This is a genomic window from Bacillus sp. FSL K6-0073 (assembly GCF_038006085.1).
GTDB lineage: Bacteria > Bacillota > Bacilli > Bacillales > Bacillaceae_G > Bacillus_A > Bacillus_A cereus.
This window is the reverse complement of record NZ_JBBOUN010000001.1, coordinates 1,261,543-1,376,885: the sequence shown is the minus strand read 5'-3', so window position 1 is coordinate 1,376,885 and position 115,343 is coordinate 1,261,543. Positions and strand designations below refer to the sequence as shown.

The window sequence follows — 115,343 nt, the reverse complement described above, 5'->3', positions numbered from 1 at the left end:
TGGTATGCTCGTTTCGAGTTTTATTTCTACCATCCTTGGAACGAAACTCCCAGGCAAAAATACGATTTATTTATCCCAAAATGTTTCATTCCGTGCCCCTGTCAAAATCGGTGATACACTTCGCGTTGTGGCAGAGGTTATTAAGAAGCGTGACGATAAAAAAATCATTACGTTGCAAACAAATATATATAATCAATCGGATGATATTGTCGTGGAAGGTACAGCGACAATACTAAAAAAAGAGTAGCAAATTTGCTACTCTTTTTTCTATCCAATAACTTCTAATCACACCGATTACTTCCGCGTATGAGCACGCCGGTTCCACATAAAATAACAGTACCAATTCAGATAAGTACTTATCTGGACTGGATTACTCATAAGGATGTGTATCATCATGGCAAAAACAAACAAATTACTAGTTCCAGGTGCTGAACAAGCACTTGATCAATTTAAATATGAAATTGCACAAGAATTCGGCGTAAGCTTAGGGTCTAATACAGCATCTCGTTCTAACGGATCAGTTGGCGGTGAAGTAACAAAACGTCTTGTTTCTTTAGCTCAACAACAATTACGCGGATAATAATATAACATATGGCTTAGAGGCAGATATTCTCTGCCTCTTTCTATTTTTCACATACATAATCGGACTTTTTCACATACTAGTAAGAGCAAACAGAAAGGAACGATATATAACATGAAACGGATTAACATTCGTATGAGTCCTCCCCGCGTTCTTACTTTGTCTTTTATCATGTTATCAATTATAGGTACATGCTTATTAAAGCTTCCAATCGCTACAACAACGTCTATTTCATGGCTCGATGCTTTATTTACAACAGTTTCTGCCTGTACGGTTACAGGGCTTGGTGTTGTGGACACTGGAAAAGTATTTACTTTGTTTGGACAATGTGTCATTTTAACGCTTATACAAGTTGGCGGACTTGGTATTATGAGCTTTGCTGTCTTAATTGCGATTATGCTCGGCAGAAAAATCGGTCTTCAAAACCGTATTTTATTACAACAAGCATTAAATCAAACGAATATAGGCGGCGTCATCCGTCTTGCCAAAGCGTTATTTTTATTCTCTTTTACAGTCGAATGTATCGCTACTTTAATTCTTTCTTTTGAGTGGGTACCAAAATACGGGGTTACCAAAGGGATCTATTATAGTTTTTTCCATTCAATCTCAGCCTTTAACAATGCTGGTTTTTCTGTGTGGAGCGATAATTTAATGTCCCATTCTCATAGCATTATTGTCAATTTCGTCATTTCCTCTCTCATCATTTTAGGTGGAATTGGTTTTACAGTGATCGTAGACATAAAAAGAAAGAAAAACTTTAAAAACCTTACACTACATTCAAAACTTATGCTCTCTTCTACTCTAATCATCAACATTATTGCTACCCTTTTTATTTTTATATTCGAGTTCCATAACTCTCTTTCTATGAGAGGTTTTACCCCATTTGAAGAAGGAATGGCCTCTTATTTCCAAGCAATTTCAACGCGAACTGCCGGGTTTAATACAGTTGATATTTCTACATTGTCAAAACCTTCCCTGCTATTAATGATGCTACTTATGTTTATTGGTGCTGGTAGTGCTTCAACGGGTGGGGGGATTAAGTTAACAACATTTTTAATCATATTTTTTGGCGTATTTAAATTTTTACAAGAACAAGAAGATATTGTCGTATTTAAAAAATCCATTAAAGATACTCTCATTGTCAAATCATTAACCATTACTATTATTTCTATTTCATTTATCTTTTTTGCTATTTTAATTTTGAGTATTACTGAACGAGTTCCTCTATTGATGAGTGCTTTCGAAGTATTTTCAGCATTTGGGACTGTTGGCCTCAGTATGAACTTAACACCCCACTTAACTATAATTGGAAAAGCGATTATTATTTTTATGATGTTTTTTGGGAAAATGGGTCCTTTAACATTGGCATTTTCATTTGCTCGTAAAAAGAACCGAAAAATAAAATATCCGAATGAAGATATTTTAACAGGTTGACAACCGTATAAATTATCCATATAATGAGAATACAATAACATATCTCCAAAGGGGAGTAGCGTCCAAGAATATATCTTGGAAACAAAGTCGTCATTACGTAGAACTTAGTTCTTCCGGCTTTGTTGGCATTTTTATTACATATGTCTAGCAAGACCTTTGCCTATTAACGGCAGAGGTCTTTTTTGCATTCATTTCCAGATTCTTCCAAAGTTAATAGGCAGGAGTATGGGGAAACTAAATAGTGGGGAAATTCTTCACTTATTTAGAAGTTATAGAGATGAGAGGAGAATGTACATGGATGTATCATTATTATTGGAGTATGGTTGGGTATTACTCATCCTAATTGCACTTGAAGGGATTTTAGCGGCTGATAACGCTCTTGTTCTTGCAATTATGGTAAAACATTTACCAGAAGAAAAACGAAAGAAAGCACTATTTTACGGATTAGCGGGGGCATTCGTTTTCCGATTTGGATCGTTATTTATGATTTCGTTCTTAGTCGATGTATGGCAAGTGCAAGCAATCGGTGCCATCTACCTTATGTTTATCGCTGGTAATCACTTATTTAAAACATATGTTAAAAAGAATACAGATGAAGAAACAGAAGAAAAAGAAGCAAAGAAAAAACAAGAGAACTTTTGGTGGACTGTATTTAAAGTTGAGGTTGCTGATATCGCCTTCGCAGTTGATTCAATTTTAGCTGCTGTTGCACTAGCAATGACTTTACCAAAAACAGGACTAGGTACAATTGGTAGTCTTGATACTGGGCAATTCGTTGTTATCTTTGTAGGTGGACTTATCGGATTAATCATTATGCGATTTGCAGCAACTGCTTTCGTACAAATCTTAAAACGTAAACCAGGGCTTGAAACTGCAGCATTCTTAATTGTAGGTTGGGTTGGTGTGAAGCTAGCAGTTTATACGTTAGCACACCCTGCATTAAATGTAATTCCACATTCATTCCCAGAATCCACTCCGTGGAAGCTTACATTCTGGATTGTATTAGTCGGAATCGCAGTTGGTGGTTGGTTCTTCTCAAAAGAAGTAGAAGTAAAAGTGGAAAAGAATTTAGACGAAAAAGCGCTGTAATTACAGCGCTTTTTCTTTTTCCTTTCTTCCTCGCAATGTCCAGAAAAAATTCCATTATACTACCTTTTGTAAACGTTTTCTTAATGTATGTATGTCCTTTTTGTGAAACATTGCACAAACTCATTGAAAGTAGGAACAATTCCATGTACTTTATTCATATAAGGAGTATTTATAGAAGATTTACTAAAGGAGCGTATTACTCATGCTAGAACAAGGACTAGATTATGTTGTCAAACTGGCTAAAAGCAAAAAGAAAATACTAGATACAAACCCAATGCAATATTTCATTCGTGCTGCACTTGCGGGGATTTATATCGGTTTTATTATTGTACTATGTTTTAAATTAGGTAACTTTTTTCACATTGCAGATTCACCAGCAACTTATTTATCTGCCTCTATGTTTTTCGGGATTGCTCTCGTACTTATTATATATGGCGGTGCTGAATTGTTTACTGGAAACACAATGTACTTTACTGTAGCAACTTTAAGAAAAGAAACAACGATTTCTGATACACTTCGTAACTGGGTTGCTTGTTATGCAGGTAACTTAGCCGGCGCATTATTCTTTGCCTTACTATTTTACGCAACTGGAATTTTTGAAGCAATTGATCACGGTCACTTAATGAGTAAAGTCGTTGAAGGAAAGATGAATACACCTACAATGCAGTTATTCTTTAAAGCCATTTTATGTAACTGGCTCGTATGTCTTGCTTGCTTCTTACCTTCTCAGGTTAAAGGTGACACAGCAAAAATAATGGTCATGATGCTACTTGTTTTCACATTCTTCTTATCTGGTTACGAACATAGTATTGCAAACTTATCACTCTTTGCTTTATCTTTAGTTTCACCGCATCCTGAGACAATTTCTTTTTCAGGTGCTATTCATAACTTAATTCCTGTTACAATTGGTAACATTATTGGCGGATCAGTATTTGTCGGTATGGTATACCACTACTTAACAAAGAAAACGCCTGAAGTTCAACAGGAAGAAACTGAAATCGCAACAGCTCAACAAGAAGAGATTATTCCTTTACAAGCCCATATGAAGCATTAAAAACTCCAAAGTTTTACTTTGGAGTTTTTAGCTTCCCACGTATTTAACAACAAGGTGAGGAGTAATTTCTCCTTCTTCCTTTCCCTTATCCATTCTCTGTTTCATCTTGTGCATACCGATAACATCATTCGTATGAAAGTGAATTTCATTTACATATAACCCCTCTGTACAAAAAGCTTCTACAAAATCTAGTCCATTTTTCGCTCCCCATCCCATATTAAAATCAAGAGAAAGAATATTCACATCATAATCCCGAACCATTTGCAAAGCACATTCTACTGTAGTTGCGGGCACATACCCGAACGGGCAACTTCTTTGATCATCCATATATACGTTCATTTTCGATTCCCTCTCTAATTTGAATATGCGGCCAATACATAACATATTGCCCCGAGACTAATAAAAGGACCAAATGGAATTGGCTTTCGTACTTCTATACGTTTTAATCCGATACCAATCCCGAAAAAACAAAGACTAAAACAAGATGCTAAAAATAAAACGATAAAAACTCCTTTCACTCCTACTATAAATCCAAGTAACGAAAGTAGTTTTATATCTCCTCCGCCAAGCCCTTCTGGATATATCTTTTGCATGCAATATAACAAAATAAATATAACACCACTACCAGCTATACTATCTGTCCAAGTAACTAATTGTACAAAAACACTTTCGAGAATGAGTAAAAAGGCAAACGAAATTAAAATACAATCAGGAATTAACATATATAAGTAATCTGTAACTGAAATAATAAGAAGTAGCGAAAAAAGGGATAAAATAATAATAAGCTCTCGTTCTATTCCAATCATATACACTGTAAGAAGAAATATACCTCCTGTTATACATTCAAATGCTACATACATAATTGGAATTTTCCTCTTACAATTCGTACAACAGCCTCTTTGTATATAAAATGAAATGATAGGGATTAGTTCTTTTGTCCTTAGCACATATTTGCAATAACCACAATGTGAACGCGGGGTAATAATAGAAGCACCTAATGGAACCCTCATCGCAACTAGCATAAAAAAAGAACCAAACACCATCCCTGCTAACAGTGCATATAAATAAGTGAACATCCCTTCCTCTCCTTTCCCAAAAAACATAGCAAAAAAAGGAGAGAACTTCTACTTCATATTATCCTTTATTCTACTAAAAAGCAGGCCATTTCCTGGCCTGCTTTCCCCTCTTTTATACGATGAAATAAACTGCTTTTAATGGTCCATGTACTCCGACAACAAGATTCATCTCGATGTCAGCCGAGTTACTTGGCCCTGTAATAAAGTTAATACAAGATGCCGCTGTCTCCCCATTTTCTACGCGTGAGTTCATATCCTGAACTGCTTGTGTAATACGAGGCACAAGTGTTTCACGTGGAATAATAGCAAAATATACAGTCGGTAAAAAGTGTAAAGAACGCCCTTGACCTTTATGACTTTGTACAACAATTGTACCAGATTCAGCTAATGTATAATCACTAAATGCAATACCAATATTCGCTTTTTCAGCTAAACGCATATTTTCGTCTTTTCTCTCTGGATCCCATACATTTACTTCAACATCTCGCTTTGGAAGTTCTTCTTTAAATAAAGATGTTAAACCATATGCATCAAAACGCGCATCTGCTGATAATAAAATAGGTCCCCCGCCGTTTTCCATGATTACTTTTTGAAGGTCTTCACCTAAACGGTCGTTTGTCGTTTCTACTACAGTTGTATGAATGTTTGTACATTGCTCTTTAAACACTTCTAGTAATTCTTCTTGTGAATAATCTTTTAACGTTTCTATATTCACATTACTTTTCCATACTGGACGCTCTACGCCTTCTGTTTTACGCGCGCGCCCAAGTTCTTTTGCAATGTTATCTAGAAAGGCATCACGGTTTTGAATTAATCCTGTCATTATTTATCCCCTCCTTTCTTATGATCTTTATACCAATCACGGAATCGTTCTTTACTTGGAGCTGGGAATTCACGAATATCCGTCCAGTTTTTAAGTGGTCCAACACCTTTTGATACACGATTACCAGATGTAAATGGACTCATTGCCGCTGGTGCCATTTTTGAACCCATTTTATATAAAGCAGCTGAAGAAGCACCCATACTAAACATTTTCATAGCCAGTTTTTCTGCAAGTGGTGCACGACCTTCTTGCTCAACGATGACTTGACGATGTTTTAATAATAAATCATGCAATGGAATTTTTACTGGACAAGCTTCTGTACATGCTCCGCATAAACTAGATGCATAAGGAAGCTCTTTGTAATCATCATATCCACCTAGAAGCGGTGTTAATACCGCACCGATTGGTCCTGAGTAAATCGATCCATATGAATGTCCACCAACGTGACGATATACAGGACATACATTAACACAAGCAGCGCAACGAATACATTGTAATACTGAACGGAATTCAGATCCAAGAATTTGAGAGCGACCATTATCAACAACAACTAAATGAAATTCTTCAGGTCCATCAACTTCCTCTTCTTGAATTGGCCCCGCTACTGTTACATAACTTGTTAATTTTTGACCTACTGCACTACGACATAGTAAACCAACTAAAACATCTAATTCTTCCATTGTCGGAACCATACGTTCCATACCCATTACCGCTATTTGTGTTTTAGGAATTGACATAACAAGATCTGCATTACCTTCATTCGTTACTAAACAAAGAGAGCCAGTATTTGCAACAGCAAAGTTACAACCAGTTACACCAATTTCTGCATCCATAAATTTCTCACGAAGTTGTTTACGAACAAACTTTGTCATTTCATACGGGTCATCAGAATTTTCATAGCCTAGCTTTTCTTTAAATACATCGCGAATTTGCGTTCTATTTTTATGAAGTGCAGGTGCAATAATATGTGAAGGTGGATCGTTATCTACTTGCAAGATATACTCTCCTAAGTCACTCTCTAACACTTCACAGCCAATCTCTTCAAGCGCATGGTTCATACTAATTTCTTCTGTTACCATCGACTTTGATTTTACTACCTTTTTTGCCTGCTTCTTTTTTGCAACGTCTTGAATATACTTTGCTGCTTCCTCTTTCGTTTTCGCAAAGTACACGTGTCCGCCTCTTTTTGATACATTTTCACTTAACTGCATTAAGTAATAATCAAGATTTTCTAACGTATGTTGACGAATTTGTTCACCTAGTTCACGCCACTCTTCCCAGTTTCCTAGTTCATCTGCGGCTTTTAAGCGATTCGTATATAAACGCGTTTGTGCAGAAGATACTGCTCCGCGCATAAACGAATCTTGAATTCCATCACCAACGCGATCATTAAATTTTTTCTCACTGATTTTCATAGACATAGCTTATGTTCCCCCTTCATGAGCGACTATTCAGTACCTCAGCAATATGCATTACTTTTACTTCTTTTCCTAAACGCTCAATACGTCCGCCAATGTTTAACAAACACCCACAATCTGCACCGATTAAATAATCTGCACCTGTTTCCATTACACTATCTACTTTTTCGTCTACCATTTGCTCAGAAATTGGAGTCATCTTAACTGAAAACGTTCCCCCAAACCCGCAACAATTTTGCACGTTTGGCAAATCTCTCACAGTTAATCCTTTTACATTTGATAATAAAATTCCTGGTGCTTCTTTTATTCCAAGCATACGTGTCATATGACATGATTTATGAATAGTAGCGACCCCTGGTAAACTTGCACCAACATCAGTAACCTTTAAAACATCCACAATAAACTGTGTAAATTCATAAGTTTTATCAGCAACTTTTTGTGCACGTTTAGCCCACTTTGGATCATCTTTGAAAACATGTGGATACTCATGAAACATTGTCGCACAAGAACCAGATGGCGTAACAATATATTCTGCATCTTCGAAAGTTTCAATCATATGTTTCATTGCTTCTTTTGCTGCTTCTACATGGCCGCTATTATAAGCAGGCTGACCACAACAAACTTGCGCTTCTGGAAATTCAATTTCACAACCTAAACGCTCCAACACTTCAACCGTTGCTTTGCCGACATTTGTTTCAAACATATCGACTAAACAAGTAACAAATAAAGTAACTTTCATAACTATTACTCCCCCTTTTTACAACTTCACCAACAAACATATGGTCATCAGATGACTTAGCAGAGAAGAAATAGGCTCAACCATGGCCTATCCTCTCCCTCTTCTAAAGAAAACGCTTACTTAATCTTTCTCTATTTTATCAGAAAATTAAATTTTTAAAAGATTAAATTACGAATTTATATCGTTTTTACCTGTGACAATATGTTCTACATTTGTTAAGTGATCTAGCATTGCTTGCTGCGCTAATTCTACATCTTGTTTTAACACCGCATCATATATAACTTGATGCTCTTCTATAAGTCGTTCTGATGTCGTTTGTTCACCATATAAAATAATGCGTCTTGATTCACCAATCGTTTCAGCAATCATCTCTGAAACATGATTCATGAGTTCAAGCAAAATGCTATTATGCGAAGACTCTGCAATTCCCATATGAAATTGAAAATCGGCTTTTTCGCCAGCCTTTTCATCTCCAATGCTCTTTGCCATTTCATCTAACCAATGTTTCATATTTTGTAAATTATCTTCCGTACGTTTTGCCGCCGCTACTCGAACTGCCCCCACTTCAAGCACCTTTCGTACTTCTAATAAATTCAAAATATCTTCTTTCTTCATTAATAATCTATTGTTTAATGATTTCGTTAATGAAGAAGAATCGAAGTTCTTCACATATGTACCTTCTCCTTGTTTCATCTCAATTAAGCCCATCGCTCTTAGCGCACTTAGCGCTTCACGAACAGCAGATCTGCCAACTTGAAACTGCTCAGCTAATTGATGCACAGGGAGTAGTTTGTCACCAGGTTTTAACGTACCATTTTTAATCATTGTTAAAATAGCTTCAGATACTTCTTCGTAAATTTTTTTCGGTTTAATAGATTTGTACTCCAGTTAAATCACCTCAGTATCTTCCAAACAACAATTGAAACGATTTATAAGAACTTTGCATCATAACTATTTTAGACCGAATTGATAAGAAGTACAAATGTTTTGTTCATAAAATAGTCAAATTTTCGATATTTATTACATATTAATTTATATTTTTACGTATAAAGTGAAACTTTAATCAGTGAGGGTTTTGTTCATCCCCCACTGATTATTAGCCCTCACCAATCGGGCTTTTACGGGCAGCAGTGCCTCCACCTAACTTCTTTGCTTCCGCTGAATTTTGAGGTGAGGGTCTTACTGACCAGCGAATAGCGGGATAAATATTTTCTTCAATATAAAGAACATGCCCTGAAAATTAGAACATGCCCCCCTCATCCTGTACATTCAGTTTAATAATAACCGTTGTTCCCTTATCTTTTTCACTTTCAATTTTCCACTGTCCACCATGTATATGAACAATTTGTTTCACAATAGCAATGCCTAAACCTGTTCCACCATGTTGACGACTTCTCGCTTTATCAACTCTGTAAAAGCGTTCTCCAAGATTCTCCAAATGCTCTATATCAATGCCAATTCCTGTATCTTTTATTTTTAATTCACAGTAATCATCGATTTGCTCTAAAGTTATAACGATATTTCCTTTTTGATTTGTATATCGTATCGCATTATCTAACACATTATGAAGCACTTGTTGCATACGATCCTCATCAATCATGACAATGACCTCTGGATTTAAATTGGTTGAAATATGAATTTCTTTTTCTATAAACTTAATCTCATACGTATCTAATACGTCTTCAATCAGCTGTGAAAAAACGATAGGTTGCTTCTTTAACGGAAAGTGCTCACCTTCTAATTGTGCTAAGTCTAACAAGTCATGAACGAGACGCTGCATACGACCTGCTTCTTTATGAATTAGCTGAGTTACTTTTTCCTGCTGAGCTCCCTTTGCAACACCATCTAAAATAGCCTCGCTATACCCTTTTATATAACTAAGTGGTGTTCTAAGTTCATGCGAAACATTTGCTAAAAATTCCTTACGCTTTACATCTTCTGTTTCTAATGAATTTGCCATTTTATTAAATGCTTTTCCTAATCGTCCAATTTCATCCTCTGAAGAAACTGTAATCCGCTCCGAAAAATCTCCCGTAGCCAAATGATTTGCAACCCGCTCCATTTGCGAAAGTGGCTTCGTAATTGCAATTATAATTTTTCTTCCAACCCATATCGTAATTAAAATCATAGCAATTGCTAACGGTGCTAAAATAAGACCCATATCATAGATTAAATCTTTTATACTTTTTAAAGGAATATACGAATAGACAATTCCGACTAATTTTTTATTTTCCAATACAGGAATGACAACCCCCATAATATTACGGTCAAAATGTTCTTCATATCCTATTTTTGTCACAGTTTCCCCATCTAATAGCGTTTGCCTATCTCCTTCACTTATAAGAGAATGATGATGCACATCAAAAGGCAAACATGCGCTTAAATCACGCGGATTAGATACGAAAATAACGTCCGAACTAGATATTTGATCAAACGATCTTACTTTCTCTTCAAAAGTTGATATTCCTTCACGCTTATCATATTGAGCAGCAAGACTTTTTCCTTCCATTACTAACGAAGCTTTTAAATTATCAACGTATAACTTTTCATACGAGTATAAAGATACGAAATAAAGAAAGGACACTGTTACACATACTGCACATACTACTGTAAGCCAAAGTTTTTGTACCATCGTAAACATATGTTACACCTCAAATTTATAGCCTACACCCCAAACAGTTTGAATGTAGTTTCCACTTTCTCCAAGCTTCAAGCGCATCGTTTTCACGTGCGTATCTACTGTTCTTGTACTTCCGGCATAATCATATCCCCATACCTTTTCAAGTAATTGCTCCCGGCTAAATACTTGTCCTGTATGCTGACAAAGAAAATATAGTAAATCAAACTCTTTTACAGTAAGAGAAATCAACTCACCATTCGCCTCAATTCGTCTGCTTTTTTCATTGATAAGAATTGGTCCAAATTGAATCTCTTCTTGCTGTTCTTGCTTTGTATATCTTCTTAGTACGGCTTCCATACGGGCAACCAATTCACCAGGACTAAACGGTTTTACAATATAATCATCTGCTCCCATACGTAAGCCATTCACCCTATTCCACTCTTCACCTTTTGCGGTTAAAAATATAATCGGCACATCTGACGTTTTTCTAATTTCTTTACAAACTGAAAGTCCATCCATTTCTGGCATCATTATATCTAATACAACGAAATCATAATGATCCGTTTCTAGTTTTTTAAGAGCCTCTTTTCCGTTTTCAGCTTCTCCCCACTCATATCCAAAGTTATCCAAATACATTCCAACAAGCTGTCTCATATCACTTTCATCATCTACAACTAGCACTCTATATTTATTCATTGTCCTTCCCTTCCCTCTCTATGAGTTGAAACGGTCCTTTTCCGACTTTAATTGTTTGTTTTATTTTCATACTCTTCATATCCATGACGCACACTTCATCACTATCATAACTTGCTACATATCCTTCTGCTCCGCTTTTCAAAAATGCAAATGGATTTGAGCCTATTTCAACGGAAGCTACCTCTTTATACGTACTAATATCAAATTTTCTAAGCATATTCGAACCGTGGCTTAATGCATATATGTACTTATTATCTTTCGTTATGTTCACAGGCATAAATGGAGCGTGTAAAGAACGTACCATTTCACCGCTCTGTAAAGAATACACTAATACTTTCTCATTCACTTGATTTCCATCACCATGCCCGCCAATCCATATTTCTTTCCCATCAGGACTAATCGTCGCTCCTGTTGATGCTGGCGGAATCATAAAGGATTGAACAACTTCTTTTTTCTTCGTATCAATTGTCGTTAGTTTCGTATCATAAAAGTTTAGTACAGATAACCGATTCTGATACTCTACCATCGTTATAGGCCCTTTTCCTGTTGAAACATTTCCTGTCTCTTTCCCATTTATCGTAAAGAACCTTACCTTTTGAACATTTTGATCAGCAGCAAATAATTGTTTTTTATCTGCTGATACGACCACATTTACAATGCCCTTTCCAGTTTTATATTTTTCCACTTGCCTTCCTTCCGCTAGTGAATATACATACATATATTCTAATTGCTTACCGTATACAAGTATTTCATCGCCATTTGGAAGCAGTGTGATTCCGGCCATTGGCTCATTTAGTTCCCATGTCGTAATTAACTTTTTATCTTTTTTATCAATAAAACTAATACTGCCTTCTTTTATATTCGTAGTTATAATAACATTTTTATCTTTAGCAATTGGTGTATATGAACTTCCTTGACACCCTACTAATAGAAATAAAAAACAGAGAAGAAAAACATACTTTCTCAAAAGATTCCCTCCATCTTCAGATGATTTCGTTATAATTGTAAAATAACAAATAAATGTGTGGAAAGTGTGAAATTTCCCTTTCTTACTCAATTTACATATATAATGTACAACAAATAGAATTTGAGGTGTGTCAATTATGCTATTTCCTGATTTAGCGAATAAAATTGTACGAGAAGTACGCAGACTAATTACAGAAAATATAATTATCATTAATATAGAAGGCGTTATTATCGCAAGTACAGATACAGAAAGAATTGGCCAATTTCATGAAGGTGCACTCCGCTGCGCTAAACAAAAGAAAACCGTCATCATTACAAAAGAAGATGAAAGGCGATTGCAAGGTGTAAAGGCTGGGATGAATCTTCCTCTATTATTTCATGATGAAGTAATTGGTGTCATTGGGATTACCGGAGAACCTGAAAATATTTCACGCTACGGAGAAATATTGCGTAAGATGACCGAATTATTAATTCATGAAAACTACTTTTTAGAGCAATTAGAACTTGAGCACCGTTCTTATGAAGCTTTTGTCTTTGATTGGCTTCAAAATACAGAGTGGTCCCCGAGTTTTCTTGATCGTGCCAAAACACTTGGCATTGATTTATATAAGAAAAAACAACTTGTTTTGTTTTCTATTGGCAAAAATGACACAATGCTCCAGCGTAAAATATGGCAACATGTACGAAATATTTTAACAAAAGAGCATCTATTTGTTCGCTGGGGAAATGATCGTTTTATTTTATTTACAGCGATGAGCTCCAAAGAACAAACTTATCAGTTTTTAAAACGGTTAAAACAAGACTGCGAAGCTTTATTTTCTATTCCTTTATATATCGGGATTGGGCAAACAGTTACCCCAAACAATATGAACATATGTTACGAACAAGCATTACGTGCTCTTTCTGTATCATTGGAAACGAAAAAAATTGTATTTAATGAAGATTTACGTTTAGAAATGTGTTTACAAGATATTTCTGCCGAAACGCGTGAACAATTTCTAGAGCGTACCATCGAAAGCTTACTATCATCTCCTGAGCTTATGCACACTTTACGCTTATTTATCGATTATAACCAATCTTATAAACAGACAGCTAAACAATTACATATACACATTAACACCTTACATTATAGGCTAAAAAAGATTGAAGAACATACAGGACTTGATCCAAAACAATTCAAAGACTTAAACGTTTTATACTTCGCACTCCTCCTATTAGATAATCATACAAAAAAGAACGATAAAACAGATTAATCTTTAGATGATTATACATAGAAAGAATCCCTCGACTTTTTTATCATTATAATGAAAGCACTGTTACCACGTTGTTTATTATAACTAAACACGTTAACAGTTTGAGGGGGATTTCCAATGTTAGAAAAACAAATTATTCATTCATTCGTATCTATTGTTGGCGAAGATAATGTAGATACATCCAATATGGGGCGTTTAACTTATAGTTATGATGCCACTCCAAACTTCCAAGCAATGCCTGATGCAGTCATTGCTCCTCGTAATACAAATGAAGTAGCTGAAGTGTTAAAAGTATGTAACACTCACAAAATTCCTGTGTATGTGCGCGGGTCTGGAACAAATCTTTGCGCAGGAACATGTCCACTTGAAGGCGGTATCGTCCTTATTTTCCGCCATATGAACAATATTTTAGAAATTGATGAAGAAAACTTAACAATTACTGTACAAGCTGGTGTCATTACACTTGATATTATTAAAGCGGTAGAAGAAAAAGGTTTATTTTATCCACCAGATCCAAGCTCGATGAAAATTTCTACAATCGGCGGTAATATTAATGAAAACTCAGGTGGATTACGCGGTTTGAAATATGGCGTAACACGTGATTATGTAATGGGGCTTGAACTTGTCTTACCAAATGGTGATATTATTCGCACTGGTGGTAAATTAGCAAAAGATGTAGCTGGTTACGATTTAACTCGTTTATTTATCGGTTCTGAAGGAACACTTGGCGTGGTAACAGAAGCCATATTAAAACTTGTTCCTATGCCTGAAACAAAGAAAACAATGCTTGCATTATATGAAGATATTAATGAAGCTGCACGTGCTGTTTCTTCTATTATTGCAAATAAAATCATTCCAGCAACACTGGAGTTTTTAGACCAACCGACAATTGAAGTAGTAGAAGAGTTTGCACAAATCGGTTTACCTACAGATGTAAAAGCAATTTTATTAATCGAACAAGACGGTCCACCCGAAGTAGTCAATCGTGATATTGAAAAAATGGCTAACATTTGTCACTCTATGAATGCAGTTGATGTTCGCGTTGCAAAAGATGAGACGGAAGCAGATGCGCTTCGTACCGCTCGCCGTAGTGCCCTATCAGCGCTCGCACGATTAAAACCTACTACAATATTAGAAGATGCAACTGTACCACGTTCACAAATAGCTCCAATGGTTGAAGCTATTAATACCATTGCAAAAAAATATAATATTCCTATTTGTACGTTTGGACACGCTGGTGATGGTAACTTACATCCAACTTGTATGACAGACGCTCGTAATGCAGAAGAAATGCACCGAGCTGAACAAGCTTTTGCTGAAATATTTGCGAAAGCAATTGAACTTGGTGGCACAATTACTGGTGAACATGGTGTTGGTGCGATGAAAGCTCCATATTTAGAAATGAAATTAGGTAAAGAAGGTATTGCAGCTATGCAAGGAATAAAGCAAGCTTTCGATCCAAATAACATTATGAATCCTGGAAAAATGTTCGCGAAAGACACCCGAAAAAGAGTGGTGGTTGAGCGATGACGACATTGAATAAAGAAAATATTCAAAAAGAATTTAAAGAACGATTAAGTGAAGATGAATTACTAAACTGTATGCGATGCGGTTTTTGTTTACCTACTTGTCCTACCTACATTCAATCCGGATATAAAGAATCACATTCACCGCGCGGACGTATCGCATTAATGAAAGCTGTCGTTGATGGTTTAATCGAACCAGATGAAGATGTTGAGAATACATTAAACGTTTGTCTTGGTTGCCGTGCTTGTGAGCCTGTTTGTCCATCTGGTGTAAATTATGGGCATTTATTAGAAGAAGCTCGTGATATTATTAATCAAAATAAAAAATTCTCGGTGCCAGTGAAAGCTGTTCGAAAAGTCGTTTTTGAAGGATTATTCCCCCATCAAAATCGAATGAGAACATTAACTGGACTAATCGGATTTTATCAACGTTCTGGTTTACAAACGCTAACACATAAAACAGGGATTATGAAGTTATTCCCCGAAACACTTGCAACGATGGATCTCGTTTTACCAAAAGTCCCTAAAATGAAAGCGATGAAAGATCGTCCTTCATTTTTACCTGCAGAAAGTACAAAGAAAAAACAAGTTGCATTCTTCACAGGCTGCTTAATGGATACGATGTTTTTAGAAACAAATAACGCAACGATGAAACTTCTTCAATTAGCTGGTTGTGATATCGTTATTCCGAAAACACAAAGTTGCTGCGGTGCATTGCATGGACATGCTGGTGAAAAGAGTGGAGCAAAAGAATTAGCAAAGCGCAATATAAAAGCATTCGAAGACTTAAACATCGACTATATTATTACGAATGCAGGTGGTTGCGGGGCTTACCTCGTAGACTATGATTATCTTTTAAAGGATGATCCGGATTGGGCTGAACGTGCTAAGCAGTTTGTTTCTAAGATTAAAGATATTACTGCTATACTAGTAGAACTAGACTTCCATAAGCGAACTGACTTACGACTCACGCCGCAAGTTATTACGTATCAAGACTCTTGTCATTTACGCAATGTTATGCGCACATCTTCTGAACCTCGTATGTTACTAGAGGCTATCCAAGGTGCAACATATCGAGAAATGAAAGATGCCGATCGTTGCTGTGGCTCTGCTGGTATTTACAATATTGTTCATTCAGAGTTATCAATGGAATTTCTAGATTACAAAATGGACCGTGTGCATGAAACAGAAGCAGCAACCATTGTTACTGCAAATCCGGGTTGTTTATTACAAATGAAATTGGGTATTGAGCGAGAAGAGCTTTCTCATAAGATGAGAGGAATTCACATTGTGGATTTATTATTAGAAGCAATTGAAACTAACTCGTAATAACTCGTAACATACGTAATAATAGGAAAACGGCTATCTCCTTCGTCTATGTAAAGAGATAGCCGCTTTTTTGTCTGCTACAACATTAAAAATATGTTACTTTATTATAAAAAAGAACAACAGAAACATTACAGTTTTGTAAAAATCAATCCATTATATTCCTCAAAAAATCGCTCAAACCATTGATACAATAGGATTCTTCATTTTCTATTTAGGTAACTTTATCCAAAAATCCCCTCTTAAAACCAAGTATAAAAACACTATAAATTCCTTTTATACTCTATATTTCTCTTATTTTTGCTCCCTTCTTCTCTTAGGATAAATTAGGTAATTTTAAAGTCTATGAATTTTTTTCCATCTTTTTTCTCGCAAATTGTATGCTACGATGAATTTGTCAGTCAGACAGGCTGTCAAAAACAAATCGTGTGAAAACAAATTAAAACTTTATATAGGGGGACACACATCATGAAAAAGCGTGTTTTATTATCTGTAGCTGCTGCAACAGCTCTTACTTTAGGAGTATCTTCTCTAGATGCACAAGCTGCAACAGTACAACCATCTAACGTAAAGGTTCAAAATATTCAGCATTCAAAAGTGATGATGAAACAAATGAGCCAACAAGAATTACAAGCATTCTTACAATCTATGGGAGTTGAATCATTAGCACAATGGCAACAAGGAAACTTCCAACCAAACTGCTTCATTCCTGGTCAACAAGCTACTGAAAATGTTGTAACTGAGCAACCAACAGCTAAGCCAGAAACTCAAAAGCCAGTTGAACAAAAACCAGCCGAGCAAAAGCCTGCTGAAGAAGTTCAAAAACCAGAAGCTCAAAAACCTGCTGAAAACAACAATACTCAAAAACCTGCTGAACAAAAACCTGCTGAGCAAAAGCCTGCTGAAGAAGCAAAATCTTTAAGCGAGTTCGAACAACGTGTTGTTGAATTAACAAACGCTGAGCGTGCAAAACAAGGCTTACCAGCACTAAAAATCGATACTGAATTAAGTAAAGTAGCACGTATTAAGTCTGAAGATATGCAAAAAAACAACTACTTTGATCATAACAGTCCTACATACGGATCTCCGTTTGATATGATGAAGAAATTTGGTATTTCTTATACATCTGCAGGTGAAAACATCGCTCAAGGCCAACGTACACCTGAAGAAGTAGTACAAGCTTGGATGAACAGCGCTGGACACCGTGCAAACATCTTAAATAACGGCTTCACTCACATCGGTGTTGGCTATGTAGAAAGCGGCAACTACTGGACACAACAATTTATTACGAAATAAATAGATTAAAAGAGTCTTCTCATGAGAAGACTCTTTTTTAAGTTTCATAGCTTTCTATTATGTATGAATAGAAAATATATAACATAAACAACATAGATCCACAGCTTATTACACTAAGCAATACATAAAATCCCCACTCTAAGTTCAAAAACAATGAAAACAATATGCCACATGCCATCACTTGAAAAATTCGTCTACTTACTAAACGAATTTTTTGTAATTTAATTGGATCTTTTTCTTTGCCTTTTATTTTCTTAAATTCTTTACTCAGCATAAAAAGAAACATACTAATCCCAATCGTTAATCCTGTTTGAAAGGATATCAACTCCCCAAAATTAATAAAGAGGATAAGCATATGAATAAACAACATAAATAACGTAATTTTCTTTATAAATCCGCCTATAATACCATGCTCTCTTTCATTAAACTTAAATATATTATGTGAAATAATATACAAAAATCCATATGAAAAAATAATAAAACAAGGAATAAATGCTACAACAACTTGTTTACTCATAAACTCGTTTGGCTCACCATTTACATTCCAATGTACTGCCATACGATTTGGTAAATAGGGATAGAGAAATAGAGTAAGTAAAAGACAAGCGAAAAATATTCCAAGTACATACTTATATTTGATCAAGTGATTCTCACCTCTCTTTTCTCTTAACGGCTTCGCTTCTTTTAGAGAAATCCCTGCAAAAATCTACTTTTTTCAAGTTAAAACTTATACTTTACGCATTTTCTTTTTGAAATTCTTTTATTTTATTATTTAACTTTGTAGGAAACGGCACATCAACTTCAATTGCTTCTTTCGTAATTGGATGCAAGAAATTTATCTTCATCGCATGCAATGCTTGACTGGACATATATTTTGTTTGTCCACCATATAATACATCCCCAACTAGTGGATTACCATTATGACTCATATGAACACGAATTTGATGTGTTCTACCCGTTTCTAATTGTAACGTTACGAAAGTCGTGTTTTGCTTCTTAAAATACTTTTCTACTTTATAATATGTGATAGCTTGGTCACCTTTTGGAGAAATACGACGCCTTGTAGCATGATGGCGATCCCTTCCGATAGCAGCATCAATCTTTCCTTGTTTCTTCTTTACTTTCCCTTCAACGAGCGCTGCGTACGTTCTTTTAATTTTTCTTTCCATTAATAGACGATCCATAATTGCACCAGCAATTCTATGCTTAGCAAACACGACACCACCTGTCGTATCTTTATCTAAACGATGAATATGACGCACCTTCGTCTCTAAACCTTGCATTTGAAAATGAAAAGCAACAAGATTTGCAAGCGTCCCGGTTCCACCTTTTTCAGCAGGGTGTGTGTCCATTTGCTCTGGTTTATTTACGATAAGTACGTGATCATCTTCGTATACTACATGTAATTCACCATATTCTGGATCTACACCGTACTCTTCCTCCGCAAACATATGGACTTGTAACTTATCGTTCTCTTTTAAAAGCTCATTCCATCTTCTTTGTTCCCCGTTAACTGTAACACCTTTTTCCATACGAAGCTGATGTAATAGCTTTTTCGGTATTTCCCATTCTACTTTTAATACCGATTCAATACTTATACCATTCCATTTAGCTGGAACGATAATTTCACACCATTCGCCCTTTTTCTTTGTTTCCATACTGTTTATCACCTTATTTCTATTGATTCTCTCATTGTAACGGAAAACACACTTTGATGCACTGCCAAAAATAGAGGACAGTCTTATAATAGACTGCCCCTCAAGCTCTAAGTCTTTTCATTTCTAACAATACTTCTTCAGCTTTTTGTTCATACGATAAATCTTTAAAGAAATCCGCCAACCTTTTATAATCATTGTAAGCATCTAATAAATCGTCCATCTTTTCTATTTTCATCACTTGTTGTTTTTGTTTCATTTTTACTGGATAGCGATAACCTGATACTTCTTGTATTTTGTAATACTCATCCTCTACTTGAACGACCTTTACAAGTTCTTCCTCTTCTGCATCCATCGTATACCCGTCAAATTCTCTAAGTAGTTCATAAATGATATGAGTCCATTCATCTTTTGGATAAAATCCTTTTTCTAACCGATAACCGACAATGCGATACATATGCCCATCGTTCTCGGCAAACTGTACTGTATCATTTAACTTAAACTTAAAATAACGAAACATTGCCTTCACCTACTTATTATGTAATGTTCTTATCACATACTATTTGCAAAATGTAGGCTTTGCTATTCATAAAAAATGCTCATCAATATGATGAGCATTTTTTATGATGATTTTTCTCGTTTTTTTCGAAATGGTAACCACCAGTTCCAGTCTCCAAATAACTTCATTAAGCTTGGTACGAGCATAAGACGAATAATTGTTGCATCAAGAAATATTGCTAATGCAACGCCAAGCCCCATCTGCTTTACTGGTAAAATATCAGTAAATGCGAATGCACCAGTTACAACAATCATTATTAAAGCAGCTGATGTAATGATTCTACTTGTTGAAACGAGCCCTTCTAACGTTGCTTGATCGTTATCTCCTGTTTCTTCATAGAGCTCATGAATACGTGAAATAAGAAATACTTCATAATCCATACTAAGCCCAAATACGAGGCCAAAAATGAAGATTGGTAAGACAAACAGAACCGGACTCGCTTCTAAACCGAAATGACCACCTTCAAATAACCAAACAACAATTCCAATGGTTGCACTTAAACTAAGTATATTCATAACAATTGCCTTAATTGGAATGAGTATAGATCGGAATGCAAATAATAATATAACAAAGGTCGATCCAAATATAACAGACATACCAATTACAACTTTATCTTTAATTTCATCTTCTAATTCTTGTTGAAACGTCGTCATTCCGCCTAGATAATACGTAACATCCGTTTCTTTATAGTTCTTTTTAAAGTCACGTACCCACTGTTTTGCAGTCTCTGTACGTGGTTTTGTTTTCAAAAAGATTTCTATCGTCGTCTTATTCCCTTGCGTGTATGCTTCAAATACAGGAGTTAGTTTCGCTGATTCTGGCGACTGCAATATTCCAACAACTTGATCTGCTTTCATTCCAGTTAACCCGTCGTATAAACTTCTTACTTCATGTACTTTCTTATCATCTTTTAACTTTTGAACGACTTCTTCTATCTTTTGTAGACTTTCTTTTTCTTTCATATCTTTTTTCGTCTCTACAACTAACGTAACATCAGCGTGTGTTTTGAAAGTTTCATTAAATGCTTCTTCATACTTTTCATATGCAATCCTTGTATCACTCTTTTCAGGTAAAGCTTCAACACCAGGGAACTGCAAATTCGCTGTACGTAATGGTAATAAGCAAATAACAATAAATGTTGTAACAACAATAATCATTGCAATTGGATGTTTCATCACAAATTGTGCAAATTTACGCCATGCTTTTGCCGGCGTATGTGCTACTTGATTCTTTTTTAATATTCTTTTACCTATTAACGATAATAGTGCTGGAAGAAGTGTGAGTGAGAATAAAATGCTCATAATGACAACAATCATTCCGCTAATCGCGACAGATTGAATATAATCTATCTTAAAGAAAAACAAACCGGATAACCCAACAAATACGCATAATCCTGAAAATACAATCGCACGTCCTGCCGTTTGATATGTAATTGCTATCGCTTCTTTTACCGTTCGTTTAGCAACTTCCTCTCGAAAACGGTTCACAAATAATAGCGCAAAATCAATAGATAATGCAAGTCCAATCATCGGTGCAACGTTTAACACGAAAATAGATAGTTCTTTATCAACACCGATGAAATACAATATCCCCATCGTACTAATAACACTAAGCGCCCCATTCAAAATCGGTAAAATTGATGCCAAAAGACTACCAAACGAAAATAGTAATACAAGAAACGCAATTGGTAATCCAATCATTTCTGCTACTTTTAAATCATTTTGCGTTCTTTCATTAATCTCTTGATTAATTTTCGGAAATCCTGTAGGTGTTACTTTTAATGCTACATTACTTTCTTTCTCAATCTCATCAGCAAATTGTAATGTCTTTTCCATTCTTTCTTTATTTGTTTTCCCGGAAAATAAAATTGTCGCATAACCGATGTCATCTTGTAGCATTTCTTTATTTTGGATTGGGTGATGGAAAGATTCATAGCTCTCTTTCTCTTGAACATTCTTTACAATTTCATCTATTCGCTTTTTAAATTCCTCATGCGAAGCATCTTTATTTTTCTCAAAAACGAGCAGAAGCGTATCTTGAGACTTCTTAAAATCTTGATCTAAAATTTCTTTTGTTTTTTGATAGTCGCCTGCCGTTTGGAAACCGTCACCACCTAATACTCCCGGTAGCTTTGGAGCAAAAATCCCAAGTGCGATTGCGAGCAACAGTAACGCTAGAATTACTGTATAACGAAACTGATACAAAAAGGCTCCTAACTTCCCCCACTTATCAACTTTATGTACGTTTGTCTTCACACATTTTCACCTACTTTAAATAATTCAATTGTCACTTATACTGTATCACATCTTGATATAAACAAAAAACGTCTGGAAAAACTATAATAATAGTTTTTCCAGACGTTTTTCTATCTCTCTTTATTAAGCCCTAATCTCTCAGTAAGTAAACGATGGTAGTAAATCGCGATAATTAACAAAATACCACCTACGCAGTAACCAGCTAAAATATCAGTTGGGTAATGTACATTTAAAATGACTCTACTTAATCCAATCGATAGAATTACTATACCCATCAAAATCGTTGTGACACATTTCCCAGCTACGCTTTTCAAATTAGCAGCAATGATATAAGTAAGAAATCCAAATGTCATAATCGATAGCATTGCATGTCCACTAGGAAAACTATATCCAAGTGCATCTAGCGCTTCATTTAATGACGGACGTTCTCTCTTTACAATCTCTTTTATCCCTTTATTCACAAGATGTGTTATTAAAATTCCCATTGGATATACAATCATCGCAGCATAATAACGCTTCTTCCAAAAAACAAGCAAGCTTATAACGAGCGTAGCGACTATCCCAATTGCTGATCCCAATTTTGTAAAGTACGAGAAAAATATAAGAGAACTTTCCGTTTGTAGCCCTCTTACTAATCCACGGACATATGTATCCATCACTGTAACGCCACCTGCATGTACGCGCCAAGCAACAATACCAAATACAGCAAATAACAAACCGATACACATTACCTCATACTGATGTAACTTCTTATTCAAACGATTTCCTCCTACTATGAAAAAATGCGATTTCTACTTTAGAAACCGCATTTCCTTACTTATTTACCTTTTGTTTTTAGCTCTGTCCAGTAACGATCATAGTCTTTTAACTTATCGTCTACATCAACAAGCCATTCTGTACGATCTAACTCTTCTTTCGTTAAGAAAATCATGTGATTATCACGGTATTCTTTACTATGAAGAGGATGAGCTTTTTCATTTGGATTACTGTAACCAATTGACTCGTAGTTTTTCACACTTACTTTTTCATCTAGTAAGTAGTTCATAAATTTCTCAGCAAGCTCTTTATGTTTTGCACCTTTTGGAATTGCTAACGTATCAGCCCAAATTGTGCCGCCTTCTTTCGGTACAACATATTCTACATCTTTATTATCTTTTGCGATAAATGCTGCATCTCCAGACCAAACTGTTCCGATCCAAGCATCTTCTGTAATGAATTTTTGTTTAATGTTATCTGTATCAAATGCTAATAAGTTTGGAAGCAGCTTCTTTAAATCATCTGCTGCTGTCTTTAATTGTGCATCGTCTTTCGTACTGTTTGAGAACCCGTGCTTCTTAAGACCCACTCCTAATACTTCACGAGAATCGTTCAGTAACGTTACATGTCCTTTATATTTCTCATTCCATAAGTCCGCCCAGCTTGTAGGTGCTTCTTTCACATACTTTTTATTGTATGCAATCCCTGTTACACCCCAAGTGTACACTAAAGAATATTTATTCTCTGGATCAAACGCAGGTGTTTTGAAATTAGAAACCATATTTTCGATATTCGGGATATTCTTTTTATCTAACGGCGCTAATAAGTCCATTTTCGCCATTGTTTTAACCATGTAATCCGACGGCTGGATTAAGTCATACTTTGCGCCACCAGCTTGTAATTTCGCAAGCATTTCTTCATTACTTGCGTACTTGTCATAGTTAATTTTCACATTATATTTCTTTTCAAAATCTTTTAGCACTTGCTCATCAAAATTGTCAGCCCAACTATAAATATTTAATTCTTCTTTCTTTTCACCACAACCAGCAAGCACACCAGCAACAAGGCTAAAACTAATTGCTGCGCCAGCTATTCTTTTCATTAATTTCATCGGTTTATTACCCCCTTGTACTTTCTATATCGTTCGTATTATAAAGGAAGGTGTCCTCCAGAGTTTTCTTCACCATCTGCACCTTTGTTCCGGAAGATTTCAGATAGAACCATTAATCCTACGATAGCAACAATTAAAATTGTAGAAAGAGCATTAATTTCTGGTGATACTCCGCGCTTAACCATACTGTAAATGTATAGTGGCAATGTTGTTGATCCTGGTCCTGATACGAAGAAACTAATTACAAAATCATCAATTGATAATGTGAATGTTAATAATGCTGCCGAAATAACTCCCGGTGCAATTGCTGGGAACGTTACATAACGAAACGTTTGCCAAGGCGTTGCTCCTAGATCATTTGCAGCTTCTTCTAAGTCACGTCCCATACTTGAAAGACGCGCAGCTAAAATAACAACAACAAACGAAATACTAAATGTAATATGTGCAATAATAATCGTTGTTTGTCCAAGTTCCATTCCTAACTGGCTGAAAAGAATTAGTAAAGATAATCCCATTAAAATATCAGGAATTAAAATTGGTAAATATACAAGGCCATTAATAGCCCCTTCGAAACGATATTTATAACGATGTAAAGCAATTGCAAAGAATACACCAAGTACCGTTGTCACAATCGTTGTTATAACTGCAATCGTAATACTATTTACAAATGCATCAATAACATCTTGTTTTTGAAATAAATCTGTATACCAATGGAATGTAAAACCTTCCCACTCCGCATTAATGCGAGAGTCGTTGAAAGAATAGACCATTAAAACCATCATTGGAAAATACAAGAATAACAAAATTAACCAAGAATAAGAAACTAAAAACTTCTTCATCTTTGCCTATTCCCCTCCGTTCTCATTATATTTATATACTTTCGTTGCACGATAATATAAGTAAATTAACAGAACAGAGAATAGAACAACGATAATCGATAACGCAGATCCAAACGGCCAGTCACGTGCACCTAAGAATTGATTTTGAATAACGTTTCCGATTAATGCTACTTTCGATCCGCCCATCACGTCTGATACAACAAACATTCCGATAGAAGAAACGAATACTAAAATAGAACCAGTCGCAATTCCTGACATCGTCATCGGCACTGTTATATTCCAAAATGCCTTTATTGGTGTTGCTCCTAAATCATAAGCCGCTTCTAGCTTACGCTTATCCAGCTGCTCAATTGCTGCATACACTGGTAAAATCATAAATGGTAATAAAGAATAGACCATTCCGAGTATTACAGAAGGAGTATTATATAATAAATTTAACGGTTCACTAATAATGCCAAGCTTTAATAACAACGTATTCACAAGACCTTGTGAACGTAAAATAACAATCCATGCGTATGAACGAACAAGAAAGTTAATCCAAAACGGGATCGTTGCCAATAATAAAAGAATAGAGCGGTATTTGCGGTCAACAATTGTAATTGTATACGCAAACGGATAGCCAATTAATAAACATATTACTGTTGTAATAACTGCGATTTTAACAGTTTCCCATAACGTTCCTAAGTACAATGGATCAAACACACGGGATATATTCTCCAGCGTAAATTGCATTTCTACTGTCCCGTAAGCTCCGCGCTGCATGAAGGCGAATCCTAATACGAATACGAGCGGGGTTAGGAAGAAAATTAACAGCCACGCGACTGTAGGTAGTGCGAGTAATTTCCCTTTTTTCAATTTAAGGTCACCTCGTCCTCTTGCTCCCAGCCTACATATACATTATCTCCAATGCTCCACTGCGCTGCCTCTTCAGCAGTTTGATATGCCATTAGTAATTCTGATGTTTTCTCATCACGTACATAAAGCTTCTCCATATTTCCGACAAACTCGATATCTTCAATATGTCCAAGATGGTATTCTTTTAAAATTGACTCTTCAACCGAACGTACTTTTACATTTTCAGGGCGAATTGCTACATAGCCTTCCCCGTTTTTCACAATATTATTTTCACCGATGAATGTCGCAACGAACAATGTTTTCGGCTTATTATAAATTTCTTTCGGTGTTCCGATTTGTTCGATATGTCCTTTATTCATAACTACAATACGATCGCTCATGCTCATTGCTTCTTCTTGATCGTGCGTTACGTATATGAACGTAATTCCTAAATTACGTTGTAAGTTTTTCAATTCACGTTGCAAGTCTTTTCGTAACTTAAAGTCAAGCGCTCCAAGTGGCTCATCTAATAGTAATACACGCGGATTATTTACAATCGCTCTTGCAATTGCAACACGCTGCTGTTGTCCACCAGAAAGCTTCGCAGGTTTACGATTACGGAACTCAAGTAACTGCGTTAAACGCATTGCCTCTTCAGCACGCTCTTTCTGCTCTGCTGCTGATACTTTCTGCATTTTCATACCAAAACAAATATTCTTCTCTACTGTCATATGTGGGAATAGTGCGTAATGTTGGAACACTAGGTTCATATGACGCTTATATGGCGGCAAATCGTTAATTCTTTCATCATCTAATAAAAGATTCCCTTTAGTTGGAGTTTCAAATCCTGCGATCATACGAAGTAAAGTCGTTTTCCCGCAGCCACTCGGCCCTAAAATTGTTAAAAACTCTCCCTCTTTAATATCTAAAGAAAGAGGTGGGATAATCACTTGATTTCCAAAATGTTTTTCAACTGCTTCAACTTTAATAATCTTTTTCATTTTCCCGTCCTATCTACCTTAAATTTTTAATTTTTATATTCATGAATAAATATTTATGTTCTATAGACTATTTTTTGTTTCGATCCAAACAAAAATGGTTATTTAACAAGCGTTCGTTTCTATTCTTTATGTAGTATGTTGGATTCATTTTCACATGATACATAACGTCGAACAGAAAAACCCCTTCCATTGCGAAGGGGCTATTATCATACGGCTACGCCTACTGATAAACACCATCATCATTTTAACAACTTTCGTATGAATTTTAAAGCACTTTTTGTAGAAGAGTAACGAATTTTCATGTCGAATGCTGTAGATTGGCCTAAAATGCTTTTATAATGTGAAAAAGTCCGAAAACTTTCTTTCCCATGATAACCCCCTAATCCACTACTTCCAACACCACCAAAAGGTAAATATGGCGTGGCAAGATGATAGACAACATCATTTATACAGCCTCCACCATATGAAATATTACACGTCACTTTCTTTTGTACTTCTTTATCTTCAGAAAATACATATAACGCTAACGGCTTCGGATGTTGCTGGATTGTGCCAATTACATCTTCTATGTTGTCGTACTCTATGATTGGTAAAATCGGACCAAAAATTTCATCTTCCATAACAGTATCTTTCCATGTAATATCCGCTAGTACTGTCGGTTCAATATGTAATGTATCTTTCTTATAGTTTCCACCAATTACGACTTGACCATCTTGTAAAAATCTACATAATCGTTCAAAATGACGCTCACTTACAATACGCACATAATTTTCATTTTGCAAAGGTTCTTTACTATACTGCTCTGTAATTTCATGTCGCAGTGCCTCAATTAGCTTTTCTTTCACGGAAGAATGCACATACATATAATCAGGCGCTACACACGTCTGCCCTGCATTTAAAAACTTACCCCAAACAATTCTTCTTGCTGTCATCTCTATCTTTGCATCTTTATGTACAATACAAGGACTTTTCCCGCCAAGTTCTAAAGTGAGCGGCGTCAACTGTCTCGCTGCTGCTTCCATTACAACTTTTCCAACTCCAACACTACCAGTAAAGAAAATATAATCAAACGGTTCCCTCAGCAAAGATGTACTCTCTTCAACGCCACCTTCTACTACCGCTACAAGCTCTTCTGGGAATAATTCATCTAACATTCTCTTAAGCACTTTTGAAACGCTTGGCGTTAACTCTGACGGCTTTAAAACGATTGTGTTTCCAGCTGCCAGTGCTCCTACAAGTGGTGCAATTGCTAATTGAAAAGGATAGTTCCACGGTGCAATAATAAGCGTCACACCATACGGTTCTGGCACTACTTTTCCTTTTGATCCAAAATGAGTGAGTGCTGTTCGAACTCGTTTCGGTTTACTCCACGATGACATATGTTTCAATTGAAAGGAAATTTCTTTTAATACATATCCAACTTCCGTTGTAAACGACTCGTGAACTGACTTATTTAAATCTAATTTCAATGCCTGAAATATTTCTTCTTCAAAACGCTGAATGCCTTCATAAAGCTTCTTCAAATTATTCTTTCTCATTTCGATGCTTCTCGTATGCCCTTTTAAAAAATATTCCTTTTGCCTACTTACAATAGAGGAAATACTCATTCACTCACCTTCTCCCACTATTTTTATCCAATTCTTTCATTATTTATATAGACTTCATATATAACAAATCTCTATTCTTAAGGTTACATTATATATGACTTTTTCAGCTATATAAAATTCATTGCTCACAAAAAAACTACCGAAAGAAAATCTCTCGGTAGTTTTACTGTATTAACGATATAAACGAACAGCACCTGCAGAATTATCATCAGCTTGTCCTACTACTTCAAATTTCAAACCAAGCTTCGGTAAAATACGTCCTGCATCTGGAATCTGTTGATTAATATACGTTTTAGAATCATCAAACTTTGGTACGCCTGCTAAGCCATCATACGTAAATGTTCCACGCGTTGGAGATACGACTTTCCAAGCTGGCGTTTTGTCGAATGAGAACGCTGCATCAGCGATTTGGAATCGTGTACTACTCTTAACTGTTGGTTTACCATTTAAAGTACCAACAATTGCTTCTGGATGAGAATCAACTACACCAAGGAAACCGTGTCCTGGATGTACACCAACCCAGTTATCTGTATAAGCTGAATCTGCATACCATACAACCATACCAGTGTTAAATACTGGACCGCGAGCAAATTTCAACGCGTTATCTGCCCCAGCATAGTTTCTCCACTCAACATAGTAGTTATGTTTTTTCTTCTCTGTTCCGTTAGATACAACGAAACCATCTAATTTTAATTGTGGTGTACCTTCTGCGTCATCAGAGAATACTACTTTACCATCTACTGTTAATGAAGCATTATCAAGAGCGAATCCATTTAATGCTAAACCACCATCAGTAATGTAATCAAATGTTAATTTTACTTTCTTGCCTTTGAATTGACTTAAATCATATGATTTGTCAATCCATTTTCCATTTGTCGAATCTGCATTTCCACTATTTGCTTTCTCACCAAGTCTTTCAATTAACGTTTGTTGACCATCTTCCGTTACAGCGTGTACTTCAAGGAAATCATACTCTGCTTCAATTTCATATAATGATTTGAAGTCAAATTTTGCAGTCGTTGCATTTGTTAAATCGAACAGTGGTGTTTCCATCTTCGTATGAAGATCATCACCTTTTGTGCTGTAGTAATACTGTTTTCCAAATGCCGGCTCAATTGTTTTTATATCTTTGTCTGGTAAGTTAACACGAATCATACCCGGACGGTTAGATTTCGTAACACTTTGATCCAAATATGTCGCTAGACCGATACCTTTATTTAATTTCTCGTAATCTACTTCTACGATATTTGCCCAGTTACCACCGATTGTTTTTTGGAAAAACTCTTTATTTTGTGGTGAGAAACTCGTTGGCGTCGTTCCAGCGATTTTACCAGCCCAGCTTCCGCCACTCATAATAGACCAAGCTTCAATCGGCTCACCTTGACCACTATATTGTGTATCATACTCATCTGGAAGACCTAAATCGTGACCATATTCATGTGCGAATACACCAACCGCTCCATCTTCTGGTTCAATTGTGTAGTCGAATGCTGCCATCTTTCCACCCCAATATGGTACTTTCGCTTGTGTACCTTCAATTGGGAATGGCTTTGGTCCAACTGTCCAACGGTGCGACCAAATTGCATCATCGCCTAATTTACCACCGCCTGCTTCTTGTCCAACACCCGCATGAATAATCATTAAGTGATCGATTAAACCGTCTGGTTGATTTTTATTTCCATCACCATTTACATCGTATTGATCAAATTGGTCGAACTCTGATAAATCAATACCACTATCTACAGCTGCTTTTAAAGCATCTTTTACTAAATCACGTGGCCCTTTTGGTCCTTTATTATCATGGCCGCCGCTAGCAGCATCTGCACCGTAATCAGCCGCCTTACCAGGAACTGTTAACCATTTTGTAACTGTTCCGTCCACTGTGTAACTACCACCAGATTGCTCTTCGTAATATTGTTTAAACGTTTCGATTTTACTTCCATCATCTAATGTGAATGGCTCGTTGCCGAATAACATTTTTTCATAATGTTCTTTATTAAAATCGTTAGAATACATATATCCAGGCTCTTTGTCGATATTATTATGTTTAAAGTCAGCGTACTCTACAAGTAAAACGAGTACTTTGTCTTTACGAACTTCACCGTTATAGTCTTTTTGTTTCGCTGGAGAAGTTGGTACTTTACCATTTAGACCGCCTTTAACTGGGCCTGTCGCTGCAGGTGTGCCTGTTGCTGGTTGATTTAATTTTTCTTTCGTGTCTGCTTTCGCATCTTTCACTTTCTTTAAAAAGTCGGATGCATCTTTCGTAAGTTGGTCCCCATTCGCTGCTTCTTTCCCAGGATTTTCACCCTTTTTGTTCTCTACATACTTTTCGACTGCTTTCTTTGTTTCTGTCTCTGAAGCCTTCGAATCAATTACCCCACGTTTTTTTAATGCATCTGCTAAACGTTCTTCCGGAATTAAATGATCATCAACTGGGCTCGTAGCTGTTTTATTCACAGGCGTTTCAGCATATGCAGATTGAGTGCCAGCTCCGAATGAAAGGCCTAATACAGCTGTCAATGCGATTGATGACAAAACTTTGAACGGTTTCTTGTTCATCCCTTATTTCCTCCCCTAATAAATAATATGTATTACAAATTGAATTTTATTAAAAATTCAATATTTTTTCAATATTTAGTCATATTATGTAATGTTTTTAATATATTTGTAAAAATTTCATAGTTAGCATACGAATATATCACAATTCAACAATGTTTTCTGAAAATATTGAAAGTTTTTATCGAACAATTTATAATTTCCATAGAGGGAGTTTAATGGGGATTTTATCTTTGTTTCATCTACACAATATTTGATAATTCACTATATAAAACACAAAAGCGGATTGCATTATCACGTATTCTGTAGCAGCAATTATGACCGATAATTAGGGAGGAATTACATTTGTACAAAGATAAGACAGACGCACTGGATCAAGAATGGATTGATTTAATACTTGAAGCTCTAGATGCTGGTATCGCCATGCAAGACATCGAGCAATTTTTCCAACGTATGAAGCCATCCAGTCAGGCTCAATAGGTTTGTTCTTTTTAACGAAGTTTATGTTATAATAATGACATCATAAGACAACTACATATTGATAGAAAGGTGCGCAAATATGATTGGAGAACGTATAAAACGCCTTCGTTTACAAAAAGGTATTTCATTAACTGAACTTGCCGAAAAAGCTGGCGTTGCTAAATCTTACATTAGTTCTATAGAACGAAATTTACAAAAAAACCCTTCCATTCAGTTTCTTGAAAAGATCGCAGCAGTTCTACAAATTCCAGTTGATACTTTACTTCATGATGAAACAACAAAGGAAACTAACCTAGACTCCGAATGGACACAACTCGTTAAAGATGCAATGAACTCTGGTGTCTCCAAAGAACAATTTCGTGAATTTCTTGAATTTACAAAGTGGAAGCAAAATCAAAAATAATAATAGAAAGAAGTGCTTACAACCAGCACTTCTTTTTCTTTATAAAAAAAAGCGGGAATACCCGCTTTTTTATTATTTTTCTTCCCCAGCTTCTTGGTTAGCATTGAATGTCCATTCTAAATTCAATGTATCACCTTGGAAGATATTTTGGTCTTTTCCATCATCTACAAATTCAAATTGTACCCATAGATAATCCTCTGTACCAGCTGCTAATCCACCCTTTTCTCCCCACTCAGGAGCAAAGATATCTTTAGCTAAAAGATCTGGATCAACTTTTTGTAAGTCTGCTAAAGTTGTTTCGTATACAGGCTCACTTTGTTTATCCCAGTTCCAAAGGAATTTTACTTTAACGTGCTTACCAAAGTCTTCACCAGCATTATCACCTTTTGCATCTTTAACAGTATACTTTGTTGCTAATTTAACGTCTTTAATAGTTAACGAACCGCTGTTTTGTAATAAGAACTCTTTCTTAACAGAATCCCCTGGTTTTAAATCTTTAATATCTACAAGCGTCTTAGGGTTTAATGTAAGGTCTAACGTCCCAGCTGCAAATGTATTGTTTGATACTTCTTTATCGCTAAAGAATGCAAATGTTCCTCCACCAATTAAAGCTAACCCCAATGCTGCTGATGCAACTCCCATACCTAATTTCTTTTTCAGACTCACAATCAATTCCCCCTAGCTTTTTTTTATATTTTTATCACTTATTTTTCAATAAGAGATGTAAAGAAAACTATATTAGCTTAGCTAATATGCGTTCTTTTTTAAAAACCTTATGTTCATTATAACGAACAACCCTATATAAACACAACACATATTTATTAATATTTTCAGTTATTTTTATTTCTCAATATCATTTAGACTTTTCAGAAAAAAATGGTAATTTATAACTTTTTTCACACTCAAATCATTTAATACTATAAGAAAAAAGAAAAACAAAGAGGTGAGGGCTAACGTTCCCTCACACTCGTATAAATATTACTAATCTTGCTTATTCGTTCACTCTCTCTTACACCACATTCTTGTTTTCCGGCTGTTTCACTAAAGCAGTTACTCCGCTTTCTTTTGCTCTTCTACTTTTTTCTGTTCTTCAGCTTTCTTTTGTTCCTCTGCTTTCTTCTGTTCTTCTACTTTCTTCTGTTCCTCTGCTTTCTTCTGTTCTTCTATTTTCTTCTGTTCTTCTATTTTCTTCTGTTCTTCTACTTTCTTCTGTTCTTCTATTTTCTTCTGTTCTTTTATTTTCTTTTGTTCTTCTATTTTCTTTTGTTCTTCGGCTTTCTTCTGTTCTTCTGCTTTCTTTTGTCCTTCCGCTTCAATTGCAACGTTTAATTGTTGCTGAAGAGCCTGAATTTGCTCATCAATAGCTTTCAAGCTAATTTCTTTCTCAATATAGTCACGCTTCTCTTTGATACTGCGGAAGCCTTCATTTACATATATGGACACTTGCTGCATCGACTCATCTTTATTTACCTTTAATTCTTCTTGTATTTGATTGTAAGGAGCTTCTATTTCAGTATATACATTTTGCAGGGCTTCCTTCTCAGCAACAATTTTCTCACGCCCTTGTTGCCATACAGAAATCGCCTGTTTTATTTCTTCAATAGAAGTTGCTTTCGATTTTCCCTTCATCGTTCCATACTCACGCTCAATAAACTGTTTATGTTTCTCAGATTGCTCTTTTAACGTATTAACTGTTTTCGGAAATATGATTGCTGTAGAAAGCGTCGCTTCTACTTTCGTTTCATGAATGAACGCCGCTTCTGTATGCGTCATAATTTGAGATCCTAAATAAAACGTAATAGAACACATACACGGCAATATAAGCATCTTTTTAAAATTACGCGGTCTTTTCAGCATCTTAATCTCTCCCATCGAACATTGCGTTCTTTATACAGAACATTATCTATATTATAGTAAAGAACTATTAAAATTGATAGACAAATACTAGAAAAATAGAAAAAGGGCTATCCATGTGATAGCCCTTTTTCTTATTATCTTTCTTCACCTGCTGTTTGTTGTGCATCAAACGTCCAATTTAATTGTAACTTATCGCCTTGGAATTGATTTTGATCTTTTCCATTATCAACGAACTCAAATTTCACTTTGAATTTATCAGATTTACCTGCTGAAATACCTTTTTCATCCCAGAACCAAGCCGATAAATCATTATCTACAGCTGTAAGTGTGTCACCTTTTAATTTATCTAAAGTAGTTTGTTTCACAATTGTCTCATGCTTATCTACATTTTTTAAGAATGTTACTTTAATATGTTTACCAAAATCATCTTTATTATCTTTCTTTACATCTTCTACATTATAATCTGTTTTCAGTAGAACCTTTTTAATATTTAAAGAGCCTTTATTTTCTAGTTTAAATTCTTTTTCAATTGTATCCCCAGGTTTTAAATTCGATACGTTAACAACTGTTGATGGATTTAATGCTAAATCCAGTGTTCCAGCCGCAAATGTATTGTTTGACACTTCTTTATCACTGAAAAATGCAAATGTTCCTCCACCAACTAACGCTGCTCCTAATACTGCTGATGTAATACCCATTCCTAATTTTTTCTTTAAAGTCATGTCCATATCCCCTTAATATATATTTGTTAACTTCCTAAAAGGAAAGTATAACCAAACGAACTAGACGGATTGTTCTACTTTTTTATCTTTCTTTTCTCCATCAATGCTACGAATAGCGCCAAAAATAGAAATCGCGGAATAACCAAGTAAAAAGACTCCTGGAATAATAAGAAGCAATGCTGCTCCCGCTTTTGAATTCGCATAATTCAGTAAATAACCAACATACGGAACTGTAATATCTGCATACTTTCCAACTACATTTTCTGCAAGTACTGGCTCTAAATCTGGTCCGTTGTTGTTATCCCCTTTTGTTTCATACATTACTTTTCCATTTGTATCTTTCACACCGATAATACGGTGAGTGATAATTTTTTGATCTTTCTCTTTAAAGGTAATAACATCACCTTTTTGATATTTAGAACCATCTTTGTTTGGTTCTATTGCAATGATTGATCCTGTTAAAAACGTCGGCTCCATTGATCCTGAAAGAACGCTCTTAAATTGATATCCCATCACTGTCGGATCACCACCGCTTGCTTTTGAAGAAATAACTACAAAAGCTAAAAAAACCATCAATGCAAATAAAACAAATGAGATCGCGTTGCTAATTATCTTCCATATTAATTTCATCGTCTCTCTCCCTCTCCGTTGTTTTATATTATTTGAAGTATGCAATATCCACTTTGTTCTTTAACAAGAACACAAGTAAATGATATAACGAACTTTAAGTTATTGCAATAAGAAAATTTACAATTATTAGTTATTTAAAATATAGAAAAAAGACTGTGCCAAAATTTTACACAGTCTTTTTATTAGTAATTTATTTACCTTCTGATTTCATTCCTTTTGTATTTCGGCGCAACACTACATATAAAATTGCTCCAAATAATATAATCGCACCTATCCCAACACTTATTACTTTCACATTTGAGTCTTTTACTTCAGGCATAGTTGTATCTTTTTTAGGCATCGTAAAAGTGACATCTTCTGTTGAAAGAACATTTACCGTCGCAATTGTTTGATTATTTTTCGTAATATCAACTGCACCAACTACCTCACCACGATGTATTCCTTTATGATATAAAGATTCTTTATCTAATGAAGCCGCCCGGAAAATAGTTTTCACATTTTTCCCTTCATCTTTCTTAAGCATAAGCTCCGCACTTTGTTCCAACTCAGAATTAACATCTTTATTTAAATATGTTGTTTTTTGATGCCAATTATGTTTATCAAGCACCATTTGCTTCGTAAATTGACCGAAAGAATATTCCGCCATCTGCTTCAAATCTTCATAAATTTCAGGTCTTTGAGAAGCCATTACTACGCTTATAATACGATTTCCATCTTTCTCATTTAATAAAACAAGTGTATTACGTGCTTCATTCGTAAACCCTGTCTTACCGCCAATGCTATATGGATTTTCAAAAAAATTAGATTTATTAAAAATAGACACCGTCTGCCTAGACGTCGTAACTGTCGTTCTTTTCGTATTCATCGCTTGTAAAATTTCAGGATACTTTTGCACACCCTTCGTAATCATAGCCATATCATACGGCGTCGTATAATGGTTCGGATCATGCAATCCATTCGGTGTTACAAAGTGGCTATCTTTCGCCCCCAATTGCTTCGCTTTCTCATTCATCATATTAGCGAAATTCTCAACACTCCCGCCAATCCGCTCCGCAATCGCATACGACACATCATTCGCACTCAGCACCATTAAAATCATAAGCGCAGTATTTCTATTAATTGTCTCTCCAGGTTGAAACTCAATTTGATAATTACTCTTCTCTTGATCTAATGCTAATTGTGAAAATGTAAATTGATCCTCTGGCTTTGTATGCTCCATGAGTAAAATCGCTGTTAACACCTTCGTCGTACTAGCAGGAAATGCGCGGTGATATGCGTTTTTGTCATACAAAACATCTCCTGTTTTTGCATCAATTGTCGTTGCAAACTGACTAAAAACATTCGGTCCTTCCGCAGGTGGTGGTGCAACTTGTTCTGGATTTACTCCAATATTCGTCTCAGCACGCAATGTTATGGGCGTCAAAAAAAACGAACAAATAACTGTAATAAAAACCAAAATTTTCTTAAAATTTACCATATGACTCTCCCTTTTCCATTTACTCCTTAACAAAATAATAAATCTACCAATCATATGTAATTTGTATTATATTGGAAGAATTTTCACTATTTTTTACTATATCATACTTTTACGATAAAGAACATAAATATACAATAAAAATAAGAAGGAATTACTCTTTCTTATCCTTCTCATCAATCAACGAATCTATTAACTTTTGACTAGCTTCCTCGGGCGTAATCTCATCTGTTATTCCCATAAACGACCAACCTTTAGAATCAACCCACTCAACAAACTCTTGTAAAAATTCATCATGTGTAACATCCACATCAAGAATCGATCCATTAATCGAAATCGTTCTATTTTTAGACACGCGCATCTTGAACGTTTTTCTTACCATTACAACTTTTCTCCCTCTACTTCTGAATATTTATAAAGTGAAACTTTCATCAATCCTCACGAATCGGACTTTTACGGGCATTCCGACCCCAACCTAACTTCTTTACTTTTGCTGAATTTCGAGGTAAGGGATCTTACTGCCCGCAAATAGCGAGATAAAATAATCATGTATCTCTGTTATACATGATTTTCAGTAAATTGTAAAAAGGATATATTGGCCAATTGGCATATTGAAACTGAAAATCTATCATTCTGCAAAAATATCAAATGATATGTAATTGATCATAAATGACTAAATAGATTCACATAAAAATAAAATAACTTACATTTTACCACACCAAATACAAATGACTTTCTTACAATGGAATGGAGTATACTAGAAGAAAACTTAAAATGAGGAGGAACCTCATGACGCGTTGTACGTATTGTAAAACGAAGTGGACAATAAAAGATGTATGGGCAATACTCGTGACATTTGAAAAGGATTGTCCGTATTGTTTTATGAGACAATATCTATCAAAGAAAACGGTGAACGCTATGCCAGAACTTATAAGCTTACCTTTACATTTCTTACTCCCTTTTCTTGTTGATTTGAGTGCTGAAGGTCCTTCGGATTGGTATCGTAAATAATATAACCACTACATCCAAAGACTACTTTCTACTAAATTCGCTTCTCATCATTATTCCTTCATACATTACTAGCATAATCGCTTATACTTTCCCTTTTGAAGATTCTCTAGCTCAGCAGGAAGAGCGTCCCCTGAACAAGGTTTATCAATTATGCCTTTAATAAACGATGATATATGCATACTGTTAAGCATAAAAATTAGCATTAAGTTCCACTCAAATATTAATTGAAACCCAACACTCCATTTAATCTGTAATCTAGAATACAAGCAGTGTTTTTTATTATGCATTTTTGCATACAGTATTATTTTCTCTTGTAAATAGATAATAATGTTATATAATAAAACCAACATTTTACCAATAAAAGGTAATAAGAAGTAGTGGAATAAGTAAATAACCAAAGCCTATTAACAGATTTGTTCTATATAAATCATGATACATATATGGAATCAAAACCATGAAATTTTATGTAGTGTTTAGATTACTACAAGATGAAAGATTCATAGCGAATACACTTAAGGAAAAAACGTTCGATTAGATTAATGTGATATCTATCGAACGAATTGAGAATATACTTAGGGGGAATTTCAAGTGAACGCATTTAGTAAGGTATTATTAACAGGCGCTTTAGCTTTAGGCGGTTTAACAGCTATGAACATTGATACACCGAAGGCACATGCTGACGAATGGGATGGTTGTCATTACATTTGTGGTCCTGGTGAAACGGTGAACGGTGTTACAGTTCAGGTACACTCTACACAAGTTACTTTTGGTAACAGCGTAATTGCAAGAATTACAAATGACCGAGCTGAAGAAATTCATTACAATGTCAGCCTTGAAAAGAAATATGGCGATAGATGGGGAGAATTTGAAACCAACTTCCGTTGGCAAAATCAATGGGTCCCAGCTGGAAGCAATGATGAAATTGCAACTTTCACAGGATATGGCGATGATATTTATGAGGATGGAACATATCGTTATAAAGTCGAAATAAAAGGCGCTGACGGTTCTATTGATACAATTTACACAGCAGGAATGACAGTTACAGGGCGATAGCTCATGACTGAGTTGCATTATTTATGATTGTATTTTTGATACTATCATTGATAATTGCGGTGATATTATTATTAAAATAAGCTCTTCGGGGCTTATTTTTTATATAAAAATTCGAGCATTAATATTACGAAAATTTCATCTTTACACTATTGAAGTTTGTTGCTATTATAGGAATACACCAAATGTTACAATATTCAATAAATTATAAAAATTATCTTATTATATGAATGAAAACATATTGCTGGTCGTAATATTTATAGTTGGGATCCCGTAGCTCAGCAGGGAGAGCGCCACCTTGACAGGGTGGAGGTCGTGAGTTCGAGCCTCTCCGGGGTCATAAAAAAGAGACACCATATCAACCTTCTACGTGATATGGTGTCTCTTTTTATCTAATTCAATCACTTTCCACCAAACATCTTCTCCAAAGACTTCGCATTGGCAAACAATACTTCTTTCAAGTTATCGTCAGCAACGATTTTATAGTCGCCATCTTTGTCTTTCTTTAAGTTCAATGTAACTTCGCGAGTTGCCATTGCTGCATCTTTATCCGTTAAGTTTTTGATGATAGTTGAGGTCATTGTTTTTTCGATCGCTTTTTCAGATTGTTCTTTGTCTTCACTAAATGCGCTAGCGAAGGCCATTGGCATAACTTCTCCCACTGCTTTTGTTACAGCAACGGATAGATCTGCAGATGTAATTTTCACTTTCACTTCTGCTTTGTCATCCTTTTTCGATACTTCTTCTAGCTTTTCAAATTTAAAGTTTTTCGTAATTGCACTCAGCATTGCTTTTGCCTCAGCATCATCTGTTTTTTCATTTAGTTTATTAAATTCCTTGTCACTCTCAACAAATGTACGAGCCTTTTCTACATCACCTTTTTGTATCGCTGTTAAAAATTCTTCTGTAGTATCTTTCGGATTTGCACACCCTGCTAAAACACCTGCTGTTAATCCTACTACCATCATTAATAGCAATAATCTCTTTATCTTTTGCACGCTCATTCTCCTCTTATCTTTTCTAGTAAGTCAGCATCATACAATATTATGAAACTGACATTACAAACATTTTTTAGTATAGCATTTATATGATTCGTTTTCTATTAATTCCCAAAAGGTAAAGGGCCTTGCAGCATTCCTACAAGGCCTCTCTTATATCAATCTGTATCCGTAGCACAAATGAACCACATTTTCTGTTCCCTACTATCTAATACCATCCACATACTCCAATCAAAAATCATAAGCGATAACCAAAGCGATATATTCATAGTAGCAAATAATAAATATAAAATGAAATCTCTCTTTTGTATTGCTCCTCTATTCATCAAAATGTAAGCGGCACCAATAGGAGGAAAAAGACAAATATTTTTCTTAACGACTACGGATACAAAGTTACTGTCTGCATATGAATCCCCTTTTCATCATAATACTTGCTTCAACATCGGTCTCACTACCCTATATTCATCACTATAAGCTTCCTTTATGATTAAAGGCGGGTAATCACTTTTTTCTTCCTCAATCATTATGAATACTTCTGTTTTCTCTTGTAATGTATTAGATTCTCTATTTTTAGTAGGTTTTTTACTTGTTTTAATTTTCTTTGTTACTTCGCCAAGTTTTTGCCCAACTTCTTCTACTTTGGCAGGTTCATTCGTAACATAGTATTCTTGTTCGTCCCATACTAATATAGGTGGCACTTGTTCTCTTTTGTTACATATTATATAAGTAGTACTAGCTACCAGTAGTATACAAGTTAATAAATAGAAGATAGTTCTTTTATTCATATACTACACTCCTTATCTATCATTTCATTGGATTATATAACACAAATTATTTACGGTAAATGGATTTGGTGGTAATTTTTAGGTTTAATAATAAAAAAACCTTACCGAAGTAAGGTTCCGTTTTTACATTCTATAGTGACTGATTAATTAATACGATCATTACAATAATTGCTATAAGCATAACAACTAAACAGCCGATTAATTTATAAAATCCTCGCTTCGTTAACGTCCCGCCTTGAACGTCTTTACGAATAAATAAGAATACGGCTAAAAATAATACAAGCCCAATGCCAAAAGCATACATCATTTGCATATGTTAATCTTCCTTTCTCTCTTCCATCTTAATATCTTTTTGCCAAAACAACAAATGAGATAAAGACGGTACTCATTGTAAGTGCCATAAGTATATTCAATAATATAGAAGAAACTTTTTTAAATTTCAGCACGTCTATTTTGAAGCGAAACACGGAACACTGTAAATAGCTGTTACTATATCTCCTCACTTCTTTTTTTAAAATTTAATATCTCCATATTTGTTTTATCCTTTTAAAATATTTCATTTATTTCTTTATTCCACGAAATGCGTTATTTGTTTTACGGTGTTTTTCGTCATATTTATAGAAACTAACTGTTTATGGAGCATTTTTTATGTTTAGCAACTTTTTTTGTAGAAATCCTTCACTTTCCTTTCAATATTTAACACTATCTAAATAAAGTTTACGATAAATTCATAATTTTTTATTTTTTATACTATATTCCGTTATATTGTTGTATAATATCTCTGAAAGCGCTTATTATTTCAATATACATAATTCAAACTATTTTTATCGAAACATTCTAACTATTATACCTATATTTAAATACAACAATTATAGCTATTAGTATAGGCATACCAAATATATCCACCCCATTTTTCTGTAAAATTACTTTATAACATGAAAGATTAACTTGGGTGATAAGTTATTGTGAATGTTTTTTTACAAAACAGATAAGTAATAGTGTTTGGTATTATGTAAATTATTGTAATAACATAAGAGTAAAGAAAACATTTACATTGATTATTGATTCATTACTTATTGAAAAAGAGCAAAATGCACCTTTGTATGGAAAAGGATTATATGCATTGGGAGGTTTAAACAAATGACGAGGAAGAATACAACGACAAACCCTTGGGCCAAGTTCCACGGTCCGAACCTTGGTTATGTTATTGAGCAGTATGATCTTTACGTAACTGGAGCAGGTTCTGTTGATCCGGAATTACAAGAGCTTTTTGAAATTTTTGGAGCTCCTTCGTTTCAAGATGATGTCGTAACAGGGGACAACACAGCAACACATTTTTCTCCTCAAAACACAGGTAATATTGAAAAAATTCTTAAAGTCGTTCAACTTGTTGAGCAGATTCGTTCTTTCGGGCACACGTTGGCTCACATCAACCCGATGGAAGATGCTGCAAATGGACAATCTCTTCTTGAGAAAGCAATGAACGAACTAAGCGATGCTGACTTGAAAGCGATTCCAGCGAAAACAGTATGGCCAGATGCACCAGAAGGTATTCACACTGCACTTGATGTAATTCATAGATTAAAAGACGTTTATACAAAATCTTTAGCTTATGAATTTTCTCATATACAAGATAGTGAAGAACGCGCGTGGTTGCATCAAATGGTGGAATCAAATTCATTGCGTCAACCACTATCAAATAAAAAACGAACTGCTCTTTTAAAACGTTTAACAGCTGTTGAAGGTTTCGAGCAATTCTTGCATAAAACATTCGTTGGGCAAAAACGTTTCTCTATCGAGGGCGTTGATATGCTTGTACCTGTTTTAGATGAAATTGTTCTAGAAGGTGCTAAGAACGGCGTAGAGGATGTCATGATTGGTATGGCTCACCGCGGTCGCCTAAGCGTACTTGCTCACGTATTAGAAAAACCATATAGCCACATGTTTGCTGAGTTCAAACATGCAAAAATAGAAGGCGCAGTAGCTAATTCTGGCTGGACTGGCGACGTGAAATACCACCTAGGTAGAGAACAAGTCGTTAGTAACGAAGAAGTTAGCACTCGCGTTACATTAGCAAATAACCCGAGTCATCTTGAGTTCGTGAATCCTGTAGTAGAAGGTTTCGCACGTGCGGCTCAAGAGAATCGTAAAAAATCTGGTCTTCCAGATCAAGATACTTCAAAATCATTCGTAATTTTAGTTCATGGTGATGCTGCATTCCCTGGTCAAGGTATTGTATCTGAGACGCTCAACTTAAGCAGATTGAACGCGTACCAAACAGGCGGAACGATTCATGTTATCGCAAACAATGCAGTTGGTTTTACGACTGATAGCTATGATTCTCGTTCTACGAAATATTCAAGCGACCTTGCAAAAGGTTTCGATATTCCGATTGTTCACGTGAACGCTGATGATCCGGAAGCTTGTCTTGCAGCTGCTAACCTTGCGATTCAATATCGTATGTTGTTCAAAAAAGATTTCTTAATCGATTTAATTGGTTACCGCCGCTACGGTCATAACGAAATGGATGACCCAGCAGTTACGCAACCACAAGTGTACAAAAAGATTAAGAATCACCCAACTGTAAGAGCAATTTATGCAGATCAATTACAAGCTGCCGGTGTTCTAAATGCAGATGAGATTGAAACAATTACGCAGTTTACACAAGAACAATTAAAATCTGACTATGCACAAGTACCACCAGCTGATACGAGCGATGCAACAATTCACGTTAAAGTGCCAGATGTTGTTGCAAAGGGCATTCAGTCAATTGATACTGGTGTTGAGCTTGACTCACTTCGTGCAATTAATGAAGGTCTACTATCTTGGCCAGAAGGCTTTAACGTATATCCGAAAGTGAAGAAAATTCTTGAACGCCGTAAAGATGCTCTTGAAGAGAACGGTAAAATTGAATGGGCACTTGCTGAGTCATTAGCATTCGCTTCTATTTTACAAGAAGGTACGCCAATTCGTTTAACTGGTCAAGACTCACAGCGTGGTACATTCGCTCATCGTCACATCGTATTACACGATACTGATACAAATGAAACATATTCACCATTACATCGCTTACCAAACATTAACGCTTCATTCTCTGTTCATAACAGTCCGTTATCAGAGGCTGCTGTTGTTGGTTACGAATATGGTTATAACGTATTCGCTCCAGAAACGCTTGTTATGTGGGAAGCGCAATATGGTGACTTCTCAAATACTGCGCAAGCATTATTTGATCAATATGTTTCAGCTGGAAGAGCAAAATGGGGTCAAAAATCTGGTTTAGTTCTTCTATTACCACACGGTTATGAAGGTCAAGGACCAGAGCACTCTAGTGCACGTCCTGAACGTTTCCTACAGTTAGCTGCTGAGAATAACTGGACAGTTGCCAACTTAACGAGTGCGGCACAATACTTCCATATCCTGCGTCGTCAAGCATCTATCTTAGGAACAGAAGCTGTTCGACCATTAGTACTGATGACGCCGAAGAGTTTATTACGTCACCCGCTTACGCTTTCAACTGCTAGTCAGTTAAGCGAAGGACGTTTCCAACCTGCTCTAGAACAAGAAAACCTTGGCACGAAACCAAACAAAGTAAAACGCCTTGTTTTAAGCACAGGTAAAATGGCGATTGACTTAGCAGCAGAAATCGAGTCTGGTAAACATGACTACAACTTAGATGAAATTCATGTCGTTCGTATTGAACAGCTATACCCATTCCCTGCTGAGAAAATTCAATCTATTATTAAACGCTTTAAAAACTTAGAAGAAATTATTTGGGTTCAAGAAGAACCTCGTAATATGGGCGCATGGCATTACATGGCTCCAATTCTGTTCGAACTAGCTGGAGATAAAGTGAAAACAGGTTATATTGGACGCCCAGATCGCTCTAGCCCATCTGGTGGCGATCCATTCGCTCACAAAGCTGAGCAAGAACTAATTGTTTCACACGCTTTAGATGTGAAGTATAACTTCCGTCAAGATAAACAAGAAATTGAAGTTTTCAGCAACTAGAAAGTAACAATGAAAGTTTCTAGCTTGTTCCTTGGGCAGATATTCTGCCCAGGGGCAGGCTAACAAATGGAGATTACCGAAAACAAAAGAAGAAAAAACACACCGTTAGGCAAATAAGGGGAGGACATTTAAAATGATCGAAATTAAAGTACCTGAGCTTGCAGAATCTATTACTGAAGGAACTATCTCACAATGGCTTATCAACGTAGGCGACAAAGTTGAGAAAGGTGGCAGCGTTGTTGAGCTTGAAACTGATAAAGTCAATGTAGAAATCATTGCAGAAGATTCAGGTATTGTATCGAAGTTACTAGGCGAACCTGGGGATACAGTTGAAGTTGGCGCAACTATCGCAATTTTAGATGCTAATGGAGCACCAGTTGCAGTAAGTACACCTGCACCAGTGGCTGAGCAACCAAAACAAGAAACGACTGAAGCACCGAAAGCTGCGGCACCAAATGCTGAGCAAACTGCAACACTACAAGGGTTACCAAATACAAACCGTCCTATCGCATCACCAGCTGCTAGAAAAATGGCTCGTGAATTAGGAATCGACTTAAACGACGTACGTAGCACAGATCCACTTGGACGCGTGAGACCACATGATGTACAAGCTCATGCTGCAGCACCAAAAGAAGCACCAGCTGCTCCAAAGAGTCCAGCTCCTGCTCCAGTTGCAAAAACGGAATTCGAAAAACCAGTTGAGCGCGTGAAAATGTCCCGCCGCCGTCAAACAATTGCAAAACGTCTTGTAGAAGTTCAACAAACATCTGCAATGTTAACAACATTTAACGAAGTTGATATGAGTGCGATCATGGAATTACGTAAAGAACGCAAAGATGCTTTCGAGAAAAAACATGATGTACGTCTTGGATTCATGTCATTCTTCACAAAAGCAGTTGTTGCAGCATTAAAACAATTCCCATTATTAAATGCTGAAATTCAAGGTGACGAGCTTATCATTAAAAAATTCTATGATATCGGTATTGCAGTAGCAGCTCCAGATGGATTAGTTGTTCCAGTTGTACGCGATGCTAACCAATTAAATTTCGCTGAAATTGAAAGTGAAATTCGTGAATTAGGTAAAAAAGCACGTGACAACAAACTTTCATTAAAAGAACTACAAGGTGGTACATTTACAATTACAAACGGTGGTGTGTTCGGTTCTCTAATGTCAACACCGATCCTAAATAGCCCACAAGTTGGTATTTTAGGAATGCATAAAATCCAAGTACGCCCAGTTGCAATTGATAACGAGCGTATGGAAAACCGCCCAATGATGTACATTGCTTTATCTTACGATCACCGTATTGTTGATGGTAAAGAAGCAGTTAGCTTCCTTGTTGCTGTTAAAGATATGCTTGAAGATCCAAAGTCATTATTATTAGAAGGTTGATAGATTAAAAATCTATTAAAGGCTGTAGAATGATTCATTCTACAGCCTTTTTTTATTGTGTTCATACGGGACAAATTTCATGACATAAGGTAATAATGTATGCCTAAACGTAAGGAGGATTAAAATGAATAACCTTCCAATTCATGCAAAACTTAAAGTAAATAAGGATACTTTCTTCCTCCCCGATTCAAACGGGGGTGTCTATTTTCGAAATAACGCCAGTTCATTTCGTATGGACGGTGACGGAATTTATAACTGGATTGAAAAATTAATGCCGATGTTTGACGGTAATTATTCTTTAGCAGAAATAACGGATGGTCTCCCTCTTCCCTATCAAAATCGTGTACTTGAAATTGGAGAGATTTTATATACAAATGGATTTGTCCGTGATGTAAGTCAAGATGCACCTCATGAATTAAACAGCGCATTACTTGATAGATATGCTTCGCAAATTGAATTTTTAGAAGCAGATTCTCATTCAGGTGCTCTAAAATTCGAAACGTATCGCGCGGCAAATGTCCTTATAATTGGTTCTGGTAATATGCTTACTTCCTTAGTTTCTTCTTTATTAGAATCTGGTTTACCTACATTTCATTACCTCGTTACAGATCGGGATGAAACAAACTATGACAGAATACATGAGCTAATAGAACGTGCATATGAAGTTGATAACAGTGTACTCCTTCAAGAAATCGATACTACAATTGACCGTCCCTTACATGAGGTATTCGAACCTTTTGATTGGATTTTATATGTTTCTCAAAACGGAGACATTGACGGTTTAAAAACAGTTCACACTATTTGTAGAGAAACGAAAAAGAATTTCATACCAGCTATTTGTTTATCAACACTCGGTATAGCTGGACCTGTCGTAACAGAAAATCGTGATGAATGCTGGGAATCCGCATGGCATCGGCTACATGAAACGACTTTGCAAAATGAAAATTCATCGGATTCCGTCTCACCAATTACATCTGCCATGTTAGCAAATGTAATCGTTTTTGAATTATTTAAACATGTCGCGGATGATTCATATCGTGAAAAAGAATCACAATTCTTTTTATTAAACTATGAAACACTTGAAGGAACGTGGCATCCTTTTATAAAACACCCTCTTGCAACTGATGAAAGTTTTACAATTGATACGATAGAAAATCTTTCTGAAAAACTTGAGCATCGGTATGGCCAACATACTTCAACTGATGTATTCCGATTTTTCGACTCATTAACTTCTAAAGAAGCCGGTATATTCCATGTATGGGATGAACAAGATTCATATCAATTACCGTTATCACAATGCTATATTCAAGTAGCCACTCCACTATCAGATGGCCCAGCTTCCCTTCTGCCTCTTATGACTCGCAGTGGATTGACTCATAATGAAGCACGCCGAGAAGCTGGTTTAACAGGAATTGAAACATATGTAGCAGAAATCATTCACCGCCTTATTCCTGAACATAACAATATCGGTATCGGTGCTGGAGAAACGATGACAGAAGGATTTTACCGCGCACTGCAACAACATTTAAACAATAAACTGTATGAGCGGCAGTCACATATGCTAGAGGAACTTACAACTGTTGAGTTAACTGATATTCAAGATAAACATTGTAGATTTTATTACGATGCTCTCTCTACAATCCATGAAACGCCTAAAATCGCAATGAGTGAAGAGATTCTCAGTTTTCCAGTCGTTTGGGTTGGTATAAATGATAGATGGTACGGTGCATCTAATATTAATATGACGTTAGCGTTACGAAACGCACTACAACTATCACTCTTTCACGTTCAAAATGAAGAAATTCCTTACAGAGCTAATATCTTGCCTGAATCCTCTATTATTTTATATGACACGTATTCTTTTAGAGTGGAAATACAAGCGGAAGAAGAAATTCCAAGCGTACAATCTTTACAACTCGCCTTACAACATTTAGAAGAACATAATTTTTACCCCTTCGTATTTGATTTAGCGATTGAACCATTTTTGAAAGAAAACTTAGACGGTGTGTATGGGGTATTAATTGCAAAGGAGGACGGTTTATGATTCAAAATATATTGCTTATAGGAGATGGCCTTCTTGCAGACTATGTACATGATCAATTATGCAAACAATATTCCATCATTCGTCAGCATACTCTTACAGAAGAACTTCCTGAAAATATTCATCTCGCTCTCGTATTACATGATGGATCTCCTTCTACTATTCATCATGATGCTGAGCTAATTTTTCGTTCAAATCATATTCCGTGGCTACGTGGTTTTACTTCATTTGGTGAAGGTATTATCGGTCCTTACATTCATCCTCTTACGCCCGGATGTTCCCATTGTTCTGATGGACGCCGTTTTATCGCTGGCTTTGATCAAAAAGAAATGTGGGAACTACAGCGGAAATATGCCTTTAAAGCAGATAATGTAACGAGACGTGATGTACGTGCCACCCAAAATGGAATGTTGCAAATGTGCCATCTTATTTGCGCAGAAACAGAAAAAATATTAACTTATAACCATTCTTCTTTAGAAAATGAACTTATTTTACTAAACTTACAAACATTACAATGTACGCGGCATTCTTTTCTTCCAGATCCTCTCTGTCCTGTATGTAGTAATTTACCTGATGATACTGCGGATGCGGCGGAAGTTTCTTTACAACCAAGTTTAAAAGTAAGCACCGAAACGTATCGCTGCCGTTCCATTCATGAATTAAACACATTTTTAACGAGAGACTATTTAGATTATCGGGTCGGTATGTTGAACGGCAAAATGCAGCATTCTGTATTACCATTCGCTGACGTCATTATAAACATGCCATTGATGTTTGGAAATGAAGGTGTTGCAGGCCGAACCCATTCATTTGCAGTAAGTGAAGCAACTGCTATTTTAGAAGGTTTAGAACGATATTGTGGTATGTCACCTCGAGGGAAAAAGACAAATGTGCATGGTAGTTTTCATGATTTAGAGGAACATGCACTAAATCCCCTCTCGCTCGGTGTACATACCAATGAACATTATAATCGTGATGGTTTTCCATTTAAACCGTTTGATCCTGATTATGAGCAAAACTGGGTATGGGGATATTCTTTATCACAAAACAGACCGCTTTTAGTTCCTGAATCAATTGCTTATTATAGCCTCGGTCATCGAGATGCTTTCGTGTATGAAACATCAAATGGATGTGCAATTGGCGGTAGTTTAGAAGAAGCGATTTTTCACGGCATTTTAGAAATTGTAGAGCGTGATGCCTTCTTACTCACTTGGTATGCCGAATTACCTCTTCCCCGCCTGGATCTTAATTCAGCAAATGATACAGAATTACAATTAATGATCCAGCGGTTACGTACGATTACCGGGTACGAATTACACGCTTTTAATGCGACGATGGAACACGGCATCCCGAGCTTATGGGTAATTGCAAAAAATACGCGTGAAAATGGAATGAACGTTGTTTGTGCAGGAGGCGCTCATTTAGATCCTATTCGAGCCTTAAAAAGCGCCATTCAAGAAATAGCAGGCATGTTACTTATAACAGACGATGAGCTCGAGCACAAAAGAGAATACTACGAAAAATGCTTACAAGATTCTTATTTCGTTAATAAAATGGAAGACCATAGTATGCTGTATGGATTGAAAGAAACGGAAGAACGTCTTCACTTCCTTTTACGAGAAGATGCACCGGTGCAAACGTTCCAAGAAATGAATGTACCACAATCATTTGATATGGATTTAACATCCGATCTCCACCAACTTTTAAATCGTTTGCATCAATCTAATCTTGAAATAATCGTAGTAGATCAAACCGTTCCCCTTATAGAAAAGAACGGATTACATTGTGTAAAAGTTATTATTCCAGGCATGTTACCAATGACGTTCGGACACCATCTTACTCGGGTTACAGGACTAGACCGGGTATATACCGTACCGATGACACTTGGATATACAGACGAACCTTTAACGAATGAAAAATTAAATCCACATCCACATCCGTTTCCATAGTAAAGGAGGGATTTCATGCAGCTAGATACTTTTTTACATCATCTCCATTTCTCTATCGATGAAATTATGCCGAATCATGAGGTGGACTGGAAAGACGCACCGCTTCCTTATAAATTATATCGAAATGTACCTATCATCCCGCTCTCCTTAGAAATCCCGTTATCTTTATCGAACTCTTCTACTACACCTACTCTAAATGAGATTGGTCACTACCTTTGGTATTCATTTGGTGTAACACAATTATGTCAGCTAAATAGCGAGAGAAATGTATTACGTAGATCCATTCCTTCAGGCGGTGCCTTATACCCGAATGAATTGTATATCTATTTAAAGATTGACGATTACCCAGACGGCATTTACCATTATGACGCCGCACATCACCGACTTATTTTACTTCGCGAAGGAAATTTCGATGCTTATTTAGAAGACGCACTCGGTAATCGCTGTAATATACATGATTGTTTCGGTGCTGCATTCGTATCCACTATGTTTTGGAAAAATTTCTTTAAATACAATAATTTTTCATATCGACTGCAAGGATTAGATAGCGGGGTTCTCATTGGACAATTGCTAGAATGTGCAAAACAGTTCGGTTATACGAACGGCGTATACTTTCAATTTCTAGACCGTGCACTGAACCATTTACTCGGATTGTCAGAAGGTGAAGAAAGTGTGTATGCCGTTATTCCTTTAAGTACAGAGCCAGAAACTAATTGGTTTCACAATGATTACCGTGAAAATAAAATAGTTACTTCTCATGAGTTGTTGCAACAAATTCCGCCGCTCGCACATGAACATTTCGTTCGCTCAAAACATGTAGATGAATATCCGATGATAACAAAAATAAATGAAGCTTCTATGATCGAATCGACAGCACACTTCCAAACACTACTTCATGAAGAGCACTATCAACATAATGCGTACGCTGTACAGCTACCAAAAGTAGAACGGTTATCGTATGATTTCCTACAACTTTGTAAAAAACGATATTCTCCTGATGCGGACTTTATTTTAACGAAATGGGATGCAGCTGAGCTCGCTACTTTACTACAAGAAGCGAGCCTCTCCTTCCCCTATTACAACGACCTTGACGGTAAGTATGCAAATGAAAATGCACGCGTCTCCTTATATGGATGTTTTTATAACGTGAAAAATATTGAAAACGGGGCTTACGCTTATAACAGTAAAACACATTCCATACAACCAATTCGATATGGAGACCTTCGCTACCCACTTCAGTCTAGTATGACGATGGATAACGTAAACCTTTTTCAAGTACCACTTTGCTTACATGTAGTCGGAAAGAAAGATTATTATACAAATGCACTAGGCTATAGAGGGTACCGTATTCATCAAATGGAAGCAGGTATACTCGTTCATAAACTCGTTTTTGCTACAACTGCTATGGGGATGGGCGGGCATCCGTTACTAAGTTTTGATACAAATTCATGTGATCAATTGTACGGTATTGATGCTGGGAATGAAACGTCTCTTATTCAAGTTCCAGTCGGGGCATATCGGGCGCGGAATTGGTTAAAAGGGGCTTTGCATAGTTAAAAGCACGCCGATGAACGGCGTGCTTTTTTACTAGATTAATTTAAAGATACTCTTAATTTGTCTAGCAAATAACCAATTTTTCGTACCGTAGTTATCATTTAAACTATCTAAATTAATAGATTGTCCGTTAGCAAACTTTAATTCTAACGTAGTATTTTTGTCATTTGTTTTTAAGTTACTATTTGTAATGTCATCATACTTTAATTTTTCAATCTCAACATATTCGTCTTTTTCTTGTCCAATCACGACATGGTCTTGGAAGAAGAAAAATACTTCTACTTTTTTACCGAAACAAAATACATTTTTCGTATAAATTAATGTCGCGTTATCAAGTCCGACACATACTTCTTTCATTTCTTCCACAACGTGTCCAAAGTCTTCTTCATGTCTTGCATTTGATTCAGCAATCCATTCTTCAATTGTTTTCATGTTAATTGCCATACTGCGCCCCCTGGTTCGTTCATTGCTTCGTTTAAAAAATAAATACTATATGAAAATATAAGCGATACGTACTATGTTTTCAAGAGGGAACGGTATATTCAAAATAAAGTGAAACTTTATTTACTCCCTCATTGTAAAAAAAATAGCACTTTAAAAAGTGCTATTCTGCTCTCCTTGCCGCTTGCTGAATTGGATCCCACACGCTGTTATATGGTGGTGCGTAACTTAAGTCGACGTCTTCTAAATCATGAATGCTCATTTTATTGAAAAGCGCCATCGCAATCACATCAATACGTTTATCTACACCTTCTTCTCCAATTACTTGCCCGCCCAATAATTGTTTCGTGTCAGAACGGTATAGTAATTTCAAATAAAGTGGTTTTGCATTTGGATAATAGCCCGCCATATTTGTAGAATCTACTTTAACTGTTTTATACGGGATATGTAGTCCTTTTGCTTCTTTTTCATTTAACCCTGTTCTTGCGAGCGTCAAATCCATAAATTTAATAATGCCTGTGCCTAACGTACCTTTAAAAGCTCTTCGTTTATCAAGCATATTCAGTCCAGCAAGTCGCCCTTGCTTATTGGCAGTCGTTCCGAGCGGGATATGATCATGAATTTCCTTTATAACGTGGTAATGTGTTGCGCAATCACCGGCTGCATATACGTCTTGCACATTCGTTTGCATATATGCATTTACTTCGATTGCTCCTTTATGATTCTTACGTATATTTGTCCCTTCAAGAAAATCAGTATTTGGCTTCACTCCAACCGACACTAAAACAAGATCTGCTTTATACGTACCTTTATCCGTTTCGATTGCTTCTACTCGTTCATTTCCTTTAAACGCTTTTACATTTTCATTCGTTAAAATTTCAATATGATGCTTATCTGCTTCTTTATGTATGTACTCTGCCATATCTGTATCATAAATCGTACCGATATGATCATTTCGCTCAATCATTCTTACTTTCTTACCAAGTTCGACGAATGTTTCTGCCATTTCCAGTCCGATTGCACCACCGCCAATAATGGTTACATCTTCAACTTTATTCGTTTCTAGCGTTTTTAATATACGCTCAGCATCCGGAATTGTTTTTAAAAGATGAACGCCTTGTAATTCCCGTCCTTCCCATTCCGGCATAACAGGGCGTACACCAGTCGCAATTAATAATCGATCGTACGAAAATTCAAAGACATCTTTCGTCTTCGTATGCTCTGCGTACACCATTTTCTTTTCCGTATCTATTTTCGTTACTTCATGACGCACTTTCGCATCAATTCCATATTTCTCACGAAACGTCTTCACATTGCGCGCGATTAACTTTTCAGTTGAAGCGATAGCACCACTAATGACATACGGTAATCCACACTGAGCGTACGAATAAATTTCACCTTTTTCTAAAGTTACAACATTTGCATTTTCATCGTTTCTAATAATTTGCATCGCTGCACTCATACCAGCTGCATCTCCGCCAATAATGACATAGTTCACTTTACCACTCCTTCTTTTTTACATACTCTTTACGTTTTCCATATTTTATAGAAATAACACCTACTTCCATTGTAAAGAAAGAGAATTTCATCTTCAAATTTGGTGCACAAACTTATGTATGAATAGGTAACTGTCGTGTCTTATAAACAACATGTTTAATATGCTATAACAGTAACTATTGAAAGTAGGTGAAACATACATGTGCGCTGGTCTTCTCGCTCAGTTTCCAGAGGAACCGAAAGAACCGAAAGCCGCCCTCCCGCTTGAACAAGAATTTACCATTAATGCAACATTATACAGTGCTCGCGCTTGGTTATCAGACAATGACACTTTCTCTCAAACTATTTGGAAAGCTACCCGCTTCGCTTCTGCATCACATGCTAGCAAGGCCATCTTTCCAGTCGGTACTGTTAAAATTGTAAATGTTTCTGATGATACAATAACGGTTACTATATCATCGGAATCAGAAGATGCTCTTAAAATAATCGTCCCTCCACATTCTGAAGCTGCTTTAACGTCTAGTTCTTTATCTGATGTGCAAGCCAGTACATCAGGAGGGGCAAGTAAAGTCACATTTCTCTTTCATATCTTTTTCTCTAGGGAACCTGCTCCAGCCAAATAACGATAGAAAAGGTACAGCAATATACACTGTACCTTTTTCAAGCGCTCTATTCTGTTGATTTGATTAGTTCAATATTATAAGTTTCGATATCTGTTAACGTTCCTTTAAAATAAGGATTTTCTCTATACCAAGGCTGTTTTGCAAAATATGCTTGCATATCTTTCGTTTGAAAAATATGTCCATGCCTTGCATATATTTCATTTCTAGCAATTTTCAACTGCTCTTTCGATAAATATGTTAAATCTGCGCTCGTTAATTTTCGAATATCACTATCAGGAAAGATGAAACCATTATATACATACCCAGTCGCGGGCGTTGGAGTAACATTATAAACAACTGTTTTTTCTGTACTTTTCTTTTGAAATGGAAGATTATAAGACGAAAGTGCCGTTACCGTCTCTACTTTTGTCGTTTCTCGTCCACTTTCTCCATTTCGTTCTAAATAAACCGTCGCACTTCCATCAGTCGCTACAGGCCCCCATGTAATTTCTTCTCCTGCCAGCGCTGTAACCGGTTTTTGATTTACATACAATGTTGCACCAGGCGCGTTCGTTTGAACTGTAATATATTGACCTTGCAACGTTAAATCTATCGTTACGTTATTTTGGCTTTGTTTCATAAGTACAACCTTTTCCTCACGAGATAATTTTACGTAGTCATTTTTATACTCTGATTGAAACACTTGATTTCCCGGAAGAAATGGCCCATATTGCTTCTCAAACTTTTTGTCATCTGTCTTATCAATTTCTTTTCCGTTCATTTTTAACGATACGTCTTTTTCATTTGTAAGCAAAGTTGTATAGTACGTCTTTGCTTTCAATTTATATCGATCAAATATAAAGAAATACTTTCCGTCTTTCGTTAATGAAAAATCAGCTTTTTCTATTCCGTCCCGTTGTTTTTCACCTTGTCTCAAATATTGTTTTAATTCATTTACGTAAGATGGATTTTCTTTTATATATGAAAATAGAGGCGTTACACTCTCTCTCGTTATCATAACCGATGGATCATCTGCCGTAACGATCTCAGCTAATTTCTCTCCGTCCCTCTCTTGTAAAATCGTAATTATCCGGTCTACTTGTGCCACCTGCGTATAATACGACGATCCGTACAAATACAATCCAATAATTGCTATAACAAATAGCGCTAACAGTGTAATGCCAACTTTTGCACCACCGCTCATGTTCTTCTTTACTACAGAACGTCCCCTCTTCGTCCCGCAGTTTTGACAAAATTGCACACCATCTTCAAACTGAATTCCGCACTTTGTACATACATTCATCCAGTCAACCACCTTTTCATTAGAAGCCAGTTATTCCCTGTGTTAAGGCTTGAATTATCGTGCTAATGTAAGACCAAAGTACAATGAATGTTGCAATTCCAATTAAAACATTTGCAATAATAAGTGTGTAAACGAGATCTAATCCGCCATTGTCTAGCTTTAATACGGCTACAGTTATACTAATCCCTATATAAGTTGCAGCTACCGATAATAATATCGGTAAGAAAAAAATTAATAAGAAACTAAAAAGAAAAGAAAGGACTAATATGACAATAGCCGGCGTCGCTATCGTTCCCCATATACCGAATACTTCAAGAAATGAAAAAGATGATTTCATCATCTTACCACTTACAAAAATAATAAATCCGACAAATAAAGTTAAAATTAATAAAAAGAAAAAGACCGTTATAGATTCTCCCAAAAACGTGGGAGTAGATATATCTGGTGCAAATGTTCTCGTAACTGCTGATGCTGCACTCATCATTCTATAAAAAATACATGCTCCTAAAAAACAAATAAGAACAAGACTTACAATTCCATTTCGCACTTCAATAGCGCCACTTTTCATAATCGCTGTCGGTGCTTGTAATGCATGTTTAAAAAATTGAAAATAGCCGCTCGCAAACCGCTTCGCTTGCTCTACCGTTTCATTTGGCCGAGCTTCCTTTGCTGGTGCCGCACGTGCTTGTTCCGGCCCTTCTTCTTGGCCACTACTTGCCACTACTTCTTCCGTTAACGAATGTCCACAATTCCCGCAAAACTTTGCCTCTGATGCATTTTCTGTATGACATGACGGACATTTCATTCTCTTATCCCTCCTTAAGGATATACCGTATAGGGTGTTACAAATTCAATATATGAATTTGTACATAAAACATGACTACAAGAAAAAGATTCTGAAATCCTTCTTTCGAAAGAAATATATGTGCTAGCAATCTTGAAAAAAAATGCTATTATGAAACAGAATAAATAATATTTTTAACAGATTGGATGACTGGCAATGGAATTGGTAAACTCAATTTTTCAAATACTCCTTACAAGCGTAATCCAATTATTATCTTTAATTGGCGTTATCATTGTAATTGGATTTCTATTAGGCTATTTAGAATCTCTCACACGCATGTATTGGTCGAGAGCTTTTGGAAGAAAAGGATTCCTATTAACGGCTTGGATTGGTGTTCCTATTCACGAACTTGGACATGCCATTATGTGCGTGCTGTTCCGTCATAAGATTGTAGCAACACAGTTCTTCCCGACAGATACAAGTCAAGGGGCTTTAGGTTACGTACAACATCAATACAATCAAAAAAGTGTGTATCAACGGATTGGGAATTTCTTCATCGGCATTGGGCCTATTATTTCTGGTATTACTGCACTAATCCTTTTAATGCGCTATTTCGTACCAGAATCATATTTTTTATTTAATACAACTCTCGAAAAAACGATTGCTTCTACTTCTATTAATGTAGAAATGATCCAAAACATGCTCTTGTCGACGTTTGTATTATTGAAAAGCTTATTTACAATCGGCAATTTATTGAATCCTTCCTTTTGGTTATTTTTATTTATCGCCATTTGCATTTCCGCACATATCGCTTTAAGTAAACCAGACATTAAAGGATCAATAGACGGTGTTATCGTCATGTTTATCGTTTTATTTTTATTCAACATCATCGCGGGACTGTTTCAATACGACAGTAACCAGCTAATTGGACAGGTTATGAAATATAATATGTATCTCATTGCGTTTTCTAGTGTAGCACTGCTTTTCTCTTGTATTTCTACACTTGTTAGTTTTTCGTTTTATAAAATAAGAAGAGGGCGTTCTTTTTAAACGCCCTCTTCTTATTAATTATTCCCCTTATAATCACAATGCTCAACCGGAACGCGAGCATGCCCTTCTTCATCGGTACACCATGACTGTGATTGGAATGCAAGAAAGATACCAATCCATTCTTCTTCCTTTTCAAAGTGAATGAGTATTCCTCCGTCTTGCCATATGCCATCATCACCTTGCCATTTTTCTACATTCCCTTGATTCATATGAATATCATGTATACCGTTTCCTGGTTTGAAATGAAAATAGGAATCTGGTGTATTTTCTTCTGGTCCCCATCTTTCACCAAACGCGTAAATAATTGCTTTTTCTTCTATTGCTCGTTTTATATAACGTTCTATTTTTTCATTTAAATCATTATCTGTTCCTGCTTTTTCGGGAGGTAAAGGAATCATTTGATTTGAGTCAAATAGATTTCCTCTTACATAATCTAAAGCTACTTTCGGTTCATTGTTTTTTATTTCTGTAAAACCGAATGGTAATGTCGGTAAAATATGAATCGCCTCTGACTTAATATTGTTACTCGCAAAATATAAAACTTCTGATGGATAACTTTGCGACTTTACGTTAATTGCAATACGATAATCTACTCCTGTCTCGCCCTGTAAATGAACTTGATAATGAGGTGTTTTCCCTTTTCCAATCTTTGATTGTATAACTGTACCTTTTAACACACCGTAGTTTTTTAGGGGCATACATTTCATCTCCTATTCATTTAGTAGAAGCTATTCATATTTAAATCATTATCCACTCATAAAAAAAATCCTCCTATGTTAGGAGGATTTTTAATTTCTCAACATATACCAAACAATAACTTCTACCACTACAAGCAAAACCGCACCAAAGATCATTAACGTCGTCTTCTTTAATAGTTCATTTTCACGGTAAGGGATATTACATAAGTAAGCACCTAGTGTAATCCGTGATGGACAAGCGATTGTAGCTACTGATGATGCAGTGTTTTGAAGTGTTGTGACATATTGCCACGGGAGTGCTACGTTTTGTGCGGTTTGCATTTGTAGTTTTATAAACATTGCATTTGATCCTGCGTTACTACCTGTTAAAAATCCACCAATAGCGCCAATAAACGGAGCAACGAAAACGAAAAAGGTTCCAAATGTTTCACCAGCTGTCTTTGCGAGTAATGAATGCATGCCTGATGCACCCATTAGTTCTGAAATGGCGATAAACATTGTCGTCGTAATAGCAAATGGAATCCATTGTTTTATCGTTTGTGAGAGTGATTGTTTAATAATATTAGGCGGGATGCGGAAGAAAATAATAGTAAATAAGCAAGTCATACCGAGCCAAAATCCTGGTGAATATAGTAACTCTAGTTTGTAAGAGTATGATTTCAAATCAAGAACCGCATATGATCTGAACAAATCATGTAATGCTGGAACGAGGCGAGAAAGTAAAATACAAACTGTTAGAAATATATAAGGGCTAATAATTTTTATAATGGATACTTCTCTCTCCGTTGCAGCCGCATGTTCTGTTATAAGATTTTGCCCACTTTTTCCTTTTAATTTAATAATAAAAAAGCCAAAGGTAATCGTAACGATAGAACTTAATATCCCGGCTAGTTCAACACTTACGTACGCATTAGAAAGATAGATTCCGAGAGAAAATAATAGAAAGAACCCTACTCCTTCTTTCCACTTTTCTATAACCGCTTGCCAGCCGCCAACAACGTGTAAAGAAAGAATAACGAAGTAAGCAAACATCGGAATACTTAATAGCGCTGTATTTGTGCCAAGTGTTGTAAGAGGCATATTTATTAGCTGCGAACCGATAATCGTACCAGTTGCCATTGCGCCCCATGAACTAGCTAGTAAGCCGATGAATGAGAGTAGTACAGCTTGAAATGGTTTATATCCTAGTGAAAGAAAAATAGGTGCTGCAACCATGAAGCCAATACCGAATCCACTTACTGATTCAATAAGCGGGCAAATGCCAAAACACATAAGCAGCATTTGTAATAAGCGATCCTGAGTAACTGCTTCTAGAAAACGTGCTACTTGATCGATGTACCCCATTTTGTTCATGAGGTGAAATAAAAAAATACCGAAAAATAAAACGTACCCGACAATAAAACAAATTAACCATCCTTTAATCGTTGCGTGCACAGTTTCACTTATCCCTAATTGAAACATTGGCGAGAGTAAAACAATTCCAACAGACACAGCATAAGAAATTAACGAGGACCTTAATGACGTTTGTTTAAATAAAAATAAACAAATGAAAATCATCATAATTGGGATAAGTGCCAACAATATGGCCATGTTATCATCTCTTTTCATTAAAAATACAATTTTTAACTATTATATAACAGATGTCATAATTTTCAATTGTTTTTACAACAGATTCAAAAAAGGAACCAAACGGCTCCTTTTTATTCACTCCCATTTTCTATTATCCTGAAAAACTGTCTGCTTTCCGACTATTTCTTTCAACACAACAAACACAATGTAAGTACATATTGCTTGCAATATAATATTCCAAAATTTCATTAATGCAAATGAATGAATCCGTAGAAATAATTCGTTTAATAATACAATCGAAACGATACTAAATAATTCTATACTAATCGAAAATAGACATATTTCTAAAATAGACTGTTCTTGAATGCGATTTAAATTGGAAAAGATGAATACATACCCTAAAAATAGAGCCATTAACTCTATTTTCGTCATGCTAATAAGCCAAGCGTATAGCGGTACAGTTAAAAATAGATATAGTAGTTTACGTCTTAGCATGCCTTCTCACCCTCTAAATTATATGTATTTTCTGTATATTTTAACATTTATTACGCAAAACAAAAAGAAGAGACTACGCCTCTTCTTTTTGTTTTGTTGCATATATTAATTCACATATTTCTTCTTGCTTTTCATTTTCTAAAAGCTCAATGATCTTACTTCCAACGACAACTCCGTCGCATATTGTAATCATTTCTTCTACATGTTCCTTTGTTGAAATACCAAATCCTGCGACTACTGGTAAGTTGACGTGTGATTTTACTTTTTCTAAGTAACTATGAATCTCCTCTTTAAAGTTTTGACGTACTCCCGTTACGCCCGCTACTGTAACAGCATAAACGAACCCTTCTGATTCACTCGTAATTTTTTCAATTCTTTCAATAGGACTCGTTACGGTAACGAGTGGAATGAGCGCAATGTTTGCCTCTCGAAGTAACGGCGTAATAATATTTTGTTCTTCATACGGTAAGTCTGGAACGATGATGCCGTCTACACCTGCTTCTATACAGTTCTCGATGAATCTCTCTTTTCCGAATGCAAGTACAGGATTTAAATATGTCATAAGAACAAAGGGCATTTGTACTTCTTTCCTTACCTCTGCTAACGCTTGAAAAATGCCTTTTAATGTTACGCCGCTATCTAGCGCTCGCTTTCCTGCTCTTTGAATCGTTGGCCCATCTGCAACTGGATCCGAAAACGGAATACCAATTTCAACGATGCTTGCTCCAGCTTCATCTAGAAAACGAATTCTTTCTTTTAATTTTTCAAGGCCGCCATCTCCGCCCATTACGTACGGAATAAATGCTTTCTTGCCATTTTCAAACGCTGATTTAATTTTTTCTACTCCCATTTTTTACACCTCTCCCATATAACGTTTTATACTCTCTACATCTTTATCACCGCGGCCTGATAAGCAAATAACAAGTCCTTCTTCTTCCTTCATTTTCGGAGCTAATTTTAATGCATATGCGACAGCATGTGAACTTTCTAGCGCCGGGATAATGCCTTCTTTTTTCGTTAATAATTGAAATGCTTCTAATGCTTCTTCGTCTGTTATCGAATGATAAGAAACGCGGCCAATATCTTTTAGCAAGCTATGTTCTGGACCAACACCTGGATAATCAAGTCCTGCTGAAATAGAGTGTGCTTCTTGAATTTGCCCATCTTCGTTTTGCAGAAGATACATCATTGATCCGTGTAAAACACCGACACTTCCTTTCGTTAAAGTTGCTGCATGCTTTTCTGTATGAACGCCTTTTCCAGCTGCTTCTACGCCGTAAAGAGCAACTTCTTCATCATGTACAAATGGATAAAACATTCCCATCGCGTTACTCCCACCACCAATGCAAGCAACAACTGCTTCTGGTAATTTCCCCTCTAATTCTTCATATTGTTTCTTCGTCTCATTCCCAATTACACTTTGGAAATCACGGACAATTTGCGGGAATGGATGTGGTCCGAGAACAGATCCCATAATGTAGTGCGTATCATGCACATGTGAAACCCAGTAACGAAGCGCCTCGTTTACCGCATCTTTTAATGTACCGCTACCTGCTGCTACACTTTCTACTTTCGCTCCGAGTAATTCCATTCGGAACACATTTAATTTTTGACGTCTTACATCTTCTTCTCCCATAAAAATAACACATTCTAACCCGAGAAGAGCACATACAGTAGCTGTTGCAACTCCGTGTTGTCCGGCTCCTGTTTCAGCGACAACTTTTTTCTTGCCCATTCGCACTGCAAGTAGTGCCTGACCGATTGTATTGTTAATTTTATGAGCTCCTGTATGGTTCAAATCTTCACGTTTTAAATAAATCTTTGCACCACCGCAATACTTCGTCATATTTTCAGCATAATATAGCGGTGTTTCTCTTCCGACGTACGTTTTTAAATAATGATTTAATTCCTTTTGAAATGCTTCATCTTGCATCGCTTCTTTATATGCTTCTTCTAGTTCTAGTACAGATTGCATTAACGTTTCTGGAACGTATCGTCCTCCGTATATACCGTAATGTCCTTTTTCATCTGGATATGCGTAGTTCATTTGGAACACTCCTTCGCTTTTATAATAAATTGTTTTATTTTCTCTACATCTTTCTTTCCTTCTGTCTCTACTCCGCTGCTCACATCGACCATATAAGGCCGAACAGTTCGAATTGCTTCTTCTATATTAAGAGCGTTTAATCCACCAGCTAATATCGTTTTCTTTCGCAATTCTTTTGGCATATGCCCAAGTAGTTCCCATGAAAATGTCTTTCCATTTCCTCCATGAAACTTTTCTTTCGGGCTATCAAATAATATATAATCCGTTTCATACCCTTGAGCGTTTTTCATATCACTCTCTGAAGTTACTCCTAGTGATTTTATAGACAGAATATTCAATCTTCTAATTTGATAATTATCTTCATCTCCATGTAGTTGTACATGTGTTAACCCGCACTCATCTGCAATTTTCTGGATCACTTCTACTGATTCATTTACGAAAACACCGATTTTTAACACGTTGGCTGGAAGCTCCTGAATGATTTCTTCCGCTCTCTTTGGAGTGATTTTTCGCTTACTTTCTGCAAAAACAAATCCGAGTGCATCTGCACCGTATTCGCAAGCACGTTTTGCTGTTTCCATATCAGTGATGCCGCAAATTTTCACTTTCATATATTCACCTTACAGTCTTCAAAAAAGTTACTAATAGAAGATGATGTCATAAGTGCCTCTCCAATTAATACACCTTTTGCTCCGGCTTTTTTAACACGAATAATATCCTCTTTTGAATGAATCCCGCTTTCACTAATCCAAAGTAATTTCTCCTCATTCAATCTTTTTCCAAGCTTTTCAGTTTGGCTTAAATCTACTTCGAACGTTTTTAAATTACGGTTATTAATACCAATAACGTGCGGATTTAATACAATCGCAGTTTCTAATTCCTGTTCATCATGAACTTCAACAATCGCTTCCAATCCTTTTTCTAACACGTAGCTATACAACTCTTTTAACTTCTCTTTCGTTAACGCTGCTACAATTAGTAAAATAATATCTGCTCCCGCTTCATACGCTCTATCGATTTGAATCTTATCTATTATGAAATCTTTACATAAAAGCGGAATGTTACTTTCTTCTCTTGCTGTTTGTAAATCGTGAAACGATCCTTTAAAAAATTGACCATCTGTTAAAACAGAGACTGCTCCTGCACCACATTTCTCATATGTTTGCACTTGTCTTCGTACGTCAACGTGTAAATTGATATCTCCTTTTGATGGTGATGCTCGCTTTACTTCTGCAATGACAGTAAACTGCTGTAACGCTTCTACAAGTGAATGTGTCTTTCTTTTTGTTTTTACTGGTGTATATATTTCATACAACTCCGCAACTTCCCTTCGCTTCTGTTCTACAATTTTATCTAAAATCGTCCCCACTTTAGTTCACCCTTTCTAATTTTTCGTTGCTTGCTGCAATTAATAAGTTTAATTTGGTTAATGCTTTTCCAGAGTCAATGCTATGTGCCGCGAGTTTAATTCCTTCTTCAATCGTTTCCGTTTTTCCATTTGCGAAAAGAGCTAGACCTGCATTTAATAAAACGGTATCACGATAAACACTCTTTTCTCCGCTCAATACGCCGACTGTAATCTTTGCATTTTCTTTTGAATTCCCCCCTCTAATTTCTTCATTTTTCACTCTTGAAAAACCATACTTTTCTGGATCAATACTCATTTCTACTATTTCATTATCTTTTAAAATGACTACGTGATTTTCCCCTTGTAATGACGCTTCATCTAAAAAACCACTTCCATTTACGACAAGCGCTTGTTTCCGGCCTAACTTTTGTAATACTTGTGCAACTGGTAATAACATATCTCGTTTATAAATACCGACAAATTGTGTTTCTAAATTCACTGGATTTGTTAAAGGACCAATTAAATTAAAGATCGTCGGCACGTTTAACTCTTTTCTTATTTTCATAATGCGCCTTAGTGCTGGATGCATCACTGGTGCAAATAAAAATGCAATGCCCACATGCTCTAGTAAATAATCAATTTCGTTTGGCGTACTACTAATATTTACACCTAGTTCTTCTAATAAGTCTGCACTTCCTGTTTTACTAGAAACAGCACGATTACCATGTTTTGCAACCTTTACGCCAGCTCCTGCCAGTACGAATGCTGATGTTGTGCTAATATTAAACGTTTGAGCACCGTCACCACCCGTCCCGCAATTGTCCATTGCTCCTTGTATATGGTTCGAAAATGGTAGTGCCTTTTCGCGAAGAGCTCGAACGAGACCGTATATTTCTTCTGCATTTTCACCTTTCGCTTTCAGTAAGACTAAGAAAGCTGCAATTTCACTTTCTAATATGTTTTCACTTAATAAAAGTAGTCCTGCTTTATACATTTCCTCTTCTGTTAAATGTTGACCCTCCACTAATTTACGAAGATAGTTATTCATACTCTTTCCTCCTCTTTTACTTCTGTTAAAAAGGCACGTATTAACTTTCCGCCTTCTTCTGTTGCGATTGATTCCGGATGAAACTGTAATCCGAAGAGCGGATAATAATTGTGACGGACTGCCATTATCTCTCCGTCGTCCATCGCTGTCGCTAATATGTCAAAACACTCTGGCAAGCTCGTTTGCTCTGCAACAAGGGAATGATAGCGCATTGCCGTTAACGGCTGTGTAGCGTATGAAAAGATTGACATTCCGTTATGTTTCACACGCGATGTTTTTCCATGTTTAATACGTTCTGCTCTAACAATGTCTCCTCCAAATGCAGCTATGATCGCTTGGTGACCAAGACAAATCCCTAATATGGGAACGTTCTTATAAAAATGACGGATGACGTCGATACAAATGCCAGCATCCTCTGGTTTTCCTGGTCCTGGTGAAAGTACAATTCCTCTTGGATTCATCTCTTCTAACTGTTCTATCGTTATTTCATCATTTCTTACAACTACAATTTCTTCTTCATGTTCGCCTAACAGTTGATACAAGTTATATGTGAACGAATCGTAATTATCGATAAGTACAATCATTTCATTACCTCCAAAAGCGCTCTCGCTTTATTTAATGTTTCTTCATATTCAGCTACTGGATCTGAATCGTAAACGACTCCTGCTCCTGCCTGAACGTATGCTTTTTCATCCTTTACGACCATCGTTCGAATAGCGAGCGCCATATCAAGATTTCCTGAAAAACTAACGTATCCAACTGCACCAGCGTATACATTTCTTTTTTCATTCTCTAGTTCATTTATAATTTCCATCGCTCTAATTTTCGGAGCTCCAGAAACCGTTCCTGCTGGTAAGCAATACGCTAACGCATCAAATCCGCCCATTTGTTTTCGCAATGTTCCGTAAACTTCAGATACAATGTGCATAACGTGAGAGTATTTTTCTACTTTCATATATTTATCTATCGTAACCGAGCCGATTTCGCTCACTCTACCAATATCGTTTCGCCCAAGATCTACAAGCATCATATGCTCTGCTCGCTCTTTCTCATTGCCTAACAGTTCTTTTGCGATTTCCTCGTCTTCCCTCTTCGTTTTCCCCCTCGGCCTTGTACCAGCAATTGGATTCGTCATCACTTTATCCTCCCTTACTGATAGTAAACTTTCCGGCGAAGAACCGAGTACAACATAATCTTGAAAATCGATATAGAACATATATGGTGATGGATTTGCAATTCGAAGTTTTCGGTATAACCAGAATGGATCCCCAATACATTCACTTTGTAAACGCTGTGATAGTACGACTTGGAATATGTCTCCCGCTCTTATATATTCTTTCGCAATTTCTACCATCTCACAAAACTCTTTTTCCGTTATAGAAGAAGTGAATGATAATGTGGATTGTATTGCATTTACTTCAGCTTCTTCTCCTTGTAGCACTTCCTCTTTGTATACTCGTAGCCTTTCGTATACTTCCTCATAATCTGTTGAATCATCTTCCCTGCATACATATACAAACGACAACTTTTGGCGTAAATGATCGTAAACGATAAACTCACGATATAGTAAAAGGTGTACTTCCGGAATATTTAATGGGTCGTGTAAATCCGCTCCAATGTTTTCATACTGCCGAATGACATCATATCCAATATAACCAACTGCTCCTCCGCAAAATGGAAATAGACTGTCTACTTGTGATGGTACGATTACTTCTTCTAACACTTGCAGTACGTTACCTTGTAACTTTTCTGCCCGGCCGTAAATCGTTCGTTCCACTTCCGTACCAACGCTTTTCACTTCTCCATAAGGATTACATCCCAAGTAAGAATAACGCCCTTTATCTTGATGAAGCTGTGAACTTTCTAATAAGAATTTCTTCTTCCCTTTCATACGTCTATATAAAGAAATTGGCGTAATGCTATCTCCTTCTTCTTCAGTGATTACTAAAAATGTCTTTCTCTCTCTTTTTTGTTTTATAAATTCTTCTTTCGTCATCATGTCCTTCACCTCACCCTGAAAAATAAAAAAGTCCCCTACATATCGAAAATATGTAGAGGACGATAAATATACCGCGGTACCACCTCGTGTTGGATGCAAAAGCATCCCGCTTTGTTCAGGTACAAAATTTATACCTTATCCTTGTAACGGCGGAACCCGGGTTGCCTACTGAAAATAATTGTTCAGCATACCTCTCGTAAGCCCATTCCGTATATGGCACCGTACCGGGCTCCCACCTATTCCCGGCTCTCTGTAACGTCTCCAATATACGTACTCTTCTTACTTAAACGATTTCATTTATTTAATTTTTTATACACAAAAAGGGAGTACTCATCCTATAGAAAGGACGGGTACTCCCGTGGTGCCACCTTAATTCGTTACAAATGTAACGCACTTTACCGTATCAAAAACAATACGTGTCTCTTGTATCGATGAGATCATGTCGCCAAAGCCTACTTCTTTCGTTTCGGTTTGGAAGCTCCGAAGCCCATTCCACATCAATTCCATACTGATTCGCACCAACCATCAGCTCTCTGACATGTTCATCATGTGTACTCTTCTTCATCAACGCTTGCATTTTTTTAAGTTGCACTCATTATAGACCTGACTTTTTTTACAAGTCAATACTTTTTTAAAAATTTTATTTTTCTTTCCTTTCAATATTATATTGACAAAACAACCTCTTTTTATGTAAATATAATAAATACTCTATTAAAAATAAGGTTTTTTGTATGAATATTATATATTAAAAAAGTAAAATAACATCAAAAAACGCTTACATTTCTGAAAATTCGTATTTCTATATGGATTTTTCAGAATAATCATGATAGATTATAAAGTGAAACTTTAATCAATCAGGTATTAACGCATCAAAAGACATGACAAAAGGAAGGGGAACTTCATGAGTACGCAGATGTTAACTTTAACTTCAATCTCTATTTACATGCTCGGGATGTTAGTAATCGGCTATTTCGCCTATAAACGAACGTCCAACTTAACAGATTATATGCTTGGCGGGCGTACACTAGGCCCCGCAGTAACGGCATTAAGTGCTGGAGCATCCGATATGAGCGGTTGGCTTTTAATGGGATTACCAGGTGCAATGTTTAGCGTTGGATTAAGTAGTAGTTGGATTGCGATCGGCCTAACACTAGGCGCATACGCAAACTGGCTTTATGTTGCTCCTCGCTTACGTACCTACTCAGAAATTGCAAATAACTCTATTACTATTCCAGAATTTTTGGAACACCGTTTCCACGACAAATCTCATATGCTACGTTTAGTATCTGGACTTGTTATTATGATTTTCTTTACTTTCTATGTAGCTTCAGGATTAGTTTCAGGCGCTGTATTATTTGAAAATTCATTTGGTATGAACTACCACGTTGGATTATTCATTGTTGCAGGCGTTGTTGTAGCTTACACATTATTTGGTGGGTTCTTAGCAGTAAGTTGGACAGACTTCGTGCAAGGAATCATTATGGTAGTCGCTCTTATTCTTGTTCCTATCGTAACAATTATGAATTCGAATGGACTTGGACCTGCATTTGATACAATCCGCTCTGTAGATCCAACACGTTTAGATATTTTTAAAGGTGCCTCTACTTTAGGAATGATTTCTTTATTCGCATGGGGGCTTGGTTATGTTGGACAACCTCATATTATCGTACGCTTTATGGCGATTTCGTCCGTAAAAGAACTGAAAAGCGCACGAAGAATTGGTATGAGCTGGATGATTTTCTCTGTTGTCGGAGCTATGTTTACTGGTCTTATCGGTATTGCTTACTATTCACAACAAGAGTTAACATTATCTAACCCGGAAACAATTTTCCTTGAACTAGGAAAAATTTTATTCCATCCACTTATTACTGGATTCTTATTAGCCGCTATTTTAGCAGCGATTATGAGTACAATCTCATCTCAGTTACTCGTTACTTCAAGTGCAGTAACGGAAGACTTATATCGTACATTCTTTAAACGCTCTGCCTCTGATAAAGAGCTTGTATTTGTCGGTCGTATGGCTGTACTTGTTATTGCATTAGTTGGATGCGCTTTAGCATTTAAACAAAATGATACAATTTTAGCTCTTGTTGGATACGCTTGGGCTGGGTTCGGTTCTTCATTTGGACCTGCTATTTTATTAAGCTTATATTGGAAACGTATGACGAAATGGGGCGCACTTGCCGGTATGATTTCTGGTGCCGCTACTGTTATTATATGGACTCAATTCAAATTCTTAAAAGATTTCTTATATGAAATGATTCCAGGCTTCGCTATTAGTTTACTAGCCATCGTAATTGTTAGTTTACTAACACAACCTTCAAAAGAAGTTGAAGAGCAATTTGAGGATTTCGAAAAACAACATCTTCATAATTTATAAAAAAATCTCTGCTGTTATCATAACAGCAGAGATTTTTTACAGTTCGACAATCTTCTTATCAAATTTAACAAATTCTTTATGTTTCGTTAAATTTAACATAACACTACTCCTTTATAGTATGAGTATCAGCACTTATACAGAAAGGGGACTCCAACATGTTAGCAGCTTTCCAGCAACAACAAACACGAAAATTTTCACCTATCACAAATACTTCTGCGTCTTGTTTAAACATGCAACCTAATCCGCCTAAAATTTCAATTGCTCCTTCTGTTATTTCAGTCATCGGTGTTCATATGGAAAAACATAAATTAAAAATAAAAACGGGACAAAACATTGTGTTATCAGCTTCCATTTTACCAATACAAGCAACGAATAAAGAGCTTATTTGGTCAAATATGAATTCTGATATCATCACCATATATCCAAAAGATGACACCGTAACGATTACTGGAAAAAGTGCAGGTAAAGCAGTCGTAATTGTCACAACTGCTGAAGGCAAATTCCGTGACCTATGTGTCATTCATGTACAACCTTATATGACAAATCCAAAGTAAAAGAGTGGCTTCGTAGCCACTCTTTTACTTGATTTCAATATTTGAGTTTTTACTTTTTACAAGATTAATAAAAAAAGATGAAGATTTATCTTGTTTATGATGGTTGAAATTCGAAATTGCCTGTTCTTCTGTATAAAAATTTGATGTAACTTCTTTCCCTGCTTGATCTATACTATGTTGCCTAACGCATCCTTTTAATACAAAATAACATTTTAACGAAACATTTCCTTGTCTTAGGAATACTGTTCCTTTTTTATATTCTTCAATTTGTAATTCACTGAGGATCATTTGCTACTCTTCTTCACTTAGTGTTGTAAATCTATTCATATACTTCTTTACTATCTCTTCCATTTTCCTCCCCCTTCTACGCCCGCATTTCTATAAAACAAAAAGAGAAGTATCATAACTTCTCTTTTCTTCTCCAACATTATAATTCCTGTGTATACACTGGCTCATTTACGACATTTTTTGCTATTCGCTTTTGTTGCTGCAGTAAGAAAACAGATACACCAAACAATACGAGCATGCTACCGATAATCTGCATTGCATTTAATTTTTCTCCAAGTAAGAAGAACGCAAGTATAGATGCTCCAACAGGTTCTCCTAAAATACTCATTGAAATTGTCGTTGCATTCACATAATTTAACAGCCAATTATTAATTACATGTGACACTGTCGGCACAACCGCAAGTAAAAGAAAAACAGTCCAATCCCACTTCGTATAACCTGTAAAGGGTACTTGTAATATGACATTATAAATCCCCATAAAAAGACCTGCGCACGCAAAGACTGTAAAGCTATAAATCCAGTGTGATACTTTCTTCACTGTCGTTTGCCCGATAAATAAATAACCGACAACTGCTATTACACTTAGAAAGGATAATATGTCACCATAAATTGCTTGCTTACTTAAACCTAAATCTCCCCAACCAATGCACATTACTCCTAAAATAGCGATTCCCATCGTTGCAATGGCTGAATATGTTGTTCTTTCTTTAAATAGAAAAAAACCTCCAACTAAAGATACGATCGGTTGAAGTGCCAAAATAATTGTTGAACTAGCAACTGTTGTATGCTTTAAAGATTCAAACCATAAAAGAAAATGAAGTGCTAAAAAGAAACCAGATCCAATTAAAAAGCCCCAATCTTTCATTTGAATCTTATTAAATTCCTCTCTTTTTTTCCATACGATAGGCAGCATAATAAGTACAATAATCCATAAGCGGTACATACTTAATATTGAAGATGGTGCTGAGGACATCTTTACAAAAACTGCTGCAAAGGAAATGGCAATTATAGAAATAGCCAATGGTAGTGCGATTGATTTTTCTTGTTTCAAATCCTGTCTCCCCTCTCACCTGTCAAAAATCCCACTTCATTATATCCGTTTTCTTTCGTAACTTAAATACTAATTTTTTAGATTCTTCGTACCATTATGGTAAAATAGAAATTAAGGCACCAATTAGTGAATATTTCTTTCCTTTTCACTACAAGCGTCGCTCTTACAATCATTACAGTAAATTTTTATTTAGGGGGATCTACATGAGTCAAACAATAGGGAGAATTGAAGAAATTTCATTTTATAGCGCATCACTTCAAGAAGACGTTACACTTCTCGTTTATTTACCAGTAAATTACACACCACTGCACAAACATACAGTTGTAATTGCACAAGATGGTAGAGATTATTTTCAGCTCGGTAAAGCGCACCGTGTAATTGAGCGCCTTCGTGAAACCGAAGAAATTGACCGTACAATTATTGTCGGTATTCCATATAAAAATGTACATGATCGTAAAGAAAAATATTTCCCAAGTGAAGTAAAAAATGCTGCATATATTCGTTTCCTTGCTCACGAGCTTGCACCATATATTGATGAAAATTATCCAACGTACCAAATGGGGAAAGGTCGTGTGTTAATTGGTGATTCTCTTGGCGGAACAGTTTCCTTTATGACTGCAATTATGTATCCGCATACATTCGGTAAAGTCGTTATGCAATCACCATTTGTGGATGAGACAGTGATGAACTTAGCAAAAGAATTCAAAGATCCACAGGCATTAGAACTGTATCACGTCATCGGTACAGAAGAAACGGCTGTAAAGCGTACTGATGGACAAGTATCTGATTTCGTAGGGCCGAACCGTGAGTTAAATACGCTTCTTACAGCTAGAAACTTCATCACGCATTACGAGGAATTTGAAGGCAATCATACTTGGAAATATTGGCAGACTGATTTACCGAAAGCCTTCTCTCATATTCTATCAATGAAATAATAGAGAGCAGTATTCAGAATAATTTGATATAATAGATAAAGAGATTTATTTATCTCAAAATCTAACTAGACTTACAAAGGGAGGAATTGGAACATGAAATTAGGCATTGTAATTTTTCCATCTAAAATGATTCAAGATAAAGCGAACGGATTGCGTAAACGTTATGACCCGCACTACGCATTAGTTCCGCCACATATTACATTGAAAACACCCTTTGAGGCGCAAGATGAACAATTAGAGTCGATTGTAAACGAGTTACATACAATCGCAAGTAAAACGAACCCTTTCACCCTTCATGTTGGGAAAGTTGGTTCATTCGCACCTGTTAATAACGTCCTTTACTTTAAAGTAGAAAAAACACCTGAACTTACTTTCTTAAATGAAGAAATGCATAGCGGGTTATTCACGCAAGAACGCGAATATGCTTTCGTACCTCATTTAACAATCGGACAAGGCTTATCAGATGCAGAGCATGCTGATGTGTTGGGCCGATTACGTATGAAAGATTTCTATTACGAACAACCAATTGATCGTTTCCATCTTCTATATCAATTAGAAAATGGAACATGGACTGTACACGAAACATTCCGTCTTGGAAAGGGGAACAACTAATTTGCACGCACAGATTGTACAAACGGACGAACAACTAAGAGATGCATTCTCTGTACGTAAACAAGTGTTTGTAAATGAACAACGTGTCTCTGCTGAAGAAGAGTACGATGAGTTTGAAGAAACTTCAACACACGTTGTTATATATGACAATGATGTTCCAGTTGGTGCTGGACGTTTTCGCACCCTTGATGGTATCGGAAAAATGGAACGCATTTGCGTGCTAAATTCCCATCGTAAAAAAGGCATCGGAAAAATTGTTATGGATTCGCTTGAAGCGTATGCAAAAGAAAATTCGCTACCGAAATTGAAACTTCACGCTCAAACACATGCTGAAGATTTCTATAAAAAACTTGGATATGTAACAAGTTCTGATGTATTTATGGAAGCAAATATCCCGCACATCGTAATGATAAAAGAATTGTAATTTGAAAGCAGGAGGTGACCCCTCCTGTTTTTTTACATTGCTATTTTCTTTTTCTTCCGCTAAAGTTAAATGTTGATGCTATAGTTTTGAAGGTGAACATATGACACAAGAAAAATTTTCACAAAAATCGTTAACACACGCTGATATTCCGCGTGCGACATTTCATATTCCAAAAACATCTACCCATTTAATTATGGAAGAAGATGTAGATGCGGCTTATTTCCGCGCTCTCGAGCAACAAAATGTTTTTTTAAACGAAAAACAATTAGAAGCCGTGCGCACAACAGAAGGTCCTGTTCTTACACTAGCTGGTGCCGGAAGCGGGAAAACATCTGTTTTAACAACTCGCGTTGGTTATTTAGTAAATGTAAAACAAGTTCATCCACGAAATATTTTATTACTTACATTTACACAAAAAGCAGCTGAAGAAATCCGAAGTCGTGTTGCGAAGTTACCAGGTATGAATCATGCAGCAAGTAGCTACGTTGTTGCTGGTACATTCCACTCTGTTTTCTTAAAATTGCTTCGTAGTCAAGGGTATAATCAGCAAATTTTAGCAAATGAAAAACATAAACAAATTATGATAAAAAAAATTTTAAAAGAATTGCGTTTAAAAGACGATTACGATGCGGAAACGATGCTCGCGATGATTTCACTTGAGAAAAACAAATTAAATCGTCCGAAAGATGTAAAAGCGAAAACACCAGTCGAACAAGAATTTAAAGAAGTATACGAACGTTTTGAAGAGGTAAAACAAAGATACAATTATATTGATTTCGATGACATCTTATTGGAAACATATTATATGTTAGAAAATAATGCTCCTTTACTAACTCAATTACAACAACGTTTTCACTACATTGAAGTAGATGAGTTTCAAGATACATCCTATGCACAATATGAAATTGTAAAATTGTTAGCCACGCCAAGAAATAATTTATTTATCGCAGGTGATGACGACCAGGCGATATACGGCTGGCGAGGAGCAAGTCACCAAATTATTTTATCTTTTCCAAAAGAATTTGATAACACAACAATCATTGCACTAAATACGAATTATCGATCCAATCCCTTTATCGTCGGGCTTGGAAATGAAGTTATAAAATTAAATCAAGAACGTTTTGATAAAGAGCTATACTCCGTTCGTGAGGAAGGTGTACAACCTTTTTATTCAAGACCTGCTACGACTCTTGATGAAGCAAATCAAATTTTACAGCTCATTCAAGAAAAAGTAGATAGCGGTGAACGAAACTATAAAGATTTTTGTTTACTGTATCGCACACATTCTGTAAGTCGTTCGTTACTTGATCAGCTTACCATTCATAAAATCCCGTTTATTAAACACGGGGCGAGCCAATCATTTTATGAACATTCTTTAATTAAGCCTGTATTAGATCATTTAAGACTCGTGATTGAGCCGTTTCGACTAGAATCCCTTTCAAACATATTGCCGACGATGTATATCGGACGTGATGATTGTATTTCATTTATTGAACGTGAACAATGGAAATATGGTGAGGGGCGCTTCCCTTCTCTTCTTCATTTCTTACTATTAAATCCAAGCTTAAAACCTTTTCAAGTGAAAAAGGTAAATGAGCGCATCGATTTTATTAAGTTTATTAAAGAATTAGAACCGAAAAAAGCATTAAAAGAAATCATTCATGGTAAAGGAAAATATTTAGAGTACTTGCAAAGTAACGATCGTTCTTCCTTTACAATGCATAAAGACATACAAGAAGAAATGTTGGAAGAATTAATGGAGTCTGCCACTCGTTTCACCGATATTCCAGCTTATTTACAATTTATCGACGAGGCGATTCAAGGTCAAAAAGAAATGGAAGCATTAAAAACAATGCCGCAAAAAGATGCCGTTTCACTTATGTCAATTCATAACGCAAAAGGCCTTGAATTTCCATGTGTCTTTTTACTTGGAGCGAGTGATGGAATCCTGCCCCATACTTCTTCTTTAAAAGATGCAAATGATCGTGTTACGGAAACTTCTGAAGCGTTAGAAGAAGAACGCCGGTTACTGTATGTCGCCATTACACGTGCGAAAGAAGAACTTTACATTTCTTCTCCGCAATTTTTCAGAGGAAAGAAATTAGATATATCTCGTTTTTTATATACTGTGCGAAAAGATTTACCTGAAAAGACATCCACTAAATAAGGATGTCTTTTTTTATATCACGCTATGTACATCCCTCCTATATAAATTCCTTGTTTTTATCGTGAGAATTAACGTAATATCAGCCATATCCCACTCATATTGTAATAGTGTATGTCAGAACTCACGAGAAGGAGTGAACATAATGAGCTGCAATTGTAATGAAGATCATCAACATGAGTGTGATTTCAACTGTGTATCGAATGTCGTTCGTTTTATACATGAACTACAAGAATGTGCAACGACAACATGTGGATCTGGTTGCGAAGTTCCATTTTTAGGTGCACATAACAATGCATCAGTAGCGAATACACGTCCTTTTATTTTATACACAAAAACCGGAGAACCTTTCGAAGCATTTGCACCATCTTCAAGCCTTACTAGTTGCCGATCTCCCATTTTCCGCGTAGAAAGTATAGATGATGACGACTGTGCTGTATTGCGTGTATTAACTGTAGTTTTAGGTGATGGTACCGCTGTACCACCTGGTGACGACCCAATCTGTACGTTTTTAGCTGTACCAAATGCAAGACTAATATCAACCTCCACTTGCATTACTGTTGATTTAAGTTGCTTCTGCGCTATTCAATGCTTACGTGATGTTTCTATTTAAAACTAAATAATGAGTTAAGCATGGATTGGGTGGCAGATAATTCTGCCACCCAATCCATGCTTAAAGAGTATTCTTATGTAAATTTCTTAAAATTGGGAACTTGTCTAGAACATAGAACCTGTCCTTTTCATTAACTGAAAGTAGAAACAGATAAAGGAGTGAAAAACATGTTCTCTTCTGATTGCGAATTTACTAAAATCGATTGCGAGGCAAAACCAGCTAGTACACTACCTGCCTTTGGTTTTGCTTTCAATGCTTCTGCACCTCAGTTCGCTTCACTATTTACACCACTACTATTACCTAGTGTAAGTCCAAACCCAAATATTACTGTTCCTGTAATCAACGATACAGTAAGTGTCGGAGATGGCATTCGAATTCTACGAGCTGGTATTTATCAAATTAGTTATACATTAACAATTAGTCTTGATAACGTACCTACTGCACCAGAAGCTGGTCGTTTCTTCTTATCATTAAATACACCAGCTAATATTATTCCTGGATCAGGTACAGCAGTTCGTTCTAACGTTATTGGTACTGGTGAAGTAGATGTATCCAGTGGTGTCATTCTTATTAACTTAAATCCTGGTGACTTAATTCAAATTGTGCCAGTTGAGTTAATTGGAACTGTAGACATCCGTGCGGCAGCATTAACAGTTGCACAAATTAGCTAGTAAAAAGCGGTATTTCTAATACAGAAATACCGCTTTTTATACATAATAAAAAACACTCACAGTAGCATGAGTGTTTCATTCTTCATATTGTTTTATTGTGTTCTTCTTTTTCCCGCAATTGCATCCCTTTTTCTTCACAAATCCTTGTTGTTGTAATTGTTCTTGATATGCCTGTTGTTGTGCTTGGTGTTGTTGCTGTATTTGATACCACTGCTGCAGGTCATATGAATTTTGCCTTGGATTATTGCTCACAGCAAACATCTCCTCTACTGTCAATTCTGTCTATTTACTATATGAACAACTTTTTATTTCCGTTCCCTCATTCTTTTAAACTCCGCTTTTTCTCGTATTATGAAAATATATTATTCTCCCATAAAATATCCTGTAATCGTTTCAATGATTGCTGCTGCACCTGCAATAGCTAATAATGCAAGTAACGGCTCCGCAACGATAGGGATCCAATTATATAAAACTAATAAAAAAGCACTAACCCATACACCTGTACACCAATAACAGCTTAATAATTCGCCAATCCACTTTCTTAATCCTTTACCTTTCACTTTTGTAAACGTTGATACACTTCCATCCGGCTCCGTAATCTCTAATTCATCAATAAATGGTCTTCGCAAAAAGGCTGTTATTTTATCATATACAATTAAACGAGTGAGCCTAAAAGCTGCTAACGCGAAAATAAAAAATAAAAGCCAGCTTGTAAACAGCATAATTTCACCTTCCCTTATCCTCTTTCGCCTATTTAAAAAAAAAGGTCTTGAGATTGTGACCAAATCTCCTCGACTCCAATATCTTATTAATGTAAATACAAACAAGAAGATAAGGAGTGACATTAATGAGTTGTAACGAAAATAAACACCATGGCTCTTCTCATTGTGTAGTTGACGTTGTAAAATTCATCAATGAATTACAAGATTGTTCTACAACAACATGTGGATCTGGTTGTGAAATCCCATTTTTAGGTGCACACAATACTGCATCAGTAGCAAATACACGCCCTTTTATTTTATACACAAAAACTGGAGAACCTTTTGAAGCATTCGCACCATCAGCAAGCCTTACTAGCTGCCGATCTCCAATTTTCCGTGTGGAAAGTGTAGATGATGATAGCTGTGCTGTGCTACGTGTATTAACTGTAGTATTAGGTGACAGTTCTCCGGTACCACCTGGTGACGATCCAATTTGTACGTTTTTAGCTGTACCAAATGCAAGATTAATATCTACAACTACTTGCATTACTGTTGATTTAAGCTGTTTCTGTGCGATTCAATGCTTACGCGACGTTTCTATCGTAAAGTAAACTAAAAAACTATTGGGGTGGTAGAAGCTTTCTACCACCTTTACATATTTAAAAACCGGCCATACTAATCGATTGGATATCATCTATAGACAACCTAATATCTCTCATACTATTTTGCGGCATAATAGATACAATGCCATTACGATACGATATGATCGATCCAACATATGAGACTGTAGCTGTTTTTATTCTGCATCTTACTTTCGGAATGTAATGAGGGCGGTTTAGTAAAAAATGAATTTTTTCATCATTATTCATATCCTTAAATGATTTATTATACGGGACAGTTCTTACTGATTCTGGTTCTTGCTCTTCTTGTTCTATGTGTTCTTCTTTTTCTTCTTCTATTTTTTCTTCCACTTGCTGCTCTTCTTGTTGTTCTTGTTCTATTACCTCTTCCACAGCACTGCTTACAATATTTTCATGTCCATTACTTTTCTCTTTTTGATCTTCATTTTCAAAGTTTGTCAGAATAATCCTTTTGATTTTCGGTGCAGCAAGTTCTAAACTTACTTGCGTGATATATAACAACGGTTTTCCAACTGTTGAACTTTTATTTTTATTCTTCACACTCGTCCCTCCCACTTCCATACGTAGCTGAATAAATCGTGTACTATTATAGTTATATTCATTACGTAGTAAGAACTTTCGTTAAAAATCGTTCTTTCTCAGAACAAATAAAAAGGACAATCTCAGCATTTAGAGATTGTCCTTTAAAAATTAATATTATATTTATCCTAGGATATGATACCCTGAATCAACGTGAATGTTTTCTCCTGTTACACCGCGTGCTAAATCACTGAATAGGAATACTGCTGTATCGCCAACTTCTTCTTGCGTTGTTGTACGACGAAGTGGTGCGCGCTCCTCAATTTCTCTTAAGATTGAGTTAAAATCGCCTACACCTTTTGCAGATAACGTACGAATTGGTCCTGCAGAAATAGCGTTAACACGAATACCGTGTTGACCTAAATCGTTCGCTAAATATTTCACGCTCGCTTCTAATGAAGCTTTCGCAACACCCATAACGTTATAATTTTTCACAACACGCTCGCCGCCAAGGTATGTTAACGTTAAAATATTTCCGCCTTCTGTCATTACTTTTTTTGCTTCTCTTGCTACAGCTGTTAAAGAGAATGCGCTAATATTTTGTGCAAGTAAAAATCCATCGCGAGAAGTATCTACAAACTCACCTTTTAAGTCATCGCGATTTGCAAAAGCAATACAATGTGCTACACCGTGAATAGTACCTACTTCTTGTTTAATTGTTTCAAAGCAAGCTGTAAGTTCCTCATCATTCGTTACATCACAAGGTAATACAAGTGATTCTTGTCCTTCTAATGTGTCCGCTAATTCACGAACGTTTCTTTCTAAACGTTCTCCTGCATATGTGAATATTAATTTTGCACCTGCATTATGCAAAGAGCGAGCAATTCCCCATGCAATACTTCTTTGGTTCGCAACGCCCATAACAACAAATGTTTTCCCTTGTAATAGTTCCATGATATATCCTCCCAGAAATACTTATACTTGTTATTAGTACCTGATACTATAATTATAGTACCATAAAACCGCTTAAAGGCAAACAAAAAAGTCATTAACAGAAATTTGTTAATGACTTTTGGTTTCTATAAAAAACCGCTCTAATCCTTCTTCCCAAGACGGCATTTGTGAAAAACCATTTAATCGTAGCATGTTATGTTGAAAAACAGAATATTTGGGTCTCGCAGCTGCAGCCCCGAATTCTTCCGTTGAAACAGGTAATACATTCACTTTCATATTGGCGTACGAAAATATCTTTTGTGCAAATTCAAACCAAGAGCATGAACCACTGTTTGATACGTGGTATGTACCGTATAAAGAAGTATGAATGAGCTTATTAATAACCATATTTAAATCCGCCACATACGTAGGAGAGCCAACTTGATCCGCTACAACGGATATTTCATCTCTTTCTTTTCCTAATCGCATCATCGTTTTCACGAAATTATTTCCATATTTACCATATAGCCACGATGTGCGAACGATAAAATATTTATTATGTAACTCTTTGACGAACTGCTCCCCCGCATACTTAGAGGCCCCATATATATTTATCGGCGCTGGACTATGAAATTCGTCGTATCCATCTGGTCTGGCACCTTGAAATACATAATCAGTACTAATATAAACTAGCTTCGCCCCTACTAATTGTGAAGCAACCGCTACATTTCGAGCTCCGATTGCATTTATTCTATACGCAAAATCCTGTTCTTTCTCCGCATGATCTACTTTCGTATAGGCAGCACAATGAATAATTATATGTGGTTTTATTTCTTGTACCACTTGTTGTATTCGGGATATATTTGTCACATCTAATAACTTTTTATCAAATGGATATATATCATATTCTTCAGAGTCTAACTCTTCAAATAGTTGCTTTCCTAATTGACCGTTTGCTCCTGTTATGATAACCCTCTCTTTCATTTAACATGCCCCTTACTGGTCTTTTAGTGGTTTCCACCATTCCTTATTCTTTTCATACCATTTCACCGTCTCTTGTAATCCTTGTTCAAACGTGTATTTCGGTTCCCAATCAAATTCATTCTTCATTTTCTCTGCATCAATCGCATAACGACGATCGTGCCCTAAACGATCTGTAACATATTCAATGTCTTTTTTTGTTTTTCCTAAAAGAGTAATAATTTGTTCCACAACTTCTACATTTGTTTTTTCATTATTTCCACCTATATTATATACTTCTCCGACACGTCCCTTATGCAGAACAACATCAATCGCACTGCAATGATCCGTTACATGTAACCAATCTCTTACATTTAAACCATCACCATATAGCGGTAGTTTTTTTCCTTCTAGTGCATTCGTAACCATTAATGGAATTAATTTTTCAGGATACTGGTACGGTCCATAATTGTTAGAACAACGCGTTACTATAACCGGTAATTGATATGTTTTATAGTAAGATAGAGCTATCATGTCCGCGCTCGCCTTACTTGAAGAATATGGACTATTTGGAGCTAACGGTGTTTTCTCTGTAAACTTCCCTGTTTTTCCTAAAGAGCCATACACTTCATCCGTTGACACTTGCACAAGTTTTATATGCGAATATTTTTTAACTAGTTCTAATAAAGTGACCGTTCCAATTACATTTGTATCATAAAAAGGAATCGGATTTTCAATACTACGGTCCACATGTGATTCAGCTGCAAAATTTACAATCACTTGTACGTCTCGCTCTTTTATAACGTGTTCTAATAGCTCTCCATTTTGAATTTCTCCTTTTACAAAAGAGTAATTCGGGTGATCCTGAAGAGATTTTACGTTATTTAAATTCCCACTATATGTTAATGCATCGTAATTAATAATTTTATATGTTTCATAACTTTGTAGCATGTAATGAACGAAATTACTTCCAATAAATCCAGCCCCACCTGTTACTAATATATTCATAAACAACTCTCCTACTTAAAAACTATCTTCATATTCCTCTAGTAATGGTAATATCTGATCCTTATCGGACAATATAGGATCGGTTACTGGCCAAGGAATTGCTAAATCTTTATCTTCCCAAAGTAATCCTGAGTCATGCTCTGCGCTATAATATTCATCTACTTTATACATAACGATAGTATGCGGGACAAGCGTGCAAAATCCATGTGCAAACCCTTTTGGCACTAGTAATTGCCGATGGTTATCTGCACTTAAAATATATCCTTTCCATTGTTTAAATGTCGGTGATTTTTTTCGTAAATCAACGATAACATCATAAATTGCCCCTTGCATAACTTGAATGAGTTTCGTTTGTGCTTTCGGATTTTTTTGAAAGTGTAGTCCCCGAATCGTTCCTGCCTTAGCCGAATAAGATACGTTATCCTGTACAAATGAATACGTTATCCCTAATGTTTCTAGCACCTGCTTATTATAGCTCTCTGAAAAAAAGCCACGATCGTCTCCAAACAACCTCGGTTCTAACAATTTTGCATCGGTAAAATTTGTTTCTACAACTTTCATATTCTCACCTATTCTCCGTTAAACTGTTTCCCAAAATTAATATCCCGTGCTAACGTATTCGCCTTTTGAAGCGAAGCATGAGTTCCCGCATCAGTCCACCAGCCGCTCATTTCATTATAAGTAAGTACCCCTCGCTTTAAATACCAATTATTTATATCTGTAATTTCAAGTTCCCCCCGTGCAGAAGGTTTTAATTCTTTAATATAAGAAAAGACTTTCGAATCATACAAATAAATTCCCGTAACCGCATAAGAACTTTTCGGCTCTTTCGGCTTTTCTTCAATTTCAACTATTTTTCGGTTTTGAATATGTGCTACGCCAAATCTTTCGGGATCTTCTACAGATTGCAATAGCACTTTCGCACCTTCTTTTTGGTTTGCAAACTCTTCAACATACGGAAGAATATCATCTGAAAAAATATTATCCCCTAATATAACTACCATACGATCATTCCCGACGAAATCTTCACAAAGCCCTAACGCCTGTGCGATCCCGCCCGCTTTATCTTGCACACGATACGTAAAGGACACTCCAAATTCATGACCACTCCCTAAAAAGCTAACAACATCCCCCATATGCTCTTTACCTGTAATAATCATAATATCTGTAATATCGCATTGTTTTAGCTTATATACCGCATGATAAATCATCGGATACCGACCAACAGGAAGTAAATGTTTATTCGTTACTTTCGTTATTGGATATAATCTCGATCCAGTACCACCTGCTAAAATAATTCCTTTCACTTTGCATCTCTCCTTTATGATGGAGATAATATATCTTTGTAATGTTCTACAAACACTTTCCGGTACTTCTCATATGTATCCGCATCAAACTCATCCCCGTTGTAATGAATACACCATAAATTTGCTTGATTTGGGATACCGATTAAATAACCAGCCCTTTGAAACTCTAAAGACTGTGACACATCATAAAAGTGAAACCCTTGAAACAAATCTTCTCGCCACGGAATATCATACTGCGTTGCCATGAATAAACCATCAATTGCCTGAACTGACAAAAATGGTTGATTGCCATAAAAAACCTGATCTAAATTTAATAATTGATAATTCCGTCTTCTATACTCAATCACTTTCCCTACTAAATTTTTCCCTTCCCACCATATCCCGTTATTCGGTAAAAACTGAGCCCCAGCGACTCCTATTAAACCAAGCTTTTCATTTTCTTTAAAAAGAGATATAAGTGTAGAAAACATGTCTCGATTAATAAGATATGTATCTTGATGTATATACACTTTGTATTTCGCTGGATATGAAAGGGCTCGGTTGTAAGCACTTGCCATACTTTGTGCATCTCGTATCGGAAAAATTTGTACTGTGTAACCTGGGGGAACAAAAATGTTTCTTATTTGGCTCTCACATTGTTTGAAAAGCTCCTCATTATTTACACAAACAACGACTAATATTGTATGATCTTTCATTTTTGTCCCCCCTTTTATTCTTCCTTATTTACATCTGACATATAGTGTTCCACAAATATTTTCCGATACTTTTCATAGTTCGTCATATTCACATCAAAATGATAATGGATACACCAAGCATCGCGCTGTACAGGTACACCGACTGTATATCCTGCTTTTTTAAATTCAAATGATTGAGATACATCATAAAAATCAAATCCGTCAAATAAATCTTCTCGCCACGGAACATCATATTGTGTCGCCATTAATAAACCGTCAATACATTCTACAGGAATAAATGTTTTTGATTCATGATACGGTTGTTCTAAACTTGCCATATAAAACAAATCATTCATATAACCAATGACCTTTCCTACAATTCCACGCCCTTCGTTCCATACGCCAGTCGGAGGAACATATTGCGCTCCAACCATCCCAATCATCCCAAGGTGTTCATGTTCCTCAAATAATTGAAGTAATCCGTATAAAAAAGCCCTATTTATAATAAAAACATCTTGATGTAAATAAACTTTATACTTCGCTGGATGCGAAATGGCTTGATTGTATCCACTCGTCATACTTTTCGCATTTCGAATCGGCATAAATTGTACAATATACCCTGGCGGTACTAACAATTGCAATATATGACGCACGCAGTTTGCATACAATTTCCGATCATTTATACATGTAACAAATAATATTGTTTTGTCTGCAGCACTCATAATTGTGATTTTTCAGCTTCAATAATATACTGAAATACAACTGTCTCAGCCATGAAGCCACTTCCAAGACGATATTTTTTACAAATTCCATATAACTCCTCAATAAGCGGTTCATACATTTTATGATCAACATATACACGATCTACTTTACTAATAACATATCCTGCTTTTAAAAACATTCTTAGCATTTCATTAAATGTAAAGAAACGAATATGTGTTTTATCTAATAAACCATATTCTGTATACGTCCAATTTCCAGCAAGTAAGGGAGCTAATACTGAAATATGAGCAATGTTTGGTATACTTGCTAAAATCACACCATTTTGCTTTATATATGGCTTTACTTTTTCTATTACAGCCCACGGATCAAATAAATGCTCTAATACATCCCCAAATATGACGCAATCAAATTGCCCCTCCTCATAAGGAAGATCTATTTTTTCTATATCCCCTAAAATAACATGATCTAGTCTTTCTTTCGCTTTTTCTGCCGCCTCTGGAAACGCCTCAATTCCTGATACACGTGTACCATTTTCTTTAATAGCCGCTCCCAATGCACCGCTCGAGCAACCAATATCAAGAACTTCTTTCCATTCCTTTTTTATATGCTTTAATAAATTCGGATTCGCTGCATTATAATAATGTTCGGATTTTTCTTCATATAAAGAACTTTTTTCGCGATTCATTTCACACACTCCTTATGCAAATTGAATTAGAAATATAAATCTCATATGAATTCTATAAAGTGCAGTTTTTGTTCCTCCCCATTGATTATTAGTCCGCAAATAGCAGTATAAAATTTTTTATCTATATTGGTTACGTTACTGATACTCTAATATATAACCAATCTATTAGAGTTAGAATAACGATAAATCATTTCTACAAAAAACGAAACCTATTACGCTTTATATGGTTTATCAAAAACTCCACGAAAATATTTACGGTTATATTCAATTGCAGCATTATTCGGAACATAAGAAGCTGCTAATTCATTGTAATAATATGCTTTATCCTGCTCTCCTAACCTGCTATAACAAATACACATTTGTAAATAGGGTAGCCATGTGTAGCTAGCTGGACTATGGAAAGGACTTTCCGTTGCCATTGGTACTTCCGTAGCAAGTTTAAACCAAAATATCGCTTCATTATATTTTTCTTGTTCCATATATATATATCCTATTCTTGTACAATTCTCTCCTCTAGGGACGTCATACCGAAACGACTTCACACAAGATTCGATTGCCTTCTCCCACATTCCGAGCTTTGCATAGCAATCTCCTAACTTACCACATGCATAAATTTTCTCTTCATACCATCCTTCGTCTTGATTAAGAAATGTTTCATATAGAAGAACTGCATCATCATATTTTTGGTTATCCGTAGATTCATTTGCGTAATAAAATAAATCTCTCGGACTTAATTCTTCACCTGCCGCTACAGTATTTTGAAAAATTTTCAAATTACGATTTGTTACTTTTTTTTCTTTTTTATGTGTAATAGCAACATTACTACTAAAAACCTCACCAGAAATAGCTAAATACTCATGAACCTTTCCAAACCATTGAAATTGTTTTTCACGCTTTACAAGTCGATTTCTTTTTGTACAATATAAAGGTTTCCCGTTAGAATCCATTGCAAGGTGATAAGGCATCGAAACAGCATCAATTTTAGGATCTAATTCTCTTTTTAAAAGTTTCAATGCTTCTTGAGCATCTTCTAATAAGACGTCATCTGCATCTAGCCACAATATATACTCTTGCGTCGCTTTTGAAAAAGAAAAATTTCTTGCTGCTGCAAAATCATCAATCCACTGGAAATCATATATGTTAGAAGTGTATTTCTCTACGATTTCTTTCGTTCGATCGACGGAGCCTGTATCAACCACTATAATTTCATCCACAATTTTTTCAACTGTGTCTAAACAACGGGCTATTGTCTCCTCCTCATCTCGAACAATCATACATAAACTAATTGTAATTCCTTGCTTGTTCAACATAATCACCCTCTTCCAAATCAATCATATGTTATACATATACTAAACTTTCCATTTTTTTAAATTGTTCAAGTAGTTTAAGATTTCTTTTCAATAATTCAAATGTCCGTGTCATTTTCTTTCGGTTTTGCATCTACTATATAATGAACGCTTTATGGAGGTGAATTTATGTCAAATAATAATTATTCAAATGGATTAAATCCCGATGAATCTTTATCAGCTAGTGCATTTGACCCTAATCTTGTAGGACCTACATTACCACCGATACCACCGTTTACCCTTCCGACTGGGCCGACCGGGCCTACGGGACCGACCGGACCTACGGGGCCGACTGTACCTACGGGACCGACTGGGCCGACTGGGCCAACTGGACCTACGGGACCTACGGGACCGACTGGTGACACTGGGACTACTGGACCTACGGGGCCGACTGGTGACACCGGGGCTACTGGACCTACGGGGCCGACTGGTGACACTGGGGCTACTGGACTTACGGGGCCGACTGGTGACACTGGGGCTACTGGACCTACGGGGCCGACTGGTGACACTGGGGCTACTGGACTTACGGGGCCGACTGGTGACACTGGGGCTACTGGACCAACTGGAGCTACTGGACCAACTGGGGCTACTGGACCTACGGGACCTACTGGACCATCAGGACTAGGACTTCCAGCAGGACTATATGCATTTAACTCCGCTGGGATTTCTTTGGATCTTGGACTCAATGCTCCAGTACCATTTAATACTGTTGGATCTCAGTTTGGTACAGCAATTTCTCAATTAGATGCTGATACTTTCGTAATTAGTGAAACTGGATTCTATAAAATTACTGTTATCGTATACACTGCAGCAGTAAGTCTATTAGGAGGTCTTACAATCCAAGTGAACGGAGTACCTGTACCAGGTACTGGAACGAGTTTAATTTCAGTTGGATCACCTATCGTTGTTCAAGCCATTACGCAAATTACGACAACTCCATCATTAGTTGAAGTAATTGTTACAGGACTTGGGTTATCATTAGCTCTTGGCACGAGTGCATCCATTATTATTGAAAAAATTGCTTAATTTTTTACTTAGCAGTAAAACTGATATCAGTTTTACTGCTTTTTCAATTTCAAATTCAATCATGAAACGTTCATTATGTACATAATCATATTGTTGTATGACATTTTGCAGGAGGCACAAATATGGAAAGTAAATCTGCTGTTCAGCTTTACCTCGAATTGCTAAAAAAGACAATTTTATTTGAAATATGGTTAGAATATGAGGCATACTTACCCGCATCTCTACATATTTCGAAAGAACCAGAATTCGAACCAGTTACAGTCCCCCTCCCTTTATTCATTAAGCAATATGCTGAAAACCATAACTTAAAAATTGTAAAACCAAATGTTTCAAAAAGTGAACGCCATGATGGAATGGATTGGCCAAGAGCAGCACATAGCATGATTGGTCGAGAACGTATGAACCAATTACAAGAGGCGATGGAAACCGTTGTTCGTGAAAATATAGAAGGTGATTTTATTGAAACAGGTGTATGGCGCGGAGGATCATGCATTTTTATGAATGGTTTTTTACAAGCAAACAACATTACGGATCGTAATGTGTGGGTTGCAGATTCATTTGAAGGTTTGCCAGCACCGAATCTAGAACAATATCCAAAAGATTACGGTGATTATTTACACACATTCGATTACTTACGCGTCTCTTTAGAACAAGTACAAGAGAATTTCAAAAAATATGATTTACTAAATGATCAAGTGAAATTTTTAAAAGGCTGGTTTAAAGATACTTTACCAACAGCACCAATTGAAAAAATTGCAATTGCACGGCTTGATGGTGATATGTATGAATCCACAATGGATGGTCTCGTGAACTTATATGATAAAGTTTCTAAAGGTGGCTATATAATTATCGATGACTACGGGCTACCACCATGCGCTGAGGCTGTGACAGACTTTAGAAATCAACGGAATTTAAAAGCCCCTATTACTAAAATTGATGTATTTGGTGTTTATTGGAGAAAAGAATAAAAAAGATTTAATCTATAGGAGATTCCATTTTCACTCATTCTTCTCTTACTTCTAATCCAATTAAGTATTCTTTTTCGGAATCTCCCTACATATAACAATTGTTTTCCTGTGTTCTCTCACTACAAATTGAAAATTTTATTAATAGATTTACTGCATCTTCTCATACAAGAAAGGGGTATACTCATGAGCGAACTTAACAAAGAAATGACTTTACTCCCCCCTCCTGAACTCGTCCAATATGTAGGTGGCGACTTCAAAAAAGTTGGAAAAGAGTTCCTAAAGCATTTTATTCAAATTGGCGCTTTAAAACCAAATGAAAAAGTATTAGATGTAGGCTGCGGCGTCGGCCGAATGGCTGTACCATTATTGAATTACTTACATGATGATGGAGCGTATTATGGATTTGATTTGTTTAAAGATGGAATTACTTGGTGTCAAAATAACATTTCAACTATGCGTAATAATTTTCACTTTGAACATGTTGACATATACAATCAATTCTATAATCCAGAAGGAAAAGAAGATGCCTCTCAATATCGTTTTCCCTATGAAGACGGGACATTCGATTTTATCTTTTTAACTTCTGTATTTACGCATCTTCTCCCAAAAGAATTAGAACATTACGTATCTGAAATTGTACGTGTATTAAAAAAAGACGGGAGATGTTTCATTACATTCTTTCTTATAAATCCTGAATCGTCCTATTATTTAAATGCAGGACAAAGTACACTAGGTTTTTATCATCGAATCGAAAATTGCTACGTTGTAAATAAAGATATTCCGAATTTCGCAGTTGCTTATCCTGAAACAGATATTTGCAATCTATTGAATAAGTACGGCCTAGAAATAATCAATAAGCCGCATTACGGTTTATGGTGCGGCAGACATGAATATACAAGTTACCAAGATATTGTTCTTACAAAAAAAAGCTTCTGAAAGGAAGTTATGTATGATAAATGAAAAAAATCCGCCTCTCGTTTCCATCCTTATTCCCACTTATAATCGGCCTCATTATTTCAAAATTGCTCTAGAAAGTGCATTGGCACAAACTTATTCTAATATTGAAATCATCATCGGAGATGATAGTACAAATGATGAAACAGCAACTTTAATACGTGAACAATACTTACCAAATTATAAAAATATAACATACATTCGAAATATCCCTACTCTAGGACAATTTCACAATGACCTTATGCTCATAGAAAAATCAAATGGTGAGTATATAAATTTTTTAATGGACGATGACGTGTTTTATAAGCATAAAATACAAAAAATGATGGCCTATTTTGAGCAAGATCTCAATAAAAACCTTGCTCTTGTTACTTCTTATCGAGTACGTATTGATGATCATGGAAATCTAATAGGTGATTCCCATCCAACACAAAGGTTATATAGTGAAGACACCCCATTAAACGGGATATTTTTAGGTAATTGGATGTTAAAGGGCGGACACAACATTATTGGTGAGCCTACAACTACTTTGTTCCGAAAGGAATTGCTCACTGAACCTTTTGGCACCCTTAAAGAGCGACAATATTCTTGTAGTGTTGATATGGCCTCATGGATTTCTTTACTTTCTAAAGGAAATGCAATATACATTTCTGAGCCTTTAAGTCAATTTCGCTACCATGCTGGACAACAAATACACAATAAGCTCCTTCAAGGTTGTGAAGATTTCACACACCTCGTTATAACAGCAAAAGAATATGGCTTTTTACAAAATACTACAGACTATAGAGCAGCTCTACTTAGTGCTTACCAATGGTGTAAAAGTTCCTTAAAATACTATCTTCATCAACTAGATATTTTTCCTGACGCACATGTACGTCTTTCCCATTGTTTGGATATAATTATTAAAGAGTTAAACAATTAAACTACTCTGCAAAATTAAAAGTGTATGGACTATATGTGAATCATTCGTATAGTTCATACATTCTTTCTCATACTATAAAGTGAAACTTTAATCAGCTCTCACCAATCGGGCTTTTACGGGCAGTTGATCCCCCACCTAACTTCTTCGCTTTCGCTGAATTTTGAGGTAGGGGTCTTACTGCCCATTAATGCGGGATAAAATCCATTACTATAAAGAGCAGTAGAAAGGAATACCTACATTGAAAGATCCAAATTCTCAATATCAAATAGACTACGTATTACTATTTATTTTATTTGCCATTGGGATTGTTAGTTGTTGTGCTATTGCAAGTGCGCAAGCCTCTTTACCGCCATTTTTACAAAACGTCAATTTTGTACTAAAGCAAATCCAATGGTATTTCATTGGATTTATAGCCATTGGTGTTATTATGATTATCGACTTCGATCGTTATCAAAAAATTGCTTGGTATTTGTACAGCTTTGCAATGGTACTACTTATTGGACTAGAACTTCAAGTACCAGGTGCCGTTACAATTAAAGGCGCTACCGCTTGGTACAGGCTCCCAGGCATCGGAAATTTTCAGCCTTCTGAAATTATGAAATTATTTTTAATTATCGTCATTGGACGAATTATAGCAAACCATAATGAGAAATATTTTTCCCAAACAATACATGACGATTTTTTACTACTTGGAAAAATATTTGCAACAAGTTTGCCACCACTACTACTCATCGCAAAGGAACCAGATTTAGGAAATACAATGGTCATTTCAGCGATGCTTGCAGCAATGATACTAGTTTCTGGCATACGATGGCGTTTTATTTTCGGATTAGTTTCAGCTACTTTCGTGGCTGGATCTACATTAATATATATTTTTTTTACTCACACAGATTTCTTTAAAGCACATATTTTAAAAGAATATCAATTAAATCGCTTCTACGGATGGTTAGCACCTTACAAATATGATGCACAAGGATATCAATTAAGACAAGCATTCTTAGCGACTGGATCCGGAGAAATGCAAGGAAAAGGGTGGGAAAATGGACAAGTATATTTTCCAGAACCACATACAGATTTTATTTTCACTAATGTCGCTGAACAATTTGGATTTCTAGGCGCAAGTGTCATTATTTCTCTTTTTTTCTTACTCATTTTTCGAATGATTCATATTGCTTTAGAAAGTAATGACCCTTTTGGTAGTTACATTTGCGCTGGTACAATCGGAATGTTTACTTTCCAAGTATTCCAAAATATCGGGATGACAATCGGATTACTTCCCATTACAGGGATAACATTACCTCTTATGAGCTACGGAGGAAGTTCACTGCTTACATACATGATTGCGATTGGGTTCATTTTAAATGTTCGCTCAAGAACGAAAATCTTTATGTTTAAATGAACAACACAAAAACGCTATATTTTTATCTCTATCCTTTTTTAGATATACTAATGAAAAATACGATGGAGGTTTAAATATGAAATATGACATTATAGGAGATATTCATGGATGTTTCCAAGAGTTTCAAAATTTAACAGAGAAGCTAGGATATAACTGGAGTAGCGGTCTACCGGTTCATCCTGACCAACGCAAACTTGCATTCGTTGGCGATATTACAGACCGTGGTCCTCATTCATTACGTATGATTGAAATTGTATGGGAACTTGTCATACATAAAAAAGAAGCTTATTACGCTCCTGGAAATCACTGTAATAAACTATATCGATTTTTCCTTGGGCGTAATGTAACAGTCGCTCACGGACTTGAAACAACTGTTGCTGAATATGAGGCACTTCCTTCTCATAAGCAAAACATTATAAAAGAAAAGTTTATCACTCTTTATGAACAATCACCACTCTACCACATACTAGACGAAAAAAGAGTAATCGTATGTCACGCTGGGATTCGGCAAGATTTCATAGGAAGACGAGATAAAAAAGTACAAACCTTTGTATTATATGGCGATATTACAGGAGAAAAGCATGCCGATGGCTCACCGGTCCGTCGCGATTGGGCGCAAGAATACAAGGGACAAGCTTGGATTGTATATGGACATACACCAGTAGCAGAACCTCGATTCGTCAATCAGACAGTCAATATTGATACTGGTGCTGTATTTGGTGGCAAATTAACCGGATTACGTTATCCTGAAATGGAGACTATCTCTGTCCCTTCTTCTTTACCTTTTGTCGCTGAGAAATTCCGTCCAATTTCATAACTACCTTACTTAGCATTATTTAGGCAGATTTCATATAAAACTAGGTAAAGTAATTAAAAAAAGATGCAATAAAGTGCATCTTTTTTTAATTACCCTACATATAATGTCGCAGGAGGTGACAGAATGAAGAAAAAATCTTCTAAACAAAAAAGAAAATTCCCCCCTTTATATCTGCCCATGTACGGAATTAACAACTGGTGTAGTATTCGGGCTGCAGCGATAGAAGAACTGGAAGAACAAGAGTCATCAAAAAAAAGCAAAGTAAAACCAACATATGTCTCTTTAGAAAATGCTGTGATGAGCCGCATAATCGATCGCAGAAAAATAAAGATGCAACAAAAAAATAAACAGCTTTCAAATCAAGATGAACAGATACTACATTCTAACCAAACAGAAGAAAAGACGGAAGAAAATATTTCTGTAGCAATGAATAAAAAAGTGGAACCAGAAATTCCAGCTGCTATTATAAACAAAGTAAAAAAAATAAAAGAAGCATTAGCTTCATCAAATGATATACAAATTGAAAAACCACTCATAATTGAGACACCTACACCTGAAAATACAAAAGTTAAAAGGGGCGGCCGATATGCATATGCAGAGGGGCTTCACTCTCATGCGGAGGGCATGGCAGCACATGCGGAAGGCTTATTAACACACGCAAAAGGTTCTTTCTCTCATGCAGAAGGATCAAACTCAAAAGCAACTGGACATAGTTCACATAGTGAGGGAAGTGAAACGACAGCAGGCGGGGCTTATTCTCATGCGGAGGGTAAACAGACGATTGCTTTAGGCGAAGCAGCACACGCAGAAGGAACCGCAACTATCGCTAACGGATCCTCTTCTCATGCGGAAGGTCATCATACATCAACAGCTCATTTTGCAGGTAGCCATATTATGGGGCGCTTCGGCACTGCAGAAGAAGCTTATTCTTGGTTTATTGCAAATGGTGTAAGCGACACCGACCATAATATCGGGGCTAAATGGCTTGCTCATAATGGAGAAATGTACATTGAGGGCGCGTCTTACAATGCAAGCGGAACGGATTTTGCACAAATGTTTGAAACCGAAGGTCATAAACCTATTGATGTCGGTTATTTCGTTACATTTAGTAGCGAAGAAAAAATTCGGATAGCTACTTCACACGATTCGTTCATTTTAGGAATATCTAGTGCAACCCCTGCCCTTATAGGAAATAGCGGGGCTTTAAGTTGGCAAAAACGTTATAAAACAGATAACTTTGGAAAACGCCAATATGTATGGACGGAAGCCGAAGAAATACAACCTCTTTTAAATACAGAATGGGATCCAACTTGCAAATATGTAGCAAGAAAGGATCGCGCCGAGTGGCTTCCTGTCGGATTAATTGGACAAATGTTAGTACGTGATGACGGCACTTGCGAAGCACATGGATATTGTCGTCCAAATGACAATGGCATTGCTACAAAAGCCGAAAATGGATTTTTCGTTATAAAGCGTACGGGTGAAAATCAAATTTTAATATTATTCCGCTAAGAAAAAAGGGAACAAAATTCTTTATAATATAAGAATTTTGTTCCCTTTTTAAGTATGCCGCAACACTTCTTGCATATCGCTTGGAAGCTTTATAGTGAAAGACATCTCTTTCTCTAAAATAGGATGATAAAACGTCAAAGATTTACTATGAAGTGCTTGCCGTTTCATGTCATCCCTTCCCCCTCCATATAAGCTATCACCAAGTAACGGATGCCCTATATGAGCCATATGCACACGAATTTGATGCGTTCTTCCTGTCTCAAGCTCAAGCGCTACATGTGTCTTATAATATGTACTATCAATTACCTTAAAATGAGTAACTGCCCTTTGTCCATCCTCACAAACCGTTCGCTCAATAATGCTATCAGATTTTCGACCAATTGGTGCATCAATCATTCCTTCTCGTTCTACAATCTTTCCGTGAACAATTGCTTCATACGTTCGTTTCACAGCTTTTTGTTGATGCTGCTTCGATAAAAGATGATGTACGAAACGATTTTTTGCAATAAGCATAAGCCCCGAAGTATCACGATCTAAACGTGTTACGATGTGCACTGTACTTGCAAGGTGCTGCTTATCATAATGAGATAAAAGCGCATTGGCAACACTCCTTGTCGGATGTTCTCTAGACGGAATCGTTGACATGTTCGCCTCTTTATTAATGATAAGAACCGCTTCATCTTCATATACAATGCTTAAAGGGATATCTTCTGCCCTCATCCCTTCACTTCTTTCCTCAACTGGAAAAAAGACACGTAATTCTTCACCAGCACGCAACTGATGACGAACACTCGCATGGTGACCATTTACTTCAATTGCCCCGCCGTGAAACTTTATATCCGTTAAAGCGGCTTTAGAAATACCTTTCGTTTTCAAAAATTCCCTAACTAAAGTTCCCTCTTCAGCCGGCCCTATATCCCATTTCAATGTAAATCTGTTCAAATATATAACCCTTTCTATTTATCTGCAACAAACGAGTCACGAACTCGTTTCCAGAACGGGAATGGACGGAAACGAACAAATCGTACTTTCTCGTTTGCGACGCGATACTGGATTGATTTCACATCTTGATGAACCATCGTTAAATGATCCACTGTAATTTGTAAGTTCATTCCTGCAGCTGGCTTTAACACACATGTATGATGCTTCGGCAATACGAGCGGCGATCCTACAGTACGAAATACACGATTGTTAATGGACGCCATTTCTGCAATTTGTATCGCTTCAATAGATGGGTGAATAATCGCTCCGCCAAGCGCTTTATTATACGCGGTACTTCCTGAAGGAGTAGAGATACAAAGGCCGTCTCCGCGGAATGTTTCAAAATATTCTCCGCGTATTTCTACTTCTGTTACTAATGTACCTTCTGCACTTTTTACAGTCGCCTCATTCATCGCTAAATACTGTGACTCTTTACTTCCATTCACATAGCGAATAATAACTTCTAAAAGCGGATATTCCACCACTTGGAATGGTGTTTTCGCAATTGCAATTACTAATTTCTCTACTTCTGTCGGTAACCAATCTGCATAGAAACCTAGATGTCCTGTATGTACACCAACAAATGCTGTTTCATCCAATCGATTATAATAACGATGAAACGCATATAAAAGCGTTCCATCTCCCCCAACAGAAATTACAATATCGGGTTCCTTTTCATCCATTATAAATCCAAAATCTAGCAAGTACTCTTTCATCGTGCTTGCCAGTGTATCTGATGATTGATCTCCCTTTGACATAATTGTAAATTTCATCGCCCAACACCCTTTAGTTTATGATTCAGAATCTTTCGTTTCTTGCTTTCTTGAAAAAGCCTTTTGCGCTTCTTGAATTTCAAGACGAATAGAAGACATTTCTTCATCTAATAAAAACGCCGCTTCAGCTGCACGTTGCAACCTTATTTTAATATCTTCAGGAAAACGTCCACTATATTTATAATTTAAAGAATGCTCAATTGTTGCCCAAAAGTTCATTGCTAGCGTGCGTATTTGGATTTCTACCAATACTTTTTGTTCACCCTGAATCGTTTGAACAGGATAACTAATGACAACATGATAAGAACGATAACCGCTATCTTTCTTTTGCGTAACATAATCACGTTCTTCCACGATTTCAAAGTCATTTCGTTTTCGAAGATATTCTACAACAGGCTTAATCTCATCAACAAATTGACACATCATTCTAAGCCCAGCAATATCCTGCATATCTTCTCTCAATCGGTCTAGCGGTACATTTCTCTTCTCCGCTTTATCAATAATACTTGCAACCGACTTTACCCTTCCTGTTACAAACTCAATTGGAGAATGCTCTGTTAACATTGCAAATTGAGTACGCATTCCTTTTAGTTTCACTTTCAGCTCTGCCACCGCTTGGTGGTAAGGTGCTAAAAATTCTTCCCAATTTCGATTCATTTCAACCACCACCAAAATCAATCCATTTGCTTATAGAAATACTTTTTCTACAGCAGTTACTAGTTCTTCTCCGTAATTTGCATTACCTTCAATATTTTCAACTAAATATTCTACTTCTTCTTTTAATCCTTCTAATTCCATTTCAATGTCATTCACGCGAACGAACATAACCACATCGTTATTCATCGCTTCATGCATTGCTTCCCAGCATGTGTGCGGAATACTTACATAAATGAAAGATGATTCATTTTCTAAGATATATAAAAATGATAAATTGTCTGAGTCTACAAGTACGTGATTACGCGCACTTAACTCCTTTACCTCTATTTCACTATTTTCCGCACAAAAAATAAGAGCATTCTCTCTCTTTTCTACGCTCTTAACTTGGATTTTATTTTGCATGCTCTAACTCCTCCATCTCAACTTCCTGTCTTACTTAACAGTATTATTGTATCATAACATGGACGCAAACAAATAAAACATTGAACCAAATTTATGAAAAAGCGATAATGTGTAAAGAATTATTTTTCAAAAGGAGATTATACAATGACACAAGAAATTGAAATTGAATTCAAAAATATCGTTACAAAAGAAGAATTCGATACATTATGTAAATCGTTTTCTATTGAAGCATTTACAAAACAAGTGAATCACTACTTTGAAACACCTGACTTCTCGTTAAAAGAAGCTGGCTCTGCACTTCGTATTCGTCATAAAGGAGAAACTTATACGTTAACGTTGAAACAACCTGCAGAAATCGGTTTATTAGAAACGCATCAAGTCGTAACAGAAGACGAAGCAAAAATGATGATGGAAACAAACACAATCATTCAAGGAGCAGTAGTAGATCAATTACACAAATTACAAATTCCTGTTTCTGCTTTAACATATATGGGTAGTTTAACAACAGAAAGAGCAGAAACATTATTTAAAGGCGGAACGCTTGTCTTTGATCATAGTTTCTATTACAATCACGATGATTATGAAATTGAATTTGAAGTGCAAGATGAAGAAACAGGAAAAGCTGCATTTATTGATTTATTAACGCAACATAACATACCTATTCGCCATACAAATAACAAAGTAAAACGCTTTTTCCTTGCCAAACAAAACAAAGCACGCTAAAGTGAAAATTCCACTAGTGAATATGTTTCACTAGTGGATACATCTCACTAAAAAAGTTTACACCCGTAGAATAAGCAAAGAGTCTTTGAGAAGGCTGTTTATTTGCCCTCTCGAACATTCCATTGCTACAATAGATATACATTTCATGGAAAAAGGAGTTTATAAAGGATGAGCAAGCAACCGATGACACCATTTGAAGCAATTGGCGGTGAACAATGCATTGCAATATTAGTAGATACATTTTATTCCTATGTCAGTAAACACCCTGACTTATCTCCCATCTTCCCGGAAGATTTAACAGAAACCGCTAGGAAGCAGAAGCAATTTTTAACACAATATTTAGGTGGTCCTAATTTGTACACTGAAGAACATGGTCATCCTATGTTAAGAGCGCGCCATCTCCCGTTTGAGATTACCCCGAAACGAGCAGAGGCTTGGCTATCATGTATGGAGCAAGCAATGGATGATACTGGAGTGCATGGTCATATAAGAGAGTTTGTTTTTGAACGTTTAGCATTAACCGCTCAGCATATGGTTAATACTCCAAACGAAACAGGTGAAGTGTAATGGATAAGCAGGAAGCAAAGCATATAAATATGCCATCTCCTTCCGCATGTGAGCATAAGTCTGTAGAAGCATATTTATTTATTGATCCACTTTGTAAAGATTGCTGGGAAATTGAGCCTTTTATTATTAAACTATGGCTTGAATACGGGAAATACTTCTCTATTCGTCATATCGTAACAGGAAAAGTGGATGGAACGAACGCTTCCTCACACAAATGGAATAAACCTGCTAATATTCGATTTGTGTGGGAAAAGACAACCAGTTTACAAGGTTTTTCATGTGATGGAAAGGTACATATGCAAGAAGCATCGTCAACACCATATTTAGTTTCGATGGCAATTAAGGCAGCGGAGTTGCAAGGCCGAAAAGCAGGTTCGAAGTTTTTGCGAAAACTCCAAGAATACATTTTCCTTGAAAATGTATCAAACCCTGACTGCGAACTATTACTTGCATGTGCGAGAGATAGCAATATTGATGTAGAAGAATTTAAAAAAGATCTACATTCTGCTAGTGCAAAAAAAGCTTTCCAATGTGACTTGAAATTCACGAATGAAATGCATATTACAGAAATACCTTCCCTCGTCTTTTTTCATGCGAACTCAGATGAAGAAGGTATTAAAATCGCTGGAAATTATTCCTACGATGTATACGTACAATTATTGAAAGAACTTGTAAAATGTGAAATTGAGCCAGAACCATTACCACCTTTAGAAGTGCTACTAGAAGCAACACAATTTATATCTTCAAAAGAAGTAGCATTTATTTATGACTGTCCGCAACAAGAAATTGAACGCGAACTAAAAAAATTACAACTGAAACGAAAAGTACAAATGATAGAAGTAAAATGCGAACGTTATTGGAAATGGATAGCAAAAGAAAAAGACCTGGTGTAAACACCAGGTCTTCTTCTTTACGGCTTATAAAAATATTAAAGGGGATGGGAGAAATTTTCACGTTCAAACAAAGGGGTATATGTTTGTATGTGAATTCGTTCACGCTTATTATATTACAAGATTCGACGTCAGATGACAACCCCTTTTGTCGAATTTCACACTTTTGTCACATTCTAAACGTTTTCATTTTTGAATAAGCTATAAAAAAGGTCATTTAGGGGGTTTATTTATGAAAAAATCTTATATTGCTCTTCTCTTTCTAGCTGTCATCGTTTCTTTTTTCTTGTACATCCTCTCTCTACTACAAGCTTTTCCTAAAATTATTGCCTTACCTCTTTTATTCGGAATCATCGTTATCACACTCTCTTATTTCAATTATAAAAAACGATTCAAAGGGTTTTAATTTCAAAAATCAGCCGTAAAGCTATCCTTTCAGTTAGAAAAAACAAAGAAATCCACCTTTCTCTTCAACAAATATCGACATTAAATCTATTCAACAAAAAAGACGAGGATACAATCCCTCGTCTTTTTTCATTACTTTTCTTCAAATAATAATGCTTCTAATTCATTTAATTTCTCTTCAAATACTTGTAGCGCCTCTTTTACTGGTTCAGGAGATGCCATATCTACTCCTGCTTTTTTCAGCACTTCAATTGGATAATCAGAGCTTCCTGCTTTTAAGAACTCGTTAATATAACGTTCTACTGCTGGTTGTCCTTCTTCTAAAATCTGTTTAGATAGAGCTGTCGCTGCACTAAATCCTGTTGCGTATTGATATACGTAATAGTTGTAGTAGAAGTGTGGAATACGAGACCATTCTAAACCAATCTCTTCGTCGATTACTAAAGCGTCACCAAAATATTTCTTATTTAAATCGTAGTAAATTTCCGTTAGCATGTCTGGCGTAACAGCATGTCCTTCTTGTACTTTCTTATGAATAATATGTTCAAACTCTGCAAACATCGTTTGACGGAATACAGTACCACGGAACCCTTCTAAATAATGATTTAATAAATATAGACGCTCTTTCTTATCTTCTGTCGTTTTTAATAAATAATCATTTAGAAGCGCTTCATTACAAGTAGATGCCACTTCTGCTACGAAGATGGAATAATCACCATATACGTGCGGTTGTGTTTTTCTTGTATAGTAACTATGCACCGAATGACCAAACTCATGAGCAAGTGTAAATAAATTATTTACATTATCATGCCAGTTCATTAAAATATACGGATTTGTTCCATATGCACCAGATGAATATGCACCGCTTCGTTTTCCTTTATTCTCATACACATCTACCCAGCGATTTTCATATGCCTCTTTCAAAATATCAACATATTCATCACCAAGTACGTTTAAAGATTTTAATAAAAGGTCTTGCGCTTCTTCGTATTTCACATTCATTTTCACTTCTGGTACAAGTGGTGTATATAAATCATACATATGAAGCTCATCAAGTCCTAGTGCACGCTTACGAATATCGATGTAACGGTGTAATAAATGTAAGTTGTCATTTACTGTTTCAACGAGTTGATCGTATACTGCTTCCGGAATATTATTATTGCTCAGTGCAGCTTGGCGAGCAGAATCATATTTACGAACACGCGCATTGAAATTATTACGTTTTACTGCTCCGCTTAACGTACTCGCGAATGTGTTTTTAAATTTTCCGTACGTTTCATATACAGCTTTAAATGCATCTTTGCGAACACGAGGATCATCACTTTCTAAAAACTGAATGTAACGGCCATGTGTAATTTCTATTTCTTCTCCGTCTTCCCCTTTAATAGATGGGAATTTTAAATCCGCGTTATTCAACATACCGAATGTATTGCTTGATGAACTCATTACTTCAGATGCTTCCGCTAATAAAGCTTCCTCAGCTTCTGATAATACGTGCGGGCGTTGACGTGTAATTTCTTCTAATGCATGTTCATATACACTTAAATCTCTATTTTCCTTCAAGAATGTTTGCAGTGTATCTTCTGAAATCGATAAAATTTCAGGCACAATATACGCTGTGCTGCTAGATACTTGTGAATATAAATTTGTTGCGCGATCATTTAATGCTTGATATACAGAGTTTGTTGTATCTTGATCGTAACGCATATGAGCATATGTATATAACTTACCTAATCGCATTGAAATTTCATCTTCATATTGCAATGCCTCAAGTAAATTGTCCGCAGAGTCACCAAGTTTCCCTTTAAATTCAGTTAACTTCGGCAATAGCTCTTTAATAGCTTGGAATTCTTTTTCCCATTCTGCATCCGTTTGGAAAATATCTTCTAATCGCCACGTACTTGCTTCTTCAATCTCGTTGCGATCTGGTAATGCTTTCGCTTTGTTTTGTTCAGACATTCTTTAAGCCCTCCTTTAAATATCTCTACTTAAGTACAATTCGTTTTTTTCTTATGTAATTCCTTCACAATCATTCTTTATTATATCCCCTTTTCCTCCTCTCATGTTAAAATTCACCTCAAATAAAGATAGCGCATGTATTAAGCAAATCTCATCATGTTTCATAATTTCCTCCTCTGTTTTTAACATCACGATATCCCTTATTTTCCGGTATGTATAAGTTCCCACTTTACGCAAAACACCTATATAGCATAAAAATGTCATATATTCAGTAACTGCCACTTTCCATATGTGCTTTGAAAAGTACGGAAGTATCCGCCTTTTCGTATACCTTTTTACATAACTACACACGTATTGAAGAGAAATACACTCTCCTACTGCAAGCTCCCCTACACACTTCATATATAGGAAAGCTTGCCATATAAATGGGCTTGTTTGTAAAGCAAATGCAGAAGGGAGTGGAACACCAATTTCAGAAGGAAAGCTTGCTGGGGTACATTTAAATTGATATAAGAGGCGTAATAATGACTTATAATTATAATTCCAAATCGGCAGGGCATTTTTGCGGAAGTAGTTCTTTCTCTTCTTCCACTCTTCACCCAATCTTTCTTTCCCGAAAGGCACGGGAGAAAAAAGAATTTCAAAAGTAGTCGTATCAGTTGGTAAATATATAGTATGTGAGAAAAAGACATTTGTAGAAAAGGGAGTGACAAATGCACATTTCATAAATGATTTTTGTTTCGGACAGAAGAAAATAAGAAGTGGCTGAGGATAAGATTGTAAGGAGAAAGCCATAAGTGAGGAAAATTTCATCCAATATGCAGATTGCCTTTTTAATTGATTTCCACCAACGATCCAAATGACCTGTATACCAGCTTGCCAATACGAATATGTTCTTTTGTACAGCTGCTCTATAGCGAGGTTTGCACATTGGTATTCAATTGCAATTTTTCTGCCCGCCCTCTCTACAAAAACATCTGGTCGTTGCTTAATTTCTGGAAGGTAGTACTCTATATCCACCTGAAAGTTTTGACGCTTAAACCATCTATATAACAATTCTTTACCATGCATATGATACGTTGATTCCGCTTCATAAAAGGCAAGACATGAATTCACTTTTTTATGAGCAAAATGCCAACTTTTTTGTTTCCCTAATTTCATTTGCACTTCCTTTCCACAAGCTACACAAAAGAATCGTTCTTGTTGACGCATACGGCGCAAAAGCTCTTCATTACAATTATAGAGTAAATGAATTTTTTCTCCGTTTTCTCTTTTAGCGATAAATATCGTAATCACACCCTTTCAGCTCCTTATATTCTACAATTTGTTACAAATTCCTTTTAAAAAAAGAGATGTCCCAATTTCGGACATCTCTTTTTATAATAAAGGTGATAATAAGCGGTACGTTGATTCAACAATTCGTCTATGAAGACGTCTTTTATGAAAATGATCAACATGAATTTCACTTGATTCTTCTAAATCATCTTTAAAGTCTTGAACAAGTCTTCTAATGCTCTCTGTATCATATAAAAAGGCATTTACTTCAAAATTCAAATGAAAACTTCTCATATCCATATTAGCTGTCCCAATTGAAGCTAAATCAGAATCGACGATGACAACTTTACTATGAAGAAAACCTTTTTCATATTCATATATCTTTACTCCTGCGTCTAAAAGTTCTGGGAAGTACGATCTCGATGCATAAAAGACAGTCCGCTTATCCGGTTTACTCGGCATTAATAAACGAACATCAATACCAGCAAGTGCAGCAACCTTTAATGCGGATAAAATATCATCATCCGGAATAAAATACGGCGTTGCAATCCAAATAGATTTTCGAGCAGAAGCGATCATTGCAAAATATAAATGCTTAATCGTTTCCCACTTATTATCGGGGCCACCTGCAACTAGCTGCACTCCTCCCCAATGATCACCCTCAACTGCTTTTGCTTGTAAATATTCAGGGGCTAGCACAGCCTCCCCAGTCATATAAAACCAATCTTGAAGGAAAATAAGCTGTAAACTTTGTACAGCTTCACCACGCAAATATAAATGTGTGTCTCGCCAAAAGCCAAAATATTTATTTTTCCCTAAATACTCATCACCGATATTTAAACCGCCTACAAACCCTTCGTTCCCATCAATCACAACAATTTTCCTATGATTTCGATAATTAATTTTATCGTTTAAAATCGGAAAGCGCACAGGAAAGAATGGAATCATTTCTACACCTGCATCGTTTAATTCTTCAATATACGATTTCGATAACTTAAAACTTCCAACCGCATCATATAAAAAGCGAACAACAACGCCTTCTTTCGATTTTTGTATTAAAATATCTTTAATTTCTGTTCCTAACTTATCATCACGCACAATGTAATATTCCATATGAATGTGATGTTTCGCTCGTTTTAACCCATTTAAAATAGCCCGAAACGTTTCATCTCCATTTGTTAATGTCCTCGTTTCAGTTTGAAATGAAATATTTAAAGCACCTAATCGATCCGCTAAACGAAATAACAGTTCTTGATGCTTATGATTGCGTAAAATTCGTTCTTCGTAATCTTCATGCCCTTTATATTGTAAAAACGCCTGTTCATCAAGTAACGCCTTCTTTTGGAACATTCTTTTTCTCCGAAAATTTTGTCCAAATAATAAATAAGCAAAGAAGCCAAATACCGGAAAAATTCCTAAAACAATTAACCATGTAAGTGTTTTAGATGGATGTCGATTTTCTAAGAAAATAACGCAACCAATTAAAAACGCAGATACTGTAAATAAAATACTGATAATACCTAAAATCGAAACATCTTTTATCCCAATCACATCTGAATAAAATGCTACATCAATAAACATACGTAACGAAACAAATAATGCGAACAATAGCAGTATAAAGAAAATCAGCTTTAACGTATTTTTCATCTCTTACCTCCTAACTAAGAAAGCTTTCCTATTCTTCATATAAAAAGCCGATTTCATACTACAGAAATCGGCCTACGTTTTAGCAGGAAAATTATTGCGAATCGTTTCAAGAGCATGCTCTTTCACAATTTGTTTTCCATACTCACTTACACGATGAATTGTTAAAGTTGATTCTTCCCCATATTCTAAAATAATACTTAAAATACGATCGATTTCTTCTTCATCATGTAGCACTTCATCGAATTCCACATATACATAATAGCGGTTCTCAAATGAATACAGCTCATCTTTTATATCTTCAAAGATAAGACGATGACTTAATGAAATGACATCTTCAAAATCATTAAACTTAATTAAAAAGCCAAACGTACCATCTTCATTAAAGTTTGTTCCTGTTTGTTCTTCTACCTCTTCGACTAATTCTTGTTGGAATAATGATTCGATGCCTTCATCTAGAGGAATATCTATAATTTTGTCTACCCCTATCGGTAGTTCCAGCTTTTGCCCGTCTTTTGAAAGCTCTGCTTTCGTGACAAGTACTTCAATCCCTTTATCGACTGCTTGCACTTGAATCCATAACGGTCCATCAATAAAGAAATCGTCATGATCACGAGCTTCGTCCATCATCTCCCAAAAGAGCTCTTCACTTCGTTCGCGATCATACCAAATCTCTTCACGATTAAATCCTCTATCCTCTATATCAATGTACGTAATAAAAAATTTCATCGTATGATCATTAATTCTTTCAATATCCAAAATACAACTCTCCCTTCCTGCTTAGAATTGTTATGAAGGGATTCCCCACTCATATGACAAATCAATAGATTCTTGTACTCTCATTTTATGATAAGATTCTCCAGAATGGAAATAAAATCGATTTATTTTACAAAAATAGTTATATGCCTATCTTTACTCGATCAACTACGTAAATATATTATTATAGCGATTTCTTACTTACAAAAAATTTGGACATACATTTCCACATTCCCCCGTACACTGTAATAAAGTGAAACTTCTATTAGAAGAGATTATTTAACAACAACTTTCTTCATCACATACATATAGTTCGCTTATTAAAACATCATAAATGGAGGCAGACGAATGGACTTAGAGTTTTTAACATCCGTACTAATGATTGTCGGTATCGATGTTGTATTAGGTGGTGACAATGCAATCGTCATCGCACTAGCTAGCCGAAATTTACCTGAATCGAAACGAAATAAGGCTATTTTGATCGGTACTCTTTTAGCGATTGTACTAAGAATTGTCCTTACTATACTAGCTGTCTATTTACTCGACATTCCATTTCTACAATTGATTGGCGGGGTTTTACTTACATTAATTGCAGTCAATTTATTAACCGATAATAGCAACGATCTTTCTTCTATTCAAGGAAAAACAACTTTATTTCAAGCTGTGCGGACAATTGTTTTCGCGGATCTCGTTATGGGGTTTGATAATGTTATTGCCATTGCAGGTGCAGCTCACGGGAGATTTTTACTCGTCATAATCGGCTTACTCATTTCTATCCCGATTATTATTTGGGGCAGCAAACTTATTTTAATACTTATGGAGCGATTTCCATTCCTCATTTATTGCGGTGCAGCAATTCTTGCCTATACTGCAGGAAAAATGGTTACACATGAAGACAGACTTGCAACCTTTTTTCATAACAATCCAAGTTTCACTGCAAGCATTCCTTATTTGTTCATTTTCACTATTTTATGCATCGGCTTTATTGTACAACAAGTTCGATTACGCAATGTGAAACATTAAAAAAAACCTTCTACTATATAATAGGTAGAAGGTTTTCATATTATTATAATTAATTTACAAGACGTTGTGCTTCACGTAATTGGAACGTTCTTACTGTACGTGGTAAGAAACGACGAATTTCGTCTTCGTTGTAACCAACTTGAAGGCGTTTCTCGTCAATCATAATTGGACGACGTAAAATCCCTGGATAGTCACGAATCATCTTATATAAATCTTGAAGTGGTAAAGACTCTAAGTTTACATTCAATTCTTGGAAAACTTTCGAACGAGTAGAAATAATCTCATCCGTTCCGCTTTCTGTCATACGTAAAATCTCTTTAATTTCCTCAATCGTTAATGGATCTGAGAAAATATTACGTTCTGTATAGGGAATATGATTTTCCTCTAGCCATAATTTCGCCTTTCTACAAGACGTACAGCTTGGAGAACTATATAATGTTACCATACAAAGCTCACTCTCCTTAAAGAGTACAAATTCTGTACTAAATACAGTTTTAATTTCTAACTTCAGCAATTTTTCGTGATAACTTGTCTTATTGAAAAGTACAAAAATCACATTTCATGTAAGCAACAACTTATAATAAACAACAATTACTTTTAATAAGTAACTTCTATAATCATTATACAATAGATTTTGCAAGAAATATACAGTAAATTTCCTGCTAGTTGAGAAAACTCTCCCGTGTATTTCACTGCTATGTAACATGATTACGCTCATTTTAGCTGTACTTTAACAATAACTTTCAACCCTTTTACTACTCACTTCCCATAGATTTTTCATATAATATATAGTTATTTATCTATAATCTTCCCTATGAAAAAGAGAACGTTTTCTTACTTTTTCTTGATAAATCAATTAAGAAATGTAAGACTATACAAATGAGAATAAAAAGGAACACTTGTTCTTATTTTAACAAATATCCTCCCTCCTGTCTACATGATTTCTAAAGTAAATTAAATATTTTTCTGACATTTCTTTCTTTTTCATTTTTTATCTCATACAATAAACATACAGACAGGCAAAGGGGGAGTTTTCAAATGATTGCTTTTTTTATTGATTTTATTACGGTTGCTGCCCTCATCATCGGAATAACAGCATTGATTGGTGTCATTACAAATAGCATCGGCGAAAAGCTCTTTGGTGGAAAAGAAAAAATGAAGTTTGTTAACAAAAGTTTGGATGTACAATCTGGCTGGAACCAAGTTGGCGGAAAAGGCATTTATAAGAAACGAACGTATTAAAAAAAGCAGGTGATCACCTGCTTTTTTTCTTATTTCTCTACTGAAGCCCATTTAAAGCTTAAATCGCCGCCATATTTATGGTTGTACATATTTTTAATTGAATCTCTTTGTAAATATGCTCTACCACGTTGATATACTGGAACGATCGCAGCATCATCAAGTAACATTTTTTCTGCTTCTAATAAGTTCTTCCAACGAGCATTTACATCGCTTCCATCTTTTTTCGCCTTCATAATGATTTCATCGTATTTTGGATTAGAGTACTTCATCTTATTTTGTGATCCATCTGTTACAAACATATCAAGATATGTAATTGGATCTGGGAAGTCCGCACTCCATCCAGAGAATGACATGACATAATCGCCCGCATCTTCTAATTTTAGTTTTTGTGCGAATGGTTGTTGTTTAATTTTCACTGTTAAACCTGGTAAATTCTTTTCTAATTCACCTTTTAAATATTCACCAGTTTTCTTTGATAACTCTACATCTTCATTTAATAATTCTAATTCGATTTCATTTTTACCAAGTTCTTTTTTACCAGCTTCCCAATATTTCTTCGCTTCTTTCACGTTTGGTTTTACAATATCCCCGTTTACAGCACGGAAATCTTTTTTATCTGGTCCTTTAATGAAGTTATCAGGAATTAATCCTGTCGCTGGCTTAGAACCGTTATTTAATAATGTATCCACGAATGGCTTACGGTCAAAAGCAAGTGAAATTGCTTTACGAATATTTTTATTTGCTAAAGCTGGATCTTTTTGATTTAAACGAAGGAAGAATACAGATGTATCTTCTACTGTTTGGAAATCTGGTTTTCCTTTATATTTATCAATAAACTCCGCTAATAACGACGCTCGATCAATTGCATTTGTTTCATATAAGTTAATTGGCGTAGATGTATCTTTTACAATATTAAAGTTTACTTCTTCAATCTTTACTTCTTTATTGTCCCAATATGACGCGCTCTTTGTCATTTTAAAGCTACGTTCATGTTGCCAATCACTTAGTGTAAATGGCCCGTTATAAAGCGTTGTATTCGCTTCTAAACCAAACTTCGTACCTTGCTCTTTCACAAACTTTTCATTCGCAGGATAGAAGATTGGATATACCATTAAATCTACAAGGTATGGAATTGAATTATCTAATTCCACTTCTAATGTATAATCATCAATCGCCTTTACCCCTAATTGATCCGGACTCATCTCTTTTTTATTAATTTTCTCTGCATTTTTTATATCATACATAATGTACGCTGATTTCGCAGCTGTATCTGGGTTAATCGCTCTTTGCCATGCATATACGAAATCTTTTGCCGTCACAGGCTCACCATTTGACCATTTTGCGTCTTCACGTAATTTAAATGTATATTTTTTACCATCTTCTGATTTTTTGAATTCCTTCGCTACACCAGGAACTAGCTTATCATCTTTTCCTAAACTGTATAAGCCTTCCATCGTATTAGTCATTACTCTTGAAGAAACTGCATCAGCTGATAACGCTGGATCCATCGTTGGAATTTCTTGTGTTTCAATTAAGTTAATAACTTGCTTCGCGCCGCTTTTTCCGCTATCCCCTTTAGCGTTTGCTTGCGATTCATCTTTTTGATAGCTACATGCCCCTAACATCATGCTCATCGCTACTGTTGATGCTACAAAAACTGGTATCTTTTTTTTCATACTTCCACCCTCCAAAAAAATGTTAACCCTTTCATTTTCAAATAAAAAGAAATATATATATGTTCTAATAATTCATATTATACACACAAATATATTTTTTGTATATTTATATTTCTATTTCATTAAAATTTTCCGTTAAAAAATATACCTTTGTAAACGTTTCATATTGCTGATTATTCTTACTAAAGTGTTAAAAATAACATTTTTTTACACTCTTCTAAATTATCAGATAAAAATGAATTTTATATCTCATAATATTTTATGTATAATTATCCTTTTGTTTTTATCATAAAATAGCACTCTCTTCATAATAAAAATATGTAGGCTAAAATGAGTGCAAAGGTTAAGAAAGTATGTTACGATACATTTTGCTAAAAATAGATATCGGTAAAGAGGGGACGGACATGGCAGCAATTCAAGCAAAAAACGGGCCTACTGAGAAATTAAGTTTATTCTTATTAACATGGCCTATTTTTCTAGAAGTTTTTCTTTTTATGTTAATGGGGATCGCTGATACTTTCATGTTAAGTGCATTATCAGACGATGCTGTATCTGGGGTTGGTGCAGCGAATCAATATCTTCATATTGCGATTTTGGTATTAGAAGTCATCGGGAACGGCGCTGCTATCGTTGTATCTCAATACCTCGGTTCCAAACGCTTTATGGAAGCATCTAAAATATCAGCATTAGCCGTCACATTAAATTTAATAGTTGGGCTCGTTATAAGCGCTGGTTTTCTTTTATTTTCGAAACATATGATGCTCGCAATGAACTTACAAGGCGATGTACTAACGTATGCGCAAAACTACTTATCTATCGTCGGAGGAGCCATCTTCCTACAAGCTATTATTAACTCATTAGCCGCAATTATCCGTGTACACGGTTTTACAAAGCAAGCGATGTTTATTTCACTCGGAATGAATATGATTCATATCGCTGGAAACTACGTACTCATTTTCGGAAAATTTGGTTTCCCTGAGCTCGGTGTACAAGGGGCTGCAATTTCTTCCGCTATCAGTCGATTGATCGCACTTATTGTTTTCTTCTGGTTACTATACCGCGTTATGGAATATCGTGTGAAATTACAATATTACTTCACTTTATCCAAAGAATACATTGGGAAAATTTTAAAAATTGGCATTCCATCTGCATTTGAACAAGTGATGTATCAAGCTTGTCAAATCGTCTTCCTTTATTACGCAACGTACTTAGGAACGGAATCATTAGCTGCTAGACAATACGCTACTAACATTTCCATGTTCACTTATTTATTTGCAATTGCGATTGGTATGGGAACAGCCATTATTATTGGCCGCCTCGTTGGTGGTGGCGAAAAGGATGAAGCATACGAACGCTTGTGGAAAAGTGTAAAATGGGCAATTGGTGTAACTTTATGTATGGTCGCTCTCGTTATTATATTCCGTACACAATTAATGGGACTATTTACAGATAATCCGCACATTATCGGGTTAGGCGCAAGTGTTCTTTTACTAAGTGTACTACTTGAAACGGGACGTACGATGAACATCGTCATCATTAATTCGCTTCGTGCAGCTGGTGATGCAAAATATCCTGTTTTAATCGGTGCATTCTCTATGGTGTTAATGAGTTTACCACTAGGTTACTTTTTCGCCTTTCATTTAGATATGGGTCTCGTTGGTATTTGGCTAGCAATCGCCATCGACGAATGGACACGTGCCATTATTATGTTCTTCCGCTGGAAAAGTAGAGCGTGGGAGCGTTATGCCCTTGTTAAACCTGAAGAACAAGAGGAGAATGTTTCTGTTCAAGTTCAGTAATTTTGCATATGGATATCACTAATGATACATGAGATTTATATCGGCGATTCCTTAAATATATCGACTGACCGACAAATGTATACAATTCTTTTATATAGTAGAAAAGAGCCATCCTTCCATAACAGAAGAATGGCTCTTTTTCTTATTGATAAATCTCTTTATATTTCTTGTACTCCGCTTCAGAACATAGTACGAAATGTCCTGGGCGAATTTCACGCATTGTTGGTGCTTCACTACCATAATTATGCTGTGATGGATCATATACGATACGTTTACGATTGCGCTCATAATCCGGATCTGGAAGTGGAATCGCTGATAATAGTGATTTCGTATATGGATGAATTGGATTCGCATATAATTCATCACTTGTTGTTAACTCAACGATTTGGCCACGATACATTACACCAATACGGTCACTAATGTATTTTACCATTGATAAATCATGGGCGATGAATAAGTATGTTAAACCTTTTTCTTTTTGTAGCTTTTTCAGTAAGTTTACAACTTGCGCCTGAATCGATACGTCAAGTGCTGAGATTGGCTCATCGGCAATGATAAATTCTGGGTCTACAGCAAGCGCTCGAGCGATACCGATACGCTGACGTTGTCCACCTGAGAATTCGTGTGGGAAACGGTTCGCGTGCTCTTTATTTAAACCAACTGTGTTTAATAGTTCATGAACACGGTCCATGCGCTCTTTTTTACTTTTCGCTAGTCCGTGAATATCGATACCTTCTGCAATAATATCCCCTACTGTCATACGAGGGTTTAATGATGCATATGGATCTTGGAAAATCATTTGCATTTTACGGTTGAATTTCTTCAGCTCTGCGCGTGATTTTTTACCATGTACATTTTCACCATCGAATAACACTTCACCAGCAGTTGCATCATATAAACGAATAATCGTTCTTCCAGTTGTCGATTTACCACAACCTGATTCTCCTACAAGACCAAATGTTTCTCCGCGGTAAATATCAAATGAAATATCATTAACCGCTTTGACAACACCACCACTCACGTCGAAGTGCTGCTTTACATTTTTTACTTCAATTAATTTCTCACGTTGTTTAGTCATGTTGTTCACCTGCTTTCATTTGAAGAATGCGTTTTTCAACGACTGCCGGCGGTTTTACTTCTGGAGCTTGCTCGTGAAGTAACCAAGTTGCCGCATAGTGCGTATCACTTACTTTAAATAAAGGTGGGTCCATTTCAAAATCAATTTTCAGTGCCTGTGGGTTACGTGGTGCAAAAGCATCTCCCTTTGGCGGCTTCAATAAATCTGGAGGTGTTCCAGGGATTGCATATAACTCTTCTTCTGAACCATCTAAACTTGGCATAGATGCGATTAAACCCCAAGTATATGGATGTTTCGGATTGTAGAAAATTTCATCTACAGTTCCAATTTCAACAACTTTACCAGCGTACATAACTGCCACTCGGTCCGCAACGTTTGCTACTACACCTAAGTCATGCGTAATGAAAATGATTGCTGCTTCTGTTTTTTGCTGAATGTCTTTCATAAGTTCTAAAATTTGCGCCTGAATTGTAACGTCTAGCGCTGTTGTCGGCTCATCGGCAATTAATAATTTCGGGTTACAAGCTAACGCCATCGCAATAACTACACGCTGTCTCATACCACCTGAGAATTGGTGAGGATATTGTTTTAAACGAGCTTCTGGATTTGGAATACCTACAAGGTCAATTAACTCTAAAGCAACTTTACGTGCATCTGCTTTACTCATCCCTTGGTGTTTAATTAGACCTTCCATAATTTGATTTCCAATTGTCATCGTTGGGTTTAATGATGTCATTGGATCTTGGAAAATCATCGCAATATCTTTACCCCGTACTTGCTGCATTTCTTTTTCTGTTAATTTTGTTAAGTCACGACCTTCAAATACGATTTCACCATTTTTAATGCGTCCAGGAGGATTCGGAATTAATCCCATTAACGCTTTAGAAGTAACTGATTTCCCTGAACCAGATTCTCCTACAATCGCCAATGTTTCTCCTTTTTTCAAATCAAAAGTAACGCCGCGTACAGCTTGTACTTCACCTGCATGTGTATCAAAGGAGACTTGTAAATCTTTTACCTCTAACAATGTTTTCATCTTTGCCTCTCCCCTCTTTTACTTACGCATTTTTGGATCTAACGCGTCGCGTAATCCGTCTGCCATTAAGTTAAACGCTAAAATTAATATACTGATGACAACCGCAGGGATGAACATCATATGCGGATACGTTTGAATAGATTTATAACCATCATTTACAAGAGAACCTAGTGACGCAAATGGTGGCTGAATTCCTAAACCGATGAAACTTAAGAACGCTTCACCAAACACCGCTGATGGAATTGTAAACATTGTCATTACGATAATAGGTCCCATTACGTTTGGAATTAAATGTTTCACAATTAATTGTGTATTTGTTGCACCTAATGTACGAGATGCTAATACATATTCTTGGTTTTTTAACTTTAAGATTTGTCCACGAACAATACGCGACATCCCTATCCAACCTGTAATCGCCATCGCAAGTGTAATTGACCAAATACCAGATCCCATAATGATTACCATTAAAATAACGATGATTAAGTATGGAATACCGTTAATAATCTCCATAATACGTTGCATAATGTTATCTACTCTACCGCCGTAGAATGCTGAAATACCTCCGTATGCAACCCCAATTACTAAGTCAATTGCTGCCGCTAAAAGAGCGATATATAATGATACGCGTGTACCTTCCCATGTTCTTGTCCATAAGTCACGGCCAAGGTCATCTGTACCAAACCAGAAGTACTCTTTAATATCACGTTTTTCATATTGGTCAACACCATATTGATCTGTACCGTCAAATGGTAACCAATGAACATTTTCAATAACTGGAATTTTTGGTGGTAATTTCGCACGACCTAAATCTTGCTCTTTATACGAGTGTTTACTTACCATCGGTCCAAAAATCGCTAATAGCGCAATGATAACTAACAATACAAGGCCAAGCATCGCACCTTTATGTTGGAATAAACGTCTTCTTACATCTTGCCAAAACGTTAAGCTTGGACGGGCAATGACTTCATTATCAACATTATTTTGATTGGCTTGTTGAAATAAATCTGGAGATAATTTTTGTACATCTTTCATCATTTTTTCCCTCCCGCTAAACGAATACGAGGATCAATAATTCCGTATAAAATATCGACAATGAAAATAACTAAAATGAAGATCGCACTATAGAAAATCGTAGTTCCCATAATAACTGTATAGTCATTTAAAGTAATCGATTTAACGAATTGTTCCCCAAGTCCTGGTACAGCATAAATTTGCTCGATAACAAGTGTTCCTGTAATTAATGCCGCAACCATTGGTCCTAAAATTGTTACAACTGGAATTAACGCGTTACGAAGTGCATGTTTGACAATGATAACGCCTTGGCTAATTCCTTTCGCTTTCGCTGTTAAAATGTAATCGGCTTGCATAACTTCAATTAATTCTGCACGAGAGAAACGTGCGATTGTTGCGATAACTCCCATCGATAATGCAATTGTAGGCATTACAGTAAACTCTGGTCCTTTCCAGAATGCTACTGGGAACCAGCCAAGTTTTACCCCTACGAAATATTGCAGTAATGCGGCGAATACGAATGATGGTACCGACATTCCGAGTACCGAAATAACTGTTGCACTATAATCTACCCACGTATTATTACGAAGTGCGGCAACAATACCTAAAATTAAACCGATAAATGTTCCTAATATAATCGCTTGTAAACCTAATTGGGCTGATGGTCCAATACGATCCACAATCATGTCTGTTACTGGGCGGTTATCATATTGGAATGATACCCCTAAATCACCTTTTGCTAAGTTACCTAAGTAACGTGCATATTGAACTGGTACCGGATCATTCAATCCGTATTTTTCAAGAATGATTTCTTTTTGTGCCGGTGATAGTTTCTCCTGGTTTTTAAGCGGAGAACCCGGAAGTAATTTCATCAAAAAGAAAGTCATTGTAGTAATTAAAAATAATGTCAAAGCCATGTACACGAAACGTTTTAATACATAACGTCCCATAGTCAAGCACCTCCCCGTTTTTCTCAAAAGCAATAAGATAGTTTAAAATATTCTTACTTTTATTTTTTTAAAATAAGAGCATATGCCCATCATAGGCATATACCCTTGTAAACGATGGAAAAAAAAGATTATTTTTGTTCAACAGATGCCCATTTGTAAGTTAATTTACCACCATAGTTAATTGGGATAATATCTTTTACGGCACCTTTTACTACATACGCTGAACCTTTTTGGAAGATTGGAGTGATAACTGCATCCTCTTTAATTAACATCTTCTCTACTTCTAGAAGGTTGTCCCAGCGAGCTTGTAAATCTTTTGTATCTGTTTTAGCTTTTAGGATTAACTCATCATATTTCTGATTAGAATACCCTGTTTTATTTTGAGAACCATTCGTAACAAACATATCTAAATATGAGATTGGATCTGGGAAATCTGGTCCCCAAATACCAAACGCAATATCATATTGCTGAGAATCTTCTAATTTATTTTTTTGTGCGAATGGTTGCTGTTTAATTTTAATTGATAAACCTGGTAAGTTCTTTTCCATCTCACCTTTTAAGAATTCCCCAACTTTTTTAGCATCTTCATTATCAAAGTTTAAGAATTCTAGTTCGATTTTATCAGTTCCAAGCTCTTTCTTCGCTGTTTCCCAAAGCTTTTTTGCTTCTTTTGGATTTGTTTCAACTAGCTTTCCATTTTCAGCTCGAAAATCTTTTTTATTTGGACCTTCAGCGAAATCTTTTCCAACAAATCCGTAAGCTCCAATTGCGCCGTTATTTAAAATAACTTTTGCAATGTTATCACGGTCAAAGGACATTGAAATTGCTTTTCTTAAGTTTTTATTACTTAAGTACTGATTACTTTGATTAAATCTTAAGTAAGCAACCCCTGCCTCTTTTCTTGTTTGGAACTCTGGGCTTTTTCTAAACTTATCAACAAATTCAGACGTTAAAGCCGCTCGATCAATCGCGTTTGTCTCATATAAATTTACATCAGTTGCTGTATTTTTTACAATATTAAAGTTGATTTCTTCGATTTTAACCGTTTTATTATCCCAATATGAAGGATTCTTCTTGAATTGGAAACTTTGTTCATGTTTCCAATCACTCATAACGAATGGACCGTTATATAATGTTGTATTTGCCTCTAAACCAAATTTATCACCTTGTGCTTTTACAAAGTTTTCATTTAGTGGGTAAAATACTGGATAAACTGTTAAATCGATAAAGTAAGGAACGGGATTGTCTAATTCTACTTCTAGTGTATAATCATCAATCGCTTTTACACCTAATTGGTCAGCAGGTAATTCTTTTTTATGAATTTTCTCTGCATTTTTAATATCGAACATAATGTATGAATACGTTGCTTTTGTATCTGGATTTACTGCTCTTTTCCATGAA

The 115,343-nt window shown here is 36.0% G+C and carries 114 protein-coding genes, 1 tRNA gene, 3 pseudogenes, 1 riboswitch and 2 other annotated features (2 of these 121 only partly in view); of the genes and pseudogenes, 44 read left to right on the top strand and 74 right to left on the bottom strand.

Annotated elements, in window-relative coordinates; genetic code table 11:
• The 5 genes from MHB52_RS07210 to MHB52_RS07190 form a co-directional block, all read left to right on the top strand.
• A protein-coding gene (locus MHB52_RS07210) for a MaoC family dehydratase (RefSeq protein WP_001067916.1) crosses the window boundary here: on the top strand, positions 1 to 247 show its 3' portion. 197 nt of this gene lie to the left of the window's left edge; only the last 247 of its 444 coding nucleotides appear in the window; its start codon lies off the left edge, out of view; the stop codon is at positions 245 to 247.
• Positions 248 to 394: 147 nt separating this feature from the next.
• Positions 395 to 580, top strand: coding sequence for an alpha/beta-type small acid-soluble spore protein (locus tag MHB52_RS07205; protein ID WP_001140707.1), 186 nt, complete (start codon positions 395 to 397; stop codon positions 578 to 580).
• A gap of 114 nt (positions 581 to 694) precedes the next feature.
• Positions 695 to 2,014 carry a TrkH family potassium uptake protein gene (locus tag MHB52_RS07200; protein ID WP_000822339.1) on the top strand — a complete coding sequence of 440 codons (1,320 nt, stop codon included), beginning with the start codon at positions 695 to 697 and terminating at the stop codon, positions 2,012 to 2,014.
• Positions 2,015 to 2,052: 38 nt separating this feature from the next.
• Positions 2,053 to 2,226, top strand: a riboswitch (yybP-ykoY riboswitch).
• Between the two features lie 82 nt (positions 2,227 to 2,308).
• Positions 2,309 to 3,103 (top strand): TerC family protein, encoded by a 795-nt coding sequence (locus tag MHB52_RS07195; RefSeq protein WP_000383326.1) that lies wholly within the window; start codon positions 2,309 to 2,311, stop codon positions 3,101 to 3,103.
• Between the two features lie 202 nt (positions 3,104 to 3,305).
• A complete protein-coding gene (locus MHB52_RS07190; protein ID WP_000893029.1) occupies positions 3,306 to 4,157 on the top strand; it encodes a formate/nitrite transporter family protein in 852 nt (283 codons plus the stop codon).
• Positions 4,158 to 4,184: 27 nt separating this feature from the next.
• Here MHB52_RS07190 and MHB52_RS07185 read toward each other — a convergent pair whose 3' ends face one another.
• From MHB52_RS07185 to MHB52_RS07145, 9 genes are all read right to left on the bottom strand, one after another.
• The gene (locus MHB52_RS07185; RefSeq protein ID WP_001103761.1) at positions 4,185 to 4,496 is read right to left on the bottom strand and encodes a cyclic-phosphate processing receiver domain-containing protein; all 312 of its coding nucleotides are present in this window, start codon (positions 4,494 to 4,496) and stop codon (positions 4,185 to 4,187) included.
• A gap of 14 nt (positions 4,497 to 4,510) precedes the next feature.
• Entirely contained in the window at positions 4,511 to 5,233 is a 723-nt protein-coding gene (locus MHB52_RS07180) for a prepilin peptidase (protein ID WP_000495718.1), read from the bottom strand.
• Between the two features lie 112 nt (positions 5,234 to 5,345).
• Positions 5,346 to 6,056: a LutC/YkgG family protein gene (locus MHB52_RS07175; RefSeq protein ID WP_000147183.1), complete on the bottom strand. Its 711-nt coding sequence runs from the start codon at positions 6,054 to 6,056 to the stop codon at positions 5,346 to 5,348.
• Complete coding sequence (locus MHB52_RS07170; protein WP_000061930.1) at positions 6,056 to 7,477, bottom strand: LutB/LldF family L-lactate oxidation iron-sulfur protein; 1,422 nt, start codon at positions 7,475 to 7,477, stop codon at positions 6,056 to 6,058. The genes MHB52_RS07175 and MHB52_RS07170 overlap by 1 nt, the downstream gene beginning before the upstream one ends.
• Positions 7,478 to 7,493: 16 nt before the next feature.
• Positions 7,494 to 8,213 carry a (Fe-S)-binding protein gene (locus MHB52_RS07165; protein WP_000869150.1) on the bottom strand — a complete coding sequence of 240 codons (720 nt, stop codon included), beginning with the start codon at positions 8,211 to 8,213 and terminating at the stop codon, positions 7,494 to 7,496.
• A 168-nt stretch (positions 8,214 to 8,381) separates the two neighbouring features.
• Positions 8,382 to 9,071 carry a FadR/GntR family transcriptional regulator gene (locus MHB52_RS07160; protein ID WP_254904472.1) on the bottom strand — a complete coding sequence of 230 codons (690 nt, stop codon included), beginning with the start codon at positions 9,069 to 9,071 and terminating at the stop codon, positions 8,382 to 8,384.
• A 382-nt stretch (positions 9,072 to 9,453) separates the two neighbouring features.
• A complete protein-coding gene (locus MHB52_RS07155; RefSeq protein ID WP_061662868.1) occupies positions 9,454 to 10,854 on the bottom strand; it encodes a sensor histidine kinase in 1,401 nt (466 codons plus the stop codon).
• Between the two features lie 3 nt (positions 10,855 to 10,857).
• The gene (locus MHB52_RS07150; RefSeq protein WP_001046399.1) at positions 10,858 to 11,529 is read right to left on the bottom strand and encodes a response regulator transcription factor; all 672 of its coding nucleotides are present in this window, start codon (positions 11,527 to 11,529) and stop codon (positions 10,858 to 10,860) included.
• Complete coding sequence (locus tag MHB52_RS07145; RefSeq protein ID WP_001234145.1) at positions 11,522 to 12,496, bottom strand: YncE family protein; 975 nt, start codon at positions 12,494 to 12,496, stop codon at positions 11,522 to 11,524. Before MHB52_RS07145 ends, MHB52_RS07150 begins: the two co-directional genes overlap by 8 nt.
• Before the next feature lie 127 nt (positions 12,497 to 12,623).
• On the opposite strand from MHB52_RS07145, the gene MHB52_RS07140 reads away from it, so the two are divergent.
• The 4 genes from MHB52_RS07140 to MHB52_RS07125 all read left to right on the top strand — a co-directional run bounded on the left by MHB52_RS07140 (position 12,624) and on the right by MHB52_RS07125 (position 17,896).
• Entirely contained in the window at positions 12,624 to 13,748 is a 1,125-nt protein-coding gene (locus tag MHB52_RS07140; RefSeq protein ID WP_001999325.1) for a CdaR family transcriptional regulator, read from the top strand.
• 117 nt (positions 13,749 to 13,865) lie between these two features.
• Complete coding sequence (gene glcD / locus MHB52_RS07135) at positions 13,866 to 15,278, top strand: glycolate oxidase subunit GlcD (protein ID WP_000890753.1); 1,413 nt, start codon at positions 13,866 to 13,868, stop codon at positions 15,276 to 15,278.
• Positions 15,275 to 16,603 (top strand): (Fe-S)-binding protein, encoded by a 1,329-nt coding sequence (locus MHB52_RS07130; RefSeq protein ID WP_061662867.1) that lies wholly within the window; start codon positions 15,275 to 15,277, stop codon positions 16,601 to 16,603. Before glcD ends, MHB52_RS07130 begins: the two co-directional genes overlap by 4 nt.
• A gap of 465 nt (positions 16,604 to 17,068) precedes the next feature.
• Positions 17,069 to 17,896, top strand: a complete 828-nt coding sequence (locus MHB52_RS07125) for a CAP domain-containing protein (protein ID WP_061662866.1) — start codon at positions 17,069 to 17,071, stop codon at positions 17,894 to 17,896.
• Between the two features lie 37 nt (positions 17,897 to 17,933).
• Here the strand turns inward: MHB52_RS07125 and MHB52_RS07120 are convergent, their stop codons facing one another.
• The 11 genes from MHB52_RS07120 to inhA1 form a co-directional block, all read right to left on the bottom strand.
• Complete coding sequence (locus tag MHB52_RS07120; protein WP_000598996.1) at positions 17,934 to 18,539, bottom strand: DUF1648 domain-containing protein; 606 nt, start codon at positions 18,537 to 18,539, stop codon at positions 17,934 to 17,936.
• Positions 18,540 to 18,630: 91 nt separating this feature from the next.
• Positions 18,631 to 19,554, bottom strand: coding sequence for an RluA family pseudouridine synthase (locus MHB52_RS07115; protein WP_000448321.1), 924 nt, complete (start codon positions 19,552 to 19,554; stop codon positions 18,631 to 18,633).
• Positions 19,555 to 19,654: 100 nt separating this feature from the next.
• A complete protein-coding gene (locus tag MHB52_RS07110) occupies positions 19,655 to 20,071 on the bottom strand; it encodes a hypothetical protein (protein WP_000490301.1) in 417 nt (138 codons plus the stop codon).
• A 101-nt stretch (positions 20,072 to 20,172) separates the two neighbouring features.
• Positions 20,173 to 22,365: an MMPL family transporter gene (locus MHB52_RS07105; RefSeq protein WP_044795464.1), complete on the bottom strand. Its 2,193-nt coding sequence runs from the start codon at positions 22,363 to 22,365 to the stop codon at positions 20,173 to 20,175.
• Between the two features lie 110 nt (positions 22,366 to 22,475).
• Positions 22,476 to 23,123, bottom strand: coding sequence for a phosphatase PAP2 family protein (locus tag MHB52_RS07100; RefSeq protein ID WP_001035521.1), 648 nt, complete (start codon positions 23,121 to 23,123; stop codon positions 22,476 to 22,478).
• Positions 23,124 to 23,182: 59 nt separating this feature from the next.
• Entirely contained in the window at positions 23,183 to 24,232 is a 1,050-nt protein-coding gene (gene potD, locus MHB52_RS07095) for a spermidine/putrescine ABC transporter substrate-binding protein PotD (RefSeq protein ID WP_000772485.1), read from the bottom strand.
• A 38-nt stretch (positions 24,233 to 24,270) separates the two neighbouring features.
• Entirely contained in the window at positions 24,271 to 25,071 is an 801-nt protein-coding gene (gene potC / locus MHB52_RS07090; RefSeq protein ID WP_000714192.1) for a spermidine/putrescine ABC transporter permease PotC, read from the bottom strand.
• Between the two features lie 6 nt (positions 25,072 to 25,077).
• On the bottom strand, positions 25,078 to 25,926 hold the full coding sequence (potB, locus tag MHB52_RS07085) for a spermidine/putrescine ABC transporter permease PotB (RefSeq protein WP_000715501.1): 849 nt from the start codon (positions 25,924 to 25,926) through the stop codon (positions 25,078 to 25,080).
• Complete coding sequence (potA, locus tag MHB52_RS07080) at positions 25,923 to 26,906, bottom strand: spermidine/putrescine ABC transporter ATP-binding protein PotA (RefSeq protein ID WP_000720336.1); 984 nt, start codon at positions 26,904 to 26,906, stop codon at positions 25,923 to 25,925. Before potA ends, potB begins: the two co-directional genes overlap by 4 nt.
• 239 nt (positions 26,907 to 27,145) lie before the next feature.
• Entirely contained in the window at positions 27,146 to 28,513 is a 1,368-nt protein-coding gene (locus tag MHB52_RS07075; RefSeq protein WP_061662865.1) for an aldehyde dehydrogenase, read from the bottom strand.
• A gap of 171 nt (positions 28,514 to 28,684) precedes the next feature.
• Positions 28,685 to 31,075 carry a M6 family metalloprotease immune inhibitor InhA1 gene (gene inhA1, locus MHB52_RS07070; protein WP_016117439.1) on the bottom strand — a complete coding sequence of 797 codons (2,391 nt, stop codon included), beginning with the start codon at positions 31,073 to 31,075 and terminating at the stop codon, positions 28,685 to 28,687.
• A gap of 342 nt (positions 31,076 to 31,417) precedes the next feature.
• On the opposite strand from inhA1, the gene MHB52_RS07065 reads away from it, so the two are divergent.
• On the top strand, positions 31,418 to 31,552 hold the full coding sequence (locus tag MHB52_RS07065; RefSeq protein ID WP_000276219.1) for an anti-repressor SinI family protein: 135 nt from the start codon (positions 31,418 to 31,420) through the stop codon (positions 31,550 to 31,552).
• A gap of 79 nt (positions 31,553 to 31,631) precedes the next feature.
• Positions 31,632 to 31,955, top strand: a complete 324-nt coding sequence (locus MHB52_RS07060; protein WP_000578885.1) for a helix-turn-helix domain-containing protein — start codon at positions 31,632 to 31,634, stop codon at positions 31,953 to 31,955.
• A gap of 72 nt (positions 31,956 to 32,027) precedes the next feature.
• Here MHB52_RS07060 and calY read toward each other — a convergent pair whose 3' ends face one another.
• The 6 genes from calY to MHB52_RS07030 all read right to left on the bottom strand — a co-directional run bounded on the left by calY (position 32,028) and on the right by MHB52_RS07030 (position 37,020).
• The gene (calY, locus tag MHB52_RS07055) at positions 32,028 to 32,621 is read right to left on the bottom strand and encodes a biofilm matrix protein CalY (RefSeq protein ID WP_000053713.1); all 594 of its coding nucleotides are present in this window, start codon (positions 32,619 to 32,621) and stop codon (positions 32,028 to 32,030) included.
• 384 nt (positions 32,622 to 33,005) lie between these two features.
• Positions 33,006 to 33,812 (bottom strand): DUF4047 domain-containing protein, encoded by an 807-nt coding sequence (locus MHB52_RS07050; protein ID WP_061662864.1) that lies wholly within the window; start codon positions 33,810 to 33,812, stop codon positions 33,006 to 33,008.
• Positions 33,813 to 33,946: 134 nt separating this feature from the next.
• Positions 33,947 to 34,534, bottom strand: coding sequence for a CalY family protein (locus MHB52_RS07045; protein WP_000172854.1), 588 nt, complete (start codon positions 34,532 to 34,534; stop codon positions 33,947 to 33,949).
• A 60-nt stretch (positions 34,535 to 34,594) separates the two neighbouring features.
• On the bottom strand, positions 34,595 to 35,164 hold the full coding sequence (gene sipW, locus MHB52_RS07040; protein WP_000767792.1) for a signal peptidase I SipW: 570 nt from the start codon (positions 35,162 to 35,164) through the stop codon (positions 34,595 to 34,597).
• Positions 35,165 to 35,354: 190 nt separating this feature from the next.
• Entirely contained in the window at positions 35,355 to 36,641 is a 1,287-nt protein-coding gene (locus MHB52_RS07035) for a D-alanyl-D-alanine carboxypeptidase family protein (protein WP_000247029.1), read from the bottom strand.
• A gap of 151 nt (positions 36,642 to 36,792) precedes the next feature.
• Positions 36,793 to 37,020 carry a hypothetical protein gene (locus tag MHB52_RS07030; RefSeq protein WP_000251856.1) on the bottom strand — a complete coding sequence of 76 codons (228 nt, stop codon included), beginning with the start codon at positions 37,018 to 37,020 and terminating at the stop codon, positions 36,793 to 36,795.
• Between the two features lie 407 nt (positions 37,021 to 37,427).
• Between MHB52_RS07030 and MHB52_RS07025 the strand changes: the two genes are divergently transcribed.
• From MHB52_RS07025 to MHB52_RS07015, 3 genes are all read left to right on the top strand, one after another.
• On the top strand, positions 37,428 to 37,649 hold the full coding sequence (locus MHB52_RS07025; protein ID WP_000196289.1) for a hypothetical protein: 222 nt from the start codon (positions 37,428 to 37,430) through the stop codon (positions 37,647 to 37,649).
• A 588-nt stretch (positions 37,650 to 38,237) separates the two neighbouring features.
• The gene (locus MHB52_RS07020; RefSeq protein ID WP_000991074.1) at positions 38,238 to 38,702 is read left to right on the top strand and encodes a hypothetical protein; all 465 of its coding nucleotides are present in this window, start codon (positions 38,238 to 38,240) and stop codon (positions 38,700 to 38,702) included.
• Between the two features lie 264 nt (positions 38,703 to 38,966).
• A tRNA-Val gene (locus MHB52_RS07015) sits at positions 38,967 to 39,039 on the top strand.
• 61 nt (positions 39,040 to 39,100) lie between these two features.
• On the opposite strand, the gene MHB52_RS07010 is transcribed toward MHB52_RS07015, so the two are convergent.
• The 5 genes and pseudogenes from MHB52_RS07010 to MHB52_RS36775 form a co-directional block, all read right to left on the bottom strand.
• Complete coding sequence (locus MHB52_RS07010; RefSeq protein WP_001169495.1) at positions 39,101 to 39,697, bottom strand: DUF4878 domain-containing protein; 597 nt, start codon at positions 39,695 to 39,697, stop codon at positions 39,101 to 39,103.
• Positions 39,698 to 39,836: 139 nt separating this feature from the next.
• Positions 39,837 to 40,023 (bottom strand): annotated as a pseudogene (locus tag MHB52_RS07005) (hypothetical protein).
• A 96-nt stretch (positions 40,024 to 40,119) separates the two neighbouring features.
• Complete coding sequence (locus MHB52_RS07000; protein ID WP_001042763.1) at positions 40,120 to 40,482, bottom strand: hypothetical protein; 363 nt, start codon at positions 40,480 to 40,482, stop codon at positions 40,120 to 40,122.
• Positions 40,483 to 40,612: 130 nt separating this feature from the next.
• Entirely contained in the window at positions 40,613 to 40,795 is a 183-nt protein-coding gene (locus MHB52_RS06995; RefSeq protein ID WP_001178294.1) for a DUF3976 domain-containing protein, read from the bottom strand.
• 28 nt (positions 40,796 to 40,823) lie between these two features.
• Positions 40,824 to 40,898, bottom strand: a pseudogene (locus tag MHB52_RS36775) (permease); the annotation flags it as partial.
• Positions 40,899 to 41,622: 724 nt separating this feature from the next.
• Here MHB52_RS36775 and odhA point away from each other — a divergent pair.
• The 5 genes from odhA (at position 41,623) to MHB52_RS06970 (ending at position 51,430) form a co-directional block, all read left to right on the top strand.
• A complete protein-coding gene (gene odhA, locus MHB52_RS06990) occupies positions 41,623 to 44,490 on the top strand; it encodes a 2-oxoglutarate dehydrogenase E1 component (protein WP_000197123.1) in 2,868 nt (955 codons plus the stop codon).
• A 133-nt stretch (positions 44,491 to 44,623) separates the two neighbouring features.
• Complete coding sequence (odhB, locus tag MHB52_RS06985) at positions 44,624 to 45,883, top strand: 2-oxoglutarate dehydrogenase complex dihydrolipoyllysine-residue succinyltransferase (RefSeq protein ID WP_000569926.1); 1,260 nt, start codon at positions 44,624 to 44,626, stop codon at positions 45,881 to 45,883.
• A 124-nt stretch (positions 45,884 to 46,007) separates the two neighbouring features.
• On the top strand, positions 46,008 to 47,927 hold the full coding sequence (locus MHB52_RS06980) for a putative thiazole-containing bacteriocin maturation protein (protein ID WP_001061570.1): 1,920 nt from the start codon (positions 46,008 to 46,010) through the stop codon (positions 47,925 to 47,927).
• The gene (locus MHB52_RS06975) at positions 47,924 to 49,873 is read left to right on the top strand and encodes a TOMM precursor leader peptide-binding protein (RefSeq protein ID WP_000615605.1); all 1,950 of its coding nucleotides are present in this window, start codon (positions 47,924 to 47,926) and stop codon (positions 49,871 to 49,873) included. The genes MHB52_RS06980 and MHB52_RS06975 overlap by 4 nt, the downstream gene beginning before the upstream one ends.
• Positions 49,874 to 49,888: 15 nt before the next feature.
• A complete protein-coding gene (locus tag MHB52_RS06970; protein ID WP_061662863.1) occupies positions 49,889 to 51,430 on the top strand; it encodes a SagB family peptide dehydrogenase in 1,542 nt (513 codons plus the stop codon).
• A gap of 30 nt (positions 51,431 to 51,460) precedes the next feature.
• Here the strand turns inward: MHB52_RS06970 and MHB52_RS06965 are convergent, their stop codons facing one another.
• Both MHB52_RS06965 and MHB52_RS06960 read right to left on the bottom strand, forming a co-directional pair.
• Complete coding sequence (locus MHB52_RS06965; protein WP_000996783.1) at positions 51,461 to 51,871, bottom strand: DUF3908 family protein; 411 nt, start codon at positions 51,869 to 51,871, stop codon at positions 51,461 to 51,463.
• Positions 51,872 to 52,031: 160 nt separating this feature from the next.
• Positions 52,032 to 53,366, bottom strand: coding sequence for a CoA-disulfide reductase (locus MHB52_RS06960; protein WP_061662862.1), 1,335 nt, complete (start codon positions 53,364 to 53,366; stop codon positions 52,032 to 52,034).
• 199 nt (positions 53,367 to 53,565) lie between these two features.
• Here MHB52_RS06960 and MHB52_RS06955 point away from each other — a divergent pair, with 199 nt between their 5' ends.
• On the top strand, positions 53,566 to 53,988 hold the full coding sequence (locus MHB52_RS06955; protein ID WP_061662861.1) for a hypothetical protein: 423 nt from the start codon (positions 53,566 to 53,568) through the stop codon (positions 53,986 to 53,988).
• Between the two features lie 46 nt (positions 53,989 to 54,034).
• Here the strand turns inward: MHB52_RS06955 and MHB52_RS06950 are convergent, their stop codons facing one another.
• Both MHB52_RS06950 and MHB52_RS06945 read right to left on the bottom strand, forming a co-directional pair.
• Positions 54,035 to 55,270, bottom strand: a complete 1,236-nt coding sequence (locus MHB52_RS06950) for a TcaA 3rd/4th domain-containing protein (RefSeq protein WP_016117430.1) — start codon at positions 55,268 to 55,270, stop codon at positions 54,035 to 54,037.
• Positions 55,271 to 55,289: 19 nt separating this feature from the next.
• On the bottom strand, positions 55,290 to 56,075 hold the full coding sequence (locus tag MHB52_RS06945) for a zinc ribbon domain-containing protein (protein WP_016117429.1): 786 nt from the start codon (positions 56,073 to 56,075) through the stop codon (positions 55,290 to 55,292).
• A gap of 195 nt (positions 56,076 to 56,270) precedes the next feature.
• On the opposite strand from MHB52_RS06945, the gene MHB52_RS06940 reads away from it, so the two are divergent.
• Positions 56,271 to 57,104: a hypothetical protein gene (locus MHB52_RS06940; protein WP_000424529.1), complete on the top strand. Its 834-nt coding sequence runs from the start codon at positions 56,271 to 56,273 to the stop codon at positions 57,102 to 57,104.
• A gap of 14 nt (positions 57,105 to 57,118) precedes the next feature.
• Here the strand turns inward: MHB52_RS06940 and MHB52_RS06935 are convergent, their stop codons facing one another.
• The 10 genes from MHB52_RS06935 to trpE all read right to left on the bottom strand — a co-directional run bounded on the left by MHB52_RS06935 (position 57,119) and on the right by trpE (position 66,308).
• Entirely contained in the window at positions 57,119 to 57,802 is a 684-nt protein-coding gene (locus MHB52_RS06935; RefSeq protein WP_001128606.1) for a DUF2278 family protein, read from the bottom strand.
• Positions 57,803 to 57,892: 90 nt separating this feature from the next.
• Positions 57,893 to 59,392 (bottom strand): L-lactate permease, encoded by a 1,500-nt coding sequence (locus tag MHB52_RS06930; RefSeq protein WP_000996242.1) that lies wholly within the window; start codon positions 59,390 to 59,392, stop codon positions 57,893 to 57,895.
• Between the two features lie 114 nt (positions 59,393 to 59,506).
• Positions 59,507 to 59,866 (bottom strand): DUF4029 domain-containing protein, encoded by a 360-nt coding sequence (locus MHB52_RS06925; protein ID WP_000946130.1) that lies wholly within the window; start codon positions 59,864 to 59,866, stop codon positions 59,507 to 59,509.
• A 73-nt stretch (positions 59,867 to 59,939) separates the two neighbouring features.
• Positions 59,940 to 60,716 carry a tryptophan synthase subunit alpha gene (trpA, locus tag MHB52_RS06920; RefSeq protein ID WP_000537850.1) on the bottom strand — a complete coding sequence of 259 codons (777 nt, stop codon included), beginning with the start codon at positions 60,714 to 60,716 and terminating at the stop codon, positions 59,940 to 59,942.
• A gap of 3 nt (positions 60,717 to 60,719) precedes the next feature.
• The gene (gene trpB, locus MHB52_RS06915) at positions 60,720 to 61,913 is read right to left on the bottom strand and encodes a tryptophan synthase subunit beta (RefSeq protein ID WP_001105038.1); all 1,194 of its coding nucleotides are present in this window, start codon (positions 61,911 to 61,913) and stop codon (positions 60,720 to 60,722) included.
• Complete coding sequence (locus MHB52_RS06910) at positions 61,910 to 62,524, bottom strand: phosphoribosylanthranilate isomerase (RefSeq protein WP_061662860.1); 615 nt, start codon at positions 62,522 to 62,524, stop codon at positions 61,910 to 61,912. The genes trpB and MHB52_RS06910 overlap by 4 nt, the downstream gene beginning before the upstream one ends.
• Positions 62,521 to 63,282, bottom strand: coding sequence for an indole-3-glycerol phosphate synthase TrpC (gene trpC / locus MHB52_RS06905; protein ID WP_016117427.1), 762 nt, complete (start codon positions 63,280 to 63,282; stop codon positions 62,521 to 62,523). The genes MHB52_RS06910 and trpC overlap by 4 nt, the downstream gene beginning before the upstream one ends.
• Position 63,283: 1 nt before the next feature.
• Positions 63,284 to 64,309: an anthranilate phosphoribosyltransferase gene (gene trpD, locus MHB52_RS06900; protein WP_001067356.1), complete on the bottom strand. Its 1,026-nt coding sequence runs from the start codon at positions 64,307 to 64,309 to the stop codon at positions 63,284 to 63,286.
• Positions 64,306 to 64,893: an aminodeoxychorismate/anthranilate synthase component II gene (locus tag MHB52_RS06895; RefSeq protein ID WP_000636317.1), complete on the bottom strand. Its 588-nt coding sequence runs from the start codon at positions 64,891 to 64,893 to the stop codon at positions 64,306 to 64,308. Before MHB52_RS06895 ends, trpD begins: the two co-directional genes overlap by 4 nt.
• A complete protein-coding gene (trpE, locus tag MHB52_RS06890; RefSeq protein ID WP_061662859.1) occupies positions 64,890 to 66,308 on the bottom strand; it encodes an anthranilate synthase component I in 1,419 nt (472 codons plus the stop codon). The genes MHB52_RS06895 and trpE overlap by 4 nt, the downstream gene beginning before the upstream one ends.
• Positions 66,309 to 66,360: 52 nt before the next feature.
• Positions 66,361 to 66,605, bottom strand: a binding site (T-box leader).
• 42 nt (positions 66,606 to 66,647) lie between these two features.
• Positions 66,648 to 66,885: a binding site (T-box leader), on the bottom strand.
• A 324-nt stretch (positions 66,886 to 67,209) separates the two neighbouring features.
• On the opposite strand from trpE, the gene putP reads away from it, so the two are divergent.
• Together putP and MHB52_RS06880 are read left to right on the top strand one after the other, a co-directional pair.
• Positions 67,210 to 68,688: a sodium/proline symporter PutP gene (gene putP / locus MHB52_RS06885; protein WP_016117426.1), complete on the top strand. Its 1,479-nt coding sequence runs from the start codon at positions 67,210 to 67,212 to the stop codon at positions 68,686 to 68,688.
• A gap of 155 nt (positions 68,689 to 68,843) precedes the next feature.
• Complete coding sequence (locus MHB52_RS06880) at positions 68,844 to 69,242, top strand: Ig-like domain-containing protein (RefSeq protein ID WP_000878733.1); 399 nt, start codon at positions 68,844 to 68,846, stop codon at positions 69,240 to 69,242.
• Between the two features lie 78 nt (positions 69,243 to 69,320).
• Here the strand turns inward: MHB52_RS06880 and MHB52_RS06875 are convergent.
• Positions 69,321 to 69,593, bottom strand: a pseudogene (locus tag MHB52_RS06875) (Crp/Fnr family transcriptional regulator); the annotation flags it as partial.
• A 76-nt stretch (positions 69,594 to 69,669) separates the two neighbouring features.
• Entirely contained in the window at positions 69,670 to 70,581 is a 912-nt protein-coding gene (locus MHB52_RS06870) for a DMT family transporter (protein WP_000806934.1), read from the bottom strand.
• 203 nt (positions 70,582 to 70,784) lie between these two features.
• On the opposite strand from MHB52_RS06870, the gene MHB52_RS06865 reads away from it, so the two are divergent.
• The 6 genes from MHB52_RS06865 to exsF all read left to right on the top strand — a co-directional run bounded on the left by MHB52_RS06865 (position 70,785) and on the right by exsF (position 76,000).
• Complete coding sequence (locus tag MHB52_RS06865) at positions 70,785 to 71,516, top strand: alpha/beta hydrolase (RefSeq protein ID WP_061662858.1); 732 nt, start codon at positions 70,785 to 70,787, stop codon at positions 71,514 to 71,516.
• Between the two features lie 93 nt (positions 71,517 to 71,609).
• The gene (locus tag MHB52_RS06860) at positions 71,610 to 72,128 is read left to right on the top strand and encodes a YjcG family protein (protein WP_000765863.1); all 519 of its coding nucleotides are present in this window, start codon (positions 71,610 to 71,612) and stop codon (positions 72,126 to 72,128) included.
• 1 nt (position 72,129) lies between these two features.
• On the top strand, positions 72,130 to 72,552 hold the full coding sequence (locus MHB52_RS06855; protein WP_061662857.1) for a GNAT family N-acetyltransferase: 423 nt from the start codon (positions 72,130 to 72,132) through the stop codon (positions 72,550 to 72,552).
• A 100-nt stretch (positions 72,553 to 72,652) separates the two neighbouring features.
• Positions 72,653 to 74,719, top strand: coding sequence for an ATP-dependent helicase (locus MHB52_RS06850; protein ID WP_044795499.1), 2,067 nt, complete (start codon positions 72,653 to 72,655; stop codon positions 74,717 to 74,719).
• 142 nt (positions 74,720 to 74,861) lie between these two features.
• Complete coding sequence (gene cotY, locus MHB52_RS06845; RefSeq protein ID WP_001277719.1) at positions 74,862 to 75,329, top strand: spore coat protein CotY; 468 nt, start codon at positions 74,862 to 74,864, stop codon at positions 75,327 to 75,329.
• 167 nt (positions 75,330 to 75,496) lie between these two features.
• Positions 75,497 to 76,000 carry an exosporium protein ExsF gene (gene exsF / locus MHB52_RS06840; RefSeq protein ID WP_000492942.1) on the top strand — a complete coding sequence of 168 codons (504 nt, stop codon included), beginning with the start codon at positions 75,497 to 75,499 and terminating at the stop codon, positions 75,998 to 76,000.
• Between the two features lie 75 nt (positions 76,001 to 76,075).
• Here exsF and MHB52_RS06835 read toward each other — a convergent pair whose 3' ends face one another.
• A complete protein-coding gene (locus MHB52_RS06835; protein ID WP_033682795.1) occupies positions 76,076 to 76,261 on the bottom strand; it encodes a hypothetical protein in 186 nt (61 codons plus the stop codon).
• A gap of 101 nt (positions 76,262 to 76,362) precedes the next feature.
• Entirely contained in the window at positions 76,363 to 76,722 is a 360-nt protein-coding gene (locus MHB52_RS06830) for a DUF1360 domain-containing protein (protein WP_000899662.1), read from the bottom strand.
• 125 nt (positions 76,723 to 76,847) lie between these two features.
• Here MHB52_RS06830 and exsY point away from each other — a divergent pair, with 125 nt between their 5' ends.
• A complete protein-coding gene (gene exsY / locus MHB52_RS06825; protein ID WP_001277740.1) occupies positions 76,848 to 77,312 on the top strand; it encodes an exosporium assembly protein ExsY in 465 nt (154 codons plus the stop codon).
• Between the two features lie 48 nt (positions 77,313 to 77,360).
• Here the strand turns inward: exsY and MHB52_RS06820 are convergent, their stop codons facing one another.
• From MHB52_RS06820 to MHB52_RS06775, 10 genes are all read right to left on the bottom strand, one after another.
• Positions 77,361 to 77,882, bottom strand: coding sequence for a spore coat CotO family protein (locus tag MHB52_RS06820; RefSeq protein ID WP_016117424.1), 522 nt, complete (start codon positions 77,880 to 77,882; stop codon positions 77,361 to 77,363).
• A 162-nt stretch (positions 77,883 to 78,044) separates the two neighbouring features.
• Positions 78,045 to 78,815, bottom strand: coding sequence for an enoyl-ACP reductase FabI (gene fabI, locus MHB52_RS06815; RefSeq protein ID WP_000421886.1), 771 nt, complete (start codon positions 78,813 to 78,815; stop codon positions 78,045 to 78,047).
• 108 nt (positions 78,816 to 78,923) lie between these two features.
• Positions 78,924 to 79,778 carry a dTDP-4-dehydrorhamnose reductase gene (gene rfbD / locus MHB52_RS06810; RefSeq protein ID WP_000664648.1) on the bottom strand — a complete coding sequence of 285 codons (855 nt, stop codon included), beginning with the start codon at positions 79,776 to 79,778 and terminating at the stop codon, positions 78,924 to 78,926.
• Positions 79,779 to 79,790: 12 nt separating this feature from the next.
• A complete protein-coding gene (gene rfbB / locus MHB52_RS06805; RefSeq protein WP_001024171.1) occupies positions 79,791 to 80,762 on the bottom strand; it encodes a dTDP-glucose 4,6-dehydratase in 972 nt (323 codons plus the stop codon).
• Between the two features lie 15 nt (positions 80,763 to 80,777).
• The gene (gene rfbC, locus MHB52_RS06800) at positions 80,778 to 81,323 is read right to left on the bottom strand and encodes a dTDP-4-dehydrorhamnose 3,5-epimerase (RefSeq protein ID WP_000869413.1); all 546 of its coding nucleotides are present in this window, start codon (positions 81,321 to 81,323) and stop codon (positions 80,778 to 80,780) included.
• Between the two features lie 8 nt (positions 81,324 to 81,331).
• Positions 81,332 to 82,069: a sugar phosphate nucleotidyltransferase gene (locus MHB52_RS06795; RefSeq protein WP_000676160.1), complete on the bottom strand. Its 738-nt coding sequence runs from the start codon at positions 82,067 to 82,069 to the stop codon at positions 81,332 to 81,334.
• Between the two features lie 14 nt (positions 82,070 to 82,083).
• On the bottom strand, positions 82,084 to 82,764 hold the full coding sequence (locus tag MHB52_RS06790; RefSeq protein ID WP_000651520.1) for a glycosyltransferase family protein: 681 nt from the start codon (positions 82,762 to 82,764) through the stop codon (positions 82,084 to 82,086).
• 14 nt (positions 82,765 to 82,778) lie between these two features.
• On the bottom strand, positions 82,779 to 83,465 hold the full coding sequence (locus MHB52_RS06785; protein WP_001271183.1) for a glycosyltransferase family protein: 687 nt from the start codon (positions 83,463 to 83,465) through the stop codon (positions 82,779 to 82,781).
• Complete coding sequence (locus MHB52_RS06780; RefSeq protein ID WP_061662856.1) at positions 83,462 to 84,151, bottom strand: class I SAM-dependent methyltransferase; 690 nt, start codon at positions 84,149 to 84,151, stop codon at positions 83,462 to 83,464. Before MHB52_RS06780 ends, MHB52_RS06785 begins: the two co-directional genes overlap by 4 nt.
• A 212-nt stretch (positions 84,152 to 84,363) precedes the next feature.
• A complete protein-coding gene (locus MHB52_RS06775) occupies positions 84,364 to 85,461 on the bottom strand; it encodes a glycosyltransferase (RefSeq protein WP_000932907.1) in 1,098 nt (365 codons plus the stop codon).
• 165 nt (positions 85,462 to 85,626) lie between these two features.
• Here MHB52_RS06775 and MHB52_RS06770 point away from each other — a divergent pair, with 165 nt between their 5' ends.
• The 7 genes from MHB52_RS06770 to MHB52_RS06740 all read left to right on the top strand — a co-directional run bounded on the left by MHB52_RS06770 (position 85,627) and on the right by MHB52_RS06740 (position 93,095).
• Positions 85,627 to 86,523: a BclA C-terminal domain-containing protein gene (locus MHB52_RS06770; protein WP_063264011.1), complete on the top strand. Its 897-nt coding sequence runs from the start codon at positions 85,627 to 85,629 to the stop codon at positions 86,521 to 86,523.
• 122 nt (positions 86,524 to 86,645) lie between these two features.
• Positions 86,646 to 87,491, top strand: coding sequence for a TylF/MycF family methyltransferase (locus MHB52_RS06765; RefSeq protein WP_000444389.1), 846 nt, complete (start codon positions 86,646 to 86,648; stop codon positions 87,489 to 87,491).
• Positions 87,492 to 87,674: 183 nt separating this feature from the next.
• Entirely contained in the window at positions 87,675 to 88,427 is a 753-nt protein-coding gene (locus MHB52_RS06760; protein WP_001292836.1) for a class I SAM-dependent methyltransferase, read from the top strand.
• Positions 88,428 to 88,440: 13 nt separating this feature from the next.
• Positions 88,441 to 89,367 (top strand): glycosyltransferase family 2 protein, encoded by a 927-nt coding sequence (locus tag MHB52_RS06755; RefSeq protein ID WP_061664361.1) that lies wholly within the window; start codon positions 88,441 to 88,443, stop codon positions 89,365 to 89,367.
• Positions 89,368 to 89,605: 238 nt separating this feature from the next.
• Positions 89,606 to 90,766, top strand: coding sequence for an FtsW/RodA/SpoVE family cell cycle protein (locus MHB52_RS06750; protein WP_061664358.1), 1,161 nt, complete (start codon positions 89,606 to 89,608; stop codon positions 90,764 to 90,766).
• 76 nt (positions 90,767 to 90,842) lie between these two features.
• A complete protein-coding gene (prpE, locus tag MHB52_RS06745; protein WP_044795510.1) occupies positions 90,843 to 91,583 on the top strand; it encodes a bis(5'-nucleosyl)-tetraphosphatase PrpE in 741 nt (246 codons plus the stop codon).
• Between the two features lie 123 nt (positions 91,584 to 91,706).
• A complete protein-coding gene (locus MHB52_RS06740) occupies positions 91,707 to 93,095 on the top strand; it encodes a peptidase G2 autoproteolytic cleavage domain-containing protein (protein ID WP_044795511.1) in 1,389 nt (462 codons plus the stop codon).
• A gap of 48 nt (positions 93,096 to 93,143) precedes the next feature.
• Here the strand turns inward: MHB52_RS06740 and MHB52_RS06735 are convergent, their stop codons facing one another.
• The 4 genes from MHB52_RS06735 to MHB52_RS06720 are packed head-to-tail and all read right to left on the bottom strand — an operon-like array spanning position 93,144 to position 95,908.
• Positions 93,144 to 94,037, bottom strand: a complete 894-nt coding sequence (locus tag MHB52_RS06735; protein WP_016117420.1) for an RluA family pseudouridine synthase — start codon at positions 94,035 to 94,037, stop codon at positions 93,144 to 93,146.
• Positions 94,038 to 94,051: 14 nt separating this feature from the next.
• Positions 94,052 to 94,849 (bottom strand): NAD kinase, encoded by a 798-nt coding sequence (locus MHB52_RS06730; RefSeq protein ID WP_000673190.1) that lies wholly within the window; start codon positions 94,847 to 94,849, stop codon positions 94,052 to 94,054.
• A gap of 18 nt (positions 94,850 to 94,867) precedes the next feature.
• The gene (locus MHB52_RS06725; protein WP_001081482.1) at positions 94,868 to 95,506 is read right to left on the bottom strand and encodes a GTP pyrophosphokinase; all 639 of its coding nucleotides are present in this window, start codon (positions 95,504 to 95,506) and stop codon (positions 94,868 to 94,870) included.
• A 30-nt stretch (positions 95,507 to 95,536) separates the two neighbouring features.
• The gene (locus MHB52_RS06720; protein ID WP_001180003.1) at positions 95,537 to 95,908 is read right to left on the bottom strand and encodes a UPF0738 family protein; all 372 of its coding nucleotides are present in this window, start codon (positions 95,906 to 95,908) and stop codon (positions 95,537 to 95,539) included.
• 144 nt (positions 95,909 to 96,052) lie between these two features.
• Here MHB52_RS06720 and MHB52_RS06715 point away from each other — a divergent pair, with 144 nt between their 5' ends.
• From MHB52_RS06715 to MHB52_RS06700, 4 genes are all read left to right on the top strand, one after another.
• Positions 96,053 to 96,631, top strand: a complete 579-nt coding sequence (locus tag MHB52_RS06715) for a CYTH domain-containing protein (protein ID WP_061664359.1) — start codon at positions 96,053 to 96,055, stop codon at positions 96,629 to 96,631.
• 168 nt (positions 96,632 to 96,799) lie between these two features.
• Positions 96,800 to 97,198 carry a globin domain-containing protein gene (locus MHB52_RS06710; RefSeq protein WP_000043386.1) on the top strand — a complete coding sequence of 133 codons (399 nt, stop codon included), beginning with the start codon at positions 96,800 to 96,802 and terminating at the stop codon, positions 97,196 to 97,198.
• Positions 97,198 to 98,091 (top strand): ClpXP adapter SpxH family protein, encoded by an 894-nt coding sequence (locus tag MHB52_RS06705; RefSeq protein WP_000360656.1) that lies wholly within the window; start codon positions 97,198 to 97,200, stop codon positions 98,089 to 98,091. The genes MHB52_RS06710 and MHB52_RS06705 overlap by 1 nt, the downstream gene beginning before the upstream one ends.
• 229 nt (positions 98,092 to 98,320) lie before the next feature.
• Positions 98,321 to 98,494 carry a hypothetical protein gene (locus MHB52_RS06700; protein ID WP_000750355.1) on the top strand — a complete coding sequence of 58 codons (174 nt, stop codon included), beginning with the start codon at positions 98,321 to 98,323 and terminating at the stop codon, positions 98,492 to 98,494.
• Positions 98,495 to 98,625: 131 nt separating this feature from the next.
• Here MHB52_RS06700 and pepF read toward each other — a convergent pair whose 3' ends face one another.
• The 4 genes from pepF to mecA all read right to left on the bottom strand — a co-directional run bounded on the left by pepF (position 98,626) and on the right by mecA (position 104,130).
• On the bottom strand, positions 98,626 to 100,452 hold the full coding sequence (gene pepF, locus MHB52_RS06695) for an oligoendopeptidase F (protein ID WP_000003348.1): 1,827 nt from the start codon (positions 100,450 to 100,452) through the stop codon (positions 98,626 to 98,628).
• A gap of 51 nt (positions 100,453 to 100,503) precedes the next feature.
• Entirely contained in the window at positions 100,504 to 101,748 is a 1,245-nt protein-coding gene (locus MHB52_RS06690; RefSeq protein ID WP_061664360.1) for a competence protein CoiA, read from the bottom strand.
• 81 nt (positions 101,749 to 101,829) lie between these two features.
• Positions 101,830 to 103,374 (bottom strand): cardiolipin synthase, encoded by a 1,545-nt coding sequence (locus tag MHB52_RS06685; protein ID WP_000799195.1) that lies wholly within the window; start codon positions 103,372 to 103,374, stop codon positions 101,830 to 101,832.
• A 72-nt stretch (positions 103,375 to 103,446) separates the two neighbouring features.
• A complete protein-coding gene (mecA, locus tag MHB52_RS06680) occupies positions 103,447 to 104,130 on the bottom strand; it encodes an adaptor protein MecA (RefSeq protein WP_000350716.1) in 684 nt (227 codons plus the stop codon).
• Positions 104,131 to 104,475: 345 nt separating this feature from the next.
• On the opposite strand from mecA, the gene MHB52_RS06675 reads away from it, so the two are divergent.
• On the top strand, positions 104,476 to 105,150 hold the full coding sequence (locus MHB52_RS06675) for a TerC family protein (protein ID WP_000362615.1): 675 nt from the start codon (positions 104,476 to 104,478) through the stop codon (positions 105,148 to 105,150).
• A gap of 49 nt (positions 105,151 to 105,199) precedes the next feature.
• Here the strand turns inward: MHB52_RS06675 and spx are convergent, their stop codons facing one another.
• A complete protein-coding gene (gene spx / locus MHB52_RS06670) occupies positions 105,200 to 105,595 on the bottom strand; it encodes a transcriptional regulator Spx (protein WP_000258267.1) in 396 nt (131 codons plus the stop codon).
• A 593-nt stretch (positions 105,596 to 106,188) separates the two neighbouring features.
• On the opposite strand from spx, the gene MHB52_RS06665 reads away from it, so the two are divergent.
• The gene (locus tag MHB52_RS06665) at positions 106,189 to 106,392 is read left to right on the top strand and encodes a hypothetical protein (RefSeq protein ID WP_000559971.1); all 204 of its coding nucleotides are present in this window, start codon (positions 106,189 to 106,191) and stop codon (positions 106,390 to 106,392) included.
• Between the two features lie 29 nt (positions 106,393 to 106,421).
• On the opposite strand, the gene MHB52_RS06660 is transcribed toward MHB52_RS06665, so the two are convergent.
• Positions 106,422 to 108,068 (bottom strand): peptide ABC transporter substrate-binding protein, encoded by a 1,647-nt coding sequence (locus tag MHB52_RS06660; RefSeq protein WP_000727249.1) that lies wholly within the window; start codon positions 108,066 to 108,068, stop codon positions 106,422 to 106,424.
• A 353-nt stretch (positions 108,069 to 108,421) separates the two neighbouring features.
• Between MHB52_RS06660 and MHB52_RS06655 the strand changes: the two genes are divergently transcribed.
• Positions 108,422 to 109,867 (top strand): MATE family efflux transporter, encoded by a 1,446-nt coding sequence (locus MHB52_RS06655; protein WP_016117419.1) that lies wholly within the window; start codon positions 108,422 to 108,424, stop codon positions 109,865 to 109,867.
• Positions 109,868 to 110,009: 142 nt separating this feature from the next.
• On the opposite strand, the gene MHB52_RS06650 is transcribed toward MHB52_RS06655, so the two are convergent.
• From MHB52_RS06650 to MHB52_RS06630, 5 genes are all read right to left on the bottom strand, one after another.
• Positions 110,010 to 110,945, bottom strand: a complete 936-nt coding sequence (locus tag MHB52_RS06650) for an ABC transporter ATP-binding protein (RefSeq protein WP_000166348.1) — start codon at positions 110,943 to 110,945, stop codon at positions 110,010 to 110,012.
• Positions 110,938 to 111,981, bottom strand: a complete 1,044-nt coding sequence (locus MHB52_RS06645; protein ID WP_000854346.1) for an ABC transporter ATP-binding protein — start codon at positions 111,979 to 111,981, stop codon at positions 110,938 to 110,940. Before MHB52_RS06645 ends, MHB52_RS06650 begins: the two co-directional genes overlap by 8 nt.
• 18 nt (positions 111,982 to 111,999) lie before the next feature.
• Positions 112,000 to 113,016: an oligopeptide ABC transporter permease gene (opp3C, locus tag MHB52_RS06640; protein ID WP_000974106.1), complete on the bottom strand. Its 1,017-nt coding sequence runs from the start codon at positions 113,014 to 113,016 to the stop codon at positions 112,000 to 112,002.
• Positions 113,013 to 113,942 (bottom strand): oligopeptide ABC transporter permease, encoded by a 930-nt coding sequence (opp3b, locus tag MHB52_RS06635; RefSeq protein ID WP_000534172.1) that lies wholly within the window; start codon positions 113,940 to 113,942, stop codon positions 113,013 to 113,015. The genes opp3C and opp3b overlap by 4 nt, the downstream gene beginning before the upstream one ends.
• A gap of 128 nt (positions 113,943 to 114,070) precedes the next feature.
• A protein-coding gene (locus MHB52_RS06630) for a peptide ABC transporter substrate-binding protein (protein WP_000727212.1) crosses the window boundary here: on the bottom strand, positions 114,071 to 115,343 show its 3' portion. It continues 383 nt past the right edge of the window; the window shows 1,273 of its 1,656 coding nt (coding positions 384-1,656); the start codon falls outside the window, past its right edge; it ends in the stop codon at positions 114,071 to 114,073.

What these genes read in the sequence shown, in the direction of transcription:
- potC (WP_000714192.1), bottom strand. Translation starts at nt 25,071, where the DNA reads ATGAAGAAGTTTTTAGTTTCTTATTCTTGGTTAATTTTGTTATTCTTG.
- MHB52_RS06880 (WP_000878733.1), top strand. Translation starts at nt 68,844, where the DNA reads ATGTTAGCAGCTTTCCAGCAACAACAAACACGAAAATTTTCACCTATC.
- MHB52_RS07075 (WP_061662865.1), bottom strand. Translation starts at nt 28,513, where the DNA reads ATGAGTATTTCCTCTATTGTAAGTAGGCAAAAGGAATATTTTTTAAAA.
- cotY (WP_001277719.1), top strand. Translation starts at nt 74,862, where the DNA reads ATGAGCTGCAATTGTAATGAAGATCATCAACATGAGTGTGATTTCAAC.
- MHB52_RS06760 (WP_001292836.1), top strand. Translation starts at nt 87,675, where the DNA reads ATGAGCGAACTTAACAAAGAAATGACTTTACTCCCCCCTCCTGAACTC.
- MHB52_RS07050 (WP_061662864.1), bottom strand. Translation starts at nt 33,812, where the DNA reads ATGCTGAAAAGACCGCGTAATTTTAAAAAGATGCTTATATTGCCGTGT.
- MHB52_RS06665 (WP_000559971.1), top strand. Translation starts at nt 106,189, where the DNA reads ATGATTGCTTTTTTTATTGATTTTATTACGGTTGCTGCCCTCATCATC.
- MHB52_RS07175 (WP_000147183.1), bottom strand. Translation starts at nt 6,056, where the DNA reads ATGACAGGATTAATTCAAAACCGTGATGCCTTTCTAGATAACATTGCA.
- MHB52_RS07150 (WP_001046399.1), bottom strand. Translation starts at nt 11,529, where the DNA reads ATGAATAAATATAGAGTGCTAGTTGTAGATGATGAAAGTGATATGAGA.
- MHB52_RS07130 (WP_061662867.1), top strand. Translation starts at nt 15,275, where the DNA reads ATGACGACATTGAATAAAGAAAATATTCAAAAAGAATTTAAAGAACGA.
- MHB52_RS06700 (WP_000750355.1), top strand. Translation starts at nt 98,321, where the DNA reads ATGAAAAAATCTTATATTGCTCTTCTCTTTCTAGCTGTCATCGTTTCT.
- MHB52_RS07165 (WP_000869150.1), bottom strand. Translation starts at nt 8,213, where the DNA reads ATGAAAGTTACTTTATTTGTTACTTGTTTAGTCGATATGTTTGAAACA.
- MHB52_RS06940 (WP_000424529.1), top strand. Translation starts at nt 56,271, where the DNA reads ATGGAATTGGTAAACTCAATTTTTCAAATACTCCTTACAAGCGTAATC.
- MHB52_RS06835 (WP_033682795.1), bottom strand. Translation starts at nt 76,261, where the DNA reads ATGTTTGCTGTGAGCAATAATCCAAGGCAAAATTCATATGACCTGCAG.
- MHB52_RS07180 (WP_000495718.1), bottom strand. Translation starts at nt 5,233, where the DNA reads ATGTTCACTTATTTATATGCACTGTTAGCAGGGATGGTGTTTGGTTCT.
- opp3b (WP_000534172.1), bottom strand. Translation starts at nt 113,942, where the DNA reads ATGGGACGTTATGTATTAAAACGTTTCGTGTACATGGCTTTGACATTA.
- fabI (WP_000421886.1), bottom strand. Translation starts at nt 78,815, where the DNA reads ATGGAACTATTACAAGGGAAAACATTTGTTGTTATGGGCGTTGCGAAC.
- MHB52_RS06850 (WP_044795499.1), top strand. Translation starts at nt 72,653, where the DNA reads ATGACACAAGAAAAATTTTCACAAAAATCGTTAACACACGCTGATATT.
- trpB (WP_001105038.1), bottom strand. Translation starts at nt 61,913, where the DNA reads ATGAACTACGCATATCCAGATGAAAAAGGACATTACGGTATATACGGA.
- MHB52_RS07125 (WP_061662866.1), top strand. Translation starts at nt 17,069, where the DNA reads ATGAAAAAGCGTGTTTTATTATCTGTAGCTGCTGCAACAGCTCTTACT.
- rfbC (WP_000869413.1), bottom strand. Translation starts at nt 81,323, where the DNA reads ATGAAAGTTGTAGAAACAAATTTTACCGATGCAAAATTGTTAGAACCG.
- MHB52_RS06790 (WP_000651520.1), bottom strand. Translation starts at nt 82,764, where the DNA reads ATGAAAGATCATACAATATTAGTCGTTGTTTGTGTAAATAATGAGGAG.
- pepF (WP_000003348.1), bottom strand. Translation starts at nt 100,452, where the DNA reads ATGTCTGAACAAAACAAAGCGAAAGCATTACCAGATCGCAACGAGATT.
- trpE (WP_061662859.1), bottom strand. Translation starts at nt 66,308, where the DNA reads ATGATGACGAAAGAAGAATTTATAAAACAAAAAAGAGAGAGAAAGACA.
- MHB52_RS07025 (WP_000196289.1), top strand. Translation starts at nt 37,428, where the DNA reads ATGACGCGTTGTACGTATTGTAAAACGAAGTGGACAATAAAAGATGTA.
- MHB52_RS06685 (WP_000799195.1), bottom strand. Translation starts at nt 103,374, where the DNA reads ATGAAAAATACGTTAAAGCTGATTTTCTTTATACTGCTATTGTTCGCA.
- trpD (WP_001067356.1), bottom strand. Translation starts at nt 64,309, where the DNA reads ATGAATAACTATCTTCGTAAATTAGTGGAGGGTCAACATTTAACAGAA.
- MHB52_RS06965 (WP_000996783.1), bottom strand. Translation starts at nt 51,871, where the DNA reads ATGGCAATTAACATGAAAACAATTGAAGAATGGATTGCTGAATCAAAT.
- MHB52_RS07170 (WP_000061930.1), bottom strand. Translation starts at nt 7,477, where the DNA reads ATGTCTATGAAAATCAGTGAGAAAAAATTTAATGATCGCGTTGGTGAT.
- MHB52_RS06910 (WP_061662860.1), bottom strand. Translation starts at nt 62,524, where the DNA reads ATGAAAGTGAAAATTTGCGGCATCACTGATATGGAAACAGCAAAACGT.
- MHB52_RS06775 (WP_000932907.1), bottom strand. Translation starts at nt 85,461, where the DNA reads ATGTTGAACAAGCAAGGAATTACAATTAGTTTATGTATGATTGTTCGA.
- trpA (WP_000537850.1), bottom strand. Translation starts at nt 60,716, where the DNA reads ATGGGAGTAGAAAAAATTAAATCAGCGTTTGAAAATGGCAAGAAAGCA.
- MHB52_RS06645 (WP_000854346.1), bottom strand. Translation starts at nt 111,981, where the DNA reads ATGAAAACATTGTTAGAGGTAAAAGATTTACAAGTCTCCTTTGATACA.
- spx (WP_000258267.1), bottom strand. Translation starts at nt 105,595, where the DNA reads ATGGTAACATTATATAGTTCTCCAAGCTGTACGTCTTGTAGAAAGGCG.
- MHB52_RS06865 (WP_061662858.1), top strand. Translation starts at nt 70,785, where the DNA reads ATGAGTCAAACAATAGGGAGAATTGAAGAAATTTCATTTTATAGCGCA.
- MHB52_RS07115 (WP_000448321.1), bottom strand. Translation starts at nt 19,554, where the DNA reads ATGGAAACAAAGAAAAAGGGCGAATGGTGTGAAATTATCGTTCCAGCT.
- MHB52_RS07035 (WP_000247029.1), bottom strand. Translation starts at nt 36,641, where the DNA reads ATGGTAAATTTTAAGAAAATTTTGGTTTTTATTACAGTTATTTGTTCG.
- MHB52_RS06765 (WP_000444389.1), top strand. Translation starts at nt 86,646, where the DNA reads ATGGAAAGTAAATCTGCTGTTCAGCTTTACCTCGAATTGCTAAAAAAG.
- MHB52_RS06995 (WP_001178294.1), bottom strand. Translation starts at nt 40,795, where the DNA reads ATGCAAATGATGTATGCTTTTGGCATTGGGCTTGTATTATTTTTAGCC.
- rfbD (WP_000664648.1), bottom strand. Translation starts at nt 79,778, where the DNA reads ATGAAAGAGAGGGTTATCATAACAGGAGCAAACGGTCAATTAGGAAAG.
- MHB52_RS06830 (WP_000899662.1), bottom strand. Translation starts at nt 76,722, where the DNA reads ATGCTGTTTACAAGCTGGCTTTTATTTTTTATTTTCGCGTTAGCAGCT.
- sipW (WP_000767792.1), bottom strand. Translation starts at nt 35,164, where the DNA reads ATGAAATTAATATGGAAGATAATTAGCAACGCGATCTCATTTGTTTTA.
- inhA1 (WP_016117439.1), bottom strand. Translation starts at nt 31,075, where the DNA reads ATGAACAAGAAACCGTTCAAAGTTTTGTCATCAATCGCATTGACAGCT.
- MHB52_RS06945 (WP_016117429.1), bottom strand. Translation starts at nt 56,075, where the DNA reads ATGAAATGTCCGTCATGTCATACAGAAAATGCATCAGAGGCAAAGTTT.
- potD (WP_000772485.1), bottom strand. Translation starts at nt 24,232, where the DNA reads ATGAAATTAATGAAAAGAATAGCTGGCGCAGCAATTAGTTTTAGCCTT.
- MHB52_RS06675 (WP_000362615.1), top strand. Translation starts at nt 104,476, where the DNA reads ATGGACTTAGAGTTTTTAACATCCGTACTAATGATTGTCGGTATCGAT.
- MHB52_RS07045 (WP_000172854.1), bottom strand. Translation starts at nt 34,534, where the DNA reads ATGACTTTAAAGAAAAAATTAGGAATGGGTATTACATCAGCAGTATTA.
- MHB52_RS07060 (WP_000578885.1), top strand. Translation starts at nt 31,632, where the DNA reads ATGATTGGAGAACGTATAAAACGCCTTCGTTTACAAAAAGGTATTTCA.
- MHB52_RS06930 (WP_000996242.1), bottom strand. Translation starts at nt 59,392, where the DNA reads ATGGCCATATTGTTGGCACTTATCCCAATTATGATGATTTTCATTTGT.
- MHB52_RS07155 (WP_061662868.1), bottom strand. Translation starts at nt 10,854, where the DNA reads ATGTTTACGATGGTACAAAAACTTTGGCTTACAGTAGTATGTGCAGTA.
- MHB52_RS06935 (WP_001128606.1), bottom strand. Translation starts at nt 57,802, where the DNA reads ATGCCCCTAAAAAACTACGGTGTGTTAAAAGGTACAGTTATACAATCA.
- MHB52_RS06860 (WP_000765863.1), top strand. Translation starts at nt 71,610, where the DNA reads ATGAAATTAGGCATTGTAATTTTTCCATCTAAAATGATTCAAGATAAA.
- MHB52_RS06710 (WP_000043386.1), top strand. Translation starts at nt 96,800, where the DNA reads ATGAGCAAGCAACCGATGACACCATTTGAAGCAATTGGCGGTGAACAA.
- MHB52_RS06730 (WP_000673190.1), bottom strand. Translation starts at nt 94,849, where the DNA reads ATGAAATTTACAATTATGTCAAAGGGAGATCAATCATCAGATACACTG.
- MHB52_RS06770 (WP_063264011.1), top strand. Translation starts at nt 85,627, where the DNA reads ATGTCAAATAATAATTATTCAAATGGATTAAATCCCGATGAATCTTTA.
- odhA (WP_000197123.1), top strand. Translation starts at nt 41,623, where the DNA reads ATGACGAGGAAGAATACAACGACAAACCCTTGGGCCAAGTTCCACGGT.
- MHB52_RS06740 (WP_044795511.1), top strand. Translation starts at nt 91,707, where the DNA reads ATGAAGAAAAAATCTTCTAAACAAAAAAGAAAATTCCCCCCTTTATAT.
- MHB52_RS06720 (WP_001180003.1), bottom strand. Translation starts at nt 95,908, where the DNA reads ATGCAAAATAAAATCCAAGTTAAGAGCGTAGAAAAGAGAGAGAATGCT.
- MHB52_RS06655 (WP_016117419.1), top strand. Translation starts at nt 108,422, where the DNA reads ATGTTACGATACATTTTGCTAAAAATAGATATCGGTAAAGAGGGGACG.
- MHB52_RS07110 (WP_000490301.1), bottom strand. Translation starts at nt 20,071, where the DNA reads ATGTTTCGTTATTTTAAGTTTAAGTTAAATGATACAGTACAGTTTGCC.
- MHB52_RS07200 (WP_000822339.1), top strand. Translation starts at nt 695, where the DNA reads ATGAAACGGATTAACATTCGTATGAGTCCTCCCCGCGTTCTTACTTTG.
- MHB52_RS06950 (WP_016117430.1), bottom strand. Translation starts at nt 55,270, where the DNA reads ATGAATGTATGTACAAAGTGCGGAATTCAGTTTGAAGATGGTGTGCAA.
- MHB52_RS07185 (WP_001103761.1), bottom strand. Translation starts at nt 4,496, where the DNA reads ATGAACGTATATATGGATGATCAAAGAAGTTGCCCGTTCGGGTATGTG.
- prpE (WP_044795510.1), top strand. Translation starts at nt 90,843, where the DNA reads ATGAAATATGACATTATAGGAGATATTCATGGATGTTTCCAAGAGTTT.
- MHB52_RS06980 (WP_001061570.1), top strand. Translation starts at nt 46,008, where the DNA reads ATGAATAACCTTCCAATTCATGCAAAACTTAAAGTAAATAAGGATACT.
- MHB52_RS06955 (WP_061662861.1), top strand. Translation starts at nt 53,566, where the DNA reads ATGTGCGCTGGTCTTCTCGCTCAGTTTCCAGAGGAACCGAAAGAACCG.
- MHB52_RS06650 (WP_000166348.1), bottom strand. Translation starts at nt 110,945, where the DNA reads ATGACTAAACAACGTGAGAAATTAATTGAAGTAAAAAATGTAAAGCAG.
- exsY (WP_001277740.1), top strand. Translation starts at nt 76,848, where the DNA reads ATGAGTTGTAACGAAAATAAACACCATGGCTCTTCTCATTGTGTAGTT.
- MHB52_RS07195 (WP_000383326.1), top strand. Translation starts at nt 2,309, where the DNA reads ATGGATGTATCATTATTATTGGAGTATGGTTGGGTATTACTCATCCTA.
- putP (WP_016117426.1), top strand. Translation starts at nt 67,210, where the DNA reads ATGAGTACGCAGATGTTAACTTTAACTTCAATCTCTATTTACATGCTC.
- odhB (WP_000569926.1), top strand. Translation starts at nt 44,624, where the DNA reads ATGATCGAAATTAAAGTACCTGAGCTTGCAGAATCTATTACTGAAGGA.
- MHB52_RS07205 (WP_001140707.1), top strand. Translation starts at nt 395, where the DNA reads ATGGCAAAAACAAACAAATTACTAGTTCCAGGTGCTGAACAAGCACTT.
- MHB52_RS06715 (WP_061664359.1), top strand. Translation starts at nt 96,053, where the DNA reads ATGACACAAGAAATTGAAATTGAATTCAAAAATATCGTTACAAAAGAA.
- MHB52_RS07190 (WP_000893029.1), top strand. Translation starts at nt 3,306, where the DNA reads ATGCTAGAACAAGGACTAGATTATGTTGTCAAACTGGCTAAAAGCAAA.
- rfbB (WP_001024171.1), bottom strand. Translation starts at nt 80,762, where the DNA reads ATGAATATATTAGTAACAGGTGGGGCTGGATTTATTGGAAGTAATTTC.
- MHB52_RS06895 (WP_000636317.1), bottom strand. Translation starts at nt 64,893, where the DNA reads ATGATTGTACTTATCGATAATTACGATTCGTTCACATATAACTTGTAT.
- potA (WP_000720336.1), bottom strand. Translation starts at nt 26,906, where the DNA reads ATGAAAAAGATTATTAAAGTTGAAGCAGTTGAAAAACATTTTGGAAAT.
- MHB52_RS06975 (WP_000615605.1), top strand. Translation starts at nt 47,924, where the DNA reads ATGATTCAAAATATATTGCTTATAGGAGATGGCCTTCTTGCAGACTAT.
- MHB52_RS06705 (WP_000360656.1), top strand. Translation starts at nt 97,198, where the DNA reads ATGGATAAGCAGGAAGCAAAGCATATAAATATGCCATCTCCTTCCGCA.
- exsF (WP_000492942.1), top strand. Translation starts at nt 75,497, where the DNA reads ATGTTCTCTTCTGATTGCGAATTTACTAAAATCGATTGCGAGGCAAAA.
- MHB52_RS06725 (WP_001081482.1), bottom strand. Translation starts at nt 95,506, where the DNA reads ATGAATCGAAATTGGGAAGAATTTTTAGCACCTTACCACCAAGCGGTG.
- MHB52_RS06660 (WP_000727249.1), bottom strand. Translation starts at nt 108,068, where the DNA reads ATGAAAAAAAAGATACCAGTTTTTGTAGCATCAACAGTAGCGATGAGC.
- MHB52_RS06755 (WP_061664361.1), top strand. Translation starts at nt 88,441, where the DNA reads ATGATAAATGAAAAAAATCCGCCTCTCGTTTCCATCCTTATTCCCACT.
- MHB52_RS06970 (WP_061662863.1), top strand. Translation starts at nt 49,889, where the DNA reads ATGCAGCTAGATACTTTTTTACATCATCTCCATTTCTCTATCGATGAA.
- glcD (WP_000890753.1), top strand. Translation starts at nt 13,866, where the DNA reads ATGTTAGAAAAACAAATTATTCATTCATTCGTATCTATTGTTGGCGAA.
- MHB52_RS06785 (WP_001271183.1), bottom strand. Translation starts at nt 83,465, where the DNA reads ATGAGTGCTGCAGACAAAACAATATTATTTGTTACATGTATAAATGAT.
- MHB52_RS07000 (WP_001042763.1), bottom strand. Translation starts at nt 40,482, where the DNA reads ATGAATAAAAGAACTATCTTCTATTTATTAACTTGTATACTACTGGTA.
- MHB52_RS07030 (WP_000251856.1), bottom strand. Translation starts at nt 37,020, where the DNA reads ATGGTAAGAAAAACGTTCAAGATGCGCGTGTCTAAAAATAGAACGATT.
- MHB52_RS06780 (WP_061662856.1), bottom strand. Translation starts at nt 84,151, where the DNA reads ATGAATCGCGAAAAAAGTTCTTTATATGAAGAAAAATCCGAACATTAT.
- opp3C (WP_000974106.1), bottom strand. Translation starts at nt 113,016, where the DNA reads ATGATGAAAGATGTACAAAAATTATCTCCAGATTTATTTCAACAAGCC.
- MHB52_RS06925 (WP_000946130.1), bottom strand. Translation starts at nt 59,866, where the DNA reads ATGCTAAGACGTAAACTACTATATCTATTTTTAACTGTACCGCTATAC.